Source organism: Pseudomonas sp. SF2, from assembly GCF_036858055.1.
Taxonomy (GTDB): domain Bacteria; phylum Pseudomonadota; class Gammaproteobacteria; order Pseudomonadales; family Pseudomonadaceae; genus Aquipseudomonas.
This window is the reverse complement of the sequence record NZ_JAMBDI010000030.1, coordinates 353-115,695: the sequence shown is the minus strand read 5'-3', so window position 1 is coordinate 115,695 and position 115,343 is coordinate 353. Positions and strand designations below refer to the sequence as shown.

Below are 115,343 nucleotides of genomic sequence, written 5' to 3'. Positions count from 1 at the left end.
TGCCCCGGACGCCGATATCGAGACCTTGATCGACACGCTGTCCGGTAACCGCCATGCGACACCGGAAGGACTGCTGGCCACCCGGCGCTACCTGCAGGCTACCGGCCTGATTCAGGAGGCAACCCGCTGATGCTGCTCGATCCACTACAGATCCAGGCTGACCAGGCAATGCTGCAATTGGGCAAGCGCCTGCGTGCCGACGGCTACCGCTTCACCAGTGTCACCCCGGCAACTCATGCTCGGGTGAATGCGCGCCCGGAAGCCGAGCAGGCCAGGACCGCACGCGATGTGTTTGGCTGGAACCGTCCGTTCCGTTCGTCATTGGTTTCTGCCGATGAGCTGGATCAGATGCGGCGTGCCCAGGTGCTGAAGGCGCACGGGGAGTTGCTGCTCAGCACCGTGCGCTGGTCCACAATCGACGACCTGCTGCTGGTGCACTCCGCGTACCCCACCCAGGAAGCCGACGCGGTATTTTTCGGCCCGGACAGTTACCGTTTCGCCCAGGTCATCCATGATCATCTGCAACGCACTCCGAAGCGCATCGAACATGCCGTGGATATTGGTTGCGGCACCGGTGTCGGCGCCTTGCTGATTGCCCGGGCGGCGCCCCATGCCCAAGTCAGCGCCGTGGACATCAACCCGCTCGCGCTGCGTTACACCGCGATCAACGCGGCACTGGCGGGCCTGAGCAATGTGTCCGTGGAACCGAGTGATATCCTCGACGGCATTACCGGGCTGTTCGACCTTATCGTTGCCAACCCGCCGTACATGCTGGATGCCAGCGAACGTACCTATCGGCATGGCGGTGGTTCGCTCGGCGCGCAGCTGTCGCTGCGGATCGTCGAACAGGCCTGCGAGCGGCTGGGTTCAGGCGGCTCGCTACTGTTGTATACCGGCGTGGCGATCATCGATGGCCGGGACGCCTTGCTCGACGCCGTCCGCCTGCGCCTGGCGGGCCCGGCGTGGTCCTGGGTGTATCGGGAAATCGACCCGGATGTGTTTGGCGAACAACTGAGCGAGCCCGGTTACGAGCAGGTCGAACGCATCGCCGCCGTGGTGCTTACAGTCACCCGCAACAGCTGAGGCAGCATGGCACGACCCTGCACGTTCGGCATCGAGGAAGAATACCTGCTGGTGAACCTGGACTCGGGGCGGGTGCCAGCCACACCTTCGCCAGCCGTGGTCGGGCGTTGTCGCGAGGCGCTGGGCCAGCATTTTGCCCAGGAAATGTTCCGCAGCCAGATCGAAGTGGCCTCGCCGGTGTTTGCCAACCTGTTCGAGGCACGCGAGTTCTTCCAGCACAGCCGCCAGCGGCTGGGCACCGCGCTGGCCGAAGAGGGCATGGGCCTGTACGGCGCGGCAAGCCACCCCAATGCCGCCTGGCTGCGGCAGCAACCCGCCACCCCGGCGCACTACCGGCAACTGTTCGCGGACTACCGGCATGTGGCGCGGCGCAGCCTGCTCAACGGCCTGCACGTTCACGTGGGCGTTCCGCCAGGCTGCGACCGCATGCAACTGATCAACCGCGTACTGGGCTGGCTGCCCTTGTTGCTGGTACTGAGTACGTCATCCCCGCTGTGGGCAGGCCAGTGCACCGGCTACATGAGCTACCGGCGAGTGATTTGCGGGGAGTGGCCACACATGGGGCTGCCCGAGCCTTTGCCGGACTGGGCCGCCTACGAGCGCTACCGTGCCTTGCTGCAGCGCACCGGTTCGCTGGCCGCGGACGGCGACTTCTGGTGGGCGATCCGGCCTTCGCGACGCTTCCCGACGGTCGAACTGCGCATCTGCGATGGCTGCCCGCGGCTGGAGGACGCGCTGTGCATCGCTGCACTGTTTCGCCACCTGATCGAGCACAGCATCGTGTACCGGCATGACCCCGCGGCCTGCAACCGCGAGCAGCGCTGGATCACCCAGGAAAACTACTGGCGTGCCATGCGCCATGGGCGCCACGGTGAGTTCATCGGCCTGCACGGGCAACAGCCGGTTACGGCCGAAGGCTGGCTGGCCCAGTTGCAGGAGCATTTGCCGGTCGACACCGCAGACGCCGAACGCGCCTTCCACCATGCACACCACCTGCTGCGCGACGGCACCCATGCCGACCAGCAACTGCAGTGCCTGGCCCAGGCCCGCGCTGCTGGCCTGGGCAGGGCGCAGGCGTTACGGGCCGTGGTGGCCGCCGGGGCTTGCAATTAGCCGGGGTTGGCCGAAAATGGCCGCGCCTTTCGCAGCCACTCGGAACCACCTGCGCCATGATGCTGATCAAGCAATTCCCCGACATTTCCCTGGATGACACGCTGTTTGTCTTCGCCCTCGAAGCCGAGGCCGGCGAGGTATTCGCTGACGTCAACACCGTGTTCACCGGCATCGGCAAGGTCAATGCCGCCATCGCGCTGACCAAGGCCATTGCCACGCGTCGGCCCAGGCTGATCGTCAACCTTGGCTCGGCCGGCAGCCAGCGCCATGGCAAGGGCGAGGTGGTGTGCTGCACCCGCTTCGTGCAGCGCGACATGGACGTGACCCCGCTGGGCTTCGACCGCTACCAGACGCCTTTGTCGGACATCCCGGTGGTGTTGGAGCATGGTGCGCAGATCCCCGGCCTGGCCCTGGAAACCTGCGGCAGTGGCGACAGCTTCGAGATCAACCATGGCAATGCACCTTATGACGTGGTCGACATGGAAGCCTACGTGCTGGCGCTGATCGCACGCGGCGAAGGTATCCCGTTCGTGTGCCTGAAGTACATTTCCGATGATGCCGGCAGTGACGCGGCGCAGGACTGGGCGGTGCAGGTGCACCTGGCGGCCGAGGCTTTCCGGCGGGTGCTGTTCAGCCAGTCGTGACTGCTGGCAAGTCTGAAACGAGCCTTGGCCTGACATTCGGTATCTGGAACTCAGGCATACAGTACTAGTCTTAATATGTGGGAATATTTCCCACGCAAAGAGGCTGACTGGCTCTCAGGGATCGTGCGAAAACCGCAGTTGCTCGCTGACACTGCAGATCTATGGCCGCGCCGGTTGGCTGGCCGCTCCATGGGCGGTTGCGAACTCATTGGTCATTGCGTTTGTTACGGAGATGACGACGCAACGCCAAGCGGAGGTGCATCATGTTGCTCAAGAAATGTTTGTTGGCATTGGCAATTGGTGGCGTCCTGTCGGCATCGACCGTTCTGGTGCCCGACTACATCGGTAGTTTCTCCAGCGTGTATGCCAAAGACGGTGGCAGCGGCGGCGGTGGTGGTCACGGCGGTGGCGGTGGTTCTGGAGGCGGTGGCGGCCACGGTAATGGCGGCGGTGGCTCTGGAGGCGGTGGCGGTCACGGTGGTGGCAGCGGTGGCTCTGGAGGCGGCGGTCACGGTGGTGGTAGCGGAGGCAGTGGTCACGGTGGTGATGGCGGTGGCGGTCATGGCGGTCATGGCGGCCCGGGGGCCGGCGATGGTGACCATGGTGACCATGGTGGCATGGCCGGCAAAGGCCCAGGCGATGCGCATGACAACGACAACGATGTGGCGGATGCCGCCAGGGACGCAGCCCGAGACGATGCTGATGCGGCCAGAGACGCTGCAAGGGCTGAGGCCGATGCCGCCCGGGATGCGGCAAAAGCTACTGCAGATGCAGCCAGAGCCGAGGCCGATGCCGCCCGCGACGCCGCAAAAGCTGCTGGCGTAGCCGGCGCAGATGACGCCAGAGAAGCTGCCAGGGACGCGGCAGATGCTGCCCGCGACGCAGCCAGAGACCAAGCTGATGCAGCCAGAGATGCTGCCAGGGCTACGGCAGATGCCGCCAGGGACGAAGCCAAAGTCGCTGCCAATGCAGCCAGAGACGCTGCAAGGGCTGATGTGGACGACGCGCCAGACGCGCCAGATGCACCGGATGTGGACGCAGTTGAGGTACGGAACTAGTCGCTTTGAGTAACGTATCGACCGCTGGTCGGTGTATGGGCCAGTTGGAAAAAACCATCGATGGCGGTTTACCTCGAAATCGGTAGAGCGGCCTTCGCGGGCTTGCCCGCTCCCACAGGACTACCACCAGCTTCAATACCTGTAGGAGCGGGCAAGCCCGCGATTGGGCCAATACCGGTTTCACCAGAGGAGTGGCCCCATGTCCAGCAAACCCCACGACCAGTTCAGCATGCAGAACCCGCTGACCCAGTACCCGCACCCGCCATTCCCTGCCCAAGGCCAGCCGGCACCGGGGCTGGACGCCAACATGCAGCCCGAGCCAGACCACGGCGAAACCACCTACAAGGGCTTTGGCCGCCTGGCAGGGCGCAAGGCGCTGATCACCGGTGCGGACTCGGGCATCGGCCGGGCCGTGGCCATCGCCTTCGCCCGCGAGGGTGCCGACATAGCCCTCAACTATCTGCCCATCGAACAACCTGACGCGCGCAAAGTCATCAAACTGATCGAAGCCGAAGGCCGCAAGGTGGTGGCCATTGCCGGTGACCTGAAGGATGAGCAGTTCTGCAAGGAACTGGTCGACCAGGCCCACGAGCAACTCGGCGGCCTGGACATCCTGGTCAACGTCGCCGGCAAGCAGGAAGCGCGCAAGGACATCAGCCAGATCAGTCACGAACAGTTCGACCACACTCTGAAGACCAATGTCTACGCGCTGTTCTGGTTGTGCCAGGCGGCCGTGCCGCTGATGCCGGCGGGGGCGACCATCATCAACACCGCTTCGATCCAGTCTTACCAGCCTTCGGCCACCTTGCTCGACTATGCCACCACCAAGGCGGCGATCGTCGCCTTCACCAAGGCCCTGGCCAAACAGGTGATCGAGCGCGGTATCCGGGTCAACGCCGTGGCCCCGGGGCCTATCTGGACAGTGCTGCAACCCAGTGGTGGCCAACCACCGGAGAAAATCCCCGACTTTGGTGCGCACACGCCCATGAAGCGCCCAGGGCAGCCCGCCGAATGTGCGCCGGTGTATGTGTTGCTGGCCAGCCAGGAGTCCAGCTATATCACCGGCGAGGTATTCGGTGTGACGGGTGGCAACCCGCTGCCATAGGGCAGGGCAGCTAAACCTTCGCCGCCCGGTGCAGTCGATTCAGGTATTGGCAGGCAATCTTGGGAGCACCGCTAATGGCTCGGGCAATCTGGAAAGGCGCCATCAGTTTCGGCCTCGTGCACATCCCCGTGGCCCTCAATACCGCAGTGCGCACCGAGCGGGTCGATTTCGACTGGCTCGACAAGCGCAGCATGGAACCGGTGGGCTACAAGCGGGTGAACAAGGTCACCGGCAAGGAGATCGACAAGGACAACATCGTCAAGGGCGTTGAGTTCGAGAAGGGCCGCTACGTGGTGATCAGCGAGGAGGAAATCCGCAAGGCCCGGCCCGAGGCGACCCAGACGATCGATATCTTTTCCTTCGTCGAGGCCGGCGAGATCCCGCTGCAGTACTTTGATACGCCGTACTACCTTACCCCGGACCGTCGTGGCGGCAAGGTGTATGCCTTGCTGCGCGAAACCCTGGCCAAGACCGGCAAGGTGGCGCTGGCTACGGTGGTGCTGCACACCCGCCAGCACCTGGCGCTGCTGCGACCGCTGGATGACGCACTGGTGATGATTACCCTGCGCTGGCCGGAGGAGGTGCGCGGGCTGGAAACGCTGGAGCTGGACAGCAGTGTGACCGAGGCCAAGGTGGACAAGCGCGAACTGGACATGGCCAAGCGACTGGTGGAAGACATGAGCGGGCCGTGGAAACCGGCGGATTACCAGGATGTGTTCCGCCAGACCATCCTGGACCTGGTGGAGGAGAAGGCCAGCAAGGGCAAGATCGAGACGGTGGAGAAGGGCGAGGCGACGGAAGCGGGCAAAGGCGCAGATATCCTCGACCTCACCGAACTGCTCAAGCGCAGCCTGGGTGGCAAAAAGCCGGCGAAGAAGACACGCAAAGCGTCGTGAACCCTGGCGCTTGACGCAAGCCAGCAACGCAGGGCGCTGCACAGGACTTGTTGCGCTGGCAGGGACCTTGTGGGAGCGGGTTTACNNAGCCGGTGCCATGCACCGCGCTGGATGTTTCGCGGGTGAACCCGCTCCCACAGGGTGCGCAGGCCCGCCAGATATCGGCCAGGGCTTCGGCGGCGCCGTACCAGCAGGCCGCAATGCCAGCGCCGCCATGCCAGAACCATGGGCCTGGCTCCTTGTTCAGGCACTGCGGGCGCAGCGTTTCAGGCAAGCCCTCATCAGGCCAGCCCCAGCTGCTTGCGCATGCCCACGGTGATCGATTGCCTTGTCTTGCCATAATCGGCCCAGGGGTCGTCCACATCGTCCAGACGCTCAAGTACATTGTCGATGTTCCACTGGTTGGCGCCCTTAAGTTGCGGCAGTTCCTCGCGCCAGATCGGCACGGATACCGGCAGGCCTTCACGCGCGCGCAGGGTGTAGGCGCAGGCGGTGGTCGCACCCTTGCCGTTGCGCAGGTAGTCGATGAAGATGCGCCCGACGCGGTTCTTGGGCCCGGAAACGGCACTCAGCCTGTCGGGGAAGAGCCTGGCCAGGTAATCGACGATGGCGTGGCTGAACGCCTTGACTTCATCCCAGCTGGCCCGCCGGGTCAGGGGCACGACCAGGTGCATGCCTTTGCCGCCACTGGTCTTGAGGAACACCCTCAAGCCCAGTTCATCCAGCAACGTCAGGGCCAGTTGGGTGGCTTCGAGCATGGCCTTCCACGGCAGTGCCGGGTCCGGATCGAGGTCGAGGACGAAGCGGTCGGGCTTGTCGAAATCCTTGTCGGTGGCGTTCCAGGTGTGCAGCTCGAGCATGTTCATCTGCACCGCTCCCAGCAGGGTATCGGCGCGGTTGATGACCATCGCTGCCTGGCCGGCCTCGGCCTTGTCGTAGCTGAGCACGTGGGGTATATGCAGCTGGCCTGCGTTCTTCTGGAAGAACAGCTCGCCGGTCAGGCCGTCCGGCGCGCGCACCAGTGCCACCGGGCGATCCTTGAGCTGGGGCAGGATCCACTGGCTGACGGCGGCGTAGTACTCGGCGACCTCGCGCTTGGTCACGCCGCGGGTGGCGTCGATTATCCGCTCGGGGTGGGTCAGGCGCAGCTCGCCCAAGGCCTCTGGGGCCTTGGCCTGCTTGCGCTTGGGCAGGGTCTTGGCGGGCATGCTGCGCTCCAGGTCGATGGCGGTAGCCGGTTTGTCATCACGCAGGCCGTGGAACACCGAATGGCGCACGATGCCGTCACGGGTCATCTGGGCATAGGCGACTTCGGCCAGCAGCTGCGGTTTCAGCCAGTGCACGCCGCGGGCTTCGGCTCCCGCGGGCGGCTTGGGCAGGGCCGGCGTGTCGATTTCCAACGGTTCCAGCCGGGCATGGATGCTTGCCAGTGTGGTGGCACTGAAGCCGGTACCGACCTTGCCGGCATAGCGCAACTCGCCGCTGTCGTTGTCGTGCAAGGCCAGCAGCAGTGCGCCGAAACCGCTGCGGCTGCCTTTCGGGTCGGTGTAGCCGACGATCACGAACTCCTGGCGCTGCTTGCATTTGAGCTTGATCCAGTCGGGGCTGCGACGGCCGCTGTAGGGGCTGTCGACGCGCTTGCCGATCAGGCCTTCGAGTTGCAGCTGGCAGGCGCTGTCGAGCAGGGATTCGACGGGCTGGTCAAAGTCGGCGGAGTACCGGAGTACGTCCGATTCATTGTGTTCCAGCAAGTGCTGCAAGGTGCTGCGCCGGTCCTGCAGCGGTATTTGGCGCAGGTCCTGGCCGCCGAGGAAGGGCAGGTCGAACAGGTAATAGGTGATGTGCTCGTCATGTTCGGTGTCGAAGGCGTTCTGCAGCGCCTGGAAGTCCGCCGCGCCGTTCTCGCCGGCCACCACCACCTCGCCATCGAGCCAGGCCGCGTCGATGCCCAGCGCACGCAAGGCGGCAACCTGCCTGGGCAGCTTGCTGCTCCAGTCGTGGCCATTGCGGGTGAACAGGCGGACGTCATCGCCGTCGATGCGGGCAAGGATGCGATAACCGTCGAACTTGACTTCGTAGCGCCAGTCGCCGCCGGGCGGGGAGTCGACCAAGGTCGCCAATTGTGGCTGCAGTTGCGTCGGCAACGGCACCTTCCGGCCTTTGCTGGCCGGTTTGCGACGTGGTGCAGCGGCTTTTTTTGCTGCTGGCTTGCGCGGCACCAGCGTACGGTCGCTGAGGACGCTGTCGGGCTGGGCGTCGACGATGCTGTAGTCGGCTTCGCTACGCGCCTGGCTGTCTTGCGACTTGACCAGCATCCACTGTTCCTTCTTGCCGGCCAGGTGGGTGCGAAACAGATTCCACACGCCGCCAAGCTTTTCGCCTTGCAGGCGGAAGCGCAACTTGCCCTTGGCATAGGCTTCGTGCGCATCGCCTTCGGGCTCCCAGATGCCCCGGTCCCAGACGATCACGTCGCCCGCGCCGTAATGGCCCTCGGGGATATGGCCTTCGAAATCGGCGTAGTCCAGCGGGTGGTCCTCTACGTGCACGGCCAGGCGGCGCACCTTCGGGTCCAGCGAGGGCCCTTTGGGGATTGCCCAGCTTTTCAGCGTGCCATCGAGCTCCAGGCGGAAGTCGTAGTGCAGGTGACTGGCGTCATGCTTCTGGATGCAGAACTGCAGCGCATGGGCCCGCTTGCCATGGCTGCGCTTGCCGCTGGGCTCGGGCGTGGCGTTGAAGTCGCGCTTGCGCGCGTATTCCTCTAGGGGCTTGGCCATGACGGCTCCGGGCGGTTCTGAGTCTCTATGGTGGGAGCCAGCGGCCCGGGCGGTAGTTCAAAAAAACTCTGAATCTTCAACGATCAGGTGCAGTCGACCGAATGAAGCCACTTGACGGAGAACACACATGGCCCGAGCAGATGAACCGAAGCCGTATACCCCGAGCGAAATCGACGACACCGAAGACCGCATGGGCAGCGTAGATGAACTGGACTTCGACGAGCGCCTGGATGAGCGCGAGGGGCGTGTGGGCGACGAGCGCCCGGCCGCGGACGTGGCCCGCGAGTTCCCGCCCCGGCGCGTGGCCGAAAGCGGCATGACCGGCGGCGAAGCGCTGAGCGACAGTTTGCACGAAGACAACGTTACCTACGACGACCTGAGCCCGGACACTCTGCTGGATGAGACCGGCGCCCGCGACCCGCATGAGCCTGGCAGCACCGGCGGACCGGCAGACAAGACCCTGCGCCGGGTGGAGGCCCATGAAATCGGCGGCGGCATAGGCCTGGACGAAGCCGAACTGGCCCGCTCCGCACCGCTGGATGGCGAACCGTGGACTGATGATGTAATCGATGACGAGGAGAGCAAGCCATGAACGAACTGCGTTGTGCCTGTGCGCATTGTTCCTGCACCGTGGATGCCAACGCCTTGCAGCTCGAAGGCAAGGTGTATTGCTGCGAAGCCTGTGCCAGCGGGCATCGCAATGGCGAGCCGTGCCGGATGCCGGATTGCCACTGTGGCGAAAAGACCGGGGAGAGCGCGGTGGACAATGCGCTGGACGAGACTTTCCCGGCGAGTGACCCGATTTCACCCTGAAACAACGCCGTCCCATAGCTTCTGCATAGGTTTATGGGGCGGTGATGGTCCTGTGGGAGCGGCCTTGCGTCGCGAAAGGCCCCTCCCACACAAAGCAGCGCGCAGGCCTGCAGAATCAGTGAGTCTGCCAGATGCCGTTGCTACGCTCGCAATCGGTGCGGGCCTGGCCCAGGCTTGGGGTGTCGTAGTAATAGGTGATTACCCGCGCATCCTTGGGCAACGCCGGCTTGTCACCGCCAGCTGCCTTGGGGTTGGCCAATGCCTCCCGGGTCAACGGTGCGATGCAACTGCCAACGCTGCCGTCCGCGCAACGGGGGACCTTGTGCTTTTCGCTGTTGAGCACGTCCTTGCTCTCGTTGCTGCACGACCAGTTGATCGCTTCGGCGGGCAGGTTGCTGTAGCTGTAACAGCTGTGTCGCACCACCGGTTTGACCGCCTCGCTGGAGGACCGCGTCAGCACGTTGCAGGCTTCGGCCAGGGCCTGGCCACTGACCAGACTGGCCCCCATCAATATCAGGACAGCGACACGCATTTGCCACCTCCGGGGCCACAGGCCCTTGTCAGGTTCAGGCGGGCTTGTCGCGCCGGCGCATGGCTTTGGCGCGTTTCTCCAGGACCAGGTAGACAAGCACCGCCAGCAACAGCGGCACCAGGTAGTACAGCGTACGGTAGCCCAGCAGGGCCGCCACCAGCGAACCCTGGGCCAGCTGCCCGTGCAGCAGGGCCAGGAATACCGTTTCCAGCACACCCAGCCCGGCCGGGATATGCGCGACCACACCTGCCACGCAGCTGATCAGCAGGATGCCAAGTATCGACGGGTAGAAGGCTTCGCCAGGCAGCAGCCAGAAGATCAGCAGTGCCATCAGCGCCCAGTTGCTGGCACCCAGCACGACCTGGCACAGCGCCAGGCGCAGCGACGGTAGCGTTACCTCATGGTCGCGCCAGCGCCAGGTGCGCTTTTTGGCGAAACCACAGGCCAGCAGGTAGCCTGCGGAAATCGCCAGCAATACCAGGCCGATCAGTTGCAGGCCGGTGGCGCCCACCGCCCAGTTGGCGGGTAGCTCGACCAGGCGCAAGGCGAACACCGTGCCAGCCAGCAGCATGTAGCCCATCCAGTTGGTCAGCAGGCCCAGGGTGAGGATGCGGGTGATGGTCGGTGTGTCCAGGCCCAGGCGGCTGTATAGCCGGTAGCGCAAGGCAACGCCACCCACCCAGGTGGTGAAATTGAGGTTGAAGGCGTAGCACACGAAGGCCACCGGCAAAACCTGGCGAGCCGGCAGGTGGTGGCCGGTGTAGGCCCGCGCCAGCAGATCGTAACTCGCGAACGTCAGGTAGCTGCACCCGGCCAGCGCCAGGCCGATGGCCAGGTTGCCAGGCTTGTAGGCCAGCAATGACTGGCGCACCTCGTTCCAGTCCAGGTTGCGCGCCAGCAGGTACAGCAGCGCAGGGATCAGGATCAGGAATGCCAGGGTGAACAGCCGTTTGCCCCAGGTTTGCCAGTGTTTTCGTGCCATCAGGTCTTGCCCTCGTGATAGTCACCCTGTACCTCGGCCTCCGGCTGCACCGAACGCAAGCGCTGGCGGTGCGCCGGGAACCAGCCGGCAATCCGCGGGAAATGGCGGATCACGTGGAAACACACGAAGATCAGCGGCGCCCGCCACCAGTAGCCACGGACCATGCGCTCCAGGGTGACCGGCTTGCATTGATCGCGGGCCAGCGCCTGCAGGTGCTGGTTGAGTTGATGGTTGAAGGCACGATCACGGATGAACAGGTTGGCTTCCAGGTTGAACGACAGGCTCAACGGGTCCAGGTTGCTGGAGCCGACGGTGGCCCACTGGTCGTCCACCAGCGCCACCTTGCCGTGCAAGGGCCGCTGGCAGTACTCGTGAATGGCCACACCGTCGCGCAGCAGGTAGTTGTACAGCAGCCGCGACAGCGCCCGTACCCAGCGCATGTCTGGCTGACCCTGCAGGATCAGCTGCACCTCCACGCCACGCCGGGACGCATTGCGCAGTTCGCGCATCAGCCGGTAGCCCGGGAAGAAATAGGCATTGGCCACCACGATGCGCTGCCGGGCACTGCGAAACGCCTGCAGGTAGTGGGCTTCGATATCGGTACTGCGCAGCCCGTTGTCGCGCTCGATCAGCACCGCGCTGCTGGCACCGGCAGGCTCGGTCAGCGGCCGCACCGCGCTGGGCGGCTGCAGCACCGGCGACATCAGGCGCTTGCTGGCGGCATGCACTTGCGCCACCACCGGGCCGGTGACTTCGACGGCATAGTCCTGCTTGGCCATGGCACCAAAGTCGCCCAGGTGGTCGGCGCTGTAGTTGATGCCGCCGATGAATGCCCGCTCACCGTCGACCACCACGATCTTGCGGTGCAGGCGCCGGAACAGGTTGGTGCGCATGCCCACCAGCCGCGGCTGCGGGTCGAAGGCGTGGAAACTGACCCCGGCATCGGTCATGGCGGCAATGAACGGCGCAGGCAGGTCGGCAGTACCGTAGCCATCCACGGCCACTTCGACACGCACGCCGCGCCGGGCGGCATCGATCAGTACCTGCTGCAACTGCTGGCCGACCTTGTCATCGAAGATGATGAAGGTCTCCAGCAGGATTTCCTCCCGAGCGTGGGCCATGGCCTCGAACACACGGGGGTAGTATTGCTCGCCATTGATCAGCAACTGCACGCTGTTGCCGTCTACCCAGGGTCGGTTCACAGGTTGATCTCCGCAGCCAAAGGGGCGTGGTCGGAGAGGTGCGACCACGGGTACTTCGACAGCACCCGGGCAGTGCCGGGCATGGCGTTGCGCAGGTAGATGCGGTCCAGGCGCAGCAGTGGCAGACGCGCCGGAAAGCTGCGAGCCGGGGTGCCGAAATGCTCGCCGAAGGCTTCTACCAGGTGTTCGCTCAGCACCGTATCGGCCTTCAGCCGCCAATCATTGAAATCGCCGGCAACGATCACCGGCGCCTTGGGCGGCAGGCTGTCGAGCAGGTCCAGCAGCAGCCTCACCTGGCGTTGCCGGTGCGCCTCGCGCAGGCCCAGGTGCACGCACACCGCATGCACCTGGTCATGGCCTGGCACCTCCAGTTGGCAATGCAGCAGGCCGCGCTGCTCGTTGCCCTGTACCGAAACGTCCAGGTTGTCGAAGCATCTGATGGGGAATTTCGACAGCAGGGCATTGCCGTGGTCACCGTGGGGGTACACGGCATTGCGGCCGTAAGCGTACTGTGGCCACATGCTGTCGGCCAGGAACTCGTACTGGGGTGTATCCGGCCAGGCCGGGTGGCGCAGGGCGTGTTGCTGGTGGCTACCGTGCACCTCCTGCAGGAACACCAGGTCGGCGCCGGTGGCGCGCACGGCTTCGCGCAACTCGGGCAGGATGAAGCGCCGATTGAAGAAGGTGAAGCCCTTGTGCACGTTCAGCGTCAGTACATTCAGCCGATGCACGGCGGTAACCTTGTCGAAGATGCAGTGCGGGGCAGGCAGGGTCCTGTTCACAGCGCCACCTCTGGCACCACGCCAGGCTCGGTCATCAGCTCATGGTCCAGCGACAGCTTCTGCAGCAGGCGCCGGGCGTCATAGGGTGCATGGACTTTCTGGTCGTTGTCGAAATAGCAGTAGACGTCACGGGGCGCGCGCCGTGGTGGCGGCCCCGGCACGACCAGCTGGGCATCGTCGGCCTGCCGCCCCTGGCTCCAGTGCTGGATGCGCTGCTTCCAGCGCCGCAGCGCCTGGGCGGTATAGCCACTGCTGTACAGCTCGACATCGCCATGCAGGCGCATGTACACGAAGTCGGCGGTGACATCTTCGACGTAAGGCCATTTCCCGGCGCTGTCGGCCACCACCAGCGCCACCCGGTGTTTGCGCAGCAGCTTGATGAAGGCTTCGCACAAAAAGCTCTCATTACGAATTTCCACGGCGTGGCGTAGCCGTGCGTTGCCCTTGATATCGGTACTGCCGTTGTCCCTCAGGCGTTGCGCACACCCCAGCGCGCAGTCGCGGGCGGCCTTGCGGCTGTGTGGCAGCAGCTCGAGAAAACGGCTGAAGCGGGCCTCGTCGAACTTCATGTTCGGTGGAAACTGCCAGAGGAATGGCCCTAGCTTCTTGCCGAGCAGCAGCGGCCCGGAAGCGAAGAAATTGGCCATGGGTTCTTCGATATCCCTTAGCCGACGCACATGGGTGATGTAACGCGGGGCCTTGACCGCGAACACGAAGCCGGGCGGGGTGTCGTCACGCCAACCCTGGTAGCGTTCGGGCGTTTGCAGGCTGTAGAACGAGCCGTTGATCTCGATGCTGTTGACCGCCCGCGAAGCGAACGCCAGTTCGTCGTCCTGGGGCAGGCCCTTCGGGTAGAAATCCTTGCGCCACGGACCGTAGCGCCAACCGGAGATGCCGATGCGGATATCGCTCACGCTGCCTTCCTCATTACCGGGTCCTTGTTCGGTCACTCTGAAGGTGCGACTGGTGAACAGCGGCCAGGGTTCAGCACGGTTGACCAACGGAAAAGGCCATACCGCGTTGAACTTTGCAGCGCGCGACGTTTCCACCGCATATCTGCTGCGGAGGAAGGGCGCCAGGATGAAATTCGACCGTTTTGCCCAGTGGCTGGCCAATTGGTCCGGCCGCCCGCTGACCTTCGGCATCGCCTGCCTGCTGATCCTGAGCTGGGCATTGACCGGGCCGTTGTTCGGCTTCAACGACACCTGGCAACTGGTGATCAACACCTCTACCACCATCATCACCTTCCTCATGGTGTTCCTCATCCAGAACACCCAGAACCGCGACAACGACGAACTGCACATCAAGATCGACGAACTGCTGCGCACCACGCAACGGGCGCACAAAGCGCTGCTGGACCTTGAAGACATGGACCCGGCCGAGTTGCATGCCTTGCGCAAGCAGTACCGGCAGATGGCCGGGCAGGGTGACGATGCGCAGAAGACCAAGGAATGACCTGCCACCCTGGAGGCAAGCATGGCCAGACATATCGTCCACTTCACCGGGCCGATCAATTCGTCCACCTGTGGCAACCTGATCAACACCTGTTCGCGGGCGTTGCAGCAGGGCGCCGAGGTCCTGCAGCTGAACATCGCCACCATGGGCGGCGAGTGCAGTTACGGGTTTACCTTGTACAACTTTCTGCGGGCATTACCGGTCGAGGTGCATACCCACAACCTGGGCACGGTGGAATCCATGGGCAACATCCTGTTCCTGGCCGGGGACCGGCGCACGGCGTGCAGTTGCAGCAAGTTCCTGTTCCATCCTTTCCACTGGACCTTGCACGGCTCGGTGGACCATTCACGCATGGCCGAATATGCGATGAGCCTGGACTATGACCTGCGGCTGTATGCACAGATCGTCGCCGAGCGGACCGAGGGCGCGGCCGAGGTACTGGATGTGCCGCGCTACCTGATGGCCTACCCGCGCATACTCGGGCCACGGGAAGCCCTGGAGAGCGGCATGATCCAGGCCATTGACGAGATGCCGATCGAGCTGGAGGCGTGTCATTGGAGTGTGCATGCCTAGCGGTTGCCTGTGCTGGCCTCTTCGCGCGCAAGCCCGCGAACGGTCGCCGTGGCACCAATATTGTGCCCGCATGTGTTTCGCGCCACACGTCGGCTGAGGGCAAAACCATTGAGCAGAGCCAGCGTTCGAGTGTTCGGAACCAAGGTAAGGCGCAGATCCATGCATCCCGCCAAACCATCGCAAGGAGAAACGACATGGCGCAGGACCAAGACCGCACCAGCCACCGTGGCGGCAACAAGGAAACCAACCCAGGCAACTTCGCCAACGACCGGGAACGGGCTTCCCGCGCCGGGCACAAGGGTGGTCAGGTTTCTGGCGGCAATTTTGCCAATGACCGCCAGCGGGCTTCGGACGCCGGCCGCAAGGGTGGGCAAAACAGCCACGGCAAAGGTCGCCATCAGTGATTTTTTGAATTTTCGGCGCATACCCCGATCAATCAGGGTGTCATCCATGGAGAAGAGGAGGCCCCTGCGATGCCTAGCCCACAGCTCTACATCATCGATTACCAGCTGCATGGCCAGCCGCGCAGTTTCATCATCCGCCTGGAGCAGCTGGACAATGTCGAGGCCTGGCATTGGGCAAGTTGCGATGCGGGCATCGGCATCATTCCCAGGTTCGGCCGGGAGAAAATAAGGAAAGTCAGCAGGCCAATGGCAGAGCGCTACGGGATTACCGCAGTGAGCTGGCGGGTGTCGGGGAGCAAGCCGAACCCGTCGGCGGGGGGGCCGGCGGCGACAATGTGATTCCCCGAGCTGCACGACCTTGCGCGGCCCCTGTTGGAGCGGCTTTAGCCGCGAACACCGGCGTAGCCGGTGCCATGCACCGCGTTGGATTCTTCGCGGCTAAAGCCGCTCCCACAGGAATGCTTGGTGCTCATTGAATGAGAGTGGCAACGGCCAGGTGAGGTCGGTTGAATGCCGACCGCCCCTGACCAACGGCCGCGTCAGGGCTTTTTCAGCACCAGGGTGAGGATGTCGTAGCTGGCGACCAGTTCACCCAACTGGTTGGTCACCTCCACATCCCACGCCACCACGCCCTGGGGCTGGCCCAGCGGGCTGGTCTTGCCCTGGTCGATCTTGCGCTTGCAGGTCAGGCGTGCCTGGATGGTGTCGCCGATGCCCACCGGGTTGATGAAGCGCAGGGTATCCAGGCCGTAGTTGGCCAGTACCGGGCCTTCACCTGGCGAGACGAACAGCCCGGCCGCTGCCGACAACACGAAGTAGCCGTGGGCGATGCGCTTGCCGAACTGCGATTGCTTGGCGGCGATCTCGTCGAAGTGCATGTAGAAATGGTCGCCCGACAGGCAGCCGAAGTTGACCAGGTCGGCTTCGGTCACGGTACGGCGGTGGGTGAGCAGCGACTCGCCGATGCGCAGTTGCTCGAAATAGCGGCGGAACGGGTGTACTTCGGTTTCGATCACTTCGCCACCGCGCACGTATTCGCCGGTTACCGCCGTGAGCATGCTCGGCGAACCCTGTACCGCAGCGCGTTGCAGGTAATGCTTGACCGCACGCAGGCCACCCAACTCTTCACCACCACCAGCGCGGCCCGGGCCGCCGTGCTTGAGTTGTGGCAATGGCGAGCCATGCCCCGTGGATTCCTTGGCCGCCTCGCTGTCGAGTACCAGCAGCCGGCCATGCCAGGCAGCGGCCACCGGGATGGCCTTGGCCGCTACGCTACGGTCGGCGGTGACCAGGGTCGCCACCAGGCTGCCTTTGCCACGCGCGGCCAGCGCCAGGGCTTCATCGAGGTCGTCATAGGCCATCAGCGTGCTGACCGGGCCGAACGCTTCGATATCATGGGCACCGCCTTCGGCATGCGGGTCACGGGCCTGCAGCAGGGTCGGGGCGAAGAACGCGCCCTCGGCCACACCCTCGCCACGCGGTGCGAAACCGTCGCTGGCGCCGAACAGTTGGTCGCAGCTCTGCAGCAGGCTGCGCACCCGCTCGGCCACATCGTGTTGCTGGTCGTGGGAAGCCAGGGCGCCCATGCGCACACCCTCTAGCGACGGGTCACCGACCACCACCTTGCTCAGCCGCTCGCGCAGGCGTGTGGCAACGGCGTCGATGTGCCTGGCCGGTACAATGGCGCGGCGGATGGCGGTGCATTTCTGCCCGGCCTTGGTGGTCATTTCGCGGACCACCTCCTTGATGTACAGGTCGAACTCTTCGCTGTCCGGGGTCACGTCCGGGCCGAGGATGGCGCAGTTCAGCGAATCGGCTTCGGCGGTGAACGGCACCGAGTTGCGGACCAGGTTCGGTGTGACACGCAACCTGGCGGCGGTGTCGGCTGAACCGGTGAAGGTCACCACGTCCTGGCCTTGCAGGCGGTCGAGCAGGTCGCCGGTGCTGCCAATCACCAGTTGCAGGCTGCCTTCGGGCAACAGGCCGGATGCATTCATCAGCCGCACCACGGCCTCGGTCAGGTAGCTGGTCGAGGTCGCAGGCTTGACGATGCACGGCATGCCCGCCAGGAAGGTCGGGGCGAACTTCTCCAGCATGCCCCAGATGGGGAAGTTGAAGGCGTTGATGTGCACCGCCACGCCGGCGCGCGGCACCAGGATGTGGCTGCCGGCAAAATGGCCTTGCTTGCCCAGCGGGATCGCCGGGCCTTCGTGCACCAGGTTGCCCGACGGCAACTCACGGCTGCCAATACCTGCATAGGAGAACAGCGTGGCGTTGCCGCCTTCGATGTCGATCCAGCTGTCGGCACGGGTGGCGCCGCTGTGGTGGGACAGGGCGTAGAGCTGTTCCTTGCGCTCGGCCAGGTACAGGGCCAGCGCCTTCAGGCGGGCAGCGCGTTGCTGGAAGTCCATGGCCATCAGCGCGGCCAGGCCACGGCCGCGGGCAAAGTCCACGGCCTCGGCGAAATCCGGACGTTCTTCGTGGCTGTAGGCCAGGACGTGGCCGTCCAGGGCGCTGCGCAGGGCCTGGGCGCCTTGCTGGCCAAGCCAGCGGCCAGCGATGAAGCTTTGCAGGGTAGGGGCGGCAGACATGCTGTTCTCCAATGTAGAGGGGCGCTGTTACCACAGCGCCACGGTATAGCCGATGATCAGGCGGTTTTCGTCCACGGCGTTGGTCAGGCCATTGCCGGAACGGAAGGTGACGTTGCGCCAGCGCAGGCTGACGTCCTTGAACGGGCCGCTCTGGATGACATAGGTGATGTCGGTGTCGCGCTCGCGCTCACGGCCATTGCTGACGGTGGCGGTTTCGGCGTGGCGGCCATCGGTGTAGCGGGTCATGAAGCTCAGGCCGGGGATGCCCATGGCGACGAAGTCGTAGTCGTAGCGCACCTGCCAGGAGTCCAGCCCGGCGCGGGTAAAGGTGTTGTAGGTGACCAGGTTGACGGTGAACGGGTCGCCGCCGTTCACGAACGGGAAGGCACTGTCGCCGGACATCTGCTGCCAGGTGGCGGTGAACTTGTGGGCCCGTACGCCGAGGGTGAACATGGCGTTGAAGTTGCGGTTGTCGATGTTGCCAGCGCGTTCGGCACCGTCGTTGCGGCTGTCGAAGTAGCGCAGGTCGGTGCGCAGGCTCAGGCCTTCACCCAGCGGGCGGGTATCGATCAGGCCGACGAACTGCTGGCGGTAGATGTCCTCGAGCTTGGCGTAGTAGTAGCTGACGCTGGTTTGCGGGGTGAGGGCGTAGCTGCCGCCGCCGAAGTCCAGGTGGTCGCTGCTGGCGGCGCCATAGCCGATGTCGTCGCGGCCCGAGGAATCACGCAGGTTGGCCTTGGTCAGGCGGCCGGCGTTGAAGGTCAGGCCGGCCAGGTCCTGGCTGGTGAGCAGGCCGCCCTGGAAGGTGGAGGCGAGCAGGCGGGTGTCGTTGTACACCACCACCGGCAGGATCGGTTGCAAGGTGCCCAGGCGCAGGGTGCTCTTGGACACCCGCACCTTGCCGGTCAGGCCCAGTTCGCTGTAGTCATCGACCGGTTCATGGCTGTTCGGGCCGAAGGGCAGCAGGCCGGTATTGCGGCGGTCGCGGCTGGAGTCGAGCTTGATGCCCAGTTGGCCCATGGCGTCGACACCAAAACCGACCGGGCCTTCGGTGAAGCCCGACTCCAGCTTGGCGGTAAAGCCCTGGCCCCATTCCTCGGCCTTGGCCTGCGGTGCATTGCTCTGACGGAAGTCGCGATTGAGGTAGTGGTTGCGCAGCTCCAGCCGGGCGTGGCTGTCGCCGATGAAATCCGCCATGGCCGGCATCGGCAGGGCGAGGGTGGCCAGCCAGGCGGCCGAAATGAAGTGCGTGCGGTTCATTGTTGTTGTTTTACCCGACATGGTTGTTCTTCCCTGGTAGTCAGTGCTTGCTGGCGCCGGCAGCGCCGATTCCGGTCATGGAGCGGATGAACTGGGCCAGGTAGCGGCCACGTTCCTGATTGGCGCGTTCGGAACTGTCGGTGACGGAGAACACCCAGGCGCCGAGGAAGGCCAGGCTCATGGAGAACAGCGCCGGGTTACTGTAGGGGAACAGCGCCTTTTCGTTATGCAGCACGTTGACCCACACCGCCGGGCCCAGTACCACCAGCAGCACCGCCGAGACCAGGCCAGCCATGCTGCCGCACACCGCGCCGCGGGTGGTCAGGCCTTTCCAGAACATCGAGAGCAGCAGCACCGGGAAGTTGACCGAGGCGGCCACAGCCAGCACCAGGCCGGAGAGGAAGGCGATGTTCTGCGATTCGAACATCAGGCCGAGGATGACCGCCAGCAGGCCGATCAGCAGGGTGGCGATACGCGACACGCGCATTTCTTCCTGTTCGCTGGCCTTGCCCTGGCGCACCACGCAGGCATACAGGTCGTGGGAAACCGCCGAAGCGCCGGACAGCGCCAGGCCGGCGACCACCGCCAGGATGGTGGCGAAGGCCACGGCGGAGATGAAGCCGAGGAACAGATTGCCACCTACCGCCTGGGCCAGGTGCACGGCGACCATGTTGCCGCCGCCGATGATCGCGCCGGTGGCGTCACGGTAGGACGGTTCGGTACCGACCATGACGATGGCACCAAAGCCGATGACGATCAGCAGCAGGTAGAAGTAGCCGATGAACCCGGTGGCATAGAACACGCTCTTGCGCGCTTCCTTGGCATCCCTGACTGTGAAGAAGCGCATCAGGATATGCGGCAGGCCGGCGGTACCGAACATCATGCCCAGGCCCAGGGAAATAGCGTCCACCGGGTTGGACAGCAGGCCGCCGGGGGCCATGATCGCCTGGCCCTTGGCATGTACGGCCACGGCGCTGGCGAACATCGCCTCGGTGCTGAAGCCGAAATGCTTGAGCACCATGAAGGCCATGAAGCTGGTACCCGACAGCAGCATCACCGCCTTGATGATCTGCACCCAGGTGGTGGCAAGCATGCCGCCGAAGGTGACGTAGGCGACCATCAGCACGCCCACCAGCATCACCGCGTACAGGTAGCTGATGCCGAACAGCAGTTCGATCAGCTTGCCGGCACCGACCATCTGCGCCACCAGGTACATCAGCGCCACCACCAGGGTGCCGAAGGCCGAGGTCAGGCGCACCGGGGTTTGCGCCAGGCGGTAGCTGACCACGTCGGCAAAGGTGTACTTGCCCAGGTTGCGCAGGCGTTCGGCGATCAGGAACAGGATGATCGGCCAGCCGGCCAGTACGCCAAGGGCATACAGCAGGCCGTCGTAACCGTTCATGAACATCATTGCCGAAATGCCCAGGAACGAGGCGGCGCTGATCATGTCGCCGGCGATCGCCAGGCCGTTCTGCATGCCGGTCAGGCCCCCGCCGGCGGTGTAGAAGTCGCTGGCCGAGCGGGTGCGCATGGCAGCCCAGCGGGTGACCAGCAGGGTGAAGCAGACGAACACCATGAACATCGAGATGGCGGTCCAGTTCATTGTGCGCACTCCTGCTTGACCTTGTCGTTGAGCGGGTCGAGCACGTTGTTGGCGCGGTGCACATAGATGCCGGTCAGGGCGAAGGACAGCAGTACCATCAGCACGCCCACCAGCATGCCGACGGTGGTGACGCCACCGCTGAGGGACTGGCCGAGGGTGCTGGGGGAAAACGCCACCAGCAGGACGAAGCCGTAGTAGATCACCAGCATGGCCAGGGTCAGGCTGCCGTTGAGGCGGCGTTTGCGCTGTACCAGGTGCTGGAAGTCGGGGTGGTTGACGATGCTTTCGATGCGTTCGGGTGTCATGGGTTGCGATCTCTGGGTGTTGTAATTGTTTTGTTGAGGTCACGCGGGTGTTGCGGTGTTGCTGATGGCCTCTTCGCGGGTGAACCCGCTCCCACAGGTAGGGCGCTGCTCTCAGGTCTTGTGTAGTCCCTGTGGGAGCGGGCGCGCCCGCGAAGCAGTCGGCTCGGTTTCAGAGCTGGTCGAAATCGAGCACTACCTTGTCGCTCACCGGGTAGGTCTGGCACGACAGCACATACCCGGCCGCCACTTCGTAGTCCTCCAGGGCATGGTTGCTGTCCATCTCCACTTCGCCCTCGATTACCCGGCACTTGCAGGTCGAGCACACGCCGGCCTTGCACGAATAAGGCAGCTCGGCGCCGATGGCATTGCCGGCGTCCAGCACGTTCCGGGTGTTGCGTGGCAGGTCGAAGGTGAGGGCGCGGCCGTCGCTGATCACGGTGATGTGGCTGAGCGCCGAGTCCACCTGGCGCGCCGCCTCGCGGGCTTCACGACGGGTTTCGCTGCCAGCGGCGGCAAACAACTCGAAATGGATGCGTTCCTTGGCCATACCATTGGCCCGCAGGCTGTCGCGCACCGTCTCGGTCATCGCCTGCGGGCCGCAGATGAACGCAGCATCCAGGCTGGCAACGTCCATCCAGCGGGAGAACAACTGGCCGCACTTGTCGGCGTCGATGCGGCCGTTGTACAGGTCGACATCCTGCTGCTCGCGGCTGAACACGAAAATCAGGTTCAGGCGGTCGAGGTAACGGTTCTTCAGGTCTTCCAGCTTGTCGCGGAACAGTGCGCCGGAGCTTGAGCGGTTGCCGTACAGCAGGGTGAAGCGGCTGTGTGGCTCGCTGGCCAGGGTAGTGGCGATGATCGACAGGATCGGGGTAATGCCGCTGCCGGCAGCCACGCCCAGATAGTTGCCCTGGCGGGCCGGGTCCAACGGCACGAAGAAGCTGCCCGATGGCGGCATCACTTCCAGCTGCTGGCCGGCCTTGAGCATGTCATTGGCAAATGCCGAGAAGCGCCCGCCAGGCACCCGCTTTACCGCCACACGCAGCTCGCCGTCCTGCACGGCGCTGCAGATGGAGTAGGAACGGCGGACTTCTTCGTTGTCCAGCCGGGTACGCATGACCAGGTACTGGCCCTGGGTGAAACGGAACTGCGCCTGCAGGTGCTTGGGCACGTCGAAGGCAATCGACACCGCATCGCGGGTCTCGTTGCGCACTTGCTTGATGGTCAGGCTGTGAAACTGGCTCATGGCGTTCTCCACGGCTCAAATGCATTTGAAATAGTCGAACGGCTCCAGGCACTCGCGGCAGCGGTACAGCGCCTTGCAGGCGGTGGAGCCGAACTGGCTGAGCAATTCGGTATGGGCGCTGCCGCACTGCGGGCAGCACACCTGGGGCGTCTCACCGAGCAGGCTGCGCTTGCTGGCGCTGCCCTGTGGCGGGGCGATGCCATAGGCGCGCAGGCGCTCGCGGCCCAGTTCGCTGATCCAGTCAGTGCTCCAGGCCGGGGTCAGCCGGCGCTCCAGGGCTGGCGCGGGAAAACCGGCCTGTTCCAGCGCCTGGCGGATATCACCCTCGATCACCTCGGTGGCCGGGCAGCCGGAGTAGGTCGGCGTGACCACCAGGTGCAGGTGGCCGGCGTGCCAGTCGAGGTCACGCACGATTCCCAGGTCGACCACGCTGACCACGGGCACTTCCGGGTCCATGACCTGGGCCAGTACCGCCCAGGCCCGGGCCAGGTCGTCGCTTTGCTGTGCGCGGGCGCCACGGTCGCCGGCAATCAGCTCACCAGGTTGCATCGGGGTACGCCCTTGGCAGGAACTGCATTTCGGCCAGCAGCAGGCCGAGGTGCTCGGTGTGCAGGCCTTTGCGACCGTCCAGGTAAAAGTGGCCGGCGGCCTTGGGCAGCGGCAGCTCGACCGAAGAGAACGTCTCGCCAACCTGCTTGAGCCAGGCAGCGCCGACGGCAGCCGGGTCGGCGGCAACACCCGCTTGCGCCAGGTGCACTTCATTGTCGCTGCCGGCGGCCAACTCGACGGTGAAGCGCCACAGTGCAGGGATGGCCGCGAGCATGCGTTGGCGGCTTTCTTCGGTGCCACCGCCCAGGCGTTGCACCCACTCGCTGGAGCGGCGCAGGTGGTAGGTGACTTCCTTCAGGGCCTTGGCGGCGATACCGGCGATACGTTCGTCGTTCGAGCTGACCAGGCCCTGAAGCACGGCGTAATGCCAGGCGTCATAGAAAAACTGCTTGGTCATGGTCACGGCGAAATCGCCGTTGGGCTGCTCGACCAGCAGCAGGTTGCGATAGGCCCGCTCGTCACGGCGGAAGGCCAGGGCGTCGGCGTCACGGCCGTCATCGAGCAGCTCGGCGGCGTACTCCAGCCAGTTGCGCGCCTGGCCGACCAGGTCGAGGCCGACGTTCATCAGGGCCAGCTCTTCTTCGATGGCCGGTGCGCGGCCACACCATTCGCAAAGGCGCTGGCCCTGCACCAGGGCACTGTCGCCGAGCAGCAGCAGGTAGGGGATAAGGGTTTCGTTGTGCATGGCCAACCTCACATGTGTCCGACTTCGTCGGGCAGTTCGTAGAAGCTGGCATGGCGGTAGACCTTGTCGTCCGCCGGGGCGAACAGCGGGTCTTTCTCGTCGGGGGAAGAGGCGGTGATCAGTGCCGAGGGCACCACCCACAGGCTGACGCCTTCGCTGCGGCGGGTGTACAGCTCACGGGCGTTTTCGATGGCCATGGCGGCATCGGCGGCGTGCACGCTGCCGACATGCTTGTGGTTAAGGCCGTGCTTGCTGCGCACGAACACTTCGTAGAGGGTCCAGACAGACATTTTCGATCTCCGCATCATTCGCCGCTCAGGCGGCGTTCTTGTTCTGTTGCTTGCGCGCGTAGGCCACGGCGGCCTCGCGTACCCAGGCGCCGTCCTCGATGGCCTTGCGCCGGGTGGCGACACGTTCCTGGTTGCACGGGCCATTGCCCTTGATCACTTCGTAGAACTCGTCCCACTGGATTTCGCCGAAGTCGTAGTGGCCGCGCTCGGCGTTCCACTTCAGTTCGGGGTCGGGGGCGGTGCAGCCGAGCAGTTCGAGTTGCGGCACGGTCTGGTCGATGAAGCGCTGGCGCAGTTCATCGTTGGTCTGGCGCTTGATCTTCCAGGCCATGGACTGGGCGCTGTTCGGGGAATGCTCGTCGCTGGGGCCGAACATCATCAGCGCCGGCCACCACAGGCGGTTGATCGCGTCCTGGACCATGTCCCGCTGGGCCTGGGTGCCGTGGCGCATCATGGTCAGGAGGATTTCGTAGCCCTGGCGCTGGTGGAAGCTCTCTTCCTTGCAGATGCGGATCATCGCGCGTGAGTAGGGGCCGTAGGAGGTGCGCTGCAGCACCACCTGGTTGACGATGGCAGCGCCATCCACCAGCCAGCCTACTGCGCCCATGTCGGCCCAGCTGAGGGTGGGGTAGTTGAAGATGCTCGAATACTTGGCCTTGCCGCTGTGCAGCTTGGCAATTTCTTCGTCACGGTCGGCGCCCAGGGTTTCCATGGCGCTGTACAGGTACAGGCCGTGGCCGGCTTCGTCCTGGATCTTGGCCATCAGCTGCAGTTTGCGCTTGAGGCTTGGGGCGCGGGTGACCCAGTTGCCTTCGGGCAGCATGCCGACGATTTCCGAGTGGGCGTGCTGGGAGATCTGCCGGATCAGGGTCTGGCGATAGGCCTCGGGCATCCAGTTCTTGGCTTCGATCTTGATTTCGGCGTCGATCTTTTCCTGGAAGTTGCGCTCCTCGGGCGACATCTCTTCCAGCGACTTGACGCGCTTTACTCCGGTTTCCACTAGCTGTGCGTACATGTGTTCCGACTCCTGCTAAGGCATGAGTCATTTGTAAGCGATACAAAACATAACGTCAAACACATTTGTGTGTATCAAATAAGATTTGTGTATCACATTGGTGGCCCTTTCGCGGGTAAACCCGCTCCCACAGGTCATGTGCAGCCCCAGGCATGATGCGACTCCTGTGGGAGCGGGTTTACCGGCGAAGAGGCCAGCCGAAAAAACGCAAAAAAAAAGCCCCGGACGATGCCGGGGCCGAAAAGGCAGCCGAATGAATCAGCTGGCCAACCGTTTGTCGAACACGTGGCAAGCCTTGCCCTCGGAACGCTTGAGCGTGCCGCAGGGCTGCAGGCGCACCTGGGTGCTGATGCCGATATAGGTCTTGATCTGCCTGGTCAGTTCCGCGGTCAACAGCTTGCGCTGGCCTTCATCGAGGTGCTGGCACTCTGCGCGCAATTCCACATGCACCTCGACGCTGTCCAGGTTTCCATTGCGATACAGATGAATCTCATACATTTCTGAAAGCTGTTTTATTTTTAGCACCTGCTCCTCGATCTGGGTCGGGAACACGTTGACCCCGCGAATGATCAGCATGTCATCGCTGCGGCCAGTGATCTTGCCGATCCGGCGCATCGGCCGTGCGGTACCGGGTAGCAGACGAGTGAGGTCGCGGGTGCGGTAGCGCACCATTGGCAGCGCTTCCTTGCTCAGCGAGGTGAACACCAGTTCGCCCAGCTGGCCGTCCGGCAGCACCTCGCCGCTGACCGGGTCGATGATCTCGGGGTAGAAATGATCCTCCCAGATGGTCGGGCCATCCTTGGTTTCGATGCACTCCATCGCCACCCCAGGCCCCATGATTTCCGACAGGCCATAAATGTCGAGGGCATCGATACCCAGCCGTTGCTCGATCGAGCGGCGCAACTCGTCGGTCCATGGCTCGGCGCCGAATATGCCCAGGCGCAGCTTGAGGTCGTGCGGGTCGATGCCCTGGCGCTCGATCTCGTCGGCCAGGTTGAGCATGTAGGAGGGGGTGACCATGATGATGTCGGGCTGGAAGTCGCGAATCAGCTGCACCTGCTTCTCGGTCTGGCCACCGGACATGGGGATCACCGTGCAGCCCAGGCGCTCGGCACCGTAATGCGCGCCAAGCCCGCCGGTGAACAGGCCGTAGCCGTAGGAAACATGCACCTTGTCACCCTTGCGCCCACCCGCGGCGCGGATCGAGCGGGCGACCACATTGGCCCAGGTGTCGATGTCGTTCTGGGTGTAGCCGACCACCGTCGGCTTGCCGGTGGTGCCGCTGGAGGCGTGCAGGCGCACCACCTCCTGCTGGGGCACGGCGAACATGCCGTAGGGGTAGTTGTCGCGCAGGTCGTTCTTGCCGGTGAAAGGGAACTTCGCCAGGTCTTCGAGGCACTTGAGGTCGTCGGGGTGGGCGCCACACTCGGCAAAGCGCTGGCGATACAGCGGCACGTTGTCATGGGCGTGCTTCAGGCTCCAGCGCAGGCGCTCCAGCTGGTGCTGGCGCAGGGCGTCGACACTGGCGGTTTCCATCGGGTCCAACAGGGCACGATCGGCATCATGGTACATGTTCATGGCTTCACTCGAATTGTTCTTTTACGCCGCGCAGTCCCGGTTGCAGGCCGCGTGGTGAGTGTCATGAGCGCAGCATATACGGCTGCGTTCGGTTCGGTAACAAGCCGATGGTCTGAACCGCTCAGAGGCGTTCGATGACCATCGCGATGCCCTGGCCAACGCCGATGCACATGGTGCACAGGGCGTAGCGTCCGGCAGTTTCTTCCAGCTCGTGCAACGCGGTGGTGACCAGGCGTGCACCGCTCATGCCCAGCGGGTGGCCGAGGGCGATGGCACCGCCGTTGCGGTTGACCCGCTCGTCGTCGTCGGCCAGGCCTAACTCGCGCAGTACCGCGAGGCCCTGGGCGGCAAAGGCCTCGTTGAGCTCGATGACGTCCATGTCGGCCAGCGACAGCCCGATAAGCGCCAGCACCTTGCGGGTAGCCGGCACCGGGCCGATGCCCATCAGCCGTGGTTCGACCCCGGCCACCGCCATGCCGACGATGCGGCCGCGGGCCTTCAGGCCATGGCGGTGGGCGGCGGCGCTGCTGGCCAGCAGCAGGGCACAGGCACCGTCGTTGACCCCGGAAGCATTGCCGGCGGTGACGCTGCCGCCCTCGCGGAACGGGGTGCCGAGCCTGGCCAGTTGCTCCAGGGTGGTGTCGCCGCGGGGATGTTCGTCGTGCTCGACCACTTTGGCCGGGCCTTTGCGCTGCGGGATCTCGACCGGCACGATTTCCCGTGCCAGGCGCCCGCGGGCCTGGGCGGCAGCGGCCTTGTGCTGGCTGCGCAGGGCGAAGGCGTCCTGGTCGGCGCGGGAAATACCGAACTGTTCGGCAACGTTCTCGGCCGTTTCCGGCATCGAATCGGTACCGAAGGCCGCCTTCATCAGCGGGTTGACGAAACGCCAGCCGATGGTGGTGTCGAACAGCTCGGCTGCGCGGCCGAATGCCTGCTCCGACTTGCCCATGACGAACGGCGCGCGTGACATCGACTCCACGCCACCGGCCAGCATCAGCCCGGCCTCGCCGCAGCGCAGGGCGCGGGCCGCATTGCCGATGGCATCCAGGCCGGAGCCGCACAGGCGGTTGATGGTGGTGCCCGGCACTTCGATCGGCAGCCCGGCCAGCAAGCTGGCCATGTGCGCCACGTTGCGGTTGTCCTCGCCAGCCTGGTTGGCACAGCCGAGGATGACGTCGTCGATGGCTTTCCAGTCCAGTTCGGGGTGGCGCTGGATCAGGGCCTTGAGCGGGATGGCGGCCAGGTCATCGGCGCGCACGCCGCTCAAGGCCCCGGCATAACGGCCAATGGGTGTGCGCACGGCGTCGATGATTAAGGCATCGGCCAGGGTGTGTTCAGTCATCTTGCGTCTCCTGCGCCAGCACAGTGCCGCGCACTTTGTAGGATTTGCCATGGAACATCGCCACCAGCTCACCGCGCTGGTTCTCGATGCGGACCTCGTACAGGCCGGTGCGGCCCTTGCGGCTGACCTCGCTGGCGCGGGCGGTAAGCACGTCATCGCGCAGCGCCGGGGCCAGGTAGTCGATGCTGCAGCCCAGGGCGACGGTGGCCTGGTCGTAACTGTTGCAGGCAAAGGCAAACGCCGAGTCGGCCAGGGCGAACAGGAAGCCGCCATGGCAGGTGCCATGGCCCTGGATCATGTCGGCGCGTACCGGCATGCGCAGGCATGCCTGGCCCGGGCCGGCTTCCAGCAGGCGGATGCCCAGGCCCTGGGTGGCCTGGTCGCGGGCGTACATGGCCTCGGCACAGGCTTGTGCCAGTTCGACTTCAGTCATGCAGGGTGCCTCCTTTGGCTTCGCAGCGGCGTAACAGCAGGGAAGGGCGGTAGCGGCTCTCGCCGTAGCTGCGCTGCAGGTTGTCGAGCACGCGCAGGGTGTGGGGGATGCCGATGTTCGCGGCCCAGGCCAGCGGGCCGCGGGGGTAATTGACGCCGGCGCGCATGGCCAGGTCGATGTCGGCGGCGCTGGCGACGCCGTGCAGCACCGCATCGGCGGCCTCGTTGGCGAGCATCGCCACGGTACGCAGCACCACCAGGCCGGGCAGGTCGGCGACTGCGGTTACCTTCAGGCCGGCACGCCGCAGCAAGGCCACCGCCTGGTCGCGGGCATTGTCGCTGGTGTCGGCCGACCAGCTGATGGCGAGGCGGGTGGCGGTGCCGTAGTCCAGGGCCAGGTCGAGCAGCACCAGGTTGCGCAGGCCATCTTCCCGGGCGCGCTGGCTGGCCAGGCGGCCATCGGACAGTGCCAGGGTGGCATCGCCCACCTGGATCAGGCCGCTGCCGGCGCGCTGGGTGACGGCGACGCCGCTTTGGCGCAGGCGCTGGACCAGCGGCTGCATCACCCCCAGGTCGCCTTCGACGACGCAGGCATCCACGATGGCGGCGCCATGCAGTTCGGCTGGTTGCGGGCGTTCGGCGCCTTCGGCATAGCTATAGAAACCTTGGCCGGTCTTGCGCCCGAGACGGCCCGCGTCCACCAGCTCTTTTTGCACCAGCGAAGGCTGGAAGCGGAAGTCACCATAGAAAGCATCGAAGACCGAGCAGGTGACGGCGTAATTGACGTCGTGGCCGATCAGGTCGGTGAGCTCGAACGCGCCCATGCGGAAACCACCGGCATCACGCAGCAGCGCATCGAGGCTGGCGCAATCGGCTGCGCCTTCCTGCAGCAGGCGCAGGCTTTCAGCATAGAATGGCCGGGCCACGCGGTTGACGATGAAGCCCGGCGTGGAGCGCGCGTGCACCGGCTGCTTGCCCCAGGCCTGGGCGGTGGCGTGAATGCACGCGGCAATGGCCGGGGCGGTGGCCAGGCCTGAGACCACTTCGACCAGGGCCATCAGCGGTGCCGGGTTGAAGAAGTGCATGCCGACCACCTGCTGCGGGCGTTGCAGCCCGGCAGCCAGGTTGGTGATGGACAGCGACGAGGTGTTGCTGGCGAGGATGCAGTCAGCGCAGCACAAGGCTTCCAGCTGGCTGAACAGCGCCTGCTTGACCTGCAGGTTCTCGACGATGGCCTCGACCACCAGGCGGGCATCGGCCAAGGCATCCAGGGCGTCCACCGGGCACAGCCGGGCGCTGATTGCGTCCCGTTCGGTGGCCTGCAACTTGCCTTTTTCCACCAGGCGAGCAAGTTGCCGGTCAATACCGGCCACCGCCTGGGCTGCAGCGCCCGGGCGGTTGTCGTAGAGCTTTACCGGGTGGCCAGCCTGGGCCGCGACCTGGGCGATGCCTGCGCCCATGGCGCCCGCACCGATCACCGCCACCTGCGCATTGCTTGCGAGTGCGCTCATGATCAACGCCCCTTGAATGCCGGTGTGCGCTTGTTCATGAAGGCACTCACGCCTTCGCGGTAGTCCTCGCTGCGCCCGGCCAGGCGCTGCAGGTCGCGCTCCAGCTCCAGTTGCTCATCGAAACCGTTGTCGAAACTGGCGTTGAGGCTGCGCTTGATCAGGGCCAGGCCGTAAGTGGGCTGGGTGGCGAGCTGGCGGGCGAGGGTGAGGGCCTCGTCGCGCAGTGCGGCATCGTCCACCACGCGGTGGATCAGCCCCCATTGCTGGGCCTGTTCGGCGCCCAGGCGCTCGCCCAGCATGGCCAGGGCCTTGGCCCGCGCCATGCCTACCAGGCGCGGCAGCAGCCAGGTACCGCCAGAGTCGGGCACCAGGCCGATCTTGCAGAAGGCCTGGATGAAGCTGGCCGAGCGGGCGGCCAGCACCAGGTCGCAGGCCAGCGGGATGTTGGCACCGGCGCCGGCAGCCACGCCGTTGACCGCGCAGATCACCGGCAGCGGCAGGTCGCGCAGGGTGCGCACCAGCGGGTTGTAGAACGTGTCGATCGATTCGCCCAGGTCCGGCATCTCGGCGCCTGGCGCGACGTTGCGATCGGACAGGTCCTGGCCGGCGCAGAAACCTCGGCCTTCGGCAGTCAGCAACAACACCCGCGCTTCGCTGCTCTGGCGCACTTGTTTGAGCGCTTCGCGCACTTCCAGGTGCATGGCGGTATTGAAGCTGTTCAGCTGTTCGGGGCGATTCAACGAAAGGAGGGCGACGCCGTCCTCGATGGAAAACAGGATGTGCTGGAAAGTCATGACAGACTCGCTCCGTCAGTCGAGGGAAAGATTATCAGCGGCCTTGGAAGCGGGCCTGGCGTTTTTCCTGGAAGGCACGAATGCCCTCGTCGCGGTCGGTAGTGCCGGCCAGCAAGGTGAAGGCATGGCGTTCGAAGCGCAGCCCGCTGGCCAGGTCGGTATCGCCGGCCTTGAGCAGCGCTTCCTTGGCCAGGCGCACCGCCAGCGGGGCCTTGGCGGCAATGCTGCGGGCGACGTGCAGGGCGCGCTCTACGGTGAGTTCCGGCTGGGTGATTTCGCTGACCAGGCCGGCCTGCAAGGCATGCCGGGCGCTGATGGCCTCGCCGGTCAGCACCATTTGCATGGCCAGCGGCTTGCCTACGGCCCGCAGCAGGCGCTGGGTGCCACCGGCGCCGGGGATGATCCCGAGGTTGATTTCCGGCTGGCCGAAACGGGCGTCGCTGCCGGCGATGACGATGTCGGCGCACATCACCAGTTCGCAGCCGCCACCCAGGGCGTAGCCATTGACGGCGGCGATCAGCGGCTTGGCGAAAGCGGCGATGCTTTGCCAGTGGGCCACACGGGGGTCGTTGAGGATGCCGACCAGGTCGCGCTCGGCCATCTCGCGGATATCGGCGCCTGCGGCGAATGCCTTGCGGCTGCCGGTGATGACCACCGCGCGGGTCTGCTTGTCTTGCCCGGCCGCTTCCAGTGCAGCGGCCAGCTCTGCCAGTAACTCGGTGCACAGGGCGTTGAGTGCCTCGGGCCGTTGCAGGGTAATGAGCTGGACGCCGTGTTCAGGCGCCTGCACATCGAGATATCGCGGCATGTCGGGTTCCTCTGGCTGCACGCACGGCACATCGTGGGGCCGGCATTTCTTGGAATTGTTTGCAGGGGCGTGATGCGGGATCACGTCCAGGTGGAACCAGTATATGCATTACGCGATACATCAATGCAACATTGAAAATTGTTTCATGTATCCCTTTTTGTGTTGATTGCGGTTTAGGCAGATTGGCTTTTAATTCAGGTGAATCGCTTATTCATCTGCTTTTCAGCGAATTTCGGTGAGTTTATGCGAGTTCAATCACGCCAGCAAAAGCGATACACAAGCCTTGCAATTGACGCTCAATTACTTTGTGATACAAGATCGATGTGCATCTCAAATCATTTCAGGAGCTTTGCCATGCCTTGCTATCGACTGGACGGCCTGACGCCGGTGGTTCACCCGACAGCCTACGTGCACCCCAGTGCCGTACTGATCGGTGATGTCATCGTCGGCCCTCGTTGCTACGTCGGCCCACTGGCATCGCTGCGGGGGGATTTCGGCCGTATCGTGCTGGAGGAGGGCGCCAACCTGCAGGACACCTGCGTGATGCATGGCTTCCCGGGTGGCGACACGGTGGTCGAACGCAACGGGCATGTCGGGCATGGTGCCGTGCTGCACGGCTGCCGGGTGGGCGAAGACGCCTTGATCGGCATGAACGCGGTGGTGATGGATGGCGCCCGTGTGGCACCACGCTGCATCGTCGCAGCCACGGCATTCGTCAAGGCGGGCTTCGAATGTGCAGCGCAAAGCCTGGTGATGGGTTCGCCAGCCCAGGTCAAGCGCCCGCTGACCGAACAGGAACTGGCCTGGAAGCAGCGCGGCACGGCGGAGTACCAGCACCTGGCGCAACGCTGCATGAACAGCATGGTCGAATGCCCGCCATTGGCCGAGGTCGAGCCCGAGCGCCCACGCATGGAAGACACTGGCGTCAGGCCCAAAGGCCAGGCATCGGCATGAGCCTGGCTACCTCACGCAATGGCCAGGCGGCCCGCCGCGCAGGTATAGTCGGTGCTTTATTCGCGCACAGTTCGCCCATGAGCAATCTCGCCCCACTGAATCACCTGATCACCCGCTTCCAGGAACAGACGCCGATCCGCGCCAGTTCGCTGATCATCACCTTGTACGGCGATGCCATCGAGCCCCACGGCGGAACCGTCTGGCTGGGTAGCCTGATCAACCTGCTGGAGCCGATCGGCATCAACGAGCGCCTGATTCGCACGTCGATCTTCCGCCTTACCAAGGAAGGCTGGCTCACCGCCGAAAAGGTTGGCCGGCGCAGCTACTACAGCCTGACCGGTACGGGCCGCCGGCGGTTCGAGAAAGCCTTCAAACGGGTCTACAGCCCCAGCCAGCCTGCCTGGGACGGTGCCTGGACGCTGGTGTTGCTCTCGCAACTGGAGGCCGGCAAGCGCAAGGCTTTGCGTGAGGAGCTGGAGTGGCAGGGGTTTGGGGCCATGGCGCCGAACCTGCTGGGCTGCCCACGGGCAGACCGCGCCGACCTGGCCGCCACCTTGCGTGACCTGGAGGCCAGCGACGACAGCATCGTCTTTGAAACCCACACCCAGGAGGTGCTCGCCTCCAAGGCCATGCGCGCCCAGGTGCGGGAAAGCTGGCGTATCGACGAACTGGGGCAGCAGTACAGCGAGTTCATCCAGCTGTTCAGGCCGCTATGGCAAGGCTTGAAAGAGCAGCAACAGCTCGATGCCCAGGATTGCTTCCTGGCACGCACGCTGCTGATTCACGAATACCGCCGGCTGCTGCTGCGCGATCCGCAGCTGCCAGACGAGCTGCTGCCAGGGGATTGGGAGGGAAGGGCTGCGCGACAGTTGTGCCGTAACCTCTATCGCCTGGTGTTTGCCAAGGCAGAAGAATGGCTGAATACCGCGCTGGAGACGGCTGATGGGCCTTTACCTGATGTGAATGAAGGCTTCTACAAGCGTTTTGGCGGCCTTGTTTGAGGATTGGGTTCAGAGGCGGGCATTCATATGGCAGCCATAAAAGCATGAAAGCTCGCCAACAGGTCTAGACCAGTAGCACGCAGGTGTTCAAGCAAGCCCAGTTGATTATGCGGATCCAGGCGCAAGGGATCCGCAGGCAGGCTGCTGTCCAAAGACCGACCATGCCTGCCCGTCGCAGGTATTCTGGCGTTCTTTGCATTCGCGTGGCTGATTGTTACGCGATGTTACCCATTACCCCAGTTCCGTTGCCGCAGCTCTGGCTGCAAAGTGCCTTTTTTGAGGGGTGAAGGCAGGGCATGGTGTTTGCATTACTCAGGCACCGAACCTCAACTGGACTAGACCATGCATTCCCCACTGCTCTGCTGCACCGTCCCGCCAGTTGCGGGCAACCTCGGCGTCCTGTCGGCTGCTGCCAGTGGGCTGGAGGGGTTCGTCACAGGCGTCGGAGGCGATATTGACCTGATACTGGGACGGGCCGGGGTCAATCCCGAAAGCCTGCGCCAACCCACGCTGAGCCTGCCGCTCACCAATTACTGCCAGGTGCTGGAAGAGGCGGCCCGCCAGTCGCACTGCGATAACTTCGGTTTGCACTACGGTCTGCAGTTTCAGCCCCAAGCCCTTGGGCTGCTGGGCTATGTCGGGTTGTTGTCCAATGTGCTGGAGGACGCCCTGCGCAATTTCGCGGCGGCGTTTCCTTACCACCAGCACGATACCTTGGTACGGCTGGTCGACTGCGGCGAGTGTTATCGCTTCGATTACCAGGTGCGGCACAGCGCCATTCTGGTGCGTCGACAGGATGCCGAACTGACCATGGGCATGGCGCTTAACCTGATACGCCACGTGCTGGGCAAGGACTGGGCGCCGTTCGCGGTCAGCTTCGAGCACGCTCGCCCACAGGACTGGCAAGTGCATCAGCAGGCGTTCGGCGCGCCTGTCTATTTTGGTCGCGGTTGCAACTCGATGCTCGTCCCCAAGGCTGACCTGAAAGATCAGCTGATGCCAGAGCGCGATGCCAATTTGCTGTTTCTGGTCCAGGACGTGCTCCAGCGCCTGGGCGCGCACGATCAGCGGCGCAACCTGCTGGATGAGGCGGACGCTCAGGTGCGCCTTGCCCTGAGCTGTGGAGAGCCTTGCCTGGAGAGGATCGCGCAGGCACTGGAGCTCAGTCCGGCCGGGCTGCAGCGCCACCTGCGCGAGGCAGGCTTGAGCTTCAGCCAGTTGGTCGAAAGGGTCCGCCGGGATCTGGCGGTGCACTACCTGCGACAGCCCAAACGGCCGGTGTCTGACCTGGCGGGTTTGCTCGGATACTCCGAGACCAGTGCGTTCTCCCGGGCTTTTCGCCGCTGGTTTGGCGTAAGCCCGCGGCAGTGGCGTAGCGAAGACTGCTGAACTGAAAATTGACTTTGCACGTTGAACACGCCCGTGCAGGGTCAAGTCTTGGTCTAGACCAGGATATAAGATCAGGTTCGCAAGTTCCGGATACCTACCGGCAGGCGCCTTGATCGAGCAGAGCAGGGGTGCCAGGCCTACGTCGCGGTAATCAACAGAGGACAACAACATGTACAAGAGTCCTGAGAACGCCCGCCATGACTGGAAATCCCTTCGACACTGGCGCGTTCAGATATTCATCATCACGTGGCTGGCCTATGCCGCGTTCTATTTCACCCGCAAGGCCTTTTCGGTTGCCAAGCTGGGCATCGCCGAAGACCCCAGCTTTATGCTCGACAAAGCGGCCATGGCCAACCTCGACGCGCTGTATCTGGCCGCCTATGCCGTAGGCCAGTTCGCATGGGGTGTCTTCGCTGACCGTTACGGTACCCGCGTCGTCGTGCTTGGCGGGCTGGTGGTATCGGCCCTGGCCGCGCTGGCCATGGGCACCTTCGCGACGTTACCGATCTTCGCCAGCTGCATGGTGATTCAGGGGTTGGCGCAATCCACGGGCTGGTCCGGGCTGTGCAAGAACATCGGATGCTTCTTCGCTACCCGTGAACGCGGCCGCGTGCTGGGCTACTGGAGCACCTGCTACGCGTTCGGCGGCCTGGTCGCAACGCCGTTCGCCGGGTGGTGGGCGTACCAGATCTCCCATGATTGGCGCATGGCGTTCATCTCCTCGGCGGGCGTCGTGCTCGTGGTTGCCGTGCTGTTCTTCCTGCTGCAACGCAACCGCCCGCAGGATGTAGGGTTGCCCGCCGTCGAAGACGAGGCGCAGTCGGCCGGGCGCACCGACGTTCCACGGGAGAACTACTGGACGGCGCTGCGCAAGGTGCTCGCCAATCGTACGGTCCTGGTGCTGGGAATAGCGTATTTCCTGCTCAAGCCTGCTCGCTATGCAATCCTGATGTGGGGGCCGGTGATCGTCTACGAGCGCATGCCGAGTATCGGCAAAGTGGCTTCGGCCATTGTGCCGTCCGCGTTCGAAGTCGCGGGCCTGGTCGGCCCGATTCTGATCGGCATCGTCTCCGACAGACTGTTCGGCGCTCGGCGCATGCCGGCCTGCGTGATCAGCCTGCTGGCGCTGACCCTGTGGCTGATACTGTTCGTGCCGACAATGCAAAGCGGCAACATCTACCTGGTGGTCGGCTTGCTGTTCATGATGGGTGTCACGCTGTATGGCCCAGACTCGATGATCAGCGGCGCCGCCGCCATTGATTTCGGCACCAGCGAGTCCGCGGGCACCGCCACAGGCTTCGTCAACGGGTGCGGCTCGGTGGGTGCGATCCTCGGTGGGCTGCTGCCTGGCTACTTCGACACCCTCACTGTGTTCTTCGTCTTCACCGGCGCTGCGTTGCTCGCCAGTTTGCTGCTGGTGCCGTTCTGGAACAGCCGCCCAGCAAGTCAGGCGACTGTCAGTGAATTCAAGACGACGTCTGGCAGTGTCGCGACATCCGCGCAAACCACTCGCTGATCCCATTGTCATTTCACCCGGCGATGGCTGAAAAGGCCGTCGTCCCTTGATTCCGTACCTTGGAGGTGGCCAATGGCCCTCGCACTGTTTGATCTGGACGACACCCTTATCGATGGCGACTGTGCCAGCCTGTGGAGCAGCCATATGGCCGCGCTCGGTTGGGTCGATGGGCCGAGCTTCATCGAGCGCGACCGCGAACTCATGGCGCTCTATGCGCAAGGCAAGTTGGCCATGGAGGCGTACATGACCTTCAGCCTCTCACCCCTGGTGGGCCGCACGATAGAGGAGGTGGCCGAGGCGGTGGCTCCCTTCGTGGAAGATGTCATCACCCCGCGCATCCATAAAGACGCTGTTGCCTGCCTGGCGCGACATCGCGAAGAGGGGGACCGCCTGCTGATCATTTCAGCGTCTGCGCACTTCCTGGTGAGCCGTATCGCCAAACAACTTGGCGTAGAAGAAGTGCTGGCGATTGACCTTGAACACCAGCAGGGCGCCTATACCGGCAATACCAGCGGGATATTGACCTACCGGGATGGCAAGGTGACGCGGCTTCACAGCTGGCTGCAAGAGCAGGGCGAGGGGTTGGACGGTGCCTACTTCTACTCGGATTCGCGCAATGACCTGCCGTTGCTTTCGCTGGTCGCCAAGCCGCATACAGTCAATCCTGATCCCGTGTTGCGGGCGCATGCTGACGCGACGGGGTGGCCGATTCTGCAATGGCATTGAGAGTGTCAGGAGGGTAGATAGGACAAGCAATTTATATAACTAAACAAAATGAATATTTAGTGTAGTTATTCATTGGAGTCATATTATAAGGGCAGGGTAGCTCATCTGTTGAACCAGGGGTAGCTCATGCGTGATCGCTAACACCCACGTTTGCACGCTAGCGTTCAAGAATGAGCTACCTTCGGCCGCAGTCACCATCAAGGAGTACCATTCAATGACTCACTGTCCAGGCTGGATGCTTGAAAGCGCCCATAGCTAACTCAAGGCTGCTGAGCTTCTAGACGCCCAAAACCTCCCACATGTTGCCATGGCCAATGCAGCGATCGGTATGGAAATCCTGCTGAAATGCTTTATTTCGGTGCCAGATCAGCACCAAGGGACGTCCAGCGAAACCTACAAGCTCGACGTCGAAGCGCTCAAAGCGGCTCATCAGCACCTGCAGTCAATCGGTAAGATTCCACCAAAACAAAAGCATGACGCTCACGACTTGTTGACGTTGTTTCATGCCATGCCCGCAACCATTCGCCAAACCCTGGACAGCCAGGAAGGTTTATTCGAACGGTATCGGGAGGTGTTCATCAATAGCCGGTATCAGTACGAGCCGAGCAGCTGGAAATTTTCCGATCCAGTGCTGATGAGATTGTTGCGGTGGGCGTTGACCAGTGTGGTTGGCTGCAACAGGGAGCGAGGCTCGCAAGACCCGTTTGTGCTGCGTTACATCGCAGAGGTCCAAGCAAGAGCTGTAGCACAGTGATCGAGGCCAGGGACCTGGCTTCAAATCTGCCCACCCTCGGCCCCGGTAGCTTCATACGAAGATGCGCATAATGAGTATTATGTTAAATGAAGTGTTTGTAAGTGCCCGTCCTCCTAGACCTTTTCAGCAATCACCGGCATCGTTGTCAGCATTCACCGAACCCTTTCGCTCTCAGCCGCTTAGCAACCCTTATGAACCCAAGCTCTTAGGAGTCAATTCACCAATCGCCGACTAGAGCGCTGCTCGGACAGATCCGATTGCTCTGCTACCGACTTGGGAGCATCAGAGCCTCAGTCGCTTGTTGAAAGCCTTGCAGAGCGTAGCGGGCGTGCTTTACTAGGCCCGGCTGTCGTGAACCGAGCCATCGCCTTGCGACGATGTCTTGGCCCTTCGGACTTCCATCCGTCACGCCTGCGCGCTCCACTTGCCCCATACATCGAACCTCACCCAAATGAACTACAGATCCCCGGGGGTCAACTGGATCATCGGACTTACGCCGTGCGGCTAAGCCGAAATTTTCTGCCCAGTGACTAGCAATCAGTAGGTAGGTTAGACGCCCTCTACTCAGCCGCCGGAATCCCCTAGGCTGAAGCAAGGCGCAACCGTTGTACATATCAATCCAAAGCGTTTTGAAATCAGCAACCTCGAGTGGAGCCTTGGGGATTGCTGAAGCGTCTGATTTCGCAAAGCTAAAACTGATTAGCCGATAATCAGCAAGTGTTGGAATACCAACACCCCAAAAACACTTGCTGTTGAAAATAGATCACCCCATTCAACATAGAAACCTCACCCCGAAAAACAATCAAGCCCCACGCATAAGCTTATGTGAAATTAGTTTAACGATTGCTCTTGAGTTTCTGCTCAAACAGCATACGCTTCATTTGTCGTACCTCTACGACGTATTACTTTACGCGAAAGGAGAATCGCAATGAAGCGAGTTGCAATATCAAGATGTCGAATCTTTAGAAGGCTTTGATCGAGAGCCTTTCACCAGCCACCGAGCAGCGGAAATACTTAGCCAAGGAAAAATATTGGGATGGGTACAGGGGCGTTACGAACTTGGCCCACGCGCTTTAGGTAACCGCTCCATCTTGGCAGCCCCCTTTCCTTACGACAACCTGACTAAACTGAACAGTATCAAGTGCCGAGAGGGATTTAGACCTATCGCTCCTGTTTGTATTGAAAGCGAAATGCACCATTTTTTCTACCCCTCCTCCCCTTCTCCTTTCATGCTGGAGTTTCGCGAAGTTATCTCTCAAGACATACCTGCAGTCACTCACATTGACCGATCAGCGCGACCACAATCAGTCAACCAGAAGCAAAATCCGCGCCTTTATGCGCTCCTCAAAGAATTTGAGCGCATAACCGGTGTCGCCGTACTTTGAAATACCTCTTTAAACTTTAATGGATATGGATTCATAAACAAGATATCCGACTTAAGGTCATTCTCCATTCAGCACAATCTAGATGGATTCATTTTTATGAACGACATATACCTGCGCAAGGCGAACGCCCAATGACGCCCTCAGCTAAATCCTTACTGTGTTTACAAGGGTTGTCATCTCTTTCCCTATGGATTGATTTCTTCCTGATCTTCACCGTACCCGTAGTTTCCTGGAACATTTCAGCCTCATCCGTCGCCCTTCTTGCGTTTTCGCTTGGAGCTCCGGCGTTATTTATCGGCCCTATTGCCGGAGCACTTTTAGACCGCACAAACATCAGACTGAGCATCTTCCTTGGAATCTTATCCAGGATATTAACTACACTAGGTCTTTTTCTCGCCACAAGCTTTGAAATTTTTATTATCCTAGCTGCATTAAAGGGCTTGTCTAACCTTGTCTATTTTCCAGCCATGACAATAGTCACTAGGCAAATTATAAACACCGACAACAGAATAGATTTCTTCAGTTACGCAAGCCTACTTGATCAACTCTCCAAAACCACAACACCTATCTTAGCCGGTACACTGACCATATTACTTCCAATCAATTATATTTTTTTGATGTCTGCAATTTCACTTTCGCTTTCAGCTCTCTTCATAAAGCCTATATGGACATCCTTGCACGCCATCCAAGAAACGCAACATAAACTCAGCATAAAGCTAGTGCTTTCTGACCTTGGCGAAGGCTTCAAACTTTTTGGCTCGCTGCCATTGCAGCTAAAATTAGGCTTTATTTACTCCATACTGACAGCACTTGCATTGGCCTGCTATGACCCACACCTCGCGTCATTCATAGCATCGCTCGGTTACCCCCCAATTGTATTTTCCTGGATCGTTTCCTCTACCGCAGTCGGTGCTGTGCTCGCTGCGTTATCTGTCAAACTTAAAATTATCCGTTATAATTCCATCCGGCTTAGAGTGTTGGGCCTCTGCTTTTTTAGTCTCGGTATCATTTCGGCCTTGACAACCATCTGGACAGATCCACTTGAGAAGCACCTTTACTTTTTGATGTCATGGCTCATCAACGGGTTTGGCTATGAGTTACTGATAATTTCCTCCAATGTCATCCTGCAGGATCTGTGCCCGCCTTCTAAACTAGGCCGAGTATCGTCCTCACTCCGCAGCTTACAAATGCTATGTATCGTTACTGGCCCAACCGCAGGGGGCTTTTTGATCACAAACTTTGGAAGAATAACTCCCTTTATTTTTTCGTCGGCACTTGCAGGCCTCACAGCAATCGCGGCAATCTTTCTTCTCCGAAGAACTACACAAACTGCAAAACAAACGCAGCCTCAACCATTCGAACCAACTCTGTAGGAACATCGCACTCAATCAGCACATCTCTACTGCATGGTTCTTGAATCATAAAAAGGGTTAATTGCGATAGTTACTGGGGAACCGGTGGTTCCCACGTGCGTATATTAGGAAAGCTGCGCGGGGGTTGAATCGCCCCTGGTTTCGTAGACACCTCCAAGCCTCATAATGAGGCCCAAATAGGAGGTGCCATGAGTCGTCAGCGTAACCCCAAGAATTCAAGATCGAAGCGATCAAGCAAGTGACCGAAAAAGGCAAGCCTGTCGCCGAGGTCGCCCAGCGGCTGGGCATGTCCGTGCACAGCCTTTACGCCTGGATCAAGGTCTACAGCAAGCCCCAAGAGCAGCGTCAGCAAGACAGTGATCAGCAGGCCGAACTGCGCAAGCTGCGCGCTGAACTCAAGCGGGTGACGGAAGAGCGAGACATCTTAAAGAAGGCCGCTGCGTACTTTGCCAAGGAGTGCGGCTGAAGTACGCCTTCATCAAGACGCACTCGACGGATTACCCAGTGCGTCGCCTGTGCCAAACCCTCAAGGTGCACCCCAGCGGCTACTACGCTTGGTTGGCCGAGCCTCAATCTGCCCGAGCAAAAGAAGATCACCGTCTGCTTGGCTTGATCAAGCAGGCCTGGTTAGAAAGCGGAGGTGTGTATGGCTATCGCAAGATTCACGATGACCTGCGAGAGCTGGGAGAGGTCTGTGGGCGAAATCGAGTCGGACGCTTGATGCAGGCAGAGGGGCTGCGTTCACAAACGGGTTATCGACGGCGCCCAGGGTTTTATGGCGGAAAGCCAACCGTCGCCTCGCCTAACCACCTTGCGCGGCAGTTCAAGGTTAGTGAGCCGAACAAGGTCTGGGTGACAGACATCACTTACATCCGCACCTATGAAGGATGGCTGTACCTGGCGGTAGTGCTGGATCTGTTTTCCCGCCAAGTGATTGGCTGGTCAATGAAGCCCAGGATGAGCAGCGACCTGGCCATCGACGCCATGCTGATGGCCGTGTGGCGACGCAAGCCACAGCAGCAAGTGATGATTCACTCAGACCAAGGCAGTCAGTTCAGTAGCTCAGATTGGCAAAGCTTCCTGAAGGCCAACAACGTGATTAGCAGCATGAGTCGGCGAGGAAATTGCCATGACAACGCCGTAGCCGAGAGCTTTTTCCAGCTTTTGAAGCGGGAGCGAATCCGAAAGATCTACGCAACGCGTGACGAAGCCCGAAGTGATATTTTCGATTACATCGAGATGTTCTATAACCCTAAACGCCGACACAGCAGTGCTATGCAGCTGTCGCCAGTAGAGTATGAGAAACGCTATTTTCTGAGCTTGGAGAGTGTCTAGGAAACCAGGGGCGATTCAGGCTACGGCGTCACCAGCATCATCGAACGTCTGGGCTTGAATCCAAGCCTTGAAATCGAATCGCAACCTAGGGCCGCTCCTGAGGGCGCCTCCCAAACCCTCAAGTTGAGGGGCAACGGTCAGCTTCGCGAGCTAACTCCGATCTATAACCTTTCGGCAATCTCAATCAAATTCAGGTCAGGATCTCGGATGTAAACAGACCTAATGGGGCCTGTCGCACCAGTGCGGGCAACGGGGCCCTCGATGATTGGCCAGGAATGCTCGGTCAGGTGCCGGATAACCTCATCCAATCCAACGCTCGCAATGAAACAGAGATCCAGCGACCCGGGAACTGGAAGATGAGCCTTCGGCTCGATCTCATGGCCTCGAACGTGAACATTGATTTTTTGTACGCCAAAATGAAAAGCCAATCTGTTTTGGCCAAAGCAATCAGCACGCAGCCCCAGAATTCGCGTGTAGAAATCTTTGCAGGCTTCGACATCGATGGTGGTCAAAACAATGTGGTCGAGGTGATCGATCATGACGTCTCCCTTGAGGGATCAAAAAAACAATTGTGTGTCACTGTCCTAGCTACTCAGCATGTGTAACGCCAAGGCTTGGTACGCCCAATCACTAACGACGTCCGCACGCGGCTCGGCACCCTAGACCCCACTCAGCGCGTCTCGGTCAGATGGTGTCGAAGTGTGGTTGAGGTCAAACGAAGCAGAATCGCGCCCCACCAAGCCGAACCTCGGCTCGAATACCCGCCGCCTCGGAGGAACAGCCAAGAACATGCACCGGTTGACGCTCTTCATCCGAAAGCGATGGATTGCTTGCATTAAAGGACTACGTTCGACTGCGATTTCTTGGCACCCGAAGATGCTGCGTACCTCTTCGCCTTCTGCCTACGTTGGTAGGCGGCGGTACCTAACTGATACGCAGTCACCAAAAACACCAATACAGAGGCGCAAAGCCAGCCAGTGGAGGCCATAGCTGTGAAGAATCCGGCGAAAATAGGGATTGGCCAGACTTTTATCACACCGAAGCTCAACCAAGGTGCAATGATGATGTACAGGATCGGCGTCCAGAACCCCCAGAAAAGGATAGGTAGCAGAGGCTCTGCCCAGGCCACTCCGCCACCAGGTGATAACTTTTTATTTTTTGCCATGTTCGCTCCTGCTTCTGATTTGGGCGTAAAACACGCCATTCCGTTGAGTATTTGAGATGATCGGATGCCGTTGTCAGGTCACAGCCCATGAGGGTAGTTGGAATTAACCCGATAGGTAGCTGGCACCATCGGGCATCGCTCGCTACCCTGACCTCCCCGTCGCCTGACGGTTTCCAGGTCAAATCCCATTCCCCCAGACGAGCATGTCATGAAATCCCCCACAGGTTTGCTGCTGTCGGCTATCGAACTGGACCGTACCAGTGCCATACCCCTGTACCGCCAGCTGTATCTGCAGATTCGCAAACAGATACTCAACGGCAGAATTCAGGGGGGCGTGCGCCTGCCGTCGACCCGGACCTTGAGCATTGAGTTGGGGCTGTCGCGGATCACCATTCTCAACGCTTTCGATCAGTTGATTGCCGAAGGTTTCCTGGCCTCGCGCACGGGTGCAGGTACGTATGTCGGTACTGAGTGGGAAAGCCGGAGCATCGAGGACGAGCAGCCGCGCCAGCCACCTCGCCTGTCCGAACTGAGCCAGTCGATGCTGTCGCTGCGCAGCGATCACTTTCGCGGGGTGTCGTATGCCGACTGGGATCCGGCGACGCCAACCTCCTTCCTGCCTAGTCAAAGCACCTATGAAGAATTTCCGCAGGCCATCTGGCGGCGCCTGATGAACCGCCATTTGCTCAAGCCAACCAAGGCGATTCTGGGTTATGGCGAGCTACAAGGCTTGCAGGCGTTTCGCACCGCGATTGCCGAATACGTCTTCGATGCGCGAGGTATCGACTGCGATGCCGGGCACGTGGTGATCGTTTCCGGCGCGCAGCAAGCGTTCAACCTGCTGGCCATGCTGCTGCTCAATCCGCAGGACAGTGCCTGGATGGAAGACCCTGGGCACATCGCCGCGCGGATTGCGTTGCAAGCCCAGGGGGCCCGGATAGTTCCGTTGCGGGTTGATGAACAGGGGATCGATGTGCAGCAAGGCCTTGCCGAGTGCCCTGATGCGCGCCTGGTATTTTGTACACCTTCGCGTCAGCATCCTTTGGGTGTCACCCTGAGTTATGAGCGGCGCCAGGCACTCATCGCCTGGGCTACGCAGCATCAGAGCTGGATCATCGAGGACGATTGCGACAGCGAGTTCCGCTACAGTGGTCGACTGCTCCCGGCACTGTATGCCTTGGACCAGATGGCCCGGGTGATCTACGTCGGCACGTTCAGCAAAGTGCTCTTTCCGTCACTGCGGCTGGGTTACGTGATCCTGCCGCAGGCTCTGGTCGAGCCCTTTTGCACCCTGCGTGCGGTCATGGACCGCAGCCCGCCCACACTGCTTCAGGCCACAACGGCGGACTTCATGCGCGAAGGCCACTTCCTGGGGCACATCCGCCGCATGCGTGCACTGTACAAGGCGCGCCAGCAGGCATTGATCGAACAACTTGAAGAGCAGATCGGCAGCTTTTTCAGGATCACTCCGACCGATGCTGGCATGCACCTGATCGCCTGGCTGCCCCCCGAACTCAGTGACACGGACGTCGCCCGGCAACTGGCCCAACACAACATTCATACCTATGCCTTGAGCGACTACCGCATCAAGCACGACCTGCCGCCTGCCCTGTTGATCGGCTTTGCCGGCACGCCAGAAAAGCAGGCCCGGCAGCGTGTCGAGGAGCTGGCCCAAGCCTTGCGCACGCTGGGTTACCTCCCGCCGACCACTTGATGCGAGGCAAGTGGCCTTATCAATTAATTGATAATGGATCTATCGAGCGTTCCTGACTGGCGCGATAAAGGCTGCGCCGGTAGACCCGGTGTCTGAACCAGGAACGACGCTAATGAACAATAAGATCCAGGAACGATTCAACGCCTTGCTCAGCCATAAGGTGGTCGAACACAAGGCGGCTCCAGTGCTGACCGAGGCACTGGCCCAGCGGTTGCTTGAGCGTCTCGGGCAATTGCGCCTGTTTGCCCACGCCTACCCGCTACTGACCAACCTCACCCACGGTCGTGTCACCCCCGCCGACCTGCTGGACTTCGCCTATCGCCACGAGCTGCAAGGTCTGAGCCTGCACTTGCTCGACGGCGAGGAAAACAGCCTGAGCCAGATGTCGCCAGAGCAGCTCCAGGCGTTTGCCAGCAAGGCCAGCGCGCTGGGGCTGGATGTGCACCTGGAAATCAGCAGCACGCTGAAAAAGGATGTCGACCAAGTGATCGCCATCGCCAAGGCCCTGGGGGTACGCAACATCCGTGTCTACTCACGTTACGAGGGCACGCTGTCGCGGGTCATGGACGTGATCGAGACCGACCTGCACTACCTCGCACAACAGGCCGACGCCAACGATCTGTACTTTGACTTCGAGCAGCATGAAGAACTCAAGAGCAGCGAAATCGCGCAACTGCTCAACCGCCTCAACCACCCTCGCCTGCATGCCCTGTTCGACTTCGGCAACATGATCAATGCCTGCGAACAGCCCCTGCAGGCCCTGCACAACCTGGCGCCGCACATCCGCCAGGTTCACCTCAAGGGCGTGCGCATCGTCCCCGAACAAAACGGCTTCGGCCATTACGGCGTATTGCAAGGCAGCGACGAAGACGATCTGCCCAGCGCCCGCATGCTGTTCGAACTGTTGATGCTGGGCGAAGCAACCCCACAGGTGATCGCGTTCATTCTTGAGCAGGAAAACCACTACGTGGCCCCGGCCTTCCGTCAGCGTCTTGAAGCCGCCGATCCATTCATTGCTTACCGGGAGATGAGCGAAACGCCGCTCCCGAAAGGCTACTCGCTCGAGCGCATGCTGGCCGACGAACACCGCTGGGCAAACAATCAGGTGGCCTATGTCCGACGCGTGCTGGGCGAACTGCGCACCTTGGCTGAACTGACCCTGGCCACCCCTTCCAACGCCTGAACCTGACGACCTGATTACGCCCGGAGAACAATAATGACAACTCAAAACAAGGCCAAATGGCTCAGATTCCTGATCCTCATCCTCGGTGGCGGCACCATTTACAAGTTGGCGAACCTCAAGGACGCCTTCTATGTCCCCATGCAGGAATTCATGGGCCTTAACCACACTGAAATCGGCATGCTGTTGAGTGCCAACGCGATCATCGCGACTGCACTGTTTGTGGTCGGCGGCCTGCTCGCCGATCGCTACGACACGCGCAAACTGATCCCCCTCGGCCTGATCGGGACCGGAAGCCTTGGGTTGTACCTGGCAACCTTTCCGCCCTTCAGCAGCCTGCTGATCGTGTTCAGTCTGCTGGCCGTCTGTGCCGACTGCCTGTTCTGGCCATCGCTGCTCAAAGCCATCCGTAATCTGGGTGACGATCAGGAGCAAGGCCGGTTGTTCGGCCTGCTGGAAGGCGGGCGTGGCGTGGTTGATACGCTGGTGGCCTTTTCCGCACTGGGCGTGTTCGTCGCCATGGGCTCAGGGGAAACCGGCCTGAAGTCGGCGATCCTGTTCTACTCGGTCATCGACATTCTGGCGGGCACCCTGACCTGGCTCCTGCTCAAGGGGGGTAACGCGCAATCGGCCGCCAGGCCGAAAAACGGTCTGGCAAACCTGATGGAAGCGATCAAGGTACCCGGCATCTGGTTGGTCAGTCTCAACGTGTTCATGGTCTACATCGTCTACTGCGGCCTGACCTATTTCATTCCCTACCTCAAGGAAATGTACGGGTTGCCCGTGGCGTTGGTAGGCGCCTACGGCATCATCAACCAATACTTCCTGAAAATCCTCGGCGGGCCTGCCGGCGGTTTCATTGCCGACAAGCAGTTCAAGAGCACCAGCCGTTACCTGAAGTGGGCATTTCTGGCGCTATTGCCGCTGATGGCCGTGATCATGCTGATTCCTAAAAGCCCGGGCTTCATCTATGCGGGGATGGCGGCCACCCTCTCCTTCGCCCTGATTGTGTTCTCGATGCGCGGCGTGTTCTGGGCGCCCATGGGCGAAGTCGGCATTCCCCAGCACATCACCGGTTCGGCCTTCGGCATCGGTTGCCTGATCGGCTATGCACCCGGCATGTTTGCCTATGTCATCTATGGCGCGATCCTCGACCACTTCCCTGGTCAACAGGGCTACAACTATGTGTTCATCCTGATGAGCGTACTGGCCATTGCAGGCTTCATGGTGTCCAGCCTTCTCTATCAAGCGGTGCGCAAAAAATCCATGCCCACTGCTGGGGTCAGCGCGGTAGAAGCCTGATCATCCTCAGGGACTTCAGGAGGATGAATCGTCCATCATGCCGATTCCTCCTCCGCCCACAACGCAGGAATGAACCGGAGCTTGTGCAATTGAGGCTACCTGTGCGGACGGCAGAGGATACAAGTGGGGTATCCAAGTGACACCCCTTCCCGCATGCTACGAACGATTGATAGCTCTCTCGATCCGCTGACGCCCCGCGTGCGCTAACTTGCTCACACCCGCCTCCTTGGCCACCGCGTAAATCAACGCTTCACCTTCATAGCCTCGCTCCGCGAGCTCCGCCACCAATGCACTGAGCTCAGGTAGGCAAATTTCGGCCAGCCCCCTTACGCTATCTTCATCACCGGGTCGGCGGAAAAGAACATTTGCATCGGATTCGATGTGAGGCGGCCAGAAGAAAATTCCGGTCTGTTCCTCTTCGTGACTCCGGTACTTTGAACGTGCGATCTGCTCTACGCGGTCACGGATCCTAGACCCCGTACGAACCCAGCCGTGCGCCCGAGCAATGCGCCTTGCTAGAGCGGTATCCAAGACTGGCCCTTCCTCTGTAACCACATGATCAATCATGCGCTCTAAGGTTGCGGTATAACTCGGGTCAAAGAATCGCTCGGGATCAACGACTTCTACCGCTTGGCTAGGGTCTGCTTCTCGATAAATCAGTTGCTCAATAGCCTTGGTAAAGGAGACCACCTCCTCCACCGCAGTAGCCGTCGCCGCTCTGGCATACTTAAGCTCTGGCAACGCACCAGCAGGGTCATTGACCCCAGCAGAATTAGATCCTGCCGTGATTGTGGTGACCTCATCGACAACGTTGATGACTTCGGCCATCGCAGCATCGACTTTGAGGCGCTCTGCCTCGTGAGCAGCCTCGATGACTGCCTGCTTGGCTCTGGAGTCAGCAAGAAGCTCAGTCAGACGAGAATGTACCTTCTCCGCCGTCCCCACTGCATCAACCCACCAATCAGTCGACCAGATCCGGACGATCTCCCAACCAAGCCCACGCAGCACAAGTTCCCGCAGCTTGTCTCGATCTCGCGCGGTAGCACTGCGGTGATAAGTAGCCCCATCGCATTCCACGCCGGCGAGGAATCGCCCCGGTGCATCAGGGTGAACAACGCCTAAGTCTATTCGGAACGACGACACGCCAATCTGGGTGTGGATCTGCCAGCCTTTTTTGGCCAAGGCAGCCGCCACCGCTTCTTCAAACGGGCTATCGAAACCACCCACGCTACCGATATTGGCTTCTGCCAAGGCCTGCGGCCCACGTTCTGCAAACTCCAAGAAGTGCTTCAGGTCGCGCACCCCGACGGCTTGCGTGCGGGCAAGATCAATGTGCTCGGGGCGCAGCGTCGAGAACAGCACGAGCTCCTGACGGGCACGAGTAACAGCGACGTTGAGTCGACGCTCGCCACCAGGACGGTTCATCGGACCGAAGTTCATCGACATCACGCCGGCGGCATCCTTCCCGTAAGTGGTCGAGAAGTAGATGATGTCCCGCTCATCACCTTGAACACTTTCCAGGTTCTTGACGAATACAGGCTCGAGCTCCGACTCGGAGAAGTAGCTGTCGAGCGACGGATCCTTTCGGCATGCCTCATCCAGCATGTCCATAATGAGCTTCTGCTGCTCACCATTGAATGTCACGACACCCACGGTGCGTCGGCTCTCGCGGAAAGCCGAAGACTGAAGGCGTGCCACGAGATCAGCAACCAGGGCCCTCGCTTCGATCAGGTTAGTGCGAGAACCGCCTTTGTCGTAGACACCAGCAACCGGGCACAACCGCACAGCCTTATCAGCTGTGAACGGCGACGGGAAGGTCACCAGCTTCGACCCATAGTATCGTTGGTTCGAGAATGCGATCAGGCTCTCGTGGCGGCTACGGTAGTGCCAGTTCAGATTACGCATCGGCAGGTTAGCGCTGATGCATTCGTCCAGAATGCTCTCGAGATCCGCCTCGACATCCTCGTCATCTGCAGTGGATTCAGCCCGATCGAAGAACGAAGTTGGCGGAAGCTGTTTCGGATCGCCCACCATCACAACCTGCTTTCCTCGAGCCATCGCGCCGATTGCGTCCCATACAGGAATCTGCGAGGCCTCATCGAAGATGACCAGGTCGAACGGGGTCGAGGCAGGCGGCAGATACTGGGCAATCGATAGAGGGCTCATCAGCAAGCACGGTGTGAGTTTTGTGAGCGCCTCTGGTGCTCGTGTCATCAGCTCACGCAACGGGATGTGCTTGGTCTTCTTGCCCATTTCATGGCGCAGCAGTCCCCACTCCGATGAGCGACTTACACTGTCTTGGCTTGGCAGGTCGGCGCACAATCGGGCACGGAGCCAGTCCTTCGTGAGTTCGGTGAATTTGTCATCCAGCGCACGGAAGTCACGTATGCGCTGCTCGTGCTCGACGCTGACAAATGTACGGATTACTTCCTCGTTGTCGACGGTGGTGTTCAACCACCAGCGAGCGTAGTTAACCTCAAGAACGCGACGCACTTTTCCAGAGGTAATCGCACCGCTTTCCATGGCCTGGACAATTGGAGCCAGGCCAACCGCGAACGCCTCATCACGAACCTTACGCCACGCGCACCATGCCTTAAGTCGCGACTCAGAAGAAACCACGGTCTCACAGTTCTTACTGAGGTCATTCAGCGACAGGTGAGCAGCTTTGTCGATACCGGCTTCGGTAAAGTGGCCGATCGATGTGAGGTGCGCCAAACGCTCCTGCAGCAGTTCAATCTTCTCACGTAAAGCTACACCTGCGAGAGCTATCGTCCCTTCAGGTTCCAGCAAAGCGTTGCCATCACCCAGCAGCGTCTGGAGCGGCGCTTTGTAGGCAGCAATTTGCTCCGGGTTAAGCGCCAGTTTTGCCACAGCTATCGCTACCTGACTTTGGAATGCAACAGCCTGACGTGCTACCTCAAGCTTGGTCTTCAGGTCGCTCCAAACGGGTACCAATTCTCGCAAGTCAGCTAGATCTGCCAGATCCCGTTCAACAGCTGCACGTTGCTTGAGGAGCTCAAAGTCAAGCTTCAGCGACGCTCCACAACGGCCTTCTTCTGCCTCTGGGTGCTCGTCAACGAGCCGACCACGCTCTTCTATATCCCGACGCTCTGCCTGGAAACGCAGCGCCGCAGCCAGGTAATCGGTGTTCGTACTCAGGCCACTCCAGAGCTGATGGGTGCTGGAGCCAAGGTCGGACAACTGGGCCATCTCGGTATCAAGACGAGCCAGCGTGCGAAGCCGCCGGAGCTCCTCCTTCAGCACCTCTCCAAGCCGCCCCTGCTCGACCAAATGGAATCCGTCATCAATCCAGTCCGAATCAGCCTTTTGAAGCCGAATGGCTTCCTGAAGCGTGATCGCCGTCGTCAGCTGCTCGGCCTCAGATTTCGAGCCCTGCCAAACCGCAACACACTCGTGTCCGGGCTCCAATTCATCAATAACGCGACGCACAGAGCGAATTTCAGCCCAGGTCGCCAAGTCTTTACCATGATCCGCTTCGCCTTGTGCTGTCTGGGACGGGGCCAATAGCGCTGCGATTCGGCGCTTACCGAACCACGACTTTGGCCAGAACGATTCTTCTGCTTCCTTCCACTCACGCAGCAAGAGATCGACGTCGAGAGACTCAATCGCTTCACTGTAGGTCGCACTGAGCTGCTGCTTGTGATCCGCAATTTGGCCCAGCAGCGTCACGGCGTGAGCAAGGGTTTCCGTGACGCTTTCTGGCCAAGCTGGGCCGAGCTCGGCAAATGTAGCCCGACGCTGCTGCAGCAGTTCGATACCTTGCTTCGCTTCCGCCACCACACGCGACGGCCATGGGGCAGACAGCTTGCTGTTGAGATCACGATGCTGTTCAACCCATGCACAACCGTCGTTCAGTCGCTGGGCAATTGACCGGGCATCAGGGCGTAGCGCAAACCGCCAATCTTGGCCAGCAGCGGCAGGCAACGCTCGGGAAAGGACAGATAGCCCCTCCAGCGCTGTTGGGGTGTACTCCGTAGCCGGAAGTCCAGACAACTCTACAAAACGATCAGCAGCACGCTGCACATCCTGCACAGCAGGCAGCACATCACGAGCAGCCTGAACGAACTGTTGCTGCCAGTGAGGCGACCATTCGGCCTGGCCAACAGCGACCAACGCATTGTCGACAAGCTGGCTGTACCCAACAGCTTGAGCATTTACTTCAAGCCGATCGCCCAATTCGCGAAGCCCAATCATTGCTTTTTGGTCGTGCGTATCAGGCGAGGCCCACGCCAGAGGTGCGACAGGCTCGTCTGCACCCGATGTCACGGTGCCAATCGCATCGTAGATGGTATAACCGTTCCGGTGCCGACGATGCAGACGCTCGACGTAAATGTTCAGACTGTCGCGCAGCGTTGCGAGGCGCTGCGACTCTACCTCCCATGCTGCGGAATCGACCTGCCCTTTCGCCTCCCAAGCAGATTGCAGTTGGGCCAGGACATCAGTTTTCCGAGCCTTGCTCGAGTGAAGCTCCAGACAGAACTCGCCCAGACCAATCTCACGCAGACGGCGATACACCACATCCAGCGCGGCGATCTTCTCCGAGACAAACAGCACACGACGGCCCTGGGCAATCGACTGTGCAATCATGTTGGAGATGGTCTGGCTCTTACCGGTACCTGGTGGGCCGATCAGCACAAAGTCTTTGCCTTTGGCCGCGGCCATCACTGCAGCCAACTGGGATGAGTCAGACGGCAGCGGGCAGAATACGTCTGTTGGGCCGTAATCGCGATCTAGCGATTCAGCCGCCGGGAATGGCGTATCAGAGACGAACGAATCGCGCGGGGTGTCCAGAAGGTGCTGAACTACTGGACTTTGCCGCAGGTGCTCAGCGTTCTCGGCCAAATCCTTCCACATGAGGTATTTGGCAAATGAGAACATCGACAGCACGACGTCTTCGCTCAGTTCCCAACCTGGGATGTCCTTGATGGCATGGCCGACTTTGTTCCAAATGCCAGCAATATCCAGACCCGAGTCGTCTCGAGGCAGCTCGTGCTCCAACGAACCCAAGCCAAGCTCAAAGTCTTGACGAAGCATCTCGATCAGGGTCGGGTTGAAGCGCGGCTCATCATCGTGGAGCACCATGGTGAATCCGGAACGAGCGCTCTTGCGCTCCAGCGTGACCGGAACCAAAACCAATGGCGCCTTGTACTTCTGTCCTGCCCTGTCCTCACGCGTCCAGCTCAGGAAACCGATGGCTAGGAACAGCGTGTTGGAGCCACCTTCCTGAAGGGCTGTACGAGCACCTCGATAGAGTTCGGTGAGTCGCACATCCATCTCATTGGACGTCAGCGCGACGAACACCTCTCTGCGCTTGAGCGCATCCTCGGCATGGCGGCGACGAACATCCTCCCGCTCGCGCTGTTCGTAGAGCGCGCGCTCCCGCGGATCGGCACCGTCCATGAGGTCAGGCCGGGTCAGCAGCTTCAGCGACTGTCCGCTTGCCAGAATATCCTCAAGCGCGCCCGGGTCGGGCGACTCAAGTTTCAGCGCTCGCTTGCCCGTCTTGAAGTTGAGCAGGTTGTTCCGAAGGGAGAGATCCAACAGCTTACGCTGCCACCGGCCTAGACGGTCAGCAGGATCAAGCTTGGAAAGATCTTCGACCACCACCTCGTGCACTTCATCCGGAATGTCCGCGCCTTCTTCAACCAGGAGCGGTGGAGCTTCGTCCGACACCTCCGAAGCGACGCGTGCAATCTGAGCCTCGGAGCTCGCCAGCGGTTTGATCCGCTGCAGGCGGGCCCGGCGGATGTCTAGCAGCATCTCAAAGTCGCTGTCCGCGTCCTCGGCAATCTGCTTCGCACCTCGCTCGACAGCGTAAGAGAAGGACGGGGCAAGATTCTGAGTAATGAGCGTAGTTTCGAATAGTACGAGCTCCCGCAACTGCACCCGTTTACGCACCGCCGTCACATCATCGACCAGCGCAGTCGTGAACTCTTCTGGCTTCATCCACAGACCCGCGAAGGCGTGCCCCCGGGTGAAGACGATCACGGGGTTGAGACCAATTTGCTCAAGAGCAGCACAGAAAAGCAGGGTGAGATCCATGCAGGTTGCCAAACCGGTATCAGCGATCTGGCTGGGACTGCGCACCTTCTGCCCTGCCTGCTCGAAGCTAGCCGGCGGCAAAGCGTAATCAAGCTTCATGCGCGCCACGGCCCCCCAAACCGCTGAAGCCAATTGCCAGGTTCGCTTCGCACCGCCCTCATACCCATCGAGCGATGACGACTTATCACTGAGACGTAGCAACTCAGCCGTCTGCTTCAACAACCGGTCAACTGCCGGATCATTGGGCTGTACGAATGCGGCTGTCATATCTGGGATATGACGAAGCCCTCCCCACTGGTTACGCGGCAGAAGGTCTACAACCTGCTCTAGGCGAGCGACCTCCTTCCGACCACTCTCGGCCGCCTTGTCATCGGCCTCAAGGACGAAGGTAAAAGTGGATAGCTCCGCCTCTGTGAGGCGACTGAGCAAAGGGCCGTCCAGGACAAGGTCAAGCCCCGGAATGACTCGGAAACTGTCAGCTGCAATTTCGTCAATGCGCCAGACCTTGGATTTGAATACTTCCGGCTCCGAGGACAGCGTGAGCGTCGCATTGACGAAGCGATCATCGGTCTCGTTCGAGATTCGAAGCTCTCGGATCACAGGGATGGCGTTCTGGAAGTCCGCAAGGTTCAGCTTCGCCACTAAGGTGGCCAAGATCTTGACTTCTTTTGGCGGAATCTCTTCTTGTGGCGTGAGGGGCTGAACGATGTCGTCCATGCGCAACCTTCCTTGTTGTGATGCCCAAGGGAGTGCCGGAGTTGGCCGGCCAAGGGGGCCCCTCTTGAGCTAATGGCGGGATGATATCGCTTTCAGCTTCAGCCGTAATGATCCTTTGGTCGTTGAACCCCATATTCAAGGCTCCTCACGGCGGAGCTGATCGATCAACGCGAGCGCTCATGTTCCTCGGCCATCAAGAGCGCGGAAGCCCTTTTTAAAATCGATTTCTCCCGTTCCAACCGGTTGATCCGAGCTTCCAGCTCCTGAATCCTACTGCTCGGGCGTCAGCGCCTTGCTCATTGGAGTACCACCGCCACGTCGGGATTTCGTAAGGAGCCTAGAACTCCACCTTGCCCCGCCCCGCTTTGACAGTGCTGCGCCTGGCCTTTCCTTCGAGGCGGCGGGTCTTCGAGCCGAGGGTCGGCTTGGTGGGACGGCGTTTCTTCTCGGTCTTGCCGGCAGTGATGATCAACTCGGCAAGACGCGCCAGTGCGTCAGCGCGGTTCTGCTCCTGTGTGCGGTATTGTTGTGCCTTGATGATCAACACGCCGTCGCCGGTGATGCGACTGTCACGCAGCGCCAACAGCCGCTCCTTGTAAAACTCGGGCAGCGACGAGGCGGGAATGTCGAAGCGCAGGTGCACGGCGCTGGACACCTTGTTGACATTCTGCCCACCTGCGCCTTGCGCGCGGATGTATGTCAGTTCGATGTCGGCATCTGGCAGGTGCACGTTATTAGAGATGGTCAGCATGGCATGGCCCTTGTGATTCCCCTCCATTATCACAGCCTTCGCTGCTCGCCCACAGAACAAAATACGGTTGACCTCAACCACACTGATCGAGGCACCCCACTCCGCCATTGCCGGTAGCCTCGACATCTGCCGCCTTCCTCAAGCCTTTTGCATAAATGCAACTATGCTAGGTCTGCTACCCGAACGGACCGAGCAGATCGAGCCTTCCGTCCATACGTCATGGCAAAACAATGGTAATGGGATTGATCCGCTTGTGTTGAATTGGCCATTGCAGCATCTCAAGGCAGGTCTGCCGGAGGTCCAAAGTTGCGAATCGCTTTTCTGGTGAACCGGGACGTTGAGAGCAATCTCACTCTCAATTACCTGTTACCCGAGATTCACGAGAGCACAGTGGGAATATTCCTCTCGGAGAGAGTGGGATCGGGCAAGAAGGTGCCACGCATGCTCGGACAACTGGCATTGATCGAGCAGGACTTCTTCAATGCCTTGCCCCCTGGGTTAATCAGGTCGAGCGACCAGGTCAGCAGTGGGCTTCGATTCGGTTTTGCAGACCTGCAGCAACGCTTTGGGGTTCCTGTACAGGTATTGCCCAGCTTGAGGGATCCTGCGGGCCTGCAAATGCTGCAGGATGCGGGAGCGGATCTGTTCATCTCAATCCGCTTTGGTCAAATCCTGAAGAATGAAGCGTTGGCAATTCCGTCACGTGGCGTCCTCAATCTTCACTCTGGCCTCTTGCCTCAGTATCGAGGTGTTCTCGCGACCTTCCGGGCGCTGCTGAACGGCGACTCGGAGATCGGCTGTACCCTCCACTGGATTGACAGTCCCGGCATCGATGTTGGTCGCATCATCGAGACTGCCCGGGTGGCAGTCGACAAGGAGCACTCCTTGCTGTGGCACATCCTTTCACTGTATCAACCAGGCGCGCGTCTCATCATGAACGCAATCAGGCGCCTGGAGCGCAACGAGCCTATGCCGGGGACCTTTCAAGATCCATCTGCCGGGGCCTACTACTCTTTTCCCAGCGAGGATGACCTGATGCAGTTCACGACACTGGGGTGGCGGCTCTTCGATCGCGAGGACGTTTGGGAGCTTTTCGAATCGTACGGATTTCCGTTGCGGATAAATACTCTTTAAGAGCTGAACGGCGGCTGGAATTGCGCCTTTCGGTAGCGTCAGCTACCGCTGCTTTTAGACTTTGACTTCAAATAACTACGTAGGCTGCCCTTCTCGCTTGGCCAATGCTGGGAGCAAAACAAGGAGCTATTGACCGAAGCCGTTTTGAAGAGCGATCACCCTGCCCTTCAATTCGAGCCTGGTCAGGTCTTCGACATCCTGCTCTTCATGCCGCGGGTGGAATAAACTCTGCGCATCATACCCAGTTCGGCATAGCTGTTGCTCATTCTTTTGACATCTAAACGCCCCCATACAAGGCAAGTGCCGGGAGCGCTGTAAATTGCTTAAAATACTTTGTTGCCCATTTAGCTCTCTCTTGATTTCTTCAGAAAGAAAGCGGAAATCAACAAGGTCAGTGCAAACATCTCTAGACTCGTAGAGATGCTATATTTCTTGTGCTTAGTCATTCTCTCCTTTGTCATCTCGCCGGAGATAACTGTACTCCCGCCAACATAAAGCTCAACCAATTTGTTATTTTCCATGAACGGCAAGATCTTCTGTTTGTACCAGAACGCCGTTGCTTCTTTGTTTGTAAGCTCAGAGCTAGCTTCATCGGGCAGGCATTTGGTGTAACCTTTGAAGCTAGATGCGCAAGTAAGCATTAGTTTGCCCTGTTCGCTGGAGATGACTGTATAAGTATTTTTGCCGATTATTTTAGTAGAGAAAGTGCCTTTTGACCTGGTAAGGTTGTCAGGGATCTGATTAAGCATTCCATAGGTGAATGGCAAGAATGATAGGCAGACAAACAAAATCGGGACCTGCAGCGCAAGGGACTTAAACTCTTCCTTGCTTGAGCCTTTTTTTGATGCGCCGTTAATCATTGGCTATCTCTCTCTAAGGCTTTGTTCAATGTATTCTTTGAGTGGACTGGTAAAGTTCTCGATAATTTTTCTTGTGTGTGCGTACCTCTATGCGCACTGCTACCCTAGTTTTGATCTCGACTTCCTGCCCTAGGCGCACAGATCCGATACTCTTGCTCTCCAGCGTGGCCGCGTGCTGTCAACCTGCGCCACCAACAGTTCGCTGGTTAGTCGCTTGACATCCGCAGCAGTGATCTGTGAATCCAGTTTTAGTCCTTGCCCTATCACGACATCTCATCTGTGAAGCGACGCTTTCAGTTAAGGTGTGGGATATTTAGATGTCAAGGTGATATTGCCGGGTGGCGGGAAATTGGGATTGTTTTATCGTCTCTAATGTACCGCTCATCCCCTTCGGCGTTCTGCGCGGAAATCTCCACAACCGCGCAGAAGCGTTAGTGGGAAGGAAAATCGTATGTCCTATCAACTGTGGTCAGTTCGGAAACCATTCGTTGGTCAGCATGACTGCAATCGATTCATGCTTAAGACAACTCTTTATTCCTTCATGCCAGTCGCTGATGTATGCAGCGCCATCACATCAGGCAATAGAGTTCCGTGACCTGCGCCACAATCTCTCCCTTCGCATCATAGAGCCTCGCCTCTGGCGTCATGGCCATGGAGCGGGCCTCGAGTACATAGCGCTGCCCTGCCTTGAAATGTGCGTAGTCGATGGTCAGGTAGCATTGCCTTACCGTGCTGCCCCCCATCAGACTGATGCCACCACCACCATTGACTTCGTAGTCGAACCTGACGACCAATTCATGGCTGCCGGGGCTGACCTCGAAGAAGCGACCGTCGCGCAGGCGTTGTTTATCCAGGCGTTCGGCCAACAGCACACGGTCATTCGGGAATGGCATCGAGAGATCGACCCAGGCCATCTGTGGGTTGGCAGTGGGCATCGGCGCCTGGCAACCCGCAAATGCAGCGATCGCGAACAACAGTGTCAGCTTGCGCATGGTAGTTCCCCAAAGGCTCCCGGGCTCACTATTCAGGATAACGCCGACAAGTGCTGATGTGTGCATGAAGGGACGACCGAAGCCCCTCATTCCGCTTCATGCTCATGCTTGGTTCACGCAGCCCCTTCTCGTATGATCGTTGCAATCTGATTTGGAACGGATTTCGTGAAGTCGTTACCTGGAAATGTCCCAACTGCCCCCGCTGCCCCCAAGGACGTGAAATGGAACGCGAGTGAGGCTGCCAACCAGCTCTCATGGGACGACCTGCGGATCATCAAAACGCTCAGTGAGTGTGGCAATCGCGCTGCCACGGCCAAGAAGCTCGGCATCAATGTGTCCACCGTCTCCCGCAGGGTCTCCCAGGTTGAAAAGACACTTGGCGTAGCCTTGTTCGATCACCGCAAATCAGGCTACCTGCTCACCATCGAGGGCGCGGAATTACGTGCACTCGCCGAGCGCGTGGAGCTGGACATCGTCAGCGTGACACGGCGTGTCTCGCGTGCCGGCCAGGGGCCACTCGGCAAGCTTCGTATCACCACCAGCGACTCACTGCTTCTCTACTTCCTCACCCCCATCATCGCGGACTTCAAGGCCCTCAATGAAGGCATCACGATTGAGGTGCTGGTGGGCAACGAATCACTGAGCCTTGCACGAGACGAGTCGGATATTGCGGTTCGAGCGACCAGGAAACCCGCCGAAAGCCTGGTAGGTCGCAAACTGGCCACAATCGCCTGGGCTCCCTACGTTAGTAGCCACCATGTAACGCCTGCTCCTCTGTTCACTGAAGGCCAGGCCTGGGTTTCCTATTCCGCAGCGCTACGCGGGCTCAAGGCAACCAGCTATGTCGAAAACAGGGTCGCTGCCGAGTGCATCTCGTACCGTACCGACTCGGTTGCGGCGGCGAGTGCTGCAATCGCGGCAGGCCTGGGGGTGGGTTTTTTACCCTGCATGTTGGGTGATATCACGCCTGGGCTTGAACGGGTCGGCTCGGTGGTACCGGAGCTGCAGGATGAGCTGTGGCTGCTGACGCACCAGGACATCCGCAAATCGTGGCGGGTCAAGGCATTCATGACCTTCTGTGCAGCGGCCGTTGCCAACCAGAAGCCGTTGATCGAGGGCCAATTGGTACTCCCGGTCACGTAGCGCGAAACCGGGAGTGCAGGTCACTCAGCGCGCGAGCCAAGTACCGCTTTGCAGGCGATTTCGATCAGCTGTGGGCGCTGGGCAAGCCTCGAGACGCCGATGATGTTACTGGCGCATTGAGGCCGTTCTGTACCGTAAGCGGCCTTGCGCACCGTGCCGACCACGGCAAAGGCCGCGTCCATGTCCAGTACGTAGAGCGTCTCCTCCACGACATCTTCAAGCGTCGCTCCGTACAGCGCGAGCAGCTTGGCGATATTGTCGTAGCAGGTGCGCATCTGGTCCCCCATCGAAGAGAAATCACAGGGCCTGCCGTCACGATCCAAGGGGGCCGGCGCGACCAGGTTCCCTTCTTCGTCATGATTGAACTGGCCCGATACGTAGATCTCGTTCCCTACCCGCCGTGCCTGCGTATACCCGTAAGCCTTCTCCCACGGAACGCCCCAATAGGCGGTTTGTTTGTTGAGTGGTTGTGAAGCTGCCATCGCTTTCTCCTGGCGCAAACCGGATCAGGTAGATCCGCGTTTGCGTGCGAATCCTAGCAGCAGGATGAACGAGCGCATGGCGCATTAATGCGCTTCTGAAAGCGCAGAAGTGCGCCACCGCTTCGCACTGCGATTCGCTAATCTTTGCTCGGACTCAAGCAACGGGCATCACTGAGGACGTCATCCAGTGCCTCAGCACAGTCTGCAGAAGGCAGGCGCCGTGACTTGTGCGATGACCATCATCCAGCTGACAGGGAACCAAAATGAACAATCCAAAAACTGAAGTCCTGACCCCGTTCAACAGCCAACTGATCTTCATCGATCAGCAGCCACAGATGGCCTTCGGCGTTCAGAGCATTGATCGCCAGACGCTGAAAAACAACACCGTAGGCCTGGCCAAGGCGGCCAGGATCTTCAATGTGCCCACCATCATCACGACGGTCGAGACTGAAAGCTTCTCTGGGCACACCTACCCCGAGCTGCTCGCCGTCTTCCCCGACGCTCCGCTGCTGGAGCGAACCTCCATGAACTCCTGGGATGACCAGAAGGTGCGAGACGCGCTGAAGAAAAACGGTCGCAACAAGGTCATCGTATCCGGCCTGTGGACGGAGGTGTGCAACACCACCTTCGCGCTGTCGGCGATGAACGATGCCGGCTATGAAATCTACATGGTTGCTGACGCCTCCGGTGGCACCACCAAGGAAGCCCACGACTACGCCATGCAGCGCATGATCCAGGCAGGCGTAATTCCGGTGACCTGGCAGCAAGTGCTGCTGGAGTGGCAGCGCGACTGGAAAAACCGCGATACCTACGATGCCGTCATGGAGCTGGTGAAAGAACACTCCGGCGCCTACGGCATGGGTGTCGACTATGCCTACACCATGGTGCACAAAGCACCCGAGCGCGTTCAGCACGGCCCAACCCTGGCCCCGGTTGCTGCCACTGTCTGACCATTGCCAGCCCCTGCCTCCAGGGGCTGTTCATTGACCCGCTGATGGGTATGCCGGCTGGCTGAGCCAGGCCATCGAATCGAGCGTTTATCGTCTGTAGCCCGCGCCGAGGCTGCAGTGGCCTGCTCTGCCCACTCGAAACGTGCGTGCCCACTTCATTGATGAATGGATTTGTATGAACAGTGATCACTGCACTGTGCTGGCGACTGTCGCACTGAAAACAACCGGGCTCCTCAAGCCCTGGCAGGTCACGACTGCCAAGCGGTTGATGCTGGAGAACCTGGACACCGGCATAACGGTTACGGAACTCGCCCAAGCCTGCTCGCTGTCGCGTAGCCATTTCACACGAATGTTCAGGGATACCCTGCAGGTGCCCCCGCAACAGTGGATGCGTGAACAACGGTTGCGCAAAAGCAAGGAACTACTGGGGAGCTCGGGAATGATGCTCGCCGAAATCGCACTGGAGTGCGGCTTCTGCGATCAGTCCCACTTTTGTCGCACATTCGTGAAGGCCGAGGGGATGTCGCCGCAGGCCTGGCAGCGACAAGCGTCCATTCAAACTGAGCCTTTGCACATTTAGGGAGCACATTTGTACTCTATCGATACCGCCCTACCCTCATGGTCAAGGCAGTCGCTACCAAGAGCATCATTCCACTGGCGATGAAGGTCGCCTGGTACCCAACACCGTCATAAAGCACCCCACCCGAAGTCGCACCTACCGTTATCGCCAGCTGTATCACCGCGACCATCAGGCCTCCCCCGGCCTCGGCGTCCTCGGGCAGCATCCTGGCTAGCCAGGTGAACCAACCCACTGGCGCACAAGTGGCAATCAAGCCCCAGCCACCAAGCAGCACCGCCGTCGGGACAATCCATGAACCAGTCGAAATCACAGCGAATGCGACGACGGCCATCAGCAGGGGAATACCTGGCAGCACTCTGAACAGATGCCGGCTTACGAGCGAACCAACCATCATCGTTCCCACCAGTCCCGCCACACCAATGATCAGCAGCAGCAGCGACAGCGTGGGCACGTCCACGTGTGTCACGGTTTCCAGGAACGGGCGAAGGTAGGTAAACAGCGTGAACTGCCCCATGAAGAGGAATGCGACTGCAGCCATGCCAAGCGCAACCTTGCTGTCTCCCAGCAAACGCAGGGGGCCGGTCACCGAAACCGTACCGCGCTCGCCAGGCATTGCCGGCAGCGTGAAGGCTTGCCAGATCAACGCAATTGCAGCCAAAGGTACGACACAGAGGAATGCCCCTCTCCAGCCGATCAGGCCGCCCAGGTAACTGCCGACCGGGGCCGCGATTGCCGTGGCCAGCGCAGTACCGCCCTGCATCACGGCAATGGCTTTGGGAACGAGGGCTTCAGGCGCGATACGCATCACCACTGCGGTGGACATCGACCAATAGCCACCAATGGCGATCCCAAGCACGGCCCGCCCCATCATCAAGGTCATGTAATTCGGGGCAAACGCCACCATTGCGCCGGAAACCAGCATTAACGCCGTGGTGCCCAACAGGACGGGCTTTCGATCAGTCCCCTGCGTCAGGGTGGACAGCAACAAACTGGTGACTACGGCGAAGAAGCCCGAGATCGAAATGGCTTGACCGGCCTCGCCTTCAGTAAGCGACAAATCAGTGGCAAGTGGCGTAAGCAAGCTCACGGGCAGAAATTCGGACGCCACCAGGGCAAAGGCACAGAGTGACATCGCCAGGACGGCGCCCCAGACCTGTCTGCTTGAATGTTGAAGAGGTATCGCTGAGCTGGTCATGGTGGTTCTCGTGGCGCAAGTTACAGAAAAGCAGATGCCCAAGCCGAGCCTGCCGGGCTGAAAGCAGGGGTTACTTGAGGTTTTCGCGGAAGAAAGCGGTCAGCTTGCCAAAGGGAATCAATTCGACGCGATCATAGAGGTCGACATGACCGGCGCCAGGCACGATCACCAGCGCCTTGGGTTCACCGGCAAGGCGATACGCCTCTTCGCTGAACTCACGCGAGTGCGCGTTCTCTCCTGCGATGAACAGCATCGGGCGTGGCGAAATCGTCTCGATATCATTGAACGGGTAGAAGTTCATGAACCTGACGTTGCTGGTCAGGGTTGGGTGCGTTGTCAGCAGTGGCGGCAGGCCCTTGGGAGTGAACTCACCCCGAGGTGTACGGTAAAAATCGTAGAACTCCCGCTCGATGGCGTTGGAATGCTCGGTCAGCCGATCAACCGTGCCGCTGGTGTACCTGGTATCCCCGCCGGCAAACTCCACATCCCGCTGTGCAGCCGCTTCGGCTATAGCCTGTTTGCGCTGCTCCAGCGTTACACCATGCTTGAGTCCATTGCGATTGGCGGCGCCCATGTCATACATGCTGACCGTGGCAATGGCTTTCATTCGAGGGTCGATCTTGGCTGCGCTGATGGCGAAACTGCCGCTGCCGCAAATGCCCAGCACACCGATACGGTTGCGATCGACGAAGGCTTGGGCACCGAGATAGTCGACCGCCGCACTGAAGTCTTCCGCGTAGATGTCCGGCGATACCAGGTTGCGCGGACGCCCCTCGCTTTCGCCCCAGAACGACAAGTCGATAGCCAGGGTGACGAACCCCTGCTCTGCCAGTTTCTGGGCGTAGAGATTCGAGCTTTGTTCCTTCACCGCCCCCATCGGGTGGCCGACGATAATGGCGGGATAACGGGTATTGCGGTTCAGGTTCTTGGGAACGAACAGGTTTCCGACCGTGTTCAACTGAAACTGGTTCTTGAAGGAAACGCGTTCGAGTGATACCTGCTCACTCTTGTAGAAATTGTTGGCCCCATGGGACATATCGGCGGCTCCCGCAGTGAATGAACTGGCCATCAGGGCAAACGCAACGAACAAAGACTTCATGCACATTTTCCTGTCTGCTCGAAATGGAAGTGGTGCGAGGGGCAGTCGCTGCAAAGCACTCTGGCCACCTCGCCTGCCGCCCATCTTCCGCGGTTAAAACGGCGTATCAGTAGATCAAACGAGTGGTTTTCTTGCCTGAATCTCCAGACCATGCCGCCCGGGCATGGACACCTGAACGGACGCGCGAGTAGTGTTTTCCACAAGATGATCGGAGGCTTCCTATGTCCGCCACCACACAACCGCCCTTGCTCACGCACCCGATGGCCACGCTATGCAAGGTCATCGGCGCCCACGCGCCAACGGCTGGCGATTTCGCGACACGCATCGCAGACCTCAGCGTCTACCGGCGTAACACACCAGCCCCACCGATCACCTGCATCGTCGAGCCGAGCATCGTGCTGGTCGTGCAGGGTGCCAAGGAAATGGTCATCGGCAGCGACGTGTTCCCCTATGACACGACCCGCTTCCTGGTCACCTCGCTGAACATCCCTGCCCATTCGGCAGTGACGATGGCCAGCGAAGGTGCACCGTGCCTGGGCCTGGTGTTCAAGCTCGACCTGCGCACACTGGCAGAGTTGATCGCGCAAGATGGCCGTCTTACGGTGAGCGGTGAGTCTGTGCACACAAGCGCCGGCGTCGGTGTGCTGGGCCCGAAGCTGCTGGAGAGCTTCAGCCGACTGATCGAGCTTTTGGAGGAACCTGATGCGATACCCGTGCTCTGGCCCCTGATTCAGCGAGAAATCCACTATCGGTTGCTGCTGAGCGACCAGGCCCCCCTGCTCCGGTCCATCGCCTCCATCGGTAGCAAGGGGCATCGAATCGCCAAGGCCATCGACTGGCTGAAGCTGAATTACGCCGCGCCGCTGCGGGTAGATGAGTTGGCCTCTCGGGTGCAGATGGGGCTCTCGACCTTCCATCAGCACTTCCGCCAGCTCACCGCGATGAGCCCGCTGCAGTATCAGAAATGGTTGAGGTTGAACGAGGCAAAACGGCTGATGCTCAATGAACACCTGGATGCCGCCACTGCAGCCTTCAAGGTTGGCTATGAAAGCCCCTCGCAGTTCAGTCGCGAATATGGGCGACAATTCGGCACGCCGCCAAAGCGCGATATCTCGGAATTACGCCAGGGCGCAGAAAGAATCGAACAGGACGCCCGCCTTCCCATTGCAAAGAGCGGCACGCTTCGTGTGCCCCCATCAATAACGTGAAATCAGCTGATCATGCCCAGCTCGGCATCATCCATCAGCACCATGTCTTCGAGGGACTGGATTTGGGGAGGATCGGGGATTCATCTTACGCTTACGTATTGACGACCAGGAAAAACCTATAGCAATATGCCACGAGTGAAGTAAGATCAGTTTGCGTTTTCCAGTAAGAATATTGACCTTAGGGATGAGGGCTTTTCTGATGGATGCTGCTGCTTCGTGCTCGAAAATCGTCGACAACGGTACCGACGGAAAACGCTTTCTCATCGCCATCACCGGCGACGGCTTCACCTCCAGCCAACTCGAGGCCTTCCACCAGGCCGTCACCACGCTGATCAGCGGCCTCAACAGCATCGTGCCGATTTCCTGGCGCCTGCAGGACGCTATCAACGTCTACCAGCTCGACACCGTTTCCAGCCAGTCCGGCCTGTCGCCGAACAGCGCCTTGGGCACTGCCAGCTGCGGCGCCTCGGCCAGCAACCTGAGCGCCGACCCGACGAAAGTCAGCGCTGCCCTGACCGCCGCCGGCCTTACCTGGCACCTGGCCGTGGTCATCGCCAACACCAGCAGCGCCGGCGGCAGCTTCGGCGGCAGCCTGTGCACCCTGACCCTGGACAGCGGCAACGTTGCCCTGCTGGCCCGGGCCATCGCCCAACTGGTGGCCGGACTCGGCGTCGAGTACTCCACCCAGTCCGGCAGCTACCCGGACATCGAGCCCAGCAGCCCCAACCTCACCACCAACCTCAACGCCGCCTCGCTGAAGTGGAAGCAGTATCTGACGCCCGGCTTCAGTGCCCTGCCCTCCGATGTGTCGGCCAGCGGCTGGCAACCTTGGATGATCGGCGCCTTCGAAGGCGGCGGCAATTATCTCAAGGGCATCTACCGGCCCAGCCAGAACTGCCTGATGCGCGATCCCGCCGCCGGCTTCTGCCTGGTCTGCTACCACGAGTTGCTGAAGGCTTTCGCGCCCTACCACCAAACCACCGGACTGTCCTGGCTGGCCAGCCAGAACGGCGTCGGCACCTGGTCGGCCGTGAAGGCCGTATCACCGCCGGTGCAGCCTTCGCCGATCCAGGCGCTGGCCACCACCAGCCTGGCCAGCCGGCTCTTCGTCTTCACCTTGGCCAACGGAGTCATCGGGCACAACTCGGCCACCGTGGTCGGCAACTGGGAAAGCCAGCAACCAATGCCCCTGAGCACCGCCAACGTCGGCCAGGTCGGCGACATCGCCGCCACCCTGGCCGGCAGCGTGGTAGTGGTCGCGGCCCTGTCCGGCAACCAGGTATGGCTGGCCAGCCAGGCGGCCGGTGCGGCGTGGAGCGGCTTCAGCGCGATTCCCTCAAGCGGCCTGCCGGCCGGCTGCACTCGGGTGGCCTGCGCGGTCATCAACGGCCAGCTATTCGTCTTTGCCTCCGGCAGCAAAGGCATCTGGCTCAGCGTACGCAATGGCGCCCAGGTCTGGGACAGCGGTTGGAGCGAGGTCAGCACGCGCCTAGGCCTTGACGCCGGCTCGACGATCGACTGCATCAGCGCCGGCGCCGCAGTGCAGGGCCAGTTCGTTCACCTCTTCGCCGCCCAGGGCAGCACTCTCAAGCATGCCAAGGTCAACGCCGCCCGCGCCTGGCAAGGGGTGGAGAACGTCGCCAGCAGCGGCCTGACCCCAGCCCTCGATCTCAACTGCGCGGTCCGCGACGAGGCCTATGTGTTCCTCGCTGCCGCCACGGCCAAGGGGCCGATGGGCGCGACGCGCAATGCCGTGAACTGGCCCAGCGCCGCCACCACTCTTTCCGCCCTGCCGAACACGGTCAGCCGTGTTTCTGCGGGCTTCCTGTCCGGCACGCTTCTGGCCGCGGCATCCTGACCCACCCACACAGCAAAGCCATCATGGAGAACGCTTATGAGTAGTGGCGGCGGCAGCAGTCCAACCCCCAACCGTACCTGCACCGGTACCCTCACCACCTCGCAACGGCTGGTGCTGGTCAGCACCCAGTACAGCCTCAACGGCGCCAACTGGACGACCACCCCGCCGACCTCGGTGGCGGCCGGCAGCAATGCGACCACCGTGTTTGTCGCCAACGGCCAGACGCCGGACGGCAAGGTCACCTACCAGGCCGACGACGGCACCCAGTTCATCCTGCAGTTCAACATGAACGGTACCAACTCCGCGAACATCCTCGGCGTCGGTGGCACAGCTTCGTCATACAACTACAACAAGACCTTCCCCACAGCCGGCGACACCATCACCGTCGCCTACACCCTGTCCAACACCTGAAAGGAAGCCCGTCATGAGCTACACAATGTCCGTGGACCGGGTGATCCAGCTTGCCCGTTGCGACGATTTCCCCGAGGCGAAGATCCGCGAGATGTTCGCCCAGTACAGTGCCACCGAACTGCCCCTGGAGATCCTGGCGACTCTGCCGATCCCGCTGCCGGTGAAGGTGTATCTCGCCCTGCAGGACGAGTTCTTCAGCGAAACGGAATTCCGCGAACTGTCGCTGGCTTTCGCCAAACACGCAGCCAGCAGCGACCCGGTAGTAGGAAGCAACCACTTCGTAAGCAGCACTATCAACGCCTATGAACAAGCCTTGGTGGAGACCCGCAGTCTGCCACGTGGCGTTGCCCTCAACGCCAATATCCGGCAACAGGTCGAGGGCTATCGCGGTGCGGTCAAGGCGTTGATGGAGCCCCTTAGCCAGGGGTTGCGCAGTGGCAGTAGCGGTACGCCGCTACACACCGTCGCCGCCTATGAAGCTGTGTGGTTCGCCGGCTACGAGCACTACGGCATTGCCTGCCGCAACGCAGCCTCCTGCGCGGTGGCTGCGGTGCCCAAGGTGGAAGCCGACGCCGCCCTGCAATGGGTGCTGGACAACGCCGTGGCCGTGACTAAGGCCCGGGCGGCCTGACATGGCCAGCGCCAGCGCCGCCCTGGACGTCGCAGCCGCACTCGCTCGGCTGCGTCGTGGTCCACTGCTGCAAGCCACGGCGGGATCCTCCGCCGCGGTTGCCTTTCCGCCCCTGGAACAGATGCTGCCACACCGGTCGCCGTTCCTGCTGATAGACCGCGTCCTGGCCTGGGACCCGGACAACCATGTGCTGCACGCACAACGCCGCGTCGATCCCGAGGATCCGGTGCTCGGCGGGCATTTCCCCGGCAACCCGATCTACCCCGGTGCGCTCCAGGGAGAAGCCATCGCCCAGGCCGGCCAGTGCCTGCTGCACATGGCCCGGGGCTGCCCGGCGCAACCGCTGGAGATCCTCGCCACGCGGGTGTTCGGCGCCCAGTTTCTTGGCCAGGTGCGCCCTGGCGACATCATGGACATCGAGGTAGGAATGCTCGACGACAACGGCATGCTGGCGATCTTCGGCGGGCGTATCAGCGTCGCCGGCGCTGTGCGCAGCGTGGTAGTGATGGAGGGATGTCATGTCTGAAACGCCCCATGTGGTAGTGACAGGGATGTCGGTGCTTACAGCCCTCGGCGAGGACCCCGGTAGCCTGCTCGACAACCTGTTGGCCGGGCGCTCTGGCATTCGTCGCTGGAGCAGCTTCGACCGCCAGATCGCGACCAAGGTTGGTGGTAGCCTGGAAGGCTTCGATCCGCGCCCGCGCCTCTGCGCCCTGGCCGACAGCCTCACGGATGCACCGCGCCTGCGCCTGCGCCGGGCGAGCAACCGCCTGCCCTGGTCCACCGCGCTGTCGGTGCTGATGGCCGGGCGCGCCTGGCAGGACGCCGGGCTGTTCGACCTGCCTGCGGGTGATGACGGCGAAACCGCGATCATCGTCGGCGGCCACAACATCGGCCAGAACTATTACTACAACAATTTCCGCCAGTTCGAGCAGGACCCCGACCATATCGACGTTCAGTTCGGCCTCGCCGGGCTGGACACCGACCATGCCGCGGTGGCTTCGGAAGTCCTCGGCATCCGCGGCCCCGGCTACAGCGTCGGCGGGGCTTGCGCCAGCGGCGCCCTGGCGCTGCGCGCGGCGTTCAATGAGATCCGTTTCGGCGATGCCCAACGGGTCGTGGTGCTGGCTCCAGTGCTCGATTACTCGCCGCTGGAGCTGCACGCCCTGGCCCTGATGCAGGCGGTCAGCCAGCGCTCCTTCAACGATCACCCGGAACAGGCAAGCCGGCCTTTCGACCGCCGCCGCGAAGGCTTCGTCCCGGCCCACGGCGGCGCTTGCCTGGTACTCGAACGTGCCGACCTCGCCCAGGCCCGCGGCGCCGAGCCGCTGTGCGAAGTCCTCGCCGTGGCCGCCCGCTCCGATGCCAGTCGCCAGCCAAGCCCGCAGGAAGATGGCCAGACCCGCACCATCCAGGCTGCCCTGCGCGAAGCCAGCCTGCAGCCCGGCGATATCGATTTCATCTGTGCCCACGCTACCTCGACGCCGCTGGGCGACCTTACCGAAGCCCGCTCGATCCGCCGGGTGTTCGGCGCGCATCTAGACCGGCTCAAGGTCAATGCACCGAAATCCATGCTCGGCCATACCTGCTGGTCGGCACCGCTGGTGGAGCTGGTAGCGGCCATCGCGCAGATGCGCGCCGGTCAGCTGCACCCGACCATCAACCTCGACGACCCCGACCCGGAACTCGACTTCGATGTCTGCGCCGCCGGCGCGGTGGCGCATCCGGTGCGCTACCTGCTGAAGAACGCGTTCGGCTTCGGCGGCAACAACTGTGTGGCGATCCTGGGTCGCTGGGAGCCCCGTCCATGAATTTCCTTGTCACCGGCGGCAGCCGCGGCATCGGCCGACGCATCGTCGAACAGGCGCTGCTGGCCGGCCATGATGTCGCCTTCACCTGGAACCAGGACGCCGCGGCCGCCACCGCGCTGCAGCGCCACGCGAAGGAAATAGCCCCGCAGCGGCGCTGCCTGGCCCTGCGTCTGGACATGGCCGATGGAGCAGCCATCGATGCCGTCTGCGAAGAGGCCGACCAATTGCTGGACGGCATCGACGTGCTCGTGGGCAATGCCGCGATCAACCGCCCAAGCCTTGCCGTGTCACTGCCTGACGCCGACTGGCGGGCGGTAATGGAAGTCAACCTGGACGGCAACTTCCGCCTGTGCCGAACCCTGCTGCCGGGCTTTATCGCCCGCCGCCGCGGGCGCATCGTGCTGCTCTCCTCGGTGGCCGCGTACGGCATGAGCGGGCAGCTCGCCTACAACGTGTCCAAGGCCGGGCTGATCGCCATGGCCGCTACCCTGGCGCGCGAATACGGGCGCCGCGGCATCACCGCCAACGCCTTGGTGCTGGGCCTGGTGGACACCGACATGAGCCGCGAGACAGCGGCGCCCAAAACCTTCGAACACTGGCTCGGGCAATGCCCGAGCGGCCGCCTCGGCACGCCAGACGACGTGGCCCAGGCCGTCCTGTACCTGGCCTGCGACGGGGCCGCTTTCATCAACGGCCAGGCCATCCACCTCACCGGTGGGCTGAACTGGGTGCCATGACAAGGAGCGACGCTATGCACGATATCCACGAGATGGTTCGCGAAGTGGTCCTGCGCCATACCGAGGCCGCCCTGGCCTTCCTCGACCTCGGCCCGATCGATACCCAGCTGCGCTTCGACCACCTCGGTGCCAGCAGCCTGGACATCATCACCATCGTCTCCGATGCCATGCGCGAACTGCGTATCAAGGTGCCGGTAGAACAGCTCAATTCGCTGTCTAGCATCGATGCGCTGATCGACACCCTGAGCGGCGCCGTGGCCGCACGCGCGAGCGCCTGAGCCATGGCCTGGTCGCTGGAGATTCACCACATCGATGTGAAGAAGGCCGGCGACGCGACTCTGATCGTCGCGAAAAACCCGGAAAATGCCGAGGGCCAGCGGGTCCGTGCGGTGCTGATCGACGGCGGGCGCAAGGACGCCGAGCCCCACGTATACAGCTACATCACCGAAAAGGCCGGGCTGGCCAAGGTCGATGCCGTGGTCGTCACCCACTACGACGGCGACCACCTGGGCGGGGTGGCAGCATTGCTCGCGAAGGCGGTGACCACCTTTGACACGGCGCGTGTCTACGACCGTGGCTGGCCGGCCCAGGGGCCCAGCGACCTGTACTTGCGCTACCTCACCTCGATCAACTGCAAGCCCGAACGCAACCGCGTGACCCGCGCTGTGCAGGCCGCAGACCTGAAGCCCTGCATTACCTCCAGCATGGTGTCCAAAACCGGCAGCCCGGCGGTTCCCGCCGGTGCCACGGCCTTCCAGGTCTGCCAGGCGATCAACCAGGCTCCGCAATGGCTGCTCAGCGGCCCTCAGGCAGAACTCCTCCAGCTCAGCGGCGACCGCGCACCGACCCTGACCTGCATCGCCTGCAACCAGTGGGTGCAGCGCCCCAACGGCACCCCCGTCAAGGCCGCACAGGGGGTCAGCGAAGCGGAGAACGCCTGCAGCCTGGCCTTCCTGCTACGCTTCGGCGAGTTCAGCTACTACATCGGTGGCGATATAGAAGATCCCCAGGAAGCCCTGATCGCCCAACTGGCCAACCCCAACGACGATGCCGCAGGCCGTGTCCTGGTAGTCAAGGCCAGCCACCATGGCGCCGACACCGCCACCTCGGCACAATTCCTCCAGCGCATGCGTCCGCTGGCGGTGATGGTTTCCAATAGCACGGGCAACCAGCACGGCCACCCGGCTGCGGCCACGGTCGACGTGCTCAACGGCTATCCCCGCGGCAACGGCGTCACCCCGCCCCCGCCGCCGGCCTCGCCCGGACGGCCACGGCGCACCTATTTCACCGGCTTCGACAGCGCCGAGAACATGAGCAATGCCTTCGTCACCCTGGGTATCGTCGCCGGTGATCCGAATGCCAGCAACCGGCCCGGCAACCTGCTGGTGAAGGTCAGCGAGGCCCAGGCCTTCGCCAACCGCAACTTCCCGGCCAGCACCTGGCGCGCGGTGCTCGCGGTTGCCGATATCGCCGCCAAGGCCGTGGGCCTGACGCCCAACCCGGTGGCCGCCAAGGCCGCTGCCGAAGCGGCGGTCAAAGGCACGCTGGTGGATGTGGTCATGGCGCTGGCCAACACCACCGAGGCGCGCGATGCGGCGACCGCCTTGTGGATACTGCGCAGCAAGACCAGCGGCGGAATCAATAGCGAGTACCTCGCCCGGCTGAGCGTGCAACCCCTCGACCAGGAAGACTGGCTGGACGCGATCGACGCGCAGCGCAGTGCCCTCCAGCGCGCCGCCACCATGGACGACGTCTACCGTTGCGTAGACAGCGCCGCGCAAACCGCCGCCACCGCCAGTGCGGCGGTGCCCGGTCCGCTGGCCGGCTTCGCTGCGCTGGCGGATTGTATCGACGGGTTGGGCACGGCCTACCAGTTGGTCAACCGCTACGTGCCCCTGTCCGAATACACCGTCGCCGCGCAAACCGCGAACGACCAGGCCACCCGGGCACGGGACATCCTCAGCAACGGCGCCGGACGTGTAGCGGCCCTGGCCACCCAGGCCGCGACCGCCGCACAACGGGTGCGCGGCGCCGGCAACCAGGCCCAGGCCATGCAATTGGCAGGCGCCGCCCTCGACGCAGCCGAAAAAGCCTGCGAAGCCGCTGGCGAAACCTTCTATGACCTGGGCAACTGCTACAAGCTGGCCGCCCGCGCCGCTGCGAACCCGAGCCCGGCCATGGTGGGGCTGACCATCACCCGCGCCTGCGGCAGTACCCAGGCTGGCGTGGTTACCGGCGCCATTGCCGGGGCAATCTGCGGCAATGGCCGGCTCGACCCGGCCAGGCAGGCGCTGCATTACGCCCTCGACACGGTCAAGGTCAATTCGTCGACGGCACTGGCCGCCCTGGGTGAAGCCCTCACCGGGGGCGAACCGTTGTTCACCGTCAGCTACTACAAGGCATCAGCCAACAAGGACGTACAGGACTCCCTTTCCTGAGGCGGACCGATCTTTCCTGGAGGCACCACCCTATGACCGCCATGAATGCCGTTACGCAGGACCTGAGCCAGTTGCAGGCCCAGCTCAAGCAGAAGATCGACACCGCCGGCAACCTTGCCCTGGGCGCTGGAACCACGGGTATCAGCGCCCTGGACAGTCTGTTCGGTGCCTGCAACGTGACCCTGGCCAGCGCCAGCATCAGCGACCCCGGCAGCGCCTGGCCGGCCAGTTTCAGCGTCAGCGGCACGCCCAGCGGCGAGTGGACGCTCAACGGCCTCGGCGCCAACCCCAGCCTCTGCCAGCTGACCCTGACCTTCACCCAGAGCGCCCAGGGCCAGGCCATCAGCGCCAGCCTGAGCAGCGTCGCCAGCGCGACCCTCGGCCAGAGCAGCCTGACCTTCAGCGGCAGCCTCGACGACAACAACGCCCTGGTCCTCGACCTGACCCCGCCGGACAGCCGCCTGCCGCTGCTGGCGGTAGGCAACTTTGCCTTCGCCAACCGCTTCGGCGGCTGGCTGCCGGTAGACCTGCCGCTGTTCGCCGACATGCCGTTCAAGCAGATCGAGGTGGTCGCCAGTTATGGCGGCAATGACGACACACGCTGCGCAATCACCACTGGGGTCAGCGGCGACTGGTCGCTGGTCCAGGGCGGCCCCAGCCTTACCGGCGCCTGGGTGACCCTGACCAGCGCCAGCCAGACCGAAATGGACCAGAGCGTCACCCGCCTCAGCGGCACGGTAGGCGGCAGCCTGCAGATCGGCGGCCAGCCATGGACAGTGACCGTCAGTCTCAATGGCAGCAGCCAGGTGACCATCCTGGTCAGCGCCGACGGTAACCGCCAGCCGGCCCTGGCCGCCCTTGCCGGGCTGATCGCAGGCGATGCCGCAGCCACCGCGGTGAGCGACGCGGTGGCCAAACTACCGCTGGCCAATCTGGTGCTGGACAGCGTCGAGATCGCCTTTGACTGGCAGCAGCGCCAGTTGCTCAATGCCAGCGTCAGCGCCACCCTGCCCTTCACCTTCAACCAGGCCCCGGCCGACCTGCTGCTGTCCATCGGCCTGCCACCACTGCAACTCGGCGGCAATCTGTCGCCAATGACCCCGGTGAAGATCCGCAACGTGCTGATTCAGTACCTCGGTGATGCCGGCGGCTTCCCCGATACCACGGTGACCAAGCTGGCCTTCGACACCGTGCCGGCGGAAGGCAGCTACAGCTTCGCCCTGAGCATGACCGAGGTGTTCAGCGCCGGCCCGCTGGCACTGAACAACGTCGATGTGAACATTGTCAAAACCAGTGACGCCACCACTGGCTCGATGAACGCCAACCTGACCCTGGCCGGCGTCGATATTGCCGTCGCAGCGGCCTACGACAAGGGCTGGAAGATCTCCGGCAGCACCGCGTACGGCCAGCCGCTAGCCATCGGCAAGCTGATCAACGACCTTACCCGGCAATTCAACGTGAGCTGCCCCGCCGCCATCAGCGAGCTGGAGCTGCAGAACCTGGCGGTCAGCCTCGACACCGGCACCTCGAAATTCACTTTCGCCTGCGAGGGCAGCTTCCCCATCGCCGGCACAGAGCTGGATTTCAGCGTCGACCTCGAATTGTCGAAACCCAATACCGCCTGGGAAGGTCACTTCAACGGCAAGGTGGTGATCGGTGCAGCCACCTTCGCCGTCACCTTCACCCAGGACAGCAAGGTCAAGATGCTGCGCGCCGAGCTGGTGCCCACCGCCGGCAAGACCCTGGCCCTGGTCGACCTGGCCCAGACCTTCGCCATCGACCTCTCCGGGGTGCCGGCAGAACTGCTGCCCGTGCTCAATCAGGCCTCGTTCACCTACGACTTCAACAAGTCGCAGTTGGTGCTTACCGCCAGCACCGAGAAGGTCGCGGTGAGCCTGGTCTGCGTGCCCAGCGAACAGGGGCGGATCTACGCGGCAGTGGTGGACATCGCCGTGGAAGCAGATATCTCGCAGTTGCCGGTGGTCGGCAACGAGCTGGCGTCGATCCAGCAGGTCGGCCTGGACGGCATGGGGCTGGTGATCGCCTCTGCAGTATTCGACAAGGACCAGGTCGACGCAGTCAATGCGGTGATTCCCAAGGGCCAGCCGCAGGTCCCGGCGCTCAGCGTCGAGGGCCGGGTGGTGTTGTCGGCCAACCTGATGCTCGGCGACCAGCCGGCCAAGCCGCTGCAACTGGTCTTCGCCAAGCCATCGAAGCCGAAGCAGGCGCGGCTTGTGGCGGCCAACGAAAACACCGCGCCGGTACCTGCCGGTACCGCCAAGGCTCAGGGCAAGTGGGTCAATGTGCAGAAGAGCTTCGGCCCGATCAGCCTCAGCCGGGTCGGCGTGGCCTACCGCGAGCAGCGCGTGTGGTTGATGCTCGACGGCGGTTTCGCCATGGGCGGCATCGAGATCGACCTGATCGGCGCGGCCATCGCCTTCCGCCCGGTGCTGCCGCCGATTCCCGACGGTGCCTCTCTCGACGGCCTGTTCATCGGCTACGACAACGGCTCGGTAACCATCAACGGCGGCCTGCTCAAGGTGGTCACCGAGGATGCAAAGGGCAACGAAGTCACCGAATACGACGGCCAGCTGATGCTCAAGGTGCCGAGTTTCCAGCTCTCGGCCATGGCCTCCTACGCCTCCCTCGATGGCTCGCCGTCATTGTTCGCCTACGCCGTGCTTGCCGCCCCCATCGGCGGCCCGCCCTTCCTCCAGGTGGATGCACTGGCGGCAGGCTTCGGCTTCAACCGCGACCTGATCATCCCTGGCCTCGACAAGCTCGAACAGATGCCGCTGATCGCCGCGGTCAACGGCGGTTCGCCGTTCGCCGGCAAGGACGCCTCGCAGGCGCTGAAGGTGATGCACGAGTACGTGCCGCCTTCCTATGGCGACTATTTCCTTGCCCTTGGCGTTCGGGTTGCTTCGTTCCAGATGATCAAGGGCTTCATCCTTGCCGCCGGCAAGCTGGGCAACGAGTTCGAGATCGCCTTGCTCGGCCTGGCCTCGGTGTCGGTGCCGCCGCAGACCTCGTCGCCGATCGGCTATGCCGAGCTGGTGCTCAAGGCGTCCTACAACTTCAACCGTGGCACTCTGTTCCTCGGTGCGCAGCTGACCGCCAACTCCTTCATCCTTTCCCGCGACTGCCACCTCACTGGTGGTTTCGCCGTGGCCGCCTGGACCAAGGACAACCCGGATAACCCTTACGGCTACAAGGCCGGCGACTTCGTCGTCTCCCTCGGCGGCTACCACCCGGCGTTCAGCAAGCCGGACTGGTACCCGGACGTACCGCGGCTGGGCTTCAACTGGAGCATCACCCGTGAGCTGACGGTCAAGGGCGGCCTCTACTTCGCCTTGGTGCCCTCGGCGGTGATGGCCGGCGGCAGCCTGGAGGCGGTGTGGCAGAGCGGCGATCTGCGCGCCTGGTTCAAAGCCTGGGTGGACTTCCTGCTGGGCTGGAAGCCGTTCCACTACGCCGCCGACATCGGCGTCAGCCTCGGCGCCTCGTACAAGGTCGACATCGGCATCACCTCGTTCACCGTCAGCGTCCATGTCGGCGTGCAGATCCAGCTGTGGGGCCCGGAATTCGCCGGCACCGCCACCGCCGACCTGTACGTGATCAGCATCACCATCAACTTCGGCGACAGTAACAGGAACGAGGTCAAGCCGATCCAGTGGAGCGACTTCAAGAGCTCGTTCCTGCCCGGTGGCGGCAGCGCGCCAAAGGCCGCACCGCGGGCCCTGCTGCTCGCCGCCCTGCCGGCCAGCCTCAGCGCCGCCACACCGGTGCAGCAGACCGACTCGGTGTGCCTGGTGCGGGTCGCCAACGGCCTGCTCAAGGATCTCGCCGGCGTCAACGACATGGACTGGGTACTCGACCCGGAACGCTTCGAGCTGACCACCTGGTGCGCCCTGCCGAGCAAGCAGGCCAGCTACACCGGGTCCGGCGCCGCGCAGAACATCACGGCCAGCAACACGGCGTTCGGTGTCGGCCCGGTGGGAGTCAACAACGACTACTTCGAGTCCAGCCATAGCGTGGTGATCAGCAAGCTCGACGGCGAGATGAGCGCCGAGGACATCCGCGTCGACGTCAGCGCCGTGGTGGAAAACCTGCCGGCAGCGACCTGGTCCATCAACGCCGCCCTCGACCCAAGCCTGAGCAACCTGAACGACACGACCCAGCGCGCCATTCCCAACGCAATGACCGGCCTGCGCATCAAGGCCAAGGCCGACAACCCCGACGTCACCCCGCTGCCAATCCAGCTGAGCGTGCTGCGCGAGGAAATCGAGGCCAGCCGCGTGGTGACCTGGATCGCCCCCACCGTGCCCGCCGCCACCGGCTATGACCAGGCCAACGCCATGGGCCAGTTCACCAGCGCCCTGACCAATACCACCGTGGCCAGCGCCCGCAGCGCGATCCTGGCCCAGCTGGCCGCAGCCGGGGTCACGGTGAGCACCCAGGTCAATGTCGACCTGCTGGCACAGAACGCCGCCAACACCCTGCTCAGCGCGCCCCAGCTCTCGGTGCTTGGCGCCCAACCCACCACCTCTTCCGGAGCCGTCCGTTCATGATCAAGGCATCTTCCACGCCGTTGAGCGACGGCAGCGTACAGTTCGTTGCCCACTGGCTGCCGCCGCTGACCGCCGGCAGCTACAGCATCACCGTTACCCAGCACCTGCAGAACAGCGACCCGAACGCCACCGCCGATGCCGCCTTCGACGAAGCCTTCGTCAACACCCGGCATTTCGCCGTGCGTGGCGAGCGCTTCAGCCTCGACGACAGCGAGCTGGTGTCGCGCTTCCCGCCGCCGGACAACCAGGGCGAATACCAGAACGTGCTGCCCCACGTGATCTTCAAGCGTCGCACCCTGCCCTGGGAGCGCTCGCCTGAGCTGGAGGCGGACAACGCCGCGTGGCTGGCTCTGCTGTTGTTCGAACTGGACGAAGCGCCGCCACTGCAATCGGTGCTGGCCGGCGACCTGCAGCGCCAGGCGTTCCCGCACAGCGCCGAGGCGGCCAAGGCTGGCAAGTCGACGCCCAGCAGCCTGCCGGCCAGCACCGCCAGCTACCCGGACGGCTACGCCCTGCTCGGCACCGCCGGCAATGCCCCCACCTTCACCCTGGCCACCGGCGAGCAGTGGTATGACCCCTGCCAAGTGATCGACGTGCCGGCCGAGCTGTTCGCCGCCATCGCCCCGACCCTCGACGAACTGGACTGGCTGGCCCACGCTCGCAGCGTGGTGCTGACCCAGAAGCAGGCGCAGGACGACGACGAGCAGGAAGGCAACTTCTCGGTGGTGGTGGGCAACCGCCTGCCGGCACCGAACCAGAAATGTGTGGTGCACCTGGTCTCCCTGGAAGGCCTGGCCCGCTACCTGCCCACCGGCGACGGCGAAACCGCCGCGGCGCTGACCCTGGCCGCCGGCGGCACGGCGGACAAACTACGCCTGGTGTCGCTGGCAAGCTGGTCGTTTACCTCCCTCGACCCACAGGAAACCTTCAGCGGCTACCTCGAAGGCGTTGATTGCGCACCGCTGCGGCTGCCCGCCCCGGCGAACGCCAGCGGCAGCGCCGGGCAGGCCGTTGGCAACGCCTTCGCCATGGGCTACACGGCGATGAACCACCAGACCCGCCTTGGCGACACCACGGTGTCGTGGTATCGCGGCCCGTTGCTGCCATTCTCCTCGTCGCCAGTCATCGTCCCACCACCGGGTGCCGCGCCACTGGTGGTGGCCGACCAGGCGGTGCGCTTCGACCCGGCCAGCGGCTTGATGGACGTCACTTACGCCGCTGCCTGGCAGATCGGCCGTGGCCTGGCCCTGCAGAACGCCCTGTTCGCCAGCACTCTCTATGCGTGGAAACGCAGCGAAGCGCGCAAGGTGGCGCAAAACAGCGAAACCCAGGTCCTCAACCTGCGCCTGCGAGCCTCGGTGACGCCGAACTCGGCGTTGCGCGCACTGAGTGCCGCACCTACCAGCCAGCCCGGCCTGCGCGGCCTGGCCATCGGCCTGATCGCAGAATCCCTGGCCGCCCAGTGCGCCCGCTCTTCCAGCTCGTCGGAGACCGCAGAATGACCCGGCTCGCCCAGCGCAACAGTCAGTTCCTCAACCTGCAGGCCATGGTCGCCGAGCCACAGGCTGGCCTCCTGCGCGCCAACAGCAGCGACCCGGTACCCGGCGAGCTCACCCAGTGGCTGGGCAGCCTCGCTGCTCTCAAGGGCCTGCCCTTCGGCTACCTGGTGCCGGACGAGGCCATGCTGCCGGCGGAGTCGATCCGCTTCTTCGTCCTCGACCCGAACTGGATCAATGCCCTGCTCGAAGGCGCCACCAGCATCGGCCGCTCCTGCACCTTCGACGCCGCCATCGACGCCGAGCTGGTGGCGCGCCTGTACGCGGCGGTTTCGCCAGCGACCACGGTCAGCGGCTTCGTCCTGCGCTCCAACGTGGTCAGCGGCTGGCCGGGCATCGAGGTGCGCGCCTACGACGCCAACGGCACGCTGCTCGACGGCGTGCTGCGCCAGCAGGTGCTGGCGCCCACCGTGCTGCTGTTCATGACCACCGGGCAGATCAGCCATGTCGATATCGGCGAGCCGTCCGAGGCCATGCACTTCGGCGTCGATATCGGCCAGGCGAGCAAGTCGCTGCGCTATGTCACCGTGCCCAAGACTGCACCGGCCAACACCCGTCCCGGCGACCAGATCGATGGCGCCAGCGTCGCCGTCGGCTATCGCGCCGCCGGTGGTGGCAAGCGCGTGCTGAAGATCGCCGACCTGGCGAAGAGCCTGCAGGCGCAGCTGGTGACCAGCAACGCCAACCTCGCCCCGGACGGTACCCAGCGTCCGTTCACCCCGGCGGAGTTCGCCCTGGAGCTGGTGGAGGGCGTGCAGACCGTGCGCTTCAGCAATCAAGACAAGGAGGTTTCGGCATGAGCGACAGCGGTCTGATCGTCCCCATCGATGTCACCGCCCTGGTCATCGGCAAACCAGACGCCAGCGCGGTCAATGGTTTCGCCGCGGTGGCCAGCAACTTCGCCCTGATGCCGACGACCCAGGCGGTGGGCCCCTACCTGGCGCAGAACCTGTTGCCCAAGCCATTCGACGCGGTCGACAGCCAGGACGCCATGCAGCCCGGTATCCACCTGCACTGGGCGCTGCCCGACAGCCTCGCTCGTGGCCGTACCGACGGTGGCAAGGTGGCCTTCCTGCAGGCACCGAACCTGTGGCTGGTGACCCGTTTCGCCGGCGGCAACGCCGACGGCAGCACGGTGCAGACCGCCTGGGTGATCGAGAGCGACCAGTTGCAGCAGGTGCAGGACCAGACCCTGCCGCAGAATATCTATTCGCGGGCAGTGCCGGTGACCCCGGACCTGACCGGGGCCAGCCAGCCGTTCCTGTTCCAGGGGCGGGTCTACCGCCAGGCCGACTGGGCCGGGCGCAACGGCGGCACCTATGCCAGCAGTAACACCACCGTGGGCTACGGCACCCCGGCCTATGCCGCGGCGTATCCGAACTGCCCCAACGTGTTCTCGTTCTGGGACCCGCTGGACGATGACGACGCCAAGGCCTTCACCGCCGAGACGCTGCTGTCCTACTCGGTGGTGGGCTGGTACGCCAACAGCGCCAGCGACCCGCTGGCGGCCCTGGTCTATCCGGCCAGCGCCACCACCGTGGAGGCGCGCCAGGCCTATATCGCCCAGACCCTGGAATGGGCGCTCAGCGGTAGCCCCGACGTACCCAACCGCACCGTGTGCAACGGCCTGCTCAGTGGCCTGACCTGGGATCCGCAACGAGCCTGGCTGACCCCGCCGAGCGCCGACGGCATCGACGTGGTCATCGCCGACAACACCGCCGAGGCGGTGGCGGCGCTGATCCAGGCGCGCAACCCCGAGGTGGCCGACCTGGAAACCCTGCTCAACGTTTTCCAGCAGGGGCTACTCCACGAGCTGGGCAAGGTCGGTGGCGCCGCTGCGGCCGACGAGGCGGTGCACCAGGCCGGCTTCGCCGCCTACCCCGGCGGCACTGTGTGGCTGGCACGCCAGGTCACCGCGCCAGGCGCCGATCCGTCCGCGGGCAACGGTCAGTTGCCGGATGATGCCGTGGAGCAGTTGGAGCAGGTCAACCGCCTGCAGCGCAGCCTCGACGGCCAGAGCGCCGACCTTGATGCCCTGCGCCAGCAGCTGTTCGTCGACTGGGCCAAGTTCATGCTCCTGCAGTTCAACAAGGCAAACCCGACTGCGCTCACCGCCGACCAGGCCCGCGCCTTCATCAAGAACTACGACCTGTCGGCGGTGAGCGCGCTGGCGGGCAGCAAGACCAGCAGCGGCAGCATCGCTACCCTGCAAACCCGGATCGACAGCGCCCTGGCTGCCCTGCAGAAGACCCTCGGCACCGGCTGGGAAATCAAACCGTCCTCGGCGGCGCGCTTCTGGCAGCCGGCCGACCCGGTGATCCTGCTGGCCGGACGACCCACCACCCAGGCCTCGGCACGGCATGGCGGCGATGGTCGCTTCCATGCCCAGGGTCTGCTCGGTTGCCGGAGCGGCAACCAGTTGGTCAGCGGGCTGCGGGTGCATGGCGCTCTGTTCACCCCGGATGTGACGCTGGCCAGCGCACCGGCGGGCGCCAGTTATCCGCCGGAACTCGGCGCGCTACTGGCCGAATCACTGACCCTCGACCCGCTACGCGCCCCGGACCTGGCCCGGCAGTTCACCCAAGGCAACGGCGCGCAGCGCCTGGCCGCGATCAACAGCGACACCCTCGCAGAACAGATCGCCAGCGCCCAGCGCGCCGCCCGGGACCAGCACCTGCTGGCGGCCGACGCCCGCAGCGGTGCCGCCAATGCGGCGGTGGCCCTGGTCGGCAACGCACCGTCACCGGTGGGCCTGAGCAGCTGGTCGCAACCCTGGCTGCCGACCTTCCTCAACTGGGAAGTGCTGTTCTACCCCTACCACCGCGTCGGCCTGGCCGGTAGCGGGGTCGACTATGCCGCCGACGCGGTGACCGGCTCCTTCACCCTTGATCCGGACGGCCTGGACTTCGACGCCGTCGCCGGGCTGACACCCGATCCTGCCTTCCAGACCTATTCCGGCACCCTGACCCTGGCCGGTCGCACCGAACTCAACCTGCAATCGCAGATCGAGGTCTACCTCAAGAACTACCCGGACGACCCCAATGCCAAGGTCCTGCAAGGCATCCTCGGCCAGCTCGACCTGCAGGCCATGGCGCAGAGCCTGACCGGCTTCAACCAGGGCCTGCTGATGCGTAGCCAGACCCTGCAACTGCCGGTGGTGGACGCGCTGAGCCCGTCGCTGATCGTGCGCAACTTCACCAACACCCAGGTGGCCCCGGCGATCGACGGCTTCAACGTCGCCTCACCGGCGCCGAACAACGGCTTCAACCCGCTGCGCTGCGGCGAACTGCGAATCAACCGCCTGCGCCTGGTGGACGCTTACGGCCAGGCGGTGGATTTGCCGAAGCCGACGCCGATCATCGCCCAGCGCCTCAAGCAGCGCCTGGCCGGTGGCGAGGTGGTCGACAACGGCAAGATTGTCCTGCCGCCGCGCCTGACCCAGCCGGCGCGCCTGCAATTCCGCTGGCTCAGCGCCGAGGATGGCCAGGCCGAGTGTTCCGACCAGGGGCCGGCGCCGATCTGCGGCTGGGTGCTTTTCAACCACCTTGACGACAACCTCAGTGTGTATGACGCCGACGGCTTGCCGATCGGCTCGCTGAATACCCTCGGCCCGCGCTGGCAGGGTGCGCCAGGTAGCGCCAACTGGTCCCGGCCGTTCGACCAGGTAATGGCCTCGATCAACCCGTACCTGGCCAACTTCATCCGTGCCCTCCACAACCAACCGCAGGGCCTGGGCTTCCTCCAGGCCCTGTTCGCCACCCTCGACCAGGCCAGCGGAGCCAGCGGCCCGGCCGCGCCGACTGCCGACCCGAGCCTGAGCGTGCTGATCGGCCGGCCATTGGCGGTGGTCCGTGCGGCCCTGCGCCTGGAACTGCAAGGCCAGCCCGCCGCCGACAACAGCTGGCCGGCCTTCGCCGCCAGCGTCGGCCTGAGCCCCGGCCAGCCGCGGCCCAGCGCCGGCATCGGCAACGTGAAATTCCCGGTGCGCCTGGGCGACCTCGGGGTGTATGACGATGGCTTGGTGGGCTACTTCGTAGAGGACGGCAGCGCCGACCAATGGACCACCTTCTACTCGCCAGCGGCCAGCGGAGGTAATGGCGTGGTGCCAGTAGATGTGAACAAGACCTCACTGAGCCCCGTACCCGCCTCCGACAGCGGCGACGGCCTGGCCCTGACCCTGCTCATCGACCCTCACGGCTCGGTGAACGCCACCGCCGGCATCGTCCCGGTGAAGACCATCTGCATCCCCCGCGCCCAGTGGCAGCCCGCACTGGACGCGATCGCGGTGACCTTCCTGACCACGCCGATGGTCGGCGCCGGCACGGTGATGCCAGTACCGGTGCCGCAGGAAAACGGGTTCATCTGGGAATGGGTGACGCGTAACCCGGGCGCCACCGGCTGGAGCAACCTCGCGCCCGGCTCGGCGGTGCCCACCGCGACCCTGGCGTCCCCGCAACGCATCGAAGAAGGCTGGCTGCGGCTGGTCCGCGACAACGGTAGGGAGTGACCCGGATGAGTGCCATCGAGTACAGCATCGCCAACAAGGACGGCAAGCCCGTGGCTTACCTGAACCAGGCGCAGACCCTGACTTTGACCCTGACCAACGCTAGCGGCGCCGACCTGGAGCTGGTCGGCAGCCCACCGGTGCTGGAGACCGAGGCTGACAGCAACACCAGCCTGCTGTACCTGTTCCTCGGCAGCCTGGTCAGCGACCCGGCCACGGTGCAGATCAGTTGCCCAGGCTGGACCCCGCAGTTCCAGAACACCCCGCAGGGGCCGGTGTGGTGCCTGGCCCAGGCAGAGAACAGTACCTTCAAGGACAAGGCGAAACTGACCGTGACCCTGGACGGGGTCAACATCAACGGCCAGCCCGGCCCGCGCCAGGTGACCGTCGATTGCTGGTTCGGCGACGGCGACTCGGTGCAATTGCCGGTGATGGCGCAGAACGATCCGGGCAAGCTGCTGCCGCTGAACCTGGTTTTCGCCCTGAATGGCGGCAACGTCATCTACATCACCGAGAAGGCCGATTCGCCAATGACCTGCTCGCTGGTGTTCCGCCTGAGCAACCCATCGCCGGACACGCCCATCGTGCCGGAGGACGTGCCCTGGGGCCCCCAGGCGCCGAGCTTCACCCTGTCCTTCGTCTATGCCGACAAAGGCGACGGTTTCGGCGCCCTCACCTCGGCGGAGCGGGCCGCCAGCTTCACCCGCCAGACCGTGCAGGACTACGGCAACCGCTGGTCCATCGCGCCCAGTACCCAGGGCTCACCGAGCTGGACCCTGACACCGGACCAGCTGACCAACAAGCAGATCCTCGGCACCGGCGAACAGGCCAGCTTCGAATTCATGCTGGGCAACATCGTCACCCAGCTCAAGGCCGGCACCACCCTGGCCTACCTGCAATGGAGCAACATTCCCGGCTACCAGGACGGCTACCAGACCGTGGCGCTGGTCAAGCAGGCGCCGACCCCGGGCATCCTGCGCTTCATGACCCTCAACGCCAGCGTGATCAGGCAGGGCACGCCGGTGCAGCTGAACTGGCAAACCTTCGCCCTGTCCAAGCGCACCATCAGCTGGAGCCAGGACAACACGCCCTACCAGGTCGTGGTGCCGGCCAACGCCAGCGCCTGGGAGCCGGACCCGCAGCCGGACGACACCGTGACTTACACCCTCGACGGCTACGACTTCAACGGCAACAAGGTGCCCAATGCCCAGCAGACTGTCAGCGTCATCGCCAATGCACCGGTGATCAATAGCTTCTCGGTGAGCCCGCGGGTTGCTGCATTCGAAGGCGCCAACCCCAACGTACAGGTCACCGGCAAATGGCAGGCGAGCAACGTCAAGACCCAGCAGCTCAATGGCACGCCGGGCCAGTCGCCACAGACCATCGGTTTGAACAGTGCGGGCGACGTGATATTGCTGATCACCGGGTTCCAGGACCAGATGACCTCGCAGTCACAGACCGTGTACAGCACTCCCGGGTACATACAGACCTTCGTCTCCACCAGCCAGGTCAGTGGCGGCACGAACGGGCCGCTGATCAGGAACGTGCTCGCGTTCGACCGTGGAGCCTCCACCGGCACCTGGACCCTGATCCGCAGCGACGACCTGGCGACCCTGACCCTGGCCAGGCAGGGCTTCACCTGGAGCACCAGCGAGCTGAACATCAAACTGGTCTTCAACGACGGTAGCAGCACCGCTACCCTGAGCTGTGCCTTCGGCAACCTGACCCTGACCGCGCGCAGTGGCAGCGCTGACGCCAATGGCCTGCAGCCACTGGCGATGCTGGTGCAGAACGCCGCAGGGCAGAATGTACCGGTGTTCAGTGCGGTGACGACGAAGTGATCTGCCACCATGGTCGACCAACTCGGTCAATACGCTAGTGGGCATCCAACAAGTAGATAACCCACCAAGGCAAAGGGCATCATCGATGCGGCCGAGCTGGAACCTGCAATGCAGCCGCACCACGATAGGGTACGGCGGCACCTCAGGGCTCTGGGTGCGGCGTCCAGCACCATTGGGCAAGCTGGTTCCGGCCTGCGCGGGTGCTTGGGGTACCATGCACCGCACTGGCTTCCTTGGTCAGGCATCGACAGCCCGGTGCAGCCCCCCTTCCAGCGGCAACTCATAGGACTTCTTAACCGTACGCACCACCAGTGTGGAAGAGTACGTGCGAATCGGAATATCCCGGTAGGTGTCGAGAAACCGGTAGATATAGTCGGTGTACTCGGTGGCATCGCGAAACTTGGCAACCATCACGAAATCGAACTCGCCCGTCATCAGGTAGCAGTCCTGAATCTCCGGGTGGCTGGCCAGGATGTGCTGCATCTTGCGGTCGATGTCGTTGCTGTCGCGGTCCAGCTTGACCAGGAAGAAGGCGGTCACCTGAATGCCCAGCTTGCGCTCGTCCAGTATCGCGACCTTGGCCTTGATGATACCTGCGCTCTCCAGGCGCCTGATGCGCCGGTAGCAACTGGTGGAAGACAGCCCGACGCTGTCGCTCAGCAACTCCAGATTCTGGCTGCAATCCTTTTGCAGCTTTCCCAGAATTTTCAGATCCATGGCGTCTGTCATTTTTCACGTGTCTTCCTTGAAAAACTGCAATGAATCCGCCGCAAGGACGGGCCAATTTGCACGATTCCCTGCGTGCCATCCCTTTACCATCAACTGAGCTTAGCAGCCCGGCCAGATATGGCCTGCGGGGCGCATGAGAGGGACCTTATGATCATCGCGAAACCGACATGGGCCGCGGACATCCACGGCCTTTTTACCGCGCCTTACTGGATTCCCGCCGCGCAGCGTGCGGCCGTGGCGGCCTCCTGGACCGGGTGCATGAACGCCTATTTCGTCTACCTGGACGACCCCGACTCGGTCAAAGCCTGGTCAGAAACCATCTACCAGCACCTGGCCTCGCGCAACATGCCGCTGACCCTCGACCAGCAGCAGTTCTGGCCGATCGACGCGCTGGAAACCTTCAGGTTGTGGGTCAACCAGGGCTGGCGCCTGGACGCCAGCTCTCCCTTCGATCTGGCCGAACGCATTCCGCCACCGGACCTGCCACAACCGGTCAAGCGGGTGAGAAAGGACATCCGTGCCCTCAGCCTTGAGGAGCTGAACCTGTACCGCGCCCGCCTGGACGACGTGATGCAGGTGGGCGACCCCGACAGCGGTTCACCCTGGCAACGTTACGCCTATATCCACACCAACTGGTGCCTGCATTATCAGGAGGCGTTTGCCCTGTGGCACCGGGCATACCTGTTGTACCTGGAACAACTGATCGACTGCGCCATCCCCTACTGGGACTGGATGGCCGAAGATGCCAGTGTCGACGGCAGCCCGCAGGCCGGCCTGCCCCAGGCGTTCCTCGATGAAACCTATGTGCACCCGCACACTGGCGAAACCCGGCCCAATCCCCTGCGCTACGCGGCCGCCAAGGATGGTTGTTCCAAAGTGTGCGCCGGCGGCGCGGTCAACGGGGTGGACTGCCGCTATGTACAGCGCGACCGGTTGTTCTACACCCATGGTGACGACTCGCGCCCGGAGCGCACCCGCTTGTACGGCATGAGCCGGATTTTCCAGCAACAGGTGGTGGATGCCCTGAAGTTCACCACCTTCAGCCAACCACAGGGTGTGCCCGGTTACCCGTGGGCCAACATTCCGGTGTTCGACCCACCTCAGCAAGACAGCCTGTACCCCAATCGTGCGCTTAACTTCGACGGACTGTACGAGCAACCCCACGACAACTATCACGGCTGGATCGGTGGCGACATGGCCGACAACGCCTACACCGCCTTCGACCCGGTCTTCTGCTCCTATCACGCCAACATCGACCGCATGCTCGAGGTCTGGATCAGGGCCAACCCCGGGGCGCAATTCACCACACAGTGCTTGCTCCAGCCCTTCTCCGGCCGCGACGCCGCGCAGGTCACCTTCACCAGCGCCGACGCCTGGCGCTACACCACCCTCGGCGACATGGCCCAGGACAGCCGGCACATCGGCTACGACTATGGTGCGCCGGTGGCCCCACAATTTGGCGCGCCCAAGGCGGCTACCAACCGTTGCTGCAAGCACAGCGCAATGGCCGCCAGCGCCGCGGAAAATGCCGCAGGGCCCGGGCCGTGGGTGGTGTTCGATCACGTACGTTGCACCCACGACACCTATCTGATCGACGTCTTTCTCGACCAGCCCGACGCCACTGCACAGCACGTCAGCGCCGACAACCCGCATTACGTGGGGCGCTTCAGCCGTATCGGCATGGGGCTGGTGGACGACAAGGGCCGATGCATCACCCATGGCGTGTCGCGCGCACTGAATGCAGCCCGCAACGCTGCTGCGTTGGGCCTTGGCCGCGGCGATGCGGTGCAGTTGTCGCTGGTGGTGACCCACCTCGACAGTGGCCGCGTGCTGACGCCTGACGAATACACGACCCTGCCCGGTTTCATCGCCCAACTGGTGTGGGACGACCCGCGCCAGACCCTCGCCGGCCCGCCCCCGGTCGCCGGCTGCTGCTCTGCTTCCACCTCACGCACACCAGGAGAACCGACATGAGCACGCCCTTCAAGCAGTTCACCTCTCCCGCCGGACAAGCCCCCAAGGACTACAACAAGCTGGGCCTTGAAGACCAGTTGCCGCAGTTTGAAACCGACTGGAACAACAACCTCACCGGCTGGACCCAATCGTCCATCATCGGCAACCCTTGGTCGGGCCTGAACGACGCTCCCCGCTCGGGCTACTACAACCCGCTCGTAGAGGGCTTCGGCGACGTGACCCCGCCCGCGATCACCTGGGCGCCCTTCCCCAACCGCCTGTGGACGTTCTTCTACAACAACGGCGCGGCGGTCATTCCCCAGTTGGGCGGCAAGGCCATGACCCTGGACCAGGTGATGGAATTGGCCGACCACGGCCAGATCACCCTCGACAACACCCTCTACACGCTTTACGACCCGAACAAAAAGGGCACTGTGCTGCAACTGCCGGTCAAGCGCTGCCCCAGCATCGCCTGGAATGGCACGTACAAGGATTTCACGCCTTCCGGCCCACGGGGCTGGCTCGATGAGTACTGCGAGTGGTCGATCGTGCGCGATGCCAACGGCAACATGCGCAAGATCACCTTCACCTGTGAAAACCCCGCGTACTTCCTGGCCATGTGGCGCATCGACCCGAACGCGGTCCTGGGCCTGTACCGCGAGTACATCGACCCGAGCGTGCAGCTCGAAGACCTGTACCTGCGCTATGCCGAAGACTGCCCGACCGGCAAGGCCGGCGATCCGGTCATGGACCCCACCACCGGCAAGCCGGCCTATGACACCGTCAACAAATGGAACGCCGGAACCGCCTGTGTGCCCGGCCAGTACGGCGGAGCGATGCACCTGACATCCGGCCCCAATACCCTCAGTGCCGAGGTGTACCTGGCCGCCGCCGCCACCATCCTGCGCCCGGTGAGCAGCAGCCAGAATGCCCAGTCGCTGATCTGCTGCGCGCAGTACGGGCAGAACTATCGCAACTCCGACCCGCACATCGGCTTCATGGCCAATACCACGGCGGTCAACAACCGACTGTCGCTGACCAACCCTATTGGCCTGTACTTGCAACAACCCACCGACTTCAGCGCCTGGAAGGGCCCGCAAGGCCAGGACGTGAGCCAGTACTGGCGCATCACCCGCGGTACGGCCAAGTCGGCCGCCAACGGCTCCGACCAGATCCTGCAGGCGGTGTTCGAGGTGCCGGAAAGCGCCGGCTTCTCGATCAATGACATCACCATCAACAACCAGAAGGTCAACTATGTGTGGGTCATCGCCCAACAACTGTTGGTGGGCCTGAGCGTCACCGTCAAACCGCTCAGCGTCACACCTCAATCCTTCCCATGCGTGCAGGACCGGGTGGCCGGCCTGCAACCCTGGCCGGTGCAACTGCTGCCGCTGGACCTGTTCTACGGGAACTCCCCCACCGACCTGCCCGCCTGGCTTGCACCGGGCAGCAGCAATCAGTTCGTGCTGGTGGTGCAAGGCGCCGACAAGACCACCACGGCGCAGAATGCCAGGGTGCAATTCTCCAACCCCGGGGTTACCGCGCAGGTCACCCAGTACCTGCCCGACGCGTCGGCCATTCCCGGCCAGACCAACGCCGGCGGCACACAGGCCTACATCCTGACCATCACGGTCAGCCCCACCGCAGCCCCCGGCCTGGTGACGGTGCGTGCGCTCAATCCGGATGAAGACGTGAACGTGAGCGCGGCAGACCACCCTTGGGAATCCGGCCTGGCGCTGGTGCCTGGCGCCTGAACCACGCCAGTCTCGCCTCTCTACCGCCGCACCTTCGGGTGCGGCTTCACAGCTTGCAAGGAGCGCAATGATGTCCAGGTCACGCTTGAGTCTTCTGTCGCTGCTGTGCGGCATTTTACTGTGCCTGTCGACCCCGCAACCCGCCACGGCAGCCACGCTGTCGGATGCCGACGTCTGTGTGCAGCAGCAGTTGGTGTTCAACCCGGCCAGCGGGGGATTCCTGCCGGTCAACAACTTCAATGCCACCAGCCAGGCGTTCATGAACTGCTTTGGCTGGCAGCTGTTCATTGCCTTGAACTGGCCGGTGAACCCCGGCTGGCCGGCCACCGCCAGCCTGGCGGGCGAACCCGACATGAACAGCACGCTGGCGCAGTTCGGTGTCCCCTCCGCACCGGGCCAACCCATGAGCGTGGCCCCGGTATGGGCCAGCTACAAGGACGCCAATGACATCTTCCTGCCCGGCGCGCCCACGCCCACTGGCTGGGGCGTACAAACCCTGGTGCCGTCCGGTTGCAGCACTCAGGGTAGCCTCAAGTCACTCAAGGTAGGCGCACGCAAGTTCATGAACGCCACCTCCGAAGGCGCGATCAATGCCTTGCACCGATTCCACCTGTCTACCGGAACACTCGCGTCCATTCCCGACCCAGTCATGGAAGCGTCCGGCGGCTGGTTGACGGACCAGTCTGGCAACCTGGTGTTTTTTGAGCGCAAGGTAGGCAAGGCCGAGTTCGACTACATCGTCGACAAGGGGCTCTACGACGCCGCCAACCAGTTGAAGGTGGCGCAAAACCAGGACGGCAAGACACCGGAGGGGCTGTCGCTGCCAATCGGCGAACCGATGCGCTCGCTGCCTCCGTCCCCTGTCCCGCAGGAGCAGCTGGGCGCGATCGAGCTCAAGGCCGCCTGGCGGGTGCTGACCGGCAAACCCGAACTGTTCGGGCGCTACCTGACCACCGTCGCCTGGCTCAAACGCCCCGATACCCTGAACTGCACCCAGGAAGTGGTGGGGCTGGTGGGCCTGCATATCATCAACAAGACCCAGGCTTCGCCCAACTTCATCTGGACCACTTTCGAGCAGGTCGACAACGTGCCCGAACCGGCCCAGGCCCCGCCGCAACAAACCCCACCGAACGGTTTTGCCTTCAACAACCCTGACTGTGGCAGTGGCCCCGAGTGCACACCGAACCAAGCCCGTATCCAGTGCAAGCAACACCATCCCGATAAGCAATGCACCGATCTCTTCCCACGCGACCAGCCGGTACAGACCACCCGCGAACACCCCATACCCAGCGACCTGCAGGCCCTCAACAGCGCGGTGCAAGCCAACTTCGCGCAGCACAGCCAAGGCCAGTCGGTGTTCCAGTACTACAAGCTGATCAACGTACTCTGGACCCTCGCCCCCAATCCGCCCAGCCCGGAACCGGGCGCCAACGCGCAAGTGCCGCTGTCGTACGGGCCATTCATCAGCCAGGGCAACGTGCCGGTGGCCAACACCACCATGGAGACTTACGTACAGGGTGATGACTGCAACCAGTGCCATCAGTACGCGACGATTGCCGGCAGCCCTTCGTTGGCCTCGGACTTCTCTTTCCTGTTCAACAGTGCCGGTTCTGCCAGCACCAAAAGCCTGATCAAAAGCGTCAAAGCCTTCGAAACCCTCAAGGACCGCCCCTGAACCGCAAAAGGGGCGATCACCGATCGCCCCGAACAGGGCCTTGTCAGCCCTATCCGGCCGATACCACCCGCCGGGCATCTCTTCGTACGGCTTGAGGCGGGACACCAAAGCCACGAATGAACACCTCACGCATATGCCGGCGGTCCCTGAAGCCGGTTTCCTTCGCTACCACATCCAGGCTGTGACGGCTCTGCTCGATCATCAAACGGGCAGCCTCAAGACGCAGGCTCTCCACAGCCTTGGCGGGCGACTGACCTGTCTCGGCAGTGAATACACGGGTAAATTGCCGGGGGCTCAGATGCACGGACTCTGCGAGCTCCTCGACACTCAATGGGCGATTCAAATGCTTGCGGGCGTAATCCAAGGCGTTCTGAATCCGATCAGACTTCGGCGCAAGCGTCAGCAGCTCGGAATGCTGCGATTGCCCACCGGAGCGGCGCTGATGCATCACCAGCTTTCGTGCCACTGACCTGGCCAACTCGGTTCCCAGATCTTTCTCCACCATACCCAGCGCCATGTCCAGGGCGGCGGTCATTCCGGCGGACGTCCAGATCTGGCCATCCACAATGAAGATTCGGTCTTCTTCCACCTCAATCTTCGGGTGCAGTTCACGCAGCTTTTTCGCATAAGCCCAGTGTGTCGTGGCCCGCCGGTTATCCAGCACGCCGGCCTGGGCCAGCACGAAACAGCCGGTACACAGGCCTGCGATGCGGCGGGCGCCGTCGACAAAGCCTCGAACGCTGGCCAGCACTTCATCGCCTGGCGGAGTCAGCGGGGTCAGAGTACCCGTGATCATCCAGGTATCCGCCAAACCAGGCGCCCCCAACGGCAGCGTGTCCATGTACATGCCCAGGGAAGAACGCACCGTGCCGCCCCCGACGGAAAAATTCTGGATCCTGTAAACCGTTTCGCCCGCGGCAATGTTCGCGAACTCGAACACAGCCTGCGTTGCCAGCGACATGATCTGGAAACCTTCGGTTATGAGATAGCCGACCCGGTGCATGGTTGCAGCTCCATGATTCGATGTCCTGAAAACGTACCATATGTGTCGTTTAAGACAAGTAAGAACCTCTGCATCATGGGCTCCACATCCACACAACGGAGCATGATCATGAAGCAGCAATTCAAAGGCACTGCACTCATTACTGGCGCCTCCACCGGCATCGGTTCGATCTACGCAGAACGGTTGGCACGCCGGGGTTACGACCTGGTGCTGGTCGCCCGCAACCGGGAGCGCCTCAACACCCTGGCCAGCCGGCTGACTACCGAAACCCGGCAGAACGTAGAGGTATTTCCGGCAGACCTGGCAAACACGGATGATCTGGCCAAGGTAGAGCGCAAATTGCGCGAGGACGCCAGCATCAGCCTGCTGGTGAACAACGCGGGCATAGGCACTCACACCAGCCTGCTGGAAAGTGATGTCGAGCGCATGGCTGAAATGATCACCCTCAACGTCACCGCCCTCACCCGCCTTACCTACGCGGCCATCCCAGGATTTGTCGCGCGCAAGCAAGGTGCCCTGATCAACATCTCGTCCGTTGTCAGCCTGGCGCCGGAGTTGCTCAACGGTGTGTACGGTGGCAGCAAGGCCTACGTCACTGCCTTTACCCAGTCACTGCACAAGGAACTTGCGGAAAAAGGCATCAGGATCCAGGCGGTACTGCCAGGGGCCACCGCCACCGACTTCTGGCAGATCGGCGGCTTGCCGGTCGAAAACCTGGATCCAGGCATCGTGATGTCGGCCCAGGACCTGGTGGACGGTGCCCTGCAGGACTTTGACGACGAGGTACTGATCTCCATCCCTTCGATGCATGACCTGCAGTCATTCGAGCGCTACGAGGCAAGCCGGCAAGCCCTGTTCGGCCAACTGTCCAGCAATCGGCTTGCCCCACGTTACAACGCCGATTGATCAGGATTGCTGACACCAGCACGGGTGAAGCTGTCGGCCGTTCAACCAGGGCGACAGCTACCCGATTATCAGCAACGGTGCCAGCAGCCTCAAACGCGTCCCCCCGCCCGCCCCGATTCGCGGCACGCGCTGTCTCCTGAAAGCGAGGATGATCGTGTCTCGAAACCTGAGAAGCGAACCCATGAACGAAAGCCTGCTCGAAACTGCAGACAGGCCTACTGCGCAACCGGCTTCAGGTATTGCCCGTACCGCTATTCGAGAATTTCTTTACATCAATGGGGGGAGCGACGAACTCGGGCCCTTCTCCTGACGCCCGCCAACGCACATTGTTGATGCCATAGCGCTCAGCCATCGGCCGGCTCACCTTCTTTATCTTGTGCTGGCCGAACCGCGGAATGATGCCGACCCCCGCATCGCAACTTGCCCAGTGCCATGCCTCAGCGTTGTCCATACGCTCCAGCCGGATGATGAAGGTGCGAAATTCCCCATGAAGCTCATACTCGATCACATACAACTGCTGTCCTGCCATTGGACTCTCCTTGGTCGATTCAGACTAATGGAGCGAGCCGTGCGTAAAAAGATTCATTAATTTTGACCGACTGGTCATCGTCCTTATTCATCGCCTTGTTTCCACGACCTTTCAATGCACACGCTGCTCCGGAGCCAACGCATTTACCGTCGCGGCGCCGGAGGCGGTGTTGACGAATGAACAACTGGGTCGCACCGGTGCGTGACAAGCGCCCACCTCGATCTTTACGACGCCGTCGTGCTGCCTGGTGGCGTACGCCTGACACCCGGCGCGCAAAAACTGGTGAAAAGCCACAACGATGAAGAAGTGGTGATCAGTTCCAGAGTCACCCGGCCAACTATGCTCAGTCGACAGCAGAGGCCTGCTCAAGCGTTGCCGCGATAAAGCTGTCTTTCAGCACCTCCAGCAGGAAGTCCGCATTGGCCCGGCTGAAGATCATTGACGGCCGCATTTTCAACACGTTGTCATGCGGGCCTTCGGTGCCGATCAACACGCCACGCGCCCTGGCACCGTCTGCCACCCTCCTGGCCAGCGCCGTAGCCGGCGCCTTAGACTGCCGGTCAGTGACCAGCACGATGCCAAGGAACAGGCCCAGCCCGCGCACATCACCAATCACATCGAACTGCTGCTGAAGCTTGCGAAAACCGTCGAGCAGGTAGTTGCCAACGTTCAGGGCATTCTCTTTCAACTGGTCACGTTCGATTGCGTCGAGCACAGCCAGCCCCACCGCGCACGACACCGGGTTGCCGCCGAAGGTATTGAAATATTCCATGCCGTTGTTGAAGGCATCGGCAACCTCGCGCGTGGTCACTACCGCCGACATCGGGTGGCCATTGCCAATCGGCTTGCCCATGGACACGGCATCCGGCACCACGCCCTGGGTCTCGAACGCCCACCAATGGCTACCCACGCGGCCAAACCCGACCTGAACCTCATCGGCCAGGCACAACCCACCTTCGGCGCGCACCATGGCGTATACCTGCTTGAGGTAGTGCTCGGGAAGGAACACCTGCCCCGCCACGCTCGGGATGGACTCCGCCAGGAAGAACCCAGGCGCCTTGCCGGCTTTGCGCATGGCCTGCAGTTGCTCGGCCACGGACTCGGCAAAGCGCTTGCCATGCTCTGCCGCTGGCCAGTCTTCAGGTGCGTAGTAGCTGTCCGGGACCATTGCCTCATAAACATGCGCCGCCCTGCCCTTGCCTGCCTTGCGCTTGTACTTGTACGGGCTCAGGTCGATCAGCTCCTGGGTGGTGCCGTGGTAAGCCCAGTCCAGTACGATCGCCTCGTCACGGCCTGTGTAGTTACGTGCCATGCGCAGCATCAGGCTGTTGGCTTCACTGCCCGAACAGGCAAAGGACGCAACGCACAGGCCCTCAGGGAGGGTTCCCGTCAGGCGCTCGGCGTACTCGACGATGTTGTCGTGCAGGTAACGGGTGTTGGTGTTGAGCCGCGCAGCCTGGCGCGCCAGGGCTTCTACCACGTCGGGATGGCTATGGCCCAGGTGGCAGACGTTGTTGAAGCAGTCCAGGTAGGCCCGGCCGAAGTTGTCGATCAGCCACACGCCATCGCCACGCACGAACTTGATCGGGTCGGTGTACGAAATCGACAGGTTAGGCAGCAGCAGCTCTTTACGCCTGGAGATGAGCTGTGCCTTCGTCATTCCTTCCTGGTGGTAGGTTTCGGGCGGGATACCGGCCAGCATCGATGCGTCAGGGAACAAATCGGCCCAGACTTCGCGGTATTCTGGCTCACCCACCCCGATGACTTCGCCCGCCGTCAGCTGAGTGTCGGTCACTATTTGCAGATGCAGGTGCGGAATCCATCCGCCGTTTTCATGATCCGTGCCCATGTAGCCAACCAGCTCGCCGGCTTCGATCCTGTCGCCGACGCTCAAGCGCTTGAGCACCTCATGGGCCATGTGCCCCCATAGAGTCACGAATGCCGGGCAACCCGGTGGCGCGTGCTCGATCATCACCAACCCGCCATAGCCCAGCGGGTCGCGCTCGACTTCAACGCTTTTGACGGTGCCGGCGACGGGGGCGTACAACGGCGTACCTGCGGCCATCACCAGGTCGACACCGACATGCAGTGTACGGCGCTGGCCCTTGATGAAGCGTGACTCGAAGGCGCTACCGGTATAAATGCTACGCAGCTCGCCCCACGGCCCGATCGCCAGCGGCACCTGGTGCGCGGCGGAGAACTCATCCCACCAGCAGGCCGCATCTGCAGGGCGTTGTTCGGCTGAAGCAAGGGTCATTTCATGGTTAGCGTCGCCAAATGGGGCAATCACCTTGCCAAGGATTGCAGCTGACGGTCGCACCAGGTCGGCAAAGGACTTGTGGTTATCCGCAAGCCAGCGGCGAACAGCGCCCGCGCCCTCGACGGCATCGAAACCACAGGCCTTGCGCAGAATGCCGGTGGCCAGCCTTGGATTGATCGAATCCAGCTGTTCGAGCAGGCGCCAGGCGGGTGCCTCACTGATCGCCAGGTAGGGGTTGTCTGCTGTCTGATCATGCCGGGAAGCAGAGAACGTGACGCTGATGACCAGGCGCATGGCGATCAGGTTGAACAGCACATCGATTTCTTCTGGCTGCAGGGGGTACGTCTCATGGAAGCCGGCCACCAACGCAGCCGCAGCACCGACAGGATCGTCCATGTCCAGAATGGCGTAGGCGCTGGCAATCGCCACTTCGGCAATCAGCACGGTATGCACTGCATCGCCGAAGTCGATGAAGCCGGTCACCTGACGGTTGGTTTCGGCGTCGACCAGTATGTTCCAGTCGTTGGCGTCGTTGTGGATCACCTGGGCGCGCAGCGATGCCAGCCTGGGTTGTACGCTTTGTTCGAACCGGGTGATGAACCGTTCGACAATCGCCCGACGCTCCGCACCGGGGATGAAATGCAGGCGTGAACGGGCTCCTGCGGCATGGCGCAAATCCCAGTCCAGCTGCCGAACTGCACCCGGATGCATGAAGCCCTGCAGGGCGCGGTCGAGTTCACCCAGTGCCCGGCCAAAGTTCCTCATCAGCTCGAAGGACCGCTTGGCCTCTGCCAGTGGCGTCCCGGGTAACCAGCTGACCAGGCGCACAGCGTGCGTTTCACCAGTGGCACTGGCCACGGTTGGCAGAAAGTCGCCGGCAACACTTGCCTTCAGGTGAGGCACCCCCAGGTGAGCGCCCTGAACCGCCAGGTGGTCGAGCAGCGCGGTTTGAAACTCGCTTTCAACCCTGGGCTCGCTGGCATTGACGATCTTGAGAATCCAGCCTGCATCAACGCCGGTGCGCAGGCGGTAGTTGCAATCACGCTCCCCGTCCAGAGGTGTTGCGATGCCGGTGACGTTGAAGAGTTCCTGGGCAAGGCCCTCTGCATCGCCTGCCGAAAACCGAGGTGCCGGGTGGGATAGGTCTGTCATGTCATCACGTTCCGTGCGAGCAAATAGTTTTTTCAATAGCTTGTCACGCACGGCCGAAACGGACACCCTGCATACCGTCGTGATCGACAAGCATAATGCCGGTTCTCGCCGGCATAAAAACGGTGTGCTGATTAGGTGTTGCAATGCGCGACCTGGACGCAAAAGATCGTGAGATTCTGGAAATACTTTCAAAGGACGCTCGCATTGCCATGAAGGCCTTGGCTGGCCGGATCGGCCTTTCCAGAAGTGCCACTACCGAGCGGGTATCCAACCTGGAGCGCAATGGGATCATTCGTGGTTATCGCGCGGACATCGGCGAAATCGATGCGAACGTGATCCGCGCGATCCTGCTGGTAACGCTGCATCGCACCCCGGCCATGGGGCTGCTCGACCAGTTGGCAACCGACGCACGTGTGCGCCGCGTGTCCTCGGTGAGCGGCCAGCTCGACCTGGTGGTCGAAGTCGAGACCCGAACCATCGATGACCTCAACCAGGTACGGGACAATGTGGCACGCCACGAATCAGTGGATGACATTACCACTTCGGTCGTACTGCGCCGCGATATCGACCGCCAAGGTGCATGACGGCCTGTCGCACGCCCGGGCGACCAGCCAGACGTCCGGCTAGTGCTGCTCCCGTACGAACTCGATAAAGGCCTTCAACGCCGCGGGCACCTGGCGGCGGCTCGGGTAGTACAGATACAGCCCCGGGTAGTAGTGACACCAGTCCCCCAGCACCTGCTGCAAATGGCCACGCTCCAGGTGTTCCTTGACCATGTCTTCGAACACATAAGCCAGGCCGACCCCTTGCAAGGCAGGCGTCAGCATCAGGCTGACATCACTCAATACCAAGGGCCCCTGGACATCGACCTCCAGCTGCACGCCCCCGCGCTCGAACTCCCATCGATAAAGTGCGCCACCAGGAAAGCGGTGCCCGATACAAGGCAGTTGCTTCAAGTCTTGCGGGTGCTGTGGAACAGGATGCCGATCGAAGAACGCAGGCGCCGCTACCACGACCGAACGAAGGTTAGGGCCGATGGGTAGCGAAACCATATCCGCCTGGAGCCGCTCCCCCAGGCGCACGCCGGCATCAAAGCCGGTGCCCACCATGTCCACCAACGCATCGTCACTGACGATTTCCAGGCGTATATCCGGATACGCCGCCAGAAAACGATTGGCCAGGGGCAGCAGCGCGAGTTCCACTGCGGCGCGCCCGGCGGTAATGCGCAGGTTGCCCGACGGTTTGTCGCGGAAGTTGTTGAGGTCCTCCAGCGCGTCGGCGATGTCACGAAAGGCCGGTTGCAGCCTCTGATAAAGACGCTCCCCTGCCTCGGTAAGCGCCACACTACGCGTGGTGCGGTTGAACAGGCGAACATCCAGGCGGGTTTCCAGGGCCCGCAGCGCATGGCTCAAGGCCGAAGGCGTAAGGCCCAGCTCGACCGCCGCGCGGCTGAAATTCAGGTGGCGGGCAATGCACAGGAACAGAGACAGGTCTGCGGTGCTGGTTGGTTTCATTGCTGAAATTCACTCAAAGGACCATGTGATATTCATGGGATTATCACAGCAATCCACAGATTTTAAAGTTCGTTCAACTCATCAAGAAGGCCCGCATGGTGCAGGGTCGGATACAGGAGGAGTTGACATGCGTACCTGGCTCATTACTGGCGCTTCCCGCGGTTTCGGCACCCTGATCACCCAACAGGCCCTGGCAGCGGGTGACGCCGTCATTGCAACGGCGCGTAACCCGGAGGACATCCAGGCTCGTCTTGGCCAGCACCCGAACCTGCTGGCCGTGCGCCTGGATGTGACCCGCGAAGAGGACGCCCATGCAGCGGTCGCAGCTGGCATCAGGCATTTCGGGCAAATCGACGTGCTGGTCAACAATGCCGGGTATGGCGTGCTCGGTGCGGTAGAAGAAACCAGCGCCAGCGAAACCGAACGGTTGTTCGCCACCAACGTTTTCGGGCTGCTCAATGTAACCCGTGCGGTATTGCCTCACATGCGTCGCCAACGCAGTGGCCACGTGATCAACATCTCGTCGCTCGGCGGCTACCAGGCCTACATGGGCTGGGGCGTGTATGGTTCGACCAAGTTCGCTGTCGAAGGCATCAGCGAAGCGCTGCACCAGGAACTGGCTCCCTTGGGGATCAAGGTGACCGTGGTCGAGCCGGGCTTCTTCCGTACCGACTTCCTGGATGACCAGTCGTTGGTGAAGACGGCCCTTGAGCTGCCTGACTACGCGGCCACCGTCGGTGTCATGCGCCACTACGCCGAGGCGGCCAACCATGCCCAGCCGGGCAACCCTGCAAAGCTGGCTGAAGCCCTGCTGGCCGTGGCCAATGCAGCGAACCCGCCACTGCGCCTGGCGCTGGGCAGCGATGCCGTCGCGCGCATCGAGGCCAAGAACAGCGCAGTGGAGCAAGAGCTGGCCCAGTGGCGGGACCTGTCCCTCTCTACCGACTTTGCTGCGTAGCCGTTACCCCGCGCGTTCCTTGTGGGAGTGGGCGTGCCCGCGAACACCGGCGCAGCCGGTGCCATGCACCGCGTTGGAGTCTTCGCGGCTAAAGCCGCTCCCACAGGGTACGAGGATCGCTTGCGCAATCTCCCACCGGAACCGCGCATGCCTTCAGGGCTCAGGAACTAACGCAGCAATGCCAACATGCTTGCGGCATCGCTGCACTCGAACTTGCCGGGTGCTTCGACCGCAATGTGCTTGACCACCAGATCGTCGACCAACATGGCATAGCGTTGCGAACGTCGGCCCATGCCGCGCGCAGAGAGGTCCTGCAACAGACCCAGCGCCTCGCTGAATTCACCGTTGCCATCGGCAATCATCCTGACCTCCTCGCCCACCTGCAGGCTCACGCCCCAGGCATTCATGACGAATGCATCATTGACTGAAACACAGAGAATTTCGGCAACCCCGGCAGCGAACAGGTCCTGTGCCGCAGCCACGTAACCTGGTACATGCCGCTCCGAACAGGTAGGCGTGAAGGCACCTGGCAAGCCGAAAATCACTACCTTTTTCTGTTTGCAGCGTTCGTGCAGGGAAAACGCGTTCGGGCCGATCGCGCAGGCGCCCTCTCCGTTGCTGTACTCGTAAAGCGTTACGTCGGGCAGTGTATCGCCGGGCTTGATCATCGCTGTTTCCTTGAGCGGTAAATGGCCAGGCATGATGCAGCAACCCACCAGGGTACGTACATACAGCGGTTTATTCAGACAATCCCGGAGTCAGGTGTCACGGCGTGTCTGAATCCACTGGAACAATGTCATGCCTACCAGCATCGCAGCGACGAACAGCCAGGCCTGCCAGTAACCGGCAGGCAGCAGAACCAGTGCCGGCCCCGGGCAGATACCCGCAAGCCCCCAGCCAACGCCGAATACCAGGCTGCCACCAATAAGACGGCGATCCACATCGCGTCGCTCGGGCAACTGCATCACCCCACCCAGCAATGCCGTTGAATGTCGGCGCGCCCAGCGCATCGGCAACCAAACCGTAGCAATGGCCCCGATCATCACCAGCCCCAGCGAAGGGTCCCACTCTCCGGCAATGTCGAGGAAACCGAGCACCTTGGAAGGGTCGGCCATCCCCGCCAGCAATAACCCAACGCCGAACAGCACCCCGGCGATAAACCCACTGATGACAGGCATGTCAGCCCCCTTGTACAAGGTGTCGGACGACATACACCGTGGCAAAACCGGTTGCCATGAAGCACAGCGTTGCCACGGCCGAACGTGGTGACAGGCGAGAAAGGCCGCAAACGCCGTGGCCGCTGGTGCAACCGCTGCCGTAGCGCGTGCCGAGGCCTACCAACAGCCCTGCCATGATGAGGGTCCCAGATGCCGTGGTGAAGCGGGGGGACGGCAGCGTGGCAAATATCCCCCACAACAGCGGTGCTGCCAGCAATCCCAAGAGAAAGGCCAGCTTTTCTCTGCGCCCTTCCCCGCCTCGCTGCAACATCGAACCAAGCAATCCACTGATTCCCGCAATACGGCCGTTCATCACCGCGAACAAACCAGCCCCCAGCCCGATCAACGCACCACCGGCCAGAGCGGACCATGGCGTGAAGGCCAGCAAATCAATTGCCATCGTGTTTCTCCCTGCAACAGGAATAGAGAACGATGAAGTTTCAACACAAACAGAATAAATTCAAGATTATCCCGGGGGATGCCGTGGGCATCGGCCAGCTCATCGAACGGCAACTGCAGCGAATCGCGCACTTCGTCAGCCCAGGGCCCTACACGGCCAGAATATTGCAGGATAGCTGGTACAAAACGTGCTCGGTGGTGCTGCCAAACAGCCGGTCCAGCCCCTTTGCAAAAGGCCTGCCCATGACAATGACGTCCACAGGGTGAGTCTCCACGTACTCGCTGAGCACGGTGACCGGGCGGCCCAGGACGAAGTGGCGGCGTTCGGCCGGGGCACCATAACGGTCGGCCAGCGCCGTGAAGTCAGCCTCGAGGGTCTGCCGCAACTGTTCGCCAACATCGCCGACTGCCCACATGGAGTAGCCCATATCGCCCATGTAGGCCATCGTCAGGTCACAGGCATGCAGCAGATCCAGTTGCGCTCCAGTCTGCACGGCCAAGGCGTTGGCCTGCTGGACAATGCTGTCATTGCGCGCCTCGCCCTCAGGTGACGAATCCGCTACGTCCACTGCCGCCACTATCTGCCGTGGCATAGCGGGCCTGGCAGCCCCCAATAGATAGACCGGGATCGGGCAATGGCGCAGCAGCTTCCAGTCCAATGGGGTAAAGAAAGCTCGCTTGAGTACCGGCTCGTGATCGACCTGCTTGAGTAACAGATCCGGTTGCATTTCCAGCGCATGCTCCAGAATATCTGCCTGCAGATCGCTACTCCAGGCAACTTCGCTCGTTACTTGCATGCCCGAAGCGCGTAGCGCTTGCGCCTGGCTTTCAAGCTGTTGCTGCTGGGATTGCAGGTAGGCCTGCCGCTCCGCTAGACGATCACCTGTCTCCAGGAACCTGAGTTTATCCAGCGACTCCAGCAGGCCGACGATATGCAGGCTGGCCGAACTTGACCTGGCCAGGGCGGCAGCTTGCTCCAAAGCACTGGACTGACGCAATGCCGGATGCAGGATCAGCAGCAGGCGTTGATAGTGGCTCATGGTTGCCTCCAACGGTCGGTTCGCCTGATCACTCAGGCGAGGGGGGTTGCATCAAAGGCGGTGTCTTTTCGGGGATGTCGGTCATGGTTGCCTCGGTCAGCAGCAGGATACTGGCGACCGACACGGCGTTCTCGAGTGCGATGCGCACCACTTTGGTGGGGTCGATAATCCCGGCTTCATACAGGTCCACGTAGGCGTTGGCCGCGGCATCGAAACCGATACTGCCCGATTCGGCGAGCATGCGTGCCACCACCACGCCCGCGTCGACTGCGGAATTTTCGGCGATCATTCGCGCTGGAGCCTCCAGCGCCCGCCGCAGTATTTGCAGGCCAGTGCGCGTATCGCCTTCACTACCTGCCTCTTCGGCGAGCAGCGCAGGCACGGCCTTGAGCAAGGCCAGACCACCGCCTGGCACTATGCCTTCGGCAATAGCCGCACGGGTGGCGGCCAAGGCGTCATCCAACGCATCCTTGCGCGCCTTCATCTCCGTTTCGCTGGGTGCGCCCACACGTATCACTGCCACGCCGCCAGCAAGCCTTGCCAGGCGCTCATGAAGTTTTTCCCGGTCATAATCGCTGGTGCAGGCCTCGATCTGAACCCGGATTTGCGCGATCCGTGCCGCCACGGCTTGCTGGGTTCCCTTGCCCCCGATCAGCGCCGTGCTGTCTTTCAACACCACCGCACGGTGCACCTGGCCCAGCTGGGACAACTGCAGCGTATCGAGATTGACGCCAAGCTCCGCTGAAACCAGGGTCGCCCCCGTGAGCACGGCGATGTCCTGCAGCATTTCCTTGCGCCGATCGCCATAGCCGGGAGCCTTCACCGCCACTGCTCGCAGAACCCCGCGAATCTGGTTGACCACCAACGTGGTCAGCGCCTCGCCGTCAATGTCCTCGGCGATCACCACCAGCGGCTGGCCGCTTTTCGCCACTTGCTCCAGCAAGGGCAGCAAGTCATTGAGTGCGCCTATCTTGTGGTCGCAAAGCAAGACACAAGCATCGGTCAGTTCTACCTACATCTTTTCGGTATCAGTCACAAAGTAAGGAGACACATAACCTCGGTCAAAGCGCATGCCATCCATGATGTCGACCACGGTCTCGGTGGTTTTGGATTCCTCCACGCTGACCACGCCCTCGACCCCGACCTTCTCCAGGGCATCAGCGACCAACTGACCGATCAACGGGTCGTTATGCGCCGACAAGGTCGCCACCTGGGCCTTTTCCTTGAGCGTGCTGACCTGGCGTGATTGCGCCAGCAGCGATTTCATGACCAATGCCAGCCCCTTGTCCAGGCCACGTTTCAGGTCAATGGCACTGGCCCCTGCCACCACATTACGTACACCATCGGCCAGGATCGCGTGGGCCAGGATAGTCGCGGTGCTGGTGCCATCGCCCACCGCCTCCCCGGTACGCTCGGCCGCCTGGCGCAACATCTGGGCGCCGAGGTTTTCCTCCGGGTCCTGCAGATCGACCCGCTTGGCGATGGTCACCCCATCGTTGCAGACGGTCGGCCTCCCCCAACTACTCTGCATCAGCACCGATTTGGATTTTGGCCCCAAGGTGACGCGTACGGCATCGGCAAGCTGAGTGGCACCACTTAGAATTTTTTCCCGCGCGGCGGAACGGAACAGGATTTTGCTGTGGGGCATGACGTCGCCTCCCATGCAGGTCAGGACTGATCGCGGATGCTGCCAGCATCTCGCTTCCACCCCCCTGATGCTTGATTTTTGTCAACCCATCAGGGCAGCTGAAGCGCTGCTCAGCGGCGATCCAGATATCGATACAAGGCTTCTTCCTGGTCAAAGTGCAGCTTGGCCAGAGTATCCAGACGGATGAGTTGGTGCTGGATATCGTCGGCGCTCGGGCTGTCGGCCGCCCGGCTGAAATCCCGGCTCATGCACGACAGCAGATGGATGAGCCGAAAGATTTCCCGATGGGTATGGCTCATTGCAGACAGTGGATCTTCGCCGGGAATGAAACGGCTCAACGCCGGATACAAGCGGCGTTCGTCGTCGCGCTCGTGCCGCTCCAGTAGGTCGTGCAGCGCACCGACCAGCTCGCGCAGGTCGGCCCGAGCCTGCACGACAGGGCGCCTGGCGAAGTCGCAAGCCATCTGGCTAAGCTGCGTCAGCAGCCCGTCGAGTTCCCGATGCTCATCCTGCATCCGGTTCAGGTCTTCCACGGAGAGCACGTTGTGCCGTCGGTTCGCCAAGGGACCAAGCGCGCGCAAGGCGTTGATGATGATCAACAGGTCGATACCTTCCTGCAGCACCGCCCCCATCAATGCTGGCAGGTAACCGGCTGCGGCGACCAGCATAGCCAGCAATGACAGGCTCATGCCCACCCATACCCCCTGCCGGGCGATATGCACGGCATGCCGGGCGATATCCAGTACCTCGACCAACCGATCGAGCCTGTCGACCAGCAAGACCACACCGGCGGCCTGCGCCGAGGCAGTCACACCAGTGGCACCCATGGCAACGCCAACATCGGCTGCAGCCAACGCCGGCGCATCGTTGATGCCATCACCGACCATCAGCGTCGGTGCACTGCGGCAGCCTTGCTGGACCAGGCGAACTTTGTCCTGCGCAGAAAGCCCTGAACGAAGTTCGTCGATGCCCGCTGTCAGAGCAATCATCTCGGCCGTTTCCGGGCGATCTCCGGTCAGCATGACAATCTTGTCGATGCCGCGGGCACGTAGCAGACGCAAGGTCTGGGGTGTTTCCCGACGCAGGTCGTCGGCAAGCCGCAGCACAGCTTTCAACGCACCGTCGACCGCCACGAAACTGCCACTGTTGGCCAGGTAGTCCAGTTGTTGTAAACGCGCCTGAGCCCAGCTGCCATCGTCTGTGCCATTGCGCACGTAAGCCAGGGCCCCCAAGCGGACGGCCTTGCCCTGCACATTGCCGGCAAGCCCCAGGCCAGGGCTTTCCTGTACCTGTTGTGCAGGTGTCAGCGCCAGATTGCGCAGGCGTGCAGCGTGAACAATCGCCTGGGCAATCGGATGGGTGGATGCCTGGGCCAACGACGCGGCCAGTTGCAAGATCTGCAAAGGCGTCCCCTCTCCTTTGACCTCGATCGATTGCAACTGGGCATGGCCGCTGGTCAGGGTGCCGGTCTTGTCGAGGAACACATGACGGATCCCGGCCAGCGCTTCCAGCACCTCGCCATCGCGCACCAGGATGTTGCGCCGCGCGGCTCTGGAAATACCTGACAGAATGGCTATCGGTACTGCCAGTATCAGTGGGCAAGGCGTGGCAACCACCAGCACAGCCAGCACCCGTTGCACATCGCCACTGGCCCACCAAGCCAGCGCGGCGATGAACAGCGTCAGCGGAATGAGCGCCAGCGCGTAACGGTCGGCCAAGCGCACGAAGGGTGCTCGTGACTGGCGTGCTGTTTCGGCCAGACGCACGATGCCGGCGTAGGTGCTCTGCGCGGCGGTGTGCGTGGCCAGCAACAGCAACGGCGCGCCCGCGTTGATCACACCGCTGGGCACGGACTCGCCAGCATGGCGGGTGACGGGTAACGATTCGCCAGTCAACGCGGCCTCGTCGAGGGTCGCCTGTTCCGTCTGCAGGCGTCCGTCCACCGGTACCACTTCACCAAGTCGTACCAGCACGACCTGGCCAGGCCGGACTTCGCTCACGGGCACCTCTCGCAGCCTGTCGTGCTCCTGAACCCAGGCCCATTGGGGAGCCCTGTCGATCAGTGCGCGCAACTCGCGCTCGGCATGACGCAAACTGAGCACCTCCAACGCACGGCCGGTGGCAAGCATGAGTGCGACCACCGCCCCCACCAGCATCTGCTCCAGAGCCAAGGCTGCGCCGATAGACATCAGCGCGATCAGATCGATGCCCGCCTCGCGTCTGGCCAGGCGCTGAGTCATCTCCACCGCCAGCACCACTGCCATGATCGCGCTGCCACCGGCCCAGATCACAGAGGCCCAGGCGGGCTGTTGCGCCGCATAGGCCAGCCCACCGGCCAGCAAGGCCAGAACGCACACCAGCAACAGGACCGGGTCTAGCCATCGACGTGACATGGCGGCTACTTGTGCTTGGCCTGGCGGAGCAACTGCTGGATCTGGTCCTCGGCCTGGGTAGCCCTGCGCAGCGCCTCGTTGGCGGTCTGCTCGACCAGATCGATCCGGTAGCAGACCTGGTCGGCTCGCAGCCTGGCGGTCGCCGCGTTGTTTTCAGCCGACTCCAGACGTGCATCGTATTCCTCGGCAGGCCAACGCGTACATCCCTGGGAGGATGCCAGCAGCAGGCTCGTCAATCCGACAAGCAGATAGCGTTGCATGTAGATGCCCTTTCGCGTGCCCAAGACATCCTGAGTATCGACAGCACCGCCCGCGGCAGCCTGACATTTATCAATCTCATGAGGTATCTGTCAGCGCGTCACCTTGACCTTTGTCAATCGCCCAACAACGCTGGAGCGTAGAAAAAAGGGCTCAAGGCATTCCAACCCACTTCTGGATCTGACACTGGAGCTCATCATGAACGATCTCGAACTGCGCGACCTGGTACTCGAAGAACTGGAGTTTCAGCCGGACATCAATGCTGCGAGCATCGGTGTGACGGTGGAGGACGGCGTGGTCACGCTTTCCGGCCATGTCAACAGTTATGCTCAGAAGGTCAGCGCCGAGCGCACTGTCAAAGCCATGAAAGGCGTGCGTGGGCTGGCCGAAGAAATTGAAGTCCGACTGAACAAGCTGGAGGGTACGGCCGACGACACGATTGCCAACCGCGCCCTGAAAATCATTGCCTGGAGCTCGGATGCCAATGTAGAGGGCATCAAGGTTACCGTGCACAAAGGCACTGTGACCCTGGAAGGCGAGCTGGACTGGCAATACCAGAAGGAGGTAATAGAACAGGCCGTGTGGCGCCTGTCGGGCGTGGCTAGCGTACACAACCGCATCACCTTGAAGGCACGGGCCAATGCCGGCGATATCAAGCACCACATCGAGGAAGCCCTCAAGCGCAGCGCAGAGATTCAGGCCGAAGGCATCCGCGTCACCGTCAACGGGGGTGTGGTCAGGCTAGAAGGCAAGGTGCATTTGCTTCGTGAACGGGAAGTGGTCGAGCGCGCAGCCTGGTCAGTACCGGGTGTAAGCAAAGTCGAAGACTTCCTGTTGATTGCATAGCACTCAGCCCGGAGGGGGGGACGACCATGAACAAGGGTCAGCCATGGAAATTCTATTTCCTGGCCATCGGGCTGTCGGTGCTGGCCGCAGTTCAACTCGGCCTGTTCAACCGGCCGGCGGTGCAGGCCATTCCTTACAGTCAGTTTTTACAGCTGCTGGAACAGCAGAAAGTCAACGACCTGCGCATCGAGCACGACCGCATCCTGGGCAGGCTGCAGGAACCCATCGATGGACATTCGCTGTTTTCCACGGTGCGTATCGACCCGGTGCTCAGCGAGCAGCTGGGGCGATCGGGGGCGGTGTTTACCGGCGTCGCCGAGGACAGCGCGCTGGCCACCACGGTGGGCTGGTTCATGCCACTGCTGATGATGCTGGTTTTGTGGTACTTCCTGTTCCATGGGCTTGGTGAAAAACAGGGCCTGGGCGGGCTGATGGGTGTAGGCAAGTCACGCGCCCGCGTCTATGTCGAGCGCGATATCAAGGTGACCTTTGCCGATGTTGCCGGTATAGACGACGTCAAGGATGAGCTGACCGAGATCGTCGCCTTCCTGAAGAACAAGGCGTGGTATGCCCGCCTTGGCGCTCACGTGCCCAAGGGTACGTTGCTGGTCGGTCCTCCCGGTACCGGCAAGACCTTGGTCGCCAAGGCCATTGCTGGCGAAGCGGCGGTCCCGTTCTTTTCCATTTCCGGGTCGGAGTTCGTCGAGATGTTCGTGGGCGTGGGCGCTGCGCGGGTTCGCGATCTTTTCGACCAGGCACGCCAGGCGGCGCCTTGCATCATCTTCATCGATGAGCTGGACGCCTTGGGCAAGATGCGTGGGCTTGGCAGCCTTGGCGGCAATGATGAGAAGGAGCAAACGCTCAATCAACTGCTGGCCGAACTGGATGGCTTTGACGCGCGCGAAGGCGTCGTGCTGCTGGCGGCAACCAACCGCCCCGAAGTGTTGGACCCGGCGCTGCTGCGCGCAGGACGGTTCGATCGGCAGATTCTCATCGACAGGCCCGACCGCAAAGGTCGCCTGGCGATTCTCAAGGTGCACTTGCACAAGATCGTCTACAAGAACGACCTGGACTGCGAGCGCATTGCCGAAATCACGCCAGGCCTGACCGGTGCAGACCTGGCTAACCTGGTGAACGAAGCGGCCATCATCGCCACGCGGCGTGCCAGCCAGTGGGTCGAACTGCAGGACTTCACTGCTGCCGTCGAGCGCCTGGTCGCGGGTGTGGAACGCAAGGGCAACGTGCTGCGCGACGATGAACGTCAAGTGGTCGCGTACCATGAAATGGGGCACGCCTTGGCGGCGAGCAGCCTGCCAGCGATGGACCCGGTGCACAAAGTCTCGATCATCCCCCGCGCCGCTGGCTCGCTGGGTTATACCCTGCAACGGCCCACCGATGACCGTTTCCTGATCAGCGCACAGATGCTCCGTGACCGTATCGTCGTGATGATGGCCGGGCGCGCTGCCGAAAACCTGGCATTCGGCCAGGTCTCGACCGGTGCCGCCGACGACCTGGGGCGCGCCACTGACATAGCCCGGCAGCTGATCACGCGCTTCGGCATGAGCGCGGAGCTGGGCCAGGCGGTGCTGGAGCGGCAGCAGGCCGGTTATCTGGGCGAGTCAGTGTTGCGCCAGGAGCGCAAGGACTATTCTGAACAGACCGCACGGGAGATCGACCTGGGCATTCGTGGCTTGCTGGAAGAGGCCTACAGCCGTGCCCGGGTGTTGCTCGAACAGCGCCGGGCAGATCTCGACGCCGGAGCACGCCTGTTACTGGCCAAGGAGACCATCACCCCCGAAGAATTCCCGGCGCTGCTGCCGCTGGTCAAGGAACCTGTCACCTACCCGCTACTCGACACAGCCAAATGACGCTCCGCTCCTGATCAGGATAGCGACCATGCTCATCGTCACATTGATCAACATGCTGGTGGTCATACTGGTAGTAATCATTCACTACGAATGCTTGCTGCGTCTGAATGACTGGCTACCGCAGCTGAAATTGTGGAGCCGATTCCGAATAGTCGCGGGTGTGTTCGGCGCGCTGCTGGCCCATGCCCTGGAGGTCTGGTGTTTTGCCTTGGCCTATTACCTGATGGCTCACGCTGATGGCTGGGGCACGCTCAGTGGCAATTTCGATGGCAGCTTCCTGGATTGCGTGTACTTTTCCTTCACCACCTACACCACCATCGGCTTCGGCGACATCGCCCCTACCGGGCACCTCAAATACCTCACTGGCCTGCAGGCATTGACCGGCCTGGTGCTGATCACCTGGACAGCTTCGTTCCTGTTCCTGGAAATGCAGAAGTACTGGAAAGCCAAATAGCGGTGGTTCAATCGTTTGGCGGACACGTGAAGTTCCATCGCAGCCACAGCGCATCCGGCTGCGAACAGACCATGAGCCCTACCCTGCCTGGAGTACCCAGTCGCCATTGGGTGGGCTTGTGCAACGCGCTATGACAGGGTGCTCGTGGCGCTTAAATGGGTTCCTCCAGCCGGCTGAGGTTGAGCAGCCCTTGTTGGTCGACAATTCGTACCTCGCGCCCTGCGCATTGCATGAACCCTGCCTCGATGAACCGGGTGAACAACCGGCTGACGGTTTCCTGAGTGAGGTCCAGGTAGTTTGCGATATCGCTACGGGACATGGGCAGATTGAAAACATCAGCCCTCAATCCGCGGTCATGGTAGCGCGCCGACATACCCAACAGGAATATCGACAACCGTTGATCGGCCCGCCCATGGCAGCACCGCAGGTGTTCATCCTTGCCCTGGATGCCCAGGCTCAGCATATGCAGTAGCTGGTAGCGTAAGCCAGGGATCTGCCCTGACAGATCAACCAGCTGATCCAGCCGAATGGAGCAGACCAGAGAAACTTCAAGCGCCAGCGCGTAGCTTCGATAATGACTCGCACCGATAGCGTCCAGCCCCAGCATCTCACCCGGCAGGACGAAGCCAGTGACCCGCTCGTTGCCCTCGGCATCAAGCAGGAAGTTCTTGATGGCCCCCGAGCGCAGGGCAAATACATGCTCCATGGGCTCATCGGCCTTGAACAGATAGGCGCCCTTCTTCAACGGACGGTTACGGCGCACGATACGTTCCAGCTGGTCCACTTCGTCAGCACTGAGGCTAGCGGGCAAGCAAAGGCGGCTCAACGAACACGCAAGGCACTTCACATGGGGCCTTGCCCCCATATCTACAGGGCCTGACATGGTGACGCCTCAGGTTTTTTTCATGCGACCATTAATTCAAAATTAGCCGCTACGCTCAGTGTTTTCCGGGCTACCGACGAAGGGTAATGTCACCTGCTCAGCGCTTATGCCAATCGCTGTGAATACGACCTGATGGTCAATGGCTGCCCGCATAATCCGTGGCAGCGCGAGACCCTGCAGTACCTTCTGAGCCATCTCAAATGCTGACTGATTGTGGTCAATACCGCAGGCACGCAAATACAACAAGCGGCCAGGGCCTGTACGGACCGTTCTTTTCCTCAGTTTGACAGCGAAAAGCAGCTGCCAGCCGAGCAATTGACAACTGTCAAGTCAGTGCAAGGTCATGGAACGAAACTGTATTTCCGCTCCGGTACCAGCGGGCACACCAGTTCATCCACTTCGCGGTGCATCACGTCCAGGGTTTCCGGTGGCGCAACCGGGATCACGACCACGATCCATGCAGGTGACCGAGCAGGTACAGCCAGATCAGCCTTGGGAATGCTCCGGTGAAATAACCAGTACGCTGCTGGACAGACGATGCATCACCCGTTCCGCCGTGCTGCCGATAAACCAGCCGATGCCATGGTGGTGATAACTGCCCATGACCAGCACATCGATATCATTGTTATCCATGAACACCGCCAGGGTCTTGGCTGGATCGCCTATTCGCATGTGGCGGTGTTCGGCGGCGATGCCATTGCGCTCGGCAAGCGACTGGAAAGCTTCGCTCTGGGCCTCATGAAGGGTTCGGGCGGAATTCGAGTCGAACAGGAACGAGTGTTCCCGGCTGCCGCCAGCGTCCAGATACATCGACCCCAGGTCATAGGCATATAGCAATTCGATCTGGGCATTGCATTGCAATGCCAACTTCAGCGCTTCACTGATGATCTGGTCGTTGAAGCCCTCATACTGATCTTCAGGCCTGGACAGGTCCACGGCTGCAAGGATCTTTCGCGGCAGCGCATGGCTGGCGTTGTGTACCAGGTGCAACGGGATGCGTGTATCACGCAGTAGCTGAACATCCAGTGACGTGAACATGGCGCGCATCCACCAGGGCTCATGCTCGAGCTCCTTGATCAGCATTGCGAAAGGCTGCTCGCGCAAGTGCGCGAGGATCTCGTCCAGTGGATGCTGCACCCACACCACTTCCGTGGTGACCGTGACACCATTGCGCCGCATCGACAGCGCCTGGGACTCCAGCCAGTCACGGTGCTGCTGTACATAGCCTTCGCGCATGACAGCCAGTGCCTGGTCATTGACCAGACCCGCCGTGGCAAGCCCTTCCAGATAATCGAACGCCACAATGTGCAGCGCCATGCCCTTGGCCTTGGCCAGCGCTGCTGCGCGATCATAGACCGGAGTCCGGCGCATCAGGGCTGACGCTAACAGCAGCAGTCTTTGTGGATTTTCCATGGCACACCTCTGCGGTTGCGGTACGTACCTGGAGCATCTGCCACTCACCTTTTGCAAATTTGATGTTTGTCAACTGCCCGCTTCCGCGCAGATAAACGGCATTCTGGATGGCGCGGGAATTTGATGCGGATCAAGGCTTCTAGCCGCTAACGGAGCACGCTACTGGCATATCGACAATGATTTCTTGCTTCGCAGGCGCGCCATGGCGACAAAGAGCGCATGCGCCGGCTATCTGCGCGATGGTGTCATGAAGATTCGCTGTTTGCGCTTTGCCAATCTCCGATGCCCGGAGGAGGCCTGAAAATGCCCGATCAACTGAAAGTCGCGCTTCTTGGTCAGTCTGTTTCATCGTGCGTGGCAAATCCGATTTACCTGAAACCGCTGGTGACCTTGTGCAGGGAATGCCGGGGCAGCGGCCTGAAGGCACCATGCTCGACACCCTGAATGTCGGACACGGCGCCGTGGCGCTGGGCATCGGCATGCTGGTAGGGCTTGAGCGCGAACGCAAGAAAGGCCGCAACGAAGACCATGCCGCAGCCGGACTCAGGACCTTCGCCATCACCGCCCTGCTGGGTTACGTCAGCATGTTGCTGGCAGGGCCGATGCTGGTCGGGGTCGCCAGTCTGGGCCTGGTACTGATGCTCTGCATGCACTACCGCAAGCATGCCGACAAAGATCCTGAGGTCACCAGCGAAATCGCTCTGCTGCTGGTGCTGACTCTGGGCGCGCTGAGCCTGAACGAGCCCGAGCTTGCTACAGCGGTAGGCGTGGTACTGACGGTGCTGTTGGCCATGCAGCGTGAGCTTCATCACTTCGTACTGCAGCAGCTTAGTGAAGAAGAACTGCGCGATGGCTTGATGTTGCTGACGGTTGCACTCGTGGTACTGCCGTTGACGCCGGACCGGTTCCTGGGCCCCTACAGCGTGCTCAACCCGCGCACGATCTGCACGTTGGTCGTCCTGCTGATGGCTGTCGGTGCAGTGGGCCATATCGCCATGCGCCTGATGGGCCCTCGATATGGCTTGCCTTTGAGCGCAATAGCGTCAGGCTTTGCCTCAGGCACGGCCACCATTGCACTGCTGGCCCGTGAAGCGCGGCAACAAAAACTTGCAGTCAGATCCTTCGCAGCAGCGGCGGTGCTGTCCAACCTTGCCAGCATTACGCAATTCGCTTTGGTGCTGACTATCATCGACCGGCACCTGCTGAGCCCTTTCGTGATATCGATCGGGCTTGGCGCATTGGTCACGGTGGTTTACGGAATATTACTGCTGGCACCTTGGCGTGCCGCTTCTGGCGGTTCCGCGGCACATCAGGGTAACGGTGCCTTCAGTCTCTGGACCGCACTGATCATCACGCTTGCCCTGACCGGCGTCGCCCTGTTCTCAGCGTTTCTTCTTCAGCACCTGGGCCACAACGGCGTCAGCATTGCGGCATTCGTCAGCGGGCTGGGTGATGCCCACGCAGCAACTGCGTCGGTGGCCTCGCTAGTGAAGGCCGGACGGCTGGAGGTAGCCGATGTTGTGGTTCCAGGCATGATGGCCGTGACCGGGAACACGCTGACCAAATGTGTGCTGGCGCTCAGCAATGGCGGTTTCCGGTTTGCGCGTTATCTCGTTCCAGCACAGATCATCATCCTCGGGACAATGTGGCTTGGGCTGACTATGTACTGACGAGGCACAGAATATGTGAGAACCGGATGGACCACTTGCCTGATTCAAGTCAAACCAGCGACCAACTGGCTGCCTACACTTAAAACGTCCAGGCATACCAAGGCCTTTGCGGCACGCCATCTATATCCGGATACGTGGAGTTCACCATGCAATCGCAATTGAAATTGATGCTTGCTGTTGTTCTGGCCGGTAGTCCACTCATGGCGCATGCCGATGAAAAGCAAAACGCTGGCGATGCCACTACCAGCGCGCCAGCCGCCAGTACACCCTCCGAGTCGGCCATGAACAAGGCGATGAGCGAACAAATGCACAAGATGCAGGTTGCTCATGACAAAGCCGCCGCAGCGAAGACCCCCGCCGAGCGGCAAGCCGCCATGCACGAGGGTATGCAGACAATGAAGGAAAGCATGGCCATGATGAGCAAGCACCATGCCGCTGGCTGCATGGGCTCGGGCATGGGAATGTCAGGAGCCAAGGGTGGCATGGGTATGGATCACGGAATGATGGACATGATGATGAAGATGATGGATCAGCAGTCGTCAATGATGGATATGCCCATGACGCAGTAACCGGCACTGCTCCACTGTGCCATCGGAGATAGCATCACGGTCGATGACGTGGTCGAAGCACGCTATCGATTTCGTCCACGACCTGCCTTGTTGCATCCTCGATGGCCCCTTCATTACGGCATAGAACCCAGCCGTAATCCGCAATCGCACGCTCGAACGCCTCGGTACAGGCAACCTGCTCGTCCAGGCTATGGATTACCGTACTGCCCAACCCACGCGTTCGTGCCGCGGCCCTTGCCCACGAGGTGTCGGGGGCCGTGACAACGCCTACGTGCAAATCGGGCACTTGCACATATCGCTCGATGTTCAGGCGCAGGATCTCGTCGAACGGCACGGTACGGCGAAATGCGGCATCAGACGGGTACCAGCGATCGATCAGGATGATACTGCCCGCTGGCTGCCTGGGGAGCACGTGCCGGGAAATCCAGGCACGGCTTTCGGCAAAGCGCTCGCATACCCTCAGCTCCAGGTCCCGGGAGGGGTTTCTGGCCAGTTGGTTGACGAGGGCCATGGTTTCCCCCCGGTAGGGGTCGCTTTTTTTCTCGCAAAGCCGGATCACTTTCTTGTGGTCAGCCCTAAGCGCCTTGGTAACGGCTTCCAGAAGTGTGGTTTTGCCGGTGCCCTTGGGCCCATCGATGGAAACAAACAGCGGGCGGGTCATTCTTGATTACCGGTGGGGCCAGGTGCGGGATAAGACCTTAGCGTCATTGGGGCCGCTTTGCGGCCCATCGCGACACAAGGCCGCACTTGAAAGGGATCGGCGCCAGCCTTGAGCTGGCGCCGTACCTGTCAGGCCTTACACCGCCAGCGCGCGCTCACGCAGCTCGCTGTTGAGGATGCGGTCGTTCTCGCTGTAATCGACCGGGCAGTCGATCACGTGCACGCCCGGGGTCTTGATGCAGTGCTCGAGCAGCGGCAGCAGGCCTTCGGCGCTTTCCACGCGGTGGCCGTTGGCACCGTAGGCTTCGGCGTACTTGACGAAGTCCGGGTTGCCGTAGTCCAGGCCGAAATCGGTGAAGCCCATGTTCGCCTGCTTCCAGCGGATCATGCCGTAGCCGTCGTCACGCAGGATCACCACGGTGATGTGCATCCCCAAGCGTACCGCAGTCTCCAGCTCCTGGCTGTTCATCATGAAGCCGCCGTCACCGCAAACCGAGATCACCGGGCGGTCCGGGTGCACCAGGTGCGCAGCCATGGCCGATGGCAGGCCGGCGCCCATGGTCGCCAGGGCGTTGTCCAGCAGTACGGTGTTCGGCTTGTGCGCCTTGTAGTTACGGGCGAACCAGATCTTGTAGATGCCGTTGTCCAGGGCAACGATGCCTTCGGACGGCAGCACGCGACGGATGTCGGCGACCATGCGCTGCGGGTAGACCGGGAAGCGGTTGTCGTCGGCACCTTCGGCGATCTGTGCTTCGTTGGCTTCACGGATGGCCATCAGGCG

Annotated in this window: 96 protein-coding genes and 7 pseudogenes (1 of these 103 cut by a window edge); 55 read left to right on the top strand and 48 right to left on the bottom strand. The window is 62.0% G+C overall.

What is annotated here, in order from left to right:
- The 7 genes from M2S36_RS18385 to ku form a co-directional block, all read left to right on the top strand.
- Window positions 1–130 carry the 3' portion of an iron-containing redox enzyme family protein gene (locus tag M2S36_RS18385; protein WP_333957575.1) on the top strand. It extends 1,205 nt beyond the left edge of the window, so only the last 130 of its 1,335 coding nucleotides appear in the window; its start codon lies off the left edge, out of view; the stop codon is at window positions 128–130.
- Window positions 130–1,083, top strand: coding sequence for a methyltransferase (locus M2S36_RS18380; RefSeq protein ID WP_207831959.1), 954 nt, complete (start codon window positions 130–132; stop codon window positions 1,081–1,083). Before M2S36_RS18385 ends, M2S36_RS18380 begins: the two co-directional genes overlap by 1 nt.
- 6 nt (window positions 1,084–1,089) lie before the next feature.
- The gene (locus M2S36_RS18375; protein WP_207831961.1) at window positions 1,090–2,196 is read left to right on the top strand and encodes a carboxylate-amine ligase; all 1,107 of its coding nucleotides are present in this window, start codon (window positions 1,090–1,092) and stop codon (window positions 2,194–2,196) included.
- 56 nt (window positions 2,197–2,252) lie between these two features.
- Complete coding sequence (locus M2S36_RS18370) at window positions 2,253–2,840, top strand: phosphorylase family protein (protein WP_207831963.1); 588 nt, start codon at window positions 2,253–2,255, stop codon at window positions 2,838–2,840.
- 363 nt (window positions 2,841–3,203) lie between these two features.
- Window positions 3,204–3,665 (top strand): hypothetical protein, encoded by a 462-nt coding sequence (locus tag M2S36_RS18365; protein ID WP_333957574.1) that lies wholly within the window; start codon window positions 3,204–3,206, stop codon window positions 3,663–3,665.
- A 432-nt stretch (window positions 3,666–4,097) separates the two neighbouring features.
- A complete protein-coding gene (locus M2S36_RS18360; protein ID WP_207831964.1) occupies window positions 4,098–5,003 on the top strand; it encodes an SDR family oxidoreductase in 906 nt (301 codons plus the stop codon).
- A 74-nt stretch (window positions 5,004–5,077) separates the two neighbouring features.
- Window positions 5,078–5,899 (top strand): non-homologous end joining protein Ku, encoded by an 822-nt coding sequence (ku, locus tag M2S36_RS18355; protein WP_207831967.1) that lies wholly within the window; start codon window positions 5,078–5,080, stop codon window positions 5,897–5,899.
- 281 nt (window positions 5,900–6,180) lie between these two features.
- On the opposite strand, the gene ligD is transcribed toward ku, so the two are convergent.
- Window positions 6,181–8,673: a DNA ligase D gene (gene ligD, locus M2S36_RS18350; RefSeq protein WP_333957573.1), complete on the bottom strand. Its 2,493-nt coding sequence runs from the start codon at window positions 8,671–8,673 to the stop codon at window positions 6,181–6,183.
- Window positions 8,674–8,800: 127 nt separating this feature from the next.
- On the opposite strand from ligD, the gene M2S36_RS18345 reads away from it, so the two are divergent.
- Both M2S36_RS18345 and M2S36_RS18340 read left to right on the top strand, forming a co-directional pair.
- A complete protein-coding gene (locus tag M2S36_RS18345; protein ID WP_333957571.1) occupies window positions 8,801–9,265 on the top strand; it encodes a phosphotransferase system, HPr-related protein in 465 nt (154 codons plus the stop codon).
- Window positions 9,262–9,486 (top strand): metallothionein, encoded by a 225-nt coding sequence (locus tag M2S36_RS18340; protein WP_207831973.1) that lies wholly within the window; start codon window positions 9,262–9,264, stop codon window positions 9,484–9,486. Before M2S36_RS18345 ends, M2S36_RS18340 begins: the two co-directional genes overlap by 4 nt.
- Before the next feature lie 115 nt (window positions 9,487–9,601).
- Here the strand turns inward: M2S36_RS18340 and M2S36_RS18335 are convergent, their stop codons facing one another.
- The 5 genes from M2S36_RS18335 to M2S36_RS18315 are packed head-to-tail and all read right to left on the bottom strand — an operon-like array spanning window position 9,602 to window position 14,033.
- Window positions 9,602–10,018, bottom strand: coding sequence for a hypothetical protein (locus tag M2S36_RS18335; protein ID WP_333957570.1), 417 nt, complete (start codon window positions 10,016–10,018; stop codon window positions 9,602–9,604).
- A 34-nt stretch (window positions 10,019–10,052) separates the two neighbouring features.
- Entirely contained in the window at window positions 10,053–11,000 is a 948-nt protein-coding gene (locus tag M2S36_RS18330; RefSeq protein ID WP_207831975.1) for a lysylphosphatidylglycerol synthase domain-containing protein, read from the bottom strand.
- Window positions 11,000–12,202, bottom strand: a complete 1,203-nt coding sequence (clsB, locus tag M2S36_RS18325) for a cardiolipin synthase ClsB (RefSeq protein WP_207831977.1) — start codon at window positions 12,200–12,202, stop codon at window positions 11,000–11,002. Before clsB ends, M2S36_RS18330 begins: the two co-directional genes overlap by 1 nt.
- Complete coding sequence (locus tag M2S36_RS18320; protein WP_207831979.1) at window positions 12,199–12,984, bottom strand: endonuclease/exonuclease/phosphatase family protein; 786 nt, start codon at window positions 12,982–12,984, stop codon at window positions 12,199–12,201. The genes clsB and M2S36_RS18320 overlap by 4 nt, the downstream gene beginning before the upstream one ends.
- The gene (locus tag M2S36_RS18315) at window positions 12,981–14,033 is read right to left on the bottom strand and encodes a DUF72 domain-containing protein (protein ID WP_333957568.1); all 1,053 of its coding nucleotides are present in this window, start codon (window positions 14,031–14,033) and stop codon (window positions 12,981–12,983) included. The genes M2S36_RS18320 and M2S36_RS18315 overlap by 4 nt, the downstream gene beginning before the upstream one ends.
- A 31-nt stretch (window positions 14,034–14,064) precedes the next feature.
- Here M2S36_RS18315 and M2S36_RS18310 point away from each other — a divergent pair, with 31 nt between their 5' ends.
- From M2S36_RS18310 to M2S36_RS18295, 4 genes and pseudogenes are all read left to right on the top strand, one after another.
- Window positions 14,065–14,439, top strand: a complete 375-nt coding sequence (locus M2S36_RS18310) for a low affinity iron permease family protein (RefSeq protein WP_207831983.1) — start codon at window positions 14,065–14,067, stop codon at window positions 14,437–14,439.
- Between the two features lie 21 nt (window positions 14,440–14,460).
- Window positions 14,461–15,012, top strand: coding sequence for an ATP-dependent Clp protease proteolytic subunit (locus tag M2S36_RS18305; RefSeq protein ID WP_207831984.1), 552 nt, complete (start codon window positions 14,461–14,463; stop codon window positions 15,010–15,012).
- Window positions 15,013–15,263: 251 nt separating this feature from the next.
- Window positions 15,264–15,416, top strand: a pseudogene (locus tag M2S36_RS18300) (general stress protein); the annotation flags it as partial.
- A 69-nt stretch (window positions 15,417–15,485) separates the two neighbouring features.
- Window positions 15,486–15,755, top strand: coding sequence for a DUF6555 family protein (locus M2S36_RS18295; RefSeq protein ID WP_207831988.1), 270 nt, complete (start codon window positions 15,486–15,488; stop codon window positions 15,753–15,755).
- 200 nt (window positions 15,756–15,955) lie between these two features.
- Here M2S36_RS18295 and paaZ read toward each other — a convergent pair whose 3' ends face one another.
- The 15 genes and pseudogenes from paaZ to paaF all read right to left on the bottom strand — a co-directional run bounded on the left by paaZ (window position 15,956) and on the right by paaF (window position 31,485).
- Window positions 15,956–18,007 carry a phenylacetic acid degradation bifunctional protein PaaZ gene (paaZ, locus tag M2S36_RS18290; RefSeq protein WP_207831990.1) on the bottom strand — a complete coding sequence of 684 codons (2,052 nt, stop codon included), beginning with the start codon at window positions 18,005–18,007 and terminating at the stop codon, window positions 15,956–15,958.
- Window positions 18,008–18,034: 27 nt separating this feature from the next.
- Window positions 18,035–19,267: an OprD family porin gene (locus tag M2S36_RS18285; RefSeq protein WP_087502177.1), complete on the bottom strand. Its 1,233-nt coding sequence runs from the start codon at window positions 19,265–19,267 to the stop codon at window positions 18,035–18,037.
- Window positions 19,268–19,307: 40 nt separating this feature from the next.
- Window positions 19,308–20,876, bottom strand: a pseudogene (locus tag M2S36_RS18280) (cation acetate symporter); the annotation flags it as partial.
- Window positions 20,867–21,175, bottom strand: coding sequence for a DUF485 domain-containing protein (locus M2S36_RS18275; protein WP_046614155.1), 309 nt, complete (start codon window positions 21,173–21,175; stop codon window positions 20,867–20,869). The pseudogene M2S36_RS18280 and the gene M2S36_RS18275, both read right to left, overlap by 10 nt.
- 169 nt (window positions 21,176–21,344) lie before the next feature.
- Complete coding sequence (gene paaE, locus M2S36_RS18270) at window positions 21,345–22,421, bottom strand: 1,2-phenylacetyl-CoA epoxidase subunit PaaE (RefSeq protein WP_333957566.1); 1,077 nt, start codon at window positions 22,419–22,421, stop codon at window positions 21,345–21,347.
- Window positions 22,422–22,436: 15 nt separating this feature from the next.
- Entirely contained in the window at window positions 22,437–22,970 is a 534-nt protein-coding gene (gene paaD / locus M2S36_RS18265) for a 1,2-phenylacetyl-CoA epoxidase subunit PaaD (RefSeq protein WP_333957565.1), read from the bottom strand.
- A complete protein-coding gene (gene paaC, locus M2S36_RS18260; RefSeq protein WP_333957564.1) occupies window positions 22,957–23,715 on the bottom strand; it encodes a 1,2-phenylacetyl-CoA epoxidase subunit PaaC in 759 nt (252 codons plus the stop codon). The genes paaD and paaC overlap by 14 nt, the downstream gene beginning before the upstream one ends.
- A gap of 8 nt (window positions 23,716–23,723) precedes the next feature.
- Window positions 23,724–24,005, bottom strand: coding sequence for a 1,2-phenylacetyl-CoA epoxidase subunit PaaB (gene paaB, locus M2S36_RS18255; protein ID WP_013972614.1), 282 nt, complete (start codon window positions 24,003–24,005; stop codon window positions 23,724–23,726).
- Between the two features lie 25 nt (window positions 24,006–24,030).
- A complete protein-coding gene (gene paaA, locus M2S36_RS18250; RefSeq protein ID WP_015270325.1) occupies window positions 24,031–25,020 on the bottom strand; it encodes a 1,2-phenylacetyl-CoA epoxidase subunit PaaA in 990 nt (329 codons plus the stop codon).
- 258 nt (window positions 25,021–25,278) lie between these two features.
- Window positions 25,279–26,598, bottom strand: coding sequence for a phenylacetate--CoA ligase PaaK (gene paaK / locus M2S36_RS18245; protein WP_333957562.1), 1,320 nt, complete (start codon window positions 26,596–26,598; stop codon window positions 25,279–25,281).
- Between the two features lie 121 nt (window positions 26,599–26,719).
- Complete coding sequence (gene pcaF / locus M2S36_RS18240; RefSeq protein WP_333957561.1) at window positions 26,720–27,940, bottom strand: 3-oxoadipyl-CoA thiolase; 1,221 nt, start codon at window positions 27,938–27,940, stop codon at window positions 26,720–26,722.
- Window positions 27,933–28,373 (bottom strand): hydroxyphenylacetyl-CoA thioesterase PaaI, encoded by a 441-nt coding sequence (paaI, locus tag M2S36_RS18235; RefSeq protein ID WP_207832005.1) that lies wholly within the window; start codon window positions 28,371–28,373, stop codon window positions 27,933–27,935. The genes pcaF and paaI overlap by 8 nt, the downstream gene beginning before the upstream one ends.
- Window positions 28,366–29,883: a 3-hydroxyacyl-CoA dehydrogenase PaaH gene (gene paaH, locus M2S36_RS18230; protein ID WP_333957560.1), complete on the bottom strand. Its 1,518-nt coding sequence runs from the start codon at window positions 29,881–29,883 to the stop codon at window positions 28,366–28,368. Before paaH ends, paaI begins: the two co-directional genes overlap by 8 nt.
- Window positions 29,884–29,885: 2 nt before the next feature.
- Window positions 29,886–30,677 (bottom strand): 2-(1,2-epoxy-1,2-dihydrophenyl)acetyl-CoA isomerase PaaG, encoded by a 792-nt coding sequence (gene paaG / locus M2S36_RS18225; protein ID WP_233687810.1) that lies wholly within the window; start codon window positions 30,675–30,677, stop codon window positions 29,886–29,888.
- 34 nt (window positions 30,678–30,711) lie between these two features.
- Entirely contained in the window at window positions 30,712–31,485 is a 774-nt protein-coding gene (gene paaF / locus M2S36_RS18220; RefSeq protein WP_333957558.1) for a 2,3-dehydroadipyl-CoA hydratase PaaF, read from the bottom strand.
- Between the two features lie 354 nt (window positions 31,486–31,839).
- Here paaF and paaY point away from each other — a divergent pair, with 354 nt between their 5' ends.
- The 9 genes and pseudogenes from paaY to M2S36_RS18175 all read left to right on the top strand — a co-directional run bounded on the left by paaY (window position 31,840) and on the right by M2S36_RS18175 (window position 41,918).
- A complete protein-coding gene (gene paaY, locus M2S36_RS18215) occupies window positions 31,840–32,439 on the top strand; it encodes a phenylacetic acid degradation protein PaaY (protein WP_333957557.1) in 600 nt (199 codons plus the stop codon).
- Between the two features lie 77 nt (window positions 32,440–32,516).
- Entirely contained in the window at window positions 32,517–33,440 is a 924-nt protein-coding gene (gene paaX, locus M2S36_RS18210) for a phenylacetic acid degradation operon negative regulatory protein PaaX (protein ID WP_207832016.1), read from the top strand.
- 342 nt (window positions 33,441–33,782) lie between these two features.
- Window positions 33,783–34,829, top strand: coding sequence for an AraC-like transcriptional regulator QhpR (gene qhpR / locus M2S36_RS18205; protein ID WP_063914655.1), 1,047 nt, complete (start codon window positions 33,783–33,785; stop codon window positions 34,827–34,829).
- Between the two features lie 169 nt (window positions 34,830–34,998).
- Window positions 34,999–36,345 (top strand): MFS transporter, encoded by a 1,347-nt coding sequence (locus M2S36_RS18200; protein WP_063914656.1) that lies wholly within the window; start codon window positions 34,999–35,001, stop codon window positions 36,343–36,345.
- Window positions 36,346–36,417: 72 nt separating this feature from the next.
- Window positions 36,418–37,071, top strand: a complete 654-nt coding sequence (locus M2S36_RS18195) for an HAD family hydrolase (RefSeq protein ID WP_241105551.1) — start codon at window positions 36,418–36,420, stop codon at window positions 37,069–37,071.
- Window positions 37,072–37,399: 328 nt separating this feature from the next.
- Window positions 37,400–37,825 (top strand): hypothetical protein, encoded by a 426-nt coding sequence (locus M2S36_RS18190; RefSeq protein ID WP_333957556.1) that lies wholly within the window; start codon window positions 37,400–37,402, stop codon window positions 37,823–37,825.
- Window positions 37,826–38,763: 938 nt separating this feature from the next.
- Window positions 38,764–39,210: a carbamoyltransferase C-terminal domain-containing protein gene (locus tag M2S36_RS18185; protein WP_333957555.1), complete on the top strand. Its 447-nt coding sequence runs from the start codon at window positions 38,764–38,766 to the stop codon at window positions 39,208–39,210.
- A 131-nt stretch (window positions 39,211–39,341) separates the two neighbouring features.
- Window positions 39,342–40,583, top strand: a complete 1,242-nt coding sequence (locus M2S36_RS18180; RefSeq protein WP_333957554.1) for an MFS transporter — start codon at window positions 39,342–39,344, stop codon at window positions 40,581–40,583.
- Between the two features lie 188 nt (window positions 40,584–40,771).
- Window positions 40,772–41,918: pseudogene (locus tag M2S36_RS18175) on the top strand (IS3 family transposase).
- A gap of 161 nt (window positions 41,919–42,079) precedes the next feature.
- Here the strand turns inward: M2S36_RS18175 and M2S36_RS18170 are convergent.
- Complete coding sequence (locus M2S36_RS18170; protein WP_207832021.1) at window positions 42,080–42,457, bottom strand: VOC family protein; 378 nt, start codon at window positions 42,455–42,457, stop codon at window positions 42,080–42,082.
- Window positions 42,458–42,753: 296 nt separating this feature from the next.
- Window positions 42,754–43,083 carry a hypothetical protein gene (locus M2S36_RS18165; protein ID WP_233687824.1) on the bottom strand — a complete coding sequence of 110 codons (330 nt, stop codon included), beginning with the start codon at window positions 43,081–43,083 and terminating at the stop codon, window positions 42,754–42,756.
- A 208-nt stretch (window positions 43,084–43,291) separates the two neighbouring features.
- On the opposite strand from M2S36_RS18165, the gene pdxR reads away from it, so the two are divergent.
- From pdxR to M2S36_RS18150, 3 genes are all read left to right on the top strand, one after another.
- Window positions 43,292–44,797 carry a MocR-like pyridoxine biosynthesis transcription factor PdxR gene (gene pdxR, locus M2S36_RS18160; RefSeq protein ID WP_333957553.1) on the top strand — a complete coding sequence of 502 codons (1,506 nt, stop codon included), beginning with the start codon at window positions 43,292–43,294 and terminating at the stop codon, window positions 44,795–44,797.
- Between the two features lie 112 nt (window positions 44,798–44,909).
- A complete protein-coding gene (locus tag M2S36_RS18155) occupies window positions 44,910–45,980 on the top strand; it encodes a sugar phosphate isomerase/epimerase family protein (protein WP_333957552.1) in 1,071 nt (356 codons plus the stop codon).
- Between the two features lie 33 nt (window positions 45,981–46,013).
- Window positions 46,014–47,279, top strand: coding sequence for an MFS transporter (locus M2S36_RS18150; RefSeq protein WP_333957551.1), 1,266 nt, complete (start codon window positions 46,014–46,016; stop codon window positions 47,277–47,279).
- A gap of 156 nt (window positions 47,280–47,435) precedes the next feature.
- On the opposite strand, the gene M2S36_RS18145 is transcribed toward M2S36_RS18150, so the two are convergent.
- The 3 genes and pseudogenes from M2S36_RS18145 to arfB all read right to left on the bottom strand — a co-directional run bounded on the left by M2S36_RS18145 (window position 47,436) and on the right by arfB (window position 54,810).
- Complete coding sequence (locus tag M2S36_RS18145) at window positions 47,436–54,059, bottom strand: DUF3320 domain-containing protein (RefSeq protein ID WP_333957549.1); 6,624 nt, start codon at window positions 54,057–54,059, stop codon at window positions 47,436–47,438.
- Between the two features lie 180 nt (window positions 54,060–54,239).
- A pseudogene (locus tag M2S36_RS18140) lies at window positions 54,240–54,410 on the bottom strand (IS3 family transposase); the annotation flags it as partial.
- Window positions 54,397–54,810: an alternative ribosome rescue aminoacyl-tRNA hydrolase ArfB gene (arfB, locus tag M2S36_RS18135; RefSeq protein WP_033701529.1), complete on the bottom strand. Its 414-nt coding sequence runs from the start codon at window positions 54,808–54,810 to the stop codon at window positions 54,397–54,399. The pseudogene M2S36_RS18140 and the gene arfB, both read right to left, overlap by 14 nt.
- A gap of 441 nt (window positions 54,811–55,251) precedes the next feature.
- Between arfB and M2S36_RS18130 the strand changes: the two genes are divergently transcribed.
- On the top strand, window positions 55,252–55,944 hold the full coding sequence (locus M2S36_RS18130) for a formyl transferase (protein WP_333957548.1): 693 nt from the start codon (window positions 55,252–55,254) through the stop codon (window positions 55,942–55,944).
- A 344-nt stretch (window positions 55,945–56,288) separates the two neighbouring features.
- Here the strand turns inward: M2S36_RS18130 and M2S36_RS18125 are convergent, their stop codons facing one another.
- Both M2S36_RS18125 and M2S36_RS18120 read right to left on the bottom strand, forming a co-directional pair.
- Window positions 56,289–56,804, bottom strand: coding sequence for a hypothetical protein (locus tag M2S36_RS18125; RefSeq protein WP_333957546.1), 516 nt, complete (start codon window positions 56,802–56,804; stop codon window positions 56,289–56,291).
- A 569-nt stretch (window positions 56,805–57,373) separates the two neighbouring features.
- Entirely contained in the window at window positions 57,374–57,796 is a 423-nt protein-coding gene (locus M2S36_RS18120; protein ID WP_063914698.1) for a PA0061/PA0062 family lipoprotein, read from the bottom strand.
- Between the two features lie 165 nt (window positions 57,797–57,961).
- Here M2S36_RS18120 and M2S36_RS18115 point away from each other — a divergent pair, with 165 nt between their 5' ends.
- Entirely contained in the window at window positions 57,962–58,939 is a 978-nt protein-coding gene (locus M2S36_RS18115) for a LysR family transcriptional regulator (protein ID WP_442969528.1), read from the top strand.
- 20 nt (window positions 58,940–58,959) lie between these two features.
- Here M2S36_RS18115 and M2S36_RS18110 read toward each other — a convergent pair whose 3' ends face one another.
- Window positions 58,960–59,421 carry a RidA family protein gene (locus tag M2S36_RS18110; protein WP_207832038.1) on the bottom strand — a complete coding sequence of 154 codons (462 nt, stop codon included), beginning with the start codon at window positions 59,419–59,421 and terminating at the stop codon, window positions 58,960–58,962.
- Between the two features lie 263 nt (window positions 59,422–59,684).
- Here M2S36_RS18110 and M2S36_RS18105 point away from each other — a divergent pair, with 263 nt between their 5' ends.
- Both M2S36_RS18105 and M2S36_RS18100 read left to right on the top strand, forming a co-directional pair.
- The gene (locus M2S36_RS18105; RefSeq protein WP_063914701.1) at window positions 59,685–60,371 is read left to right on the top strand and encodes a hydrolase; all 687 of its coding nucleotides are present in this window, start codon (window positions 59,685–59,687) and stop codon (window positions 60,369–60,371) included.
- 175 nt (window positions 60,372–60,546) lie between these two features.
- Complete coding sequence (locus M2S36_RS18100; protein ID WP_207832040.1) at window positions 60,547–60,951, top strand: helix-turn-helix domain-containing protein; 405 nt, start codon at window positions 60,547–60,549, stop codon at window positions 60,949–60,951.
- 16 nt (window positions 60,952–60,967) lie between these two features.
- On the opposite strand, the gene M2S36_RS18095 is transcribed toward M2S36_RS18100, so the two are convergent.
- The gene (locus tag M2S36_RS18095; RefSeq protein WP_333957545.1) at window positions 60,968–62,146 is read right to left on the bottom strand and encodes an MFS transporter; all 1,179 of its coding nucleotides are present in this window, start codon (window positions 62,144–62,146) and stop codon (window positions 60,968–60,970) included.
- 70 nt (window positions 62,147–62,216) lie between these two features.
- Window positions 62,217–63,245 (bottom strand): alpha/beta hydrolase, encoded by a 1,029-nt coding sequence (locus M2S36_RS18090; RefSeq protein WP_207832124.1) that lies wholly within the window; start codon window positions 63,243–63,245, stop codon window positions 62,217–62,219.
- A gap of 221 nt (window positions 63,246–63,466) precedes the next feature.
- Between M2S36_RS18090 and M2S36_RS18085 the strand changes: the two genes are divergently transcribed.
- The 14 genes from M2S36_RS18085 to M2S36_RS18020 all read left to right on the top strand — a co-directional run bounded on the left by M2S36_RS18085 (window position 63,467) and on the right by M2S36_RS18020 (window position 84,811).
- Window positions 63,467–64,453, top strand: coding sequence for an AraC family transcriptional regulator (locus M2S36_RS18085; RefSeq protein ID WP_233687832.1), 987 nt, complete (start codon window positions 63,467–63,469; stop codon window positions 64,451–64,453).
- 199 nt (window positions 64,454–64,652) lie between these two features.
- The gene (locus M2S36_RS18080; RefSeq protein ID WP_333957544.1) at window positions 64,653–66,311 is read left to right on the top strand and encodes a M64 family metallopeptidase; all 1,659 of its coding nucleotides are present in this window, start codon (window positions 64,653–64,655) and stop codon (window positions 66,309–66,311) included.
- Window positions 66,312–66,347: 36 nt separating this feature from the next.
- The gene (locus M2S36_RS18075; RefSeq protein ID WP_207832046.1) at window positions 66,348–66,722 is read left to right on the top strand and encodes a hypothetical protein; all 375 of its coding nucleotides are present in this window, start codon (window positions 66,348–66,350) and stop codon (window positions 66,720–66,722) included.
- Between the two features lie 13 nt (window positions 66,723–66,735).
- On the top strand, window positions 66,736–67,353 hold the full coding sequence (locus M2S36_RS18070) for a hypothetical protein (protein WP_207832048.1): 618 nt from the start codon (window positions 66,736–66,738) through the stop codon (window positions 67,351–67,353).
- Between the two features lies 1 nt (window position 67,354).
- Entirely contained in the window at window positions 67,355–67,879 is a 525-nt protein-coding gene (locus M2S36_RS18065; RefSeq protein ID WP_333957542.1) for a 3-hydroxyacyl-ACP dehydratase FabZ family protein, read from the top strand.
- On the top strand, window positions 67,872–69,164 hold the full coding sequence (locus M2S36_RS18060) for a beta-ketoacyl-[acyl-carrier-protein] synthase family protein (protein WP_333957541.1): 1,293 nt from the start codon (window positions 67,872–67,874) through the stop codon (window positions 69,162–69,164). The genes M2S36_RS18065 and M2S36_RS18060 overlap by 8 nt, the downstream gene beginning before the upstream one ends.
- Window positions 69,161–69,901 (top strand): SDR family NAD(P)-dependent oxidoreductase, encoded by a 741-nt coding sequence (locus M2S36_RS18055; RefSeq protein ID WP_207832054.1) that lies wholly within the window; start codon window positions 69,161–69,163, stop codon window positions 69,899–69,901. Before M2S36_RS18060 ends, M2S36_RS18055 begins: the two co-directional genes overlap by 4 nt.
- A 14-nt stretch (window positions 69,902–69,915) precedes the next feature.
- Window positions 69,916–70,179 carry an acyl carrier protein gene (locus M2S36_RS18050; RefSeq protein WP_172827549.1) on the top strand — a complete coding sequence of 88 codons (264 nt, stop codon included), beginning with the start codon at window positions 69,916–69,918 and terminating at the stop codon, window positions 70,177–70,179.
- A gap of 3 nt (window positions 70,180–70,182) precedes the next feature.
- Entirely contained in the window at window positions 70,183–72,339 is a 2,157-nt protein-coding gene (locus M2S36_RS18045) for a ComEC/Rec2 family competence protein (RefSeq protein ID WP_333957540.1), read from the top strand.
- Between the two features lie 32 nt (window positions 72,340–72,371).
- Window positions 72,372–76,910, top strand: coding sequence for a DUF6603 domain-containing protein (locus M2S36_RS18040; RefSeq protein WP_333957539.1), 4,539 nt, complete (start codon window positions 72,372–72,374; stop codon window positions 76,908–76,910).
- The gene (locus tag M2S36_RS18035; RefSeq protein ID WP_333957538.1) at window positions 76,907–78,412 is read left to right on the top strand and encodes a hypothetical protein; all 1,506 of its coding nucleotides are present in this window, start codon (window positions 76,907–76,909) and stop codon (window positions 78,410–78,412) included. Before M2S36_RS18040 ends, M2S36_RS18035 begins: the two co-directional genes overlap by 4 nt.
- Window positions 78,409–79,266, top strand: coding sequence for a hypothetical protein (locus M2S36_RS18030; RefSeq protein WP_241106770.1), 858 nt, complete (start codon window positions 78,409–78,411; stop codon window positions 79,264–79,266). Before M2S36_RS18035 ends, M2S36_RS18030 begins: the two co-directional genes overlap by 4 nt.
- Window positions 79,263–82,973: a hypothetical protein gene (locus tag M2S36_RS18025; protein WP_333957537.1), complete on the top strand. Its 3,711-nt coding sequence runs from the start codon at window positions 79,263–79,265 to the stop codon at window positions 82,971–82,973. Before M2S36_RS18030 ends, M2S36_RS18025 begins: the two co-directional genes overlap by 4 nt.
- Window positions 82,974–82,978: 5 nt before the next feature.
- Entirely contained in the window at window positions 82,979–84,811 is a 1,833-nt protein-coding gene (locus M2S36_RS18020) for a hypothetical protein (RefSeq protein ID WP_241106768.1), read from the top strand.
- A gap of 237 nt (window positions 84,812–85,048) precedes the next feature.
- Here the strand turns inward: M2S36_RS18020 and M2S36_RS18015 are convergent, their stop codons facing one another.
- Window positions 85,049–85,528, bottom strand: coding sequence for an Lrp/AsnC family transcriptional regulator (locus M2S36_RS18015; RefSeq protein WP_207832066.1), 480 nt, complete (start codon window positions 85,526–85,528; stop codon window positions 85,049–85,051).
- A 159-nt stretch (window positions 85,529–85,687) separates the two neighbouring features.
- Here M2S36_RS18015 and M2S36_RS18010 point away from each other — a divergent pair, with 159 nt between their 5' ends.
- The 3 genes from M2S36_RS18010 (at window position 85,688) to M2S36_RS18000 (ending at window position 90,922) form a co-directional block, all read left to right on the top strand.
- On the top strand, window positions 85,688–87,514 hold the full coding sequence (locus M2S36_RS18010; RefSeq protein WP_207832068.1) for a tyrosinase family protein: 1,827 nt from the start codon (window positions 85,688–85,690) through the stop codon (window positions 87,512–87,514).
- Window positions 87,511–89,247 carry a hypothetical protein gene (locus M2S36_RS18005; protein ID WP_207832073.1) on the top strand — a complete coding sequence of 579 codons (1,737 nt, stop codon included), beginning with the start codon at window positions 87,511–87,513 and terminating at the stop codon, window positions 89,245–89,247. The genes M2S36_RS18010 and M2S36_RS18005 overlap by 4 nt, the downstream gene beginning before the upstream one ends.
- A gap of 70 nt (window positions 89,248–89,317) precedes the next feature.
- Complete coding sequence (locus tag M2S36_RS18000) at window positions 89,318–90,922, top strand: hypothetical protein (protein ID WP_333957535.1); 1,605 nt, start codon at window positions 89,318–89,320, stop codon at window positions 90,920–90,922.
- 49 nt (window positions 90,923–90,971) lie between these two features.
- Here the strand turns inward: M2S36_RS18000 and M2S36_RS17995 are convergent, their stop codons facing one another.
- Window positions 90,972–91,925 carry a GlxA family transcriptional regulator gene (locus tag M2S36_RS17995; RefSeq protein WP_241106765.1) on the bottom strand — a complete coding sequence of 318 codons (954 nt, stop codon included), beginning with the start codon at window positions 91,923–91,925 and terminating at the stop codon, window positions 90,972–90,974.
- Window positions 91,926–92,033: 108 nt separating this feature from the next.
- Between M2S36_RS17995 and M2S36_RS17990 the strand changes: the two genes are divergently transcribed.
- Window positions 92,034–92,831, top strand: coding sequence for an SDR family NAD(P)-dependent oxidoreductase (locus M2S36_RS17990; RefSeq protein WP_207832079.1), 798 nt, complete (start codon window positions 92,034–92,036; stop codon window positions 92,829–92,831).
- A gap of 232 nt (window positions 92,832–93,063) precedes the next feature.
- Here M2S36_RS17990 and M2S36_RS17985 read toward each other — a convergent pair whose 3' ends face one another.
- Window positions 93,064–93,360: a DUF6555 family protein gene (locus M2S36_RS17985; RefSeq protein ID WP_112251630.1), complete on the bottom strand. Its 297-nt coding sequence runs from the start codon at window positions 93,358–93,360 to the stop codon at window positions 93,064–93,066.
- Window positions 93,361–93,567: 207 nt separating this feature from the next.
- Here M2S36_RS17985 and M2S36_RS17980 point away from each other — a divergent pair.
- A pseudogene (locus tag M2S36_RS17980) lies at window positions 93,568–93,657 on the top strand (protease); the annotation flags it as partial.
- 46 nt (window positions 93,658–93,703) lie between these two features.
- On the opposite strand, the gene M2S36_RS17975 reads toward M2S36_RS17980, so the two are convergent.
- Complete coding sequence (locus M2S36_RS17975) at window positions 93,704–96,772, bottom strand: aminotransferase class III-fold pyridoxal phosphate-dependent enzyme (RefSeq protein ID WP_207832083.1); 3,069 nt, start codon at window positions 96,770–96,772, stop codon at window positions 93,704–93,706.
- 143 nt (window positions 96,773–96,915) lie between these two features.
- Here M2S36_RS17975 and M2S36_RS17970 point away from each other — a divergent pair, with 143 nt between their 5' ends.
- Complete coding sequence (locus tag M2S36_RS17970; protein WP_207832085.1) at window positions 96,916–97,356, top strand: Lrp/AsnC family transcriptional regulator; 441 nt, start codon at window positions 96,916–96,918, stop codon at window positions 97,354–97,356.
- Between the two features lie 39 nt (window positions 97,357–97,395).
- Here the strand turns inward: M2S36_RS17970 and M2S36_RS17965 are convergent, their stop codons facing one another.
- Entirely contained in the window at window positions 97,396–98,286 is an 891-nt protein-coding gene (locus tag M2S36_RS17965; RefSeq protein WP_207832087.1) for a LysR family transcriptional regulator, read from the bottom strand.
- A gap of 127 nt (window positions 98,287–98,413) precedes the next feature.
- Here M2S36_RS17965 and M2S36_RS17960 point away from each other — a divergent pair, with 127 nt between their 5' ends.
- Window positions 98,414–99,244 carry an oxidoreductase gene (locus tag M2S36_RS17960; RefSeq protein ID WP_207832090.1) on the top strand — a complete coding sequence of 277 codons (831 nt, stop codon included), beginning with the start codon at window positions 98,414–98,416 and terminating at the stop codon, window positions 99,242–99,244.
- A 167-nt stretch (window positions 99,245–99,411) separates the two neighbouring features.
- Here the strand turns inward: M2S36_RS17960 and M2S36_RS17955 are convergent, their stop codons facing one another.
- The 7 genes and pseudogenes from M2S36_RS17955 to M2S36_RS17925 all read right to left on the bottom strand — a co-directional run bounded on the left by M2S36_RS17955 (window position 99,412) and on the right by M2S36_RS17925 (window position 106,201).
- Window positions 99,412–99,912 carry a peroxiredoxin gene (locus tag M2S36_RS17955; RefSeq protein ID WP_207832092.1) on the bottom strand — a complete coding sequence of 167 codons (501 nt, stop codon included), beginning with the start codon at window positions 99,910–99,912 and terminating at the stop codon, window positions 99,412–99,414.
- Between the two features lie 90 nt (window positions 99,913–100,002).
- Window positions 100,003–100,422, bottom strand: a complete 420-nt coding sequence (locus M2S36_RS17950; RefSeq protein WP_207832094.1) for a DUF6691 family protein — start codon at window positions 100,420–100,422, stop codon at window positions 100,003–100,005.
- 1 nt (window position 100,423) lies between these two features.
- A complete protein-coding gene (locus M2S36_RS17945; RefSeq protein WP_207832096.1) occupies window positions 100,424–100,861 on the bottom strand; it encodes a YeeE/YedE family protein in 438 nt (145 codons plus the stop codon).
- A 148-nt stretch (window positions 100,862–101,009) separates the two neighbouring features.
- Window positions 101,010–101,900 carry a universal stress protein gene (locus M2S36_RS17940; protein WP_207832098.1) on the bottom strand — a complete coding sequence of 297 codons (891 nt, stop codon included), beginning with the start codon at window positions 101,898–101,900 and terminating at the stop codon, window positions 101,010–101,012.
- A 28-nt stretch (window positions 101,901–101,928) separates the two neighbouring features.
- A pseudogene (gene groL / locus M2S36_RS17935) lies at window positions 101,929–103,548 on the bottom strand (chaperonin GroEL).
- Between the two features lie 110 nt (window positions 103,549–103,658).
- Window positions 103,659–105,941, bottom strand: a complete 2,283-nt coding sequence (locus M2S36_RS17930) for a heavy metal translocating P-type ATPase (protein WP_207832100.1) — start codon at window positions 105,939–105,941, stop codon at window positions 103,659–103,661.
- A 5-nt stretch (window positions 105,942–105,946) separates the two neighbouring features.
- A complete protein-coding gene (locus tag M2S36_RS17925; protein ID WP_207832102.1) occupies window positions 105,947–106,201 on the bottom strand; it encodes a hypothetical protein in 255 nt (84 codons plus the stop codon).
- Between the two features lie 196 nt (window positions 106,202–106,397).
- Between M2S36_RS17925 and M2S36_RS17920 the strand changes: the two genes are divergently transcribed.
- Genes M2S36_RS17920 through M2S36_RS17910 form a run of 3 tightly spaced genes read left to right on the top strand, consistent with a single transcriptional unit; the run spans window position 106,398 to window position 109,367 of the window.
- Complete coding sequence (locus tag M2S36_RS17920; RefSeq protein ID WP_207832104.1) at window positions 106,398–107,045, top strand: BON domain-containing protein; 648 nt, start codon at window positions 106,398–106,400, stop codon at window positions 107,043–107,045.
- 26 nt (window positions 107,046–107,071) lie between these two features.
- Window positions 107,072–108,913: an ATP-dependent zinc metalloprotease FtsH gene (ftsH, locus tag M2S36_RS17915; RefSeq protein ID WP_207832105.1), complete on the top strand. Its 1,842-nt coding sequence runs from the start codon at window positions 107,072–107,074 to the stop codon at window positions 108,911–108,913.
- A gap of 28 nt (window positions 108,914–108,941) precedes the next feature.
- The gene (locus tag M2S36_RS17910; protein ID WP_207832107.1) at window positions 108,942–109,367 is read left to right on the top strand and encodes a potassium channel family protein; all 426 of its coding nucleotides are present in this window, start codon (window positions 108,942–108,944) and stop codon (window positions 109,365–109,367) included.
- A 151-nt stretch (window positions 109,368–109,518) separates the two neighbouring features.
- On the opposite strand, the gene M2S36_RS17905 is transcribed toward M2S36_RS17910, so the two are convergent.
- From M2S36_RS17905 to M2S36_RS17895, 3 genes and pseudogenes are all read right to left on the bottom strand, one after another.
- On the bottom strand, window positions 109,519–110,250 hold the full coding sequence (locus M2S36_RS17905) for a helix-turn-helix domain-containing protein (protein ID WP_207832109.1): 732 nt from the start codon (window positions 110,248–110,250) through the stop codon (window positions 109,519–109,521).
- 353 nt (window positions 110,251–110,603) lie between these two features.
- Window positions 110,604–110,732 (bottom strand): annotated as a pseudogene (locus tag M2S36_RS17900) (phosphoribosyltransferase); the annotation flags it as partial.
- Window positions 110,733–110,736: 4 nt separating this feature from the next.
- Window positions 110,737–111,663, bottom strand: coding sequence for a universal stress protein (locus M2S36_RS17895; protein WP_207832111.1), 927 nt, complete (start codon window positions 111,661–111,663; stop codon window positions 110,737–110,739).
- A 428-nt stretch (window positions 111,664–112,091) separates the two neighbouring features.
- Here M2S36_RS17895 and M2S36_RS17890 point away from each other — a divergent pair, with 428 nt between their 5' ends.
- Together M2S36_RS17890 and M2S36_RS17885 are read left to right on the top strand one after the other, a co-directional pair.
- Window positions 112,092–113,333, top strand: coding sequence for an MgtC/SapB family protein (locus M2S36_RS17890; RefSeq protein WP_207832113.1), 1,242 nt, complete (start codon window positions 112,092–112,094; stop codon window positions 113,331–113,333).
- Window positions 113,334–113,479: 146 nt separating this feature from the next.
- Window positions 113,480–113,902, top strand: coding sequence for a hypothetical protein (locus tag M2S36_RS17885; RefSeq protein WP_333957534.1), 423 nt, complete (start codon window positions 113,480–113,482; stop codon window positions 113,900–113,902).
- A 34-nt stretch (window positions 113,903–113,936) separates the two neighbouring features.
- On the opposite strand, the gene M2S36_RS17880 is transcribed toward M2S36_RS17885, so the two are convergent.
- Together M2S36_RS17880 and M2S36_RS17875 are read right to left on the bottom strand one after the other, a co-directional pair.
- Window positions 113,937–114,563, bottom strand: a complete 627-nt coding sequence (locus tag M2S36_RS17880) for a dTMP kinase (protein WP_233687852.1) — start codon at window positions 114,561–114,563, stop codon at window positions 113,937–113,939.
- Window positions 114,564–114,698: 135 nt separating this feature from the next.
- Window positions 114,699–115,343, bottom strand: a 645-nt coding sequence (locus tag M2S36_RS17875; protein WP_243434358.1) for a thiamine pyrophosphate-dependent enzyme, incomplete at its 5' end; no start/stop codon positions are given.

Bases quoted from the DNA above. Each gene is read 5' to 3' on its own strand.
- ftsH (WP_207832105.1), top strand. From the start codon at position 107,072: ATGAACAAGGGTCAGCCATGGAAATTCTATTTCCTGGCCATCGGGCTG.
- M2S36_RS18195 (WP_241105551.1), top strand. From the start codon at position 36,418: ATGGCCCTCGCACTGTTTGATCTGGACGACACCCTTATCGATGGCGAC.
- M2S36_RS18000 (WP_333957535.1), top strand. From the start codon at position 89,318: ATGTCCAGGTCACGCTTGAGTCTTCTGTCGCTGCTGTGCGGCATTTTA.
- M2S36_RS18070 (WP_207832048.1), top strand. From the start codon at position 66,736: ATGAGCTACACAATGTCCGTGGACCGGGTGATCCAGCTTGCCCGTTGC.
- pdxR (WP_333957553.1), top strand. From the start codon at position 43,292: ATGAAATCCCCCACAGGTTTGCTGCTGTCGGCTATCGAACTGGACCGT.
- paaX (WP_207832016.1), top strand. From the start codon at position 32,517: ATGAGCAATCTCGCCCCACTGAATCACCTGATCACCCGCTTCCAGGAA.
- paaH (WP_333957560.1), bottom strand. From the start codon at position 29,883: ATGAGCGCACTCGCAAGCAATGCGCAGGTGGCGGTGATCGGTGCGGGC.
- M2S36_RS17895 (WP_207832111.1), bottom strand. From the start codon at position 111,663: ATGGAAAATCCACAAAGACTGCTGCTGTTAGCGTCAGCCCTGATGCGC.
- M2S36_RS18090 (WP_207832124.1), bottom strand. From the start codon at position 63,245: ATGAAGTCTTTGTTCGTTGCGTTTGCCCTGATGGCCAGTTCATTCACT.
- M2S36_RS18050 (WP_172827549.1), top strand. From the start codon at position 69,916: ATGCACGATATCCACGAGATGGTTCGCGAAGTGGTCCTGCGCCATACC.
- M2S36_RS17920 (WP_207832104.1), top strand. From the start codon at position 106,398: ATGAACGATCTCGAACTGCGCGACCTGGTACTCGAAGAACTGGAGTTT.
- M2S36_RS18370 (WP_207831963.1), top strand. From the start codon at position 2,253: ATGATGCTGATCAAGCAATTCCCCGACATTTCCCTGGATGACACGCTG.
- M2S36_RS17890 (WP_207832113.1), top strand. From the start codon at position 112,092: ATGCTCGACACCCTGAATGTCGGACACGGCGCCGTGGCGCTGGGCATC.
- M2S36_RS18365 (WP_333957574.1), top strand. From the start codon at position 3,204: ATGCCAAAGACGGTGGCAGCGGCGGCGGTGGTGGTCACGGCGGTGGCG.
- paaB (WP_013972614.1), bottom strand. From the start codon at position 24,005: ATGTCTGTCTGGACCCTCTACGAAGTGTTCGTGCGCAGCAAGCACGGC.
- M2S36_RS18360 (WP_207831964.1), top strand. From the start codon at position 4,098: ATGTCCAGCAAACCCCACGACCAGTTCAGCATGCAGAACCCGCTGACC.
- M2S36_RS18025 (WP_333957537.1), top strand. From the start codon at position 79,263: ATGAGCGACAGCGGTCTGATCGTCCCCATCGATGTCACCGCCCTGGTC.
- M2S36_RS18065 (WP_333957542.1), top strand. From the start codon at position 67,355: ATGGCCAGCGCCAGCGCCGCCCTGGACGTCGCAGCCGCACTCGCTCGG.
- M2S36_RS18190 (WP_333957556.1), top strand. From the start codon at position 37,400: ATGGAAATCCTGCTGAAATGCTTTATTTCGGTGCCAGATCAGCACCAA.
- paaZ (WP_207831990.1), bottom strand. From the start codon at position 18,007: ATGTCTGCCGCCCCTACCCTGCAAAGCTTCATCGCTGGCCGCTGGCTT.
- M2S36_RS18005 (WP_207832073.1), top strand. From the start codon at position 87,511: ATGAGCACGCCCTTCAAGCAGTTCACCTCTCCCGCCGGACAAGCCCCC.
- M2S36_RS18125 (WP_333957546.1), bottom strand. From the start codon at position 56,804: ATGATTAACGGCGCATCAAAAAAAGGCTCAAGCAAGGAAGAGTTTAAG.
- M2S36_RS18295 (WP_207831988.1), top strand. From the start codon at position 15,486: ATGCCTAGCCCACAGCTCTACATCATCGATTACCAGCTGCATGGCCAG.
- M2S36_RS17960 (WP_207832090.1), top strand. From the start codon at position 98,414: ATGCGTACCTGGCTCATTACTGGCGCTTCCCGCGGTTTCGGCACCCTG.
- M2S36_RS18380 (WP_207831959.1), top strand. From the start codon at position 130: ATGCTGCTCGATCCACTACAGATCCAGGCTGACCAGGCAATGCTGCAA.
- M2S36_RS18080 (WP_333957544.1), top strand. From the start codon at position 64,653: ATGGATGCTGCTGCTTCGTGCTCGAAAATCGTCGACAACGGTACCGAC.
- M2S36_RS18330 (WP_207831975.1), bottom strand. From the start codon at position 11,000: ATGGCACGAAAACACTGGCAAACCTGGGGCAAACGGCTGTTCACCCTG.
- M2S36_RS18010 (WP_207832068.1), top strand. From the start codon at position 85,688: ATGATCATCGCGAAACCGACATGGGCCGCGGACATCCACGGCCTTTTT.
- arfB (WP_033701529.1), bottom strand. From the start codon at position 54,810: ATGCTGACCATCTCTAATAACGTGCACCTGCCAGATGCCGACATCGAA.
- paaY (WP_333957557.1), top strand. From the start codon at position 31,840: ATGCCTTGCTATCGACTGGACGGCCTGACGCCGGTGGTTCACCCGACA.
- M2S36_RS17975 (WP_207832083.1), bottom strand. From the start codon at position 96,772: ATGACAGACCTATCCCACCCGGCACCTCGGTTTTCGGCAGGCGATGCA.
- paaE (WP_333957566.1), bottom strand. From the start codon at position 22,421: ATGAGCCAGTTTCACAGCCTGACCATCAAGCAAGTGCGCAACGAGACC.
- M2S36_RS18305 (WP_207831984.1), top strand. From the start codon at position 14,461: ATGGCCAGACATATCGTCCACTTCACCGGGCCGATCAATTCGTCCACC.
- qhpR (WP_063914655.1), top strand. From the start codon at position 33,783: ATGCATTCCCCACTGCTCTGCTGCACCGTCCCGCCAGTTGCGGGCAAC.
- M2S36_RS18095 (WP_333957545.1), bottom strand. From the start codon at position 62,146: ATGACCAGCTCAGCGATACCTCTTCAACATTCAAGCAGACAGGTCTGG.
- M2S36_RS18180 (WP_333957554.1), top strand. From the start codon at position 39,342: ATGACGCCCTCAGCTAAATCCTTACTGTGTTTACAAGGGTTGTCATCT.
- M2S36_RS18100 (WP_207832040.1), top strand. From the start codon at position 60,547: ATGAACAGTGATCACTGCACTGTGCTGGCGACTGTCGCACTGAAAACA.
- M2S36_RS17945 (WP_207832096.1), bottom strand. From the start codon at position 100,861: ATGGCAATTGATTTGCTGGCCTTCACGCCATGGTCCGCTCTGGCCGGT.
- M2S36_RS18075 (WP_207832046.1), top strand. From the start codon at position 66,348: ATGAGTAGTGGCGGCGGCAGCAGTCCAACCCCCAACCGTACCTGCACC.
- M2S36_RS18085 (WP_233687832.1), top strand. From the start codon at position 63,467: ATGTCCGCCACCACACAACCGCCCTTGCTCACGCACCCGATGGCCACG.
- ku (WP_207831967.1), top strand. From the start codon at position 5,078: ATGGCTCGGGCAATCTGGAAAGGCGCCATCAGTTTCGGCCTCGTGCAC.
- M2S36_RS18165 (WP_233687824.1), bottom strand. From the start codon at position 43,083: ATGGCAAAAAATAAAAAGTTATCACCTGGTGGCGGAGTGGCCTGGGCA.
- M2S36_RS17990 (WP_207832079.1), top strand. From the start codon at position 92,034: ATGAAGCAGCAATTCAAAGGCACTGCACTCATTACTGGCGCCTCCACC.
- paaD (WP_333957565.1), bottom strand. From the start codon at position 22,970: ATGCAACCTGGTGAGCTGATTGCCGGCGACCGTGGCGCCCGCGCACAG.
- M2S36_RS17995 (WP_241106765.1), bottom strand. From the start codon at position 91,925: ATGCACCGGGTCGGCTATCTCATAACCGAAGGTTTCCAGATCATGTCG.
- M2S36_RS17950 (WP_207832094.1), bottom strand. From the start codon at position 100,422: ATGCCTGTCATCAGTGGGTTTATCGCCGGGGTGCTGTTCGGCGTTGGG.
- ligD (WP_333957573.1), bottom strand. From the start codon at position 8,673: ATGGCCAAGCCCCTAGAGGAATACGCGCGCAAGCGCGACTTCAACGCC.
- paaA (WP_015270325.1), bottom strand. From the start codon at position 25,020: ATGTACGCACAGCTAGTGGAAACCGGAGTAAAGCGCGTCAAGTCGCTG.
- M2S36_RS18200 (WP_063914656.1), top strand. From the start codon at position 34,999: ATGTACAAGAGTCCTGAGAACGCCCGCCATGACTGGAAATCCCTTCGA.
- M2S36_RS18375 (WP_207831961.1), top strand. From the start codon at position 1,090: ATGGCACGACCCTGCACGTTCGGCATCGAGGAAGAATACCTGCTGGTG.
- M2S36_RS18035 (WP_333957538.1), top strand. From the start codon at position 76,907: ATGATCAAGGCATCTTCCACGCCGTTGAGCGACGGCAGCGTACAGTTC.
- M2S36_RS17930 (WP_207832100.1), bottom strand. From the start codon at position 105,941: ATGTCACGTCGATGGCTAGACCCGGTCCTGTTGCTGGTGTGCGTTCTG.
- M2S36_RS17905 (WP_207832109.1), bottom strand. From the start codon at position 110,250: ATGTCAGGCCCTGTAGATATGGGGGCAAGGCCCCATGTGAAGTGCCTT.
- M2S36_RS17885 (WP_333957534.1), top strand. From the start codon at position 113,480: ATGCAATCGCAATTGAAATTGATGCTTGCTGTTGTTCTGGCCGGTAGT.
- M2S36_RS18020 (WP_241106768.1), top strand. From the start codon at position 82,979: ATGAGTGCCATCGAGTACAGCATCGCCAACAAGGACGGCAAGCCCGTG.
- M2S36_RS17985 (WP_112251630.1), bottom strand. From the start codon at position 93,360: ATGGCAGGACAGCAGTTGTATGTGATCGAGTATGAGCTTCATGGGGAA.
- M2S36_RS18285 (WP_087502177.1), bottom strand. From the start codon at position 19,267: ATGAACCGCACGCACTTCATTTCGGCCGCCTGGCTGGCCACCCTCGCC.
- M2S36_RS18170 (WP_207832021.1), bottom strand. From the start codon at position 42,457: ATGATCGATCACCTCGACCACATTGTTTTGACCACCATCGATGTCGAA.
- M2S36_RS17910 (WP_207832107.1), top strand. From the start codon at position 108,942: ATGCTCATCGTCACATTGATCAACATGCTGGTGGTCATACTGGTAGTA.
- paaK (WP_333957562.1), bottom strand. From the start codon at position 26,598: ATGAACATGTACCATGATGCCGATCGTGCCCTGTTGGACCCGATGGAA.
- paaI (WP_207832005.1), bottom strand. From the start codon at position 28,373: ATGACTGAAGTCGAACTGGCACAAGCCTGTGCCGAGGCCATGTACGCC.
- paaG (WP_233687810.1), bottom strand. From the start codon at position 30,677: ATGACTTTCCAGCACATCCTGTTTTCCATCGAGGACGGCGTCGCCCTC.
- M2S36_RS18015 (WP_207832066.1), bottom strand. From the start codon at position 85,528: ATGGATCTGAAAATTCTGGGAAAGCTGCAAAAGGATTGCAGCCAGAAT.
- M2S36_RS17965 (WP_207832087.1), bottom strand. From the start codon at position 98,286: ATGAAACCAACCAGCACCGCAGACCTGTCTCTGTTCCTGTGCATTGCC.
- M2S36_RS18045 (WP_333957540.1), top strand. From the start codon at position 70,183: ATGGCCTGGTCGCTGGAGATTCACCACATCGATGTGAAGAAGGCCGGC.
- M2S36_RS18275 (WP_046614155.1), bottom strand. From the start codon at position 21,175: ATGACACCCGAACGCATCGAAAGCATCGTCAACCACCCCGACTTCCAG.
- M2S36_RS17970 (WP_207832085.1), top strand. From the start codon at position 96,916: ATGCGCGACCTGGACGCAAAAGATCGTGAGATTCTGGAAATACTTTCA.
- M2S36_RS17925 (WP_207832102.1), bottom strand. From the start codon at position 106,201: ATGCAACGCTATCTGCTTGTCGGATTGACGAGCCTGCTGCTGGCATCC.
- M2S36_RS18055 (WP_207832054.1), top strand. From the start codon at position 69,161: ATGAATTTCCTTGTCACCGGCGGCAGCCGCGGCATCGGCCGACGCATC.
- M2S36_RS17955 (WP_207832092.1), bottom strand. From the start codon at position 99,912: ATGATCAAGCCCGGCGATACACTGCCCGACGTAACGCTTTACGAGTAC.
- M2S36_RS18150 (WP_333957551.1), top strand. From the start codon at position 46,014: ATGACAACTCAAAACAAGGCCAAATGGCTCAGATTCCTGATCCTCATC.
- M2S36_RS18155 (WP_333957552.1), top strand. From the start codon at position 44,910: ATGAACAATAAGATCCAGGAACGATTCAACGCCTTGCTCAGCCATAAG.
- M2S36_RS17940 (WP_207832098.1), bottom strand. From the start codon at position 101,900: ATGAGCCACTATCAACGCCTGCTGCTGATCCTGCATCCGGCATTGCGT.
- M2S36_RS18310 (WP_207831983.1), top strand. From the start codon at position 14,065: ATGAAATTCGACCGTTTTGCCCAGTGGCTGGCCAATTGGTCCGGCCGC.
- M2S36_RS18345 (WP_333957571.1), top strand. From the start codon at position 8,801: ATGGCCCGAGCAGATGAACCGAAGCCGTATACCCCGAGCGAAATCGAC.
- M2S36_RS18145 (WP_333957549.1), bottom strand. From the start codon at position 54,059: ATGGACGACATCGTTCAGCCCCTCACGCCACAAGAAGAGATTCCGCCA.
- M2S36_RS18030 (WP_241106770.1), top strand. From the start codon at position 78,409: ATGACCCGGCTCGCCCAGCGCAACAGTCAGTTCCTCAACCTGCAGGCC.
- paaF (WP_333957558.1), bottom strand. From the start codon at position 31,485: ATGCCGCGATATCTCGATGTGCAGGCGCCTGAACACGGCGTCCAGCTC.
- M2S36_RS18105 (WP_063914701.1), top strand. From the start codon at position 59,685: ATGAACAATCCAAAAACTGAAGTCCTGACCCCGTTCAACAGCCAACTG.
- pcaF (WP_333957561.1), bottom strand. From the start codon at position 27,940: ATGACTGAACACACCCTGGCCGATGCCTTAATCATCGACGCCGTGCGC.
- M2S36_RS18110 (WP_207832038.1), bottom strand. From the start codon at position 59,421: ATGGCAGCTTCACAACCACTCAACAAACAAACCGCCTATTGGGGCGTT.
- paaC (WP_333957564.1), bottom strand. From the start codon at position 23,715: ATGCACAACGAAACCCTTATCCCCTACCTGCTGCTGCTCGGCGACAGT.
- M2S36_RS18335 (WP_333957570.1), bottom strand. From the start codon at position 10,018: ATGCGTGTCGCTGTCCTGATATTGATGGGGGCCAGTCTGGTCAGTGGC.
- M2S36_RS18340 (WP_207831973.1), top strand. From the start codon at position 9,262: ATGAACGAACTGCGTTGTGCCTGTGCGCATTGTTCCTGCACCGTGGAT.
- M2S36_RS18060 (WP_333957541.1), top strand. From the start codon at position 67,872: ATGTCTGAAACGCCCCATGTGGTAGTGACAGGGATGTCGGTGCTTACA.
- M2S36_RS18040 (WP_333957539.1), top strand. From the start codon at position 72,372: ATGACCGCCATGAATGCCGTTACGCAGGACCTGAGCCAGTTGCAGGCC.
- M2S36_RS17880 (WP_233687852.1), bottom strand. From the start codon at position 114,563: ATGACCCGCCCGCTGTTTGTTTCCATCGATGGGCCCAAGGGCACCGGC.
- M2S36_RS18120 (WP_063914698.1), bottom strand. From the start codon at position 57,796: ATGCGCAAGCTGACACTGTTGTTCGCGATCGCTGCATTTGCGGGTTGC.
- M2S36_RS18130 (WP_333957548.1), top strand. From the start codon at position 55,252: ATGCTCGGACAACTGGCATTGATCGAGCAGGACTTCTTCAATGCCTTG.